The sequence below is a fragment of the Streptomyces olivoverticillatus genome, from assembly GCF_014203555.1.
Lineage (GTDB): Bacteria > Actinomycetota > Actinomycetes > Streptomycetales > Streptomycetaceae > Streptomyces > Streptomyces olivoverticillatus.
This window is the reverse complement of sequence record NZ_JACHJH010000001.1, coordinates 1046929-1157791: the sequence shown is the minus strand read 5'-3', so window position 1 is coordinate 1157791 and position 110863 is coordinate 1046929. Positions and strand designations below refer to the sequence as shown.

114 protein-coding genes, 1 rRNA gene and 1 pseudogene (1 of these 116 cut by a window edge) are annotated in these 110863 nt (G+C 70.7%); 57 read left to right on the top strand and 59 right to left on the bottom strand.

All coding sequences use genetic code 11. The features are described from left to right. The first annotated feature begins 147 nt into the window (after positions 1-147). Positions 148-264: ribosomal RNA gene (gene rrf, locus FHS39_RS05445) — 5S ribosomal RNA — on the top strand. 64 nt (positions 265-328) lie between these two features. Here the strand turns inward: rrf and FHS39_RS05440 are convergent. After that, positions 329-1291 (bottom strand): hydroxyacid dehydrogenase, encoded by a 963-nt coding sequence (locus FHS39_RS05440; protein ID WP_246469833.1) that lies wholly within the window; start codon positions 1289-1291, stop codon positions 329-331. Between the two features lie 75 nt (positions 1292-1366). Here FHS39_RS05440 and FHS39_RS05435 point away from each other — a divergent pair, with 75 nt between their 5' ends. The 4 genes from FHS39_RS05435 (at position 1367) to FHS39_RS05420 (ending at position 5118) form a co-directional block, all read left to right on the top strand. Next, positions 1367-1927 carry a GNAT family N-acetyltransferase gene (locus tag FHS39_RS05435; RefSeq protein WP_184346580.1) on the top strand — a complete coding sequence of 187 codons (561 nt, stop codon included), beginning with the start codon at positions 1367-1369 and terminating at the stop codon, positions 1925-1927. Positions 1928-1938: 11 nt separating this feature from the next. After that, positions 1939-3144, top strand: a complete 1206-nt coding sequence (locus FHS39_RS05430; RefSeq protein ID WP_184346578.1) for a histidine kinase — start codon at positions 1939-1941, stop codon at positions 3142-3144. Next, entirely contained in the window at positions 3141-3854 is a 714-nt protein-coding gene (locus tag FHS39_RS05425) for a response regulator (protein ID WP_184346576.1), read from the top strand. The genes FHS39_RS05430 and FHS39_RS05425 overlap by 4 nt, the downstream gene beginning before the upstream one ends. A 115-nt stretch (positions 3855-3969) precedes the next feature. Continuing rightward, on the top strand, positions 3970-5118 hold the full coding sequence (locus FHS39_RS05420; RefSeq protein ID WP_246469831.1) for a serine hydrolase domain-containing protein: 1149 nt from the start codon (positions 3970-3972) through the stop codon (positions 5116-5118). Between the two features lie 19 nt (positions 5119-5137). Here the strand turns inward: FHS39_RS05420 and FHS39_RS05415 are convergent, their stop codons facing one another. Genes FHS39_RS05415 through FHS39_RS25975 form a run of 4 tightly spaced genes read right to left on the bottom strand, consistent with a single transcriptional unit; the run spans position 5138 to position 8592 of the window. After that, a complete protein-coding gene (locus FHS39_RS05415) occupies positions 5138-6751 on the bottom strand; it encodes a hypothetical protein (RefSeq protein WP_184346573.1) in 1614 nt (537 codons plus the stop codon). Next, positions 6748-7389, bottom strand: a complete 642-nt coding sequence (locus tag FHS39_RS05410) for a hypothetical protein (RefSeq protein WP_184346571.1) — start codon at positions 7387-7389, stop codon at positions 6748-6750. Before FHS39_RS05410 ends, FHS39_RS05415 begins: the two co-directional genes overlap by 4 nt. Further along, complete coding sequence (locus FHS39_RS05405) at positions 7386-8372, bottom strand: NlpC/P60 family protein (protein WP_246469969.1); 987 nt, start codon at positions 8370-8372, stop codon at positions 7386-7388. The genes FHS39_RS05410 and FHS39_RS05405 overlap by 4 nt, the downstream gene beginning before the upstream one ends. 31 nt (positions 8373-8403) lie before the next feature. Continuing rightward, on the bottom strand, positions 8404-8592 hold the full coding sequence (locus tag FHS39_RS25975; protein WP_425507738.1) for a helix-turn-helix domain-containing protein: 189 nt from the start codon (positions 8590-8592) through the stop codon (positions 8404-8406). 209 nt (positions 8593-8801) lie between these two features. Here FHS39_RS25975 and FHS39_RS05400 point away from each other — a divergent pair, with 209 nt between their 5' ends. From FHS39_RS05400 to FHS39_RS05355, 10 genes are all read left to right on the top strand, one after another. Further along, positions 8802-10202 carry a hypothetical protein gene (locus FHS39_RS05400; RefSeq protein ID WP_184346567.1) on the top strand — a complete coding sequence of 467 codons (1401 nt, stop codon included), beginning with the start codon at positions 8802-8804 and terminating at the stop codon, positions 10200-10202. Between the two features lie 33 nt (positions 10203-10235). Continuing rightward, the gene (locus FHS39_RS05395) at positions 10236-10493 is read left to right on the top strand and encodes a hypothetical protein (protein WP_184346565.1); all 258 of its coding nucleotides are present in this window, start codon (positions 10236-10238) and stop codon (positions 10491-10493) included. Between the two features lie 21 nt (positions 10494-10514). Continuing rightward, entirely contained in the window at positions 10515-11297 is a 783-nt protein-coding gene (locus FHS39_RS05390) for a DUF8175 domain-containg protein (protein ID WP_184346563.1), read from the top strand. After that, the gene (locus FHS39_RS05385; protein WP_184346561.1) at positions 11297-12742 is read left to right on the top strand and encodes a hypothetical protein; all 1446 of its coding nucleotides are present in this window, start codon (positions 11297-11299) and stop codon (positions 12740-12742) included. The genes FHS39_RS05390 and FHS39_RS05385 overlap by 1 nt, the downstream gene beginning before the upstream one ends. Next, complete coding sequence (locus FHS39_RS05380) at positions 12732-14243, top strand: SCO6880 family protein (protein ID WP_184346559.1); 1512 nt, start codon at positions 12732-12734, stop codon at positions 14241-14243. The genes FHS39_RS05385 and FHS39_RS05380 overlap by 11 nt, the downstream gene beginning before the upstream one ends. 147 nt (positions 14244-14390) lie before the next feature. Then, positions 14391-16007, top strand: coding sequence for an ATP/GTP-binding protein (locus FHS39_RS05375; protein ID WP_184346557.1), 1617 nt, complete (start codon positions 14391-14393; stop codon positions 16005-16007). Beyond that, a complete protein-coding gene (locus FHS39_RS05370; protein WP_184346555.1) occupies positions 16004-17788 on the top strand; it encodes a type IV secretory system conjugative DNA transfer family protein in 1785 nt (594 codons plus the stop codon). The genes FHS39_RS05375 and FHS39_RS05370 overlap by 4 nt, the downstream gene beginning before the upstream one ends. Next, positions 17785-18399: a hypothetical protein gene (locus FHS39_RS05365; RefSeq protein ID WP_184346554.1), complete on the top strand. Its 615-nt coding sequence runs from the start codon at positions 17785-17787 to the stop codon at positions 18397-18399. The genes FHS39_RS05370 and FHS39_RS05365 overlap by 4 nt, the downstream gene beginning before the upstream one ends. A 46-nt stretch (positions 18400-18445) precedes the next feature. Continuing rightward, the gene (locus FHS39_RS05360; RefSeq protein ID WP_184346553.1) at positions 18446-18928 is read left to right on the top strand and encodes a hypothetical protein; all 483 of its coding nucleotides are present in this window, start codon (positions 18446-18448) and stop codon (positions 18926-18928) included. Positions 18929-18949: 21 nt separating this feature from the next. Continuing rightward, positions 18950-20146 carry a zeta toxin family protein gene (locus FHS39_RS05355; protein WP_184346552.1) on the top strand — a complete coding sequence of 399 codons (1197 nt, stop codon included), beginning with the start codon at positions 18950-18952 and terminating at the stop codon, positions 20144-20146. 7 nt (positions 20147-20153) lie between these two features. Here FHS39_RS05355 and FHS39_RS05350 read toward each other — a convergent pair whose 3' ends face one another. From FHS39_RS05350 to FHS39_RS05325, 6 genes are all read right to left on the bottom strand, one after another. Continuing rightward, positions 20154-21569 carry a type VI secretion protein gene (locus tag FHS39_RS05350; RefSeq protein WP_343069362.1) on the bottom strand — a complete coding sequence of 472 codons (1416 nt, stop codon included), beginning with the start codon at positions 21567-21569 and terminating at the stop codon, positions 20154-20156. Between the two features lie 46 nt (positions 21570-21615). Continuing rightward, positions 21616-22992: an ATP-binding protein gene (locus FHS39_RS05345; RefSeq protein ID WP_184346550.1), complete on the bottom strand. Its 1377-nt coding sequence runs from the start codon at positions 22990-22992 to the stop codon at positions 21616-21618. A gap of 35 nt (positions 22993-23027) precedes the next feature. Then, complete coding sequence (locus tag FHS39_RS05340; RefSeq protein WP_221462299.1) at positions 23028-24587, bottom strand: SCO6880 family protein; 1560 nt, start codon at positions 24585-24587, stop codon at positions 23028-23030. Further along, positions 24584-25969, bottom strand: coding sequence for a hypothetical protein (locus FHS39_RS05335; RefSeq protein ID WP_184346549.1), 1386 nt, complete (start codon positions 25967-25969; stop codon positions 24584-24586). Before FHS39_RS05335 ends, FHS39_RS05340 begins: the two co-directional genes overlap by 4 nt. Beyond that, a complete protein-coding gene (locus FHS39_RS05330) occupies positions 25959-26798 on the bottom strand; it encodes a DUF8175 domain-containg protein (protein WP_184346548.1) in 840 nt (279 codons plus the stop codon). The genes FHS39_RS05335 and FHS39_RS05330 overlap by 11 nt, the downstream gene beginning before the upstream one ends. Before the next feature lie 166 nt (positions 26799-26964). Next, entirely contained in the window at positions 26965-27273 is a 309-nt protein-coding gene (locus FHS39_RS05325; RefSeq protein ID WP_184346547.1) for a hypothetical protein, read from the bottom strand. 293 nt (positions 27274-27566) lie between these two features. Here FHS39_RS05325 and FHS39_RS05320 point away from each other — a divergent pair, with 293 nt between their 5' ends. Then, a complete protein-coding gene (locus FHS39_RS05320; RefSeq protein ID WP_184346546.1) occupies positions 27567-28637 on the top strand; it encodes a protein kinase domain-containing protein in 1071 nt (356 codons plus the stop codon). Positions 28638-28644: 7 nt separating this feature from the next. Here FHS39_RS05320 and FHS39_RS05315 read toward each other — a convergent pair whose 3' ends face one another. Continuing rightward, the gene (locus FHS39_RS05315; protein WP_184346545.1) at positions 28645-29763 is read right to left on the bottom strand and encodes a hypothetical protein; all 1119 of its coding nucleotides are present in this window, start codon (positions 29761-29763) and stop codon (positions 28645-28647) included. Positions 29764-29831: 68 nt separating this feature from the next. On the opposite strand from FHS39_RS05315, the gene FHS39_RS05310 reads away from it, so the two are divergent. Beyond that, a complete protein-coding gene (locus FHS39_RS05310; protein ID WP_184346544.1) occupies positions 29832-30782 on the top strand; it encodes an NAD-dependent epimerase/dehydratase family protein in 951 nt (316 codons plus the stop codon). Here the strand turns inward: FHS39_RS05310 and FHS39_RS05305 are convergent, their stop codons facing one another. The 4 genes from FHS39_RS05305 to FHS39_RS05290 all read right to left on the bottom strand — a co-directional run bounded on the left by FHS39_RS05305 (position 30783) and on the right by FHS39_RS05290 (position 32469). Then, on the bottom strand, positions 30783-30926 hold the full coding sequence (locus FHS39_RS05305) for a hypothetical protein (protein ID WP_184346543.1): 144 nt from the start codon (positions 30924-30926) through the stop codon (positions 30783-30785). It lies immediately after the preceding gene. 32 nt (positions 30927-30958) lie between these two features. After that, complete coding sequence (locus FHS39_RS05300; RefSeq protein WP_184346542.1) at positions 30959-31174, bottom strand: DUF397 domain-containing protein; 216 nt, start codon at positions 31172-31174, stop codon at positions 30959-30961. A 76-nt stretch (positions 31175-31250) separates the two neighbouring features. After that, on the bottom strand, positions 31251-31559 hold the full coding sequence (locus FHS39_RS05295) for a DUF397 domain-containing protein (protein ID WP_246469968.1): 309 nt from the start codon (positions 31557-31559) through the stop codon (positions 31251-31253). 22 nt (positions 31560-31581) lie between these two features. Continuing rightward, positions 31582-32469 carry a helix-turn-helix domain-containing protein gene (locus FHS39_RS05290; RefSeq protein ID WP_184346540.1) on the bottom strand — a complete coding sequence of 296 codons (888 nt, stop codon included), beginning with the start codon at positions 32467-32469 and terminating at the stop codon, positions 31582-31584. A 238-nt stretch (positions 32470-32707) separates the two neighbouring features. On the opposite strand from FHS39_RS05290, the gene FHS39_RS05285 reads away from it, so the two are divergent. The 3 genes from FHS39_RS05285 (at position 32708) to FHS39_RS05275 (ending at position 35207) form a co-directional block, all read left to right on the top strand. After that, on the top strand, positions 32708-33160 hold the full coding sequence (locus FHS39_RS05285) for an ATP-binding protein (protein WP_184346539.1): 453 nt from the start codon (positions 32708-32710) through the stop codon (positions 33158-33160). An 83-nt stretch (positions 33161-33243) separates the two neighbouring features. Next, positions 33244-34251, top strand: a complete 1008-nt coding sequence (locus FHS39_RS05280; protein WP_343069360.1) for a C40 family peptidase — start codon at positions 33244-33246, stop codon at positions 34249-34251. Positions 34252-34466: 215 nt separating this feature from the next. Continuing rightward, positions 34467-35207, top strand: a complete 741-nt coding sequence (locus FHS39_RS05275; RefSeq protein WP_184346537.1) for a phosphatase PAP2 family protein — start codon at positions 34467-34469, stop codon at positions 35205-35207. A 23-nt stretch (positions 35208-35230) separates the two neighbouring features. On the opposite strand, the gene FHS39_RS05270 is transcribed toward FHS39_RS05275, so the two are convergent. Both FHS39_RS05270 and FHS39_RS05265 read right to left on the bottom strand, forming a co-directional pair. Further along, positions 35231-36799, bottom strand: a complete 1569-nt coding sequence (locus FHS39_RS05270; RefSeq protein WP_221462298.1) for an FAD-binding oxidoreductase — start codon at positions 36797-36799, stop codon at positions 35231-35233. Positions 36800-37064: 265 nt separating this feature from the next. Then, positions 37065-37241, bottom strand: coding sequence for a hypothetical protein (locus tag FHS39_RS05265; RefSeq protein WP_184346536.1), 177 nt, complete (start codon positions 37239-37241; stop codon positions 37065-37067). 93 nt (positions 37242-37334) lie between these two features. Here FHS39_RS05265 and FHS39_RS05260 point away from each other — a divergent pair, with 93 nt between their 5' ends. Both FHS39_RS05260 and FHS39_RS05255 read left to right on the top strand, forming a co-directional pair. Then, the gene (locus FHS39_RS05260; protein ID WP_184346535.1) at positions 37335-38315 is read left to right on the top strand and encodes a hypothetical protein; all 981 of its coding nucleotides are present in this window, start codon (positions 37335-37337) and stop codon (positions 38313-38315) included. A gap of 163 nt (positions 38316-38478) precedes the next feature. Next, on the top strand, positions 38479-38667 hold the full coding sequence (locus tag FHS39_RS05255) for a hypothetical protein (protein ID WP_184346784.1): 189 nt from the start codon (positions 38479-38481) through the stop codon (positions 38665-38667). Between the two features lie 45 nt (positions 38668-38712). Here the strand turns inward: FHS39_RS05255 and FHS39_RS05250 are convergent, their stop codons facing one another. Continuing rightward, positions 38713-39075, bottom strand: coding sequence for a metal-sensitive transcriptional regulator (locus tag FHS39_RS05250; protein WP_184346534.1), 363 nt, complete (start codon positions 39073-39075; stop codon positions 38713-38715). A gap of 253 nt (positions 39076-39328) precedes the next feature. Between FHS39_RS05250 and FHS39_RS05245 the strand changes: the two genes are divergently transcribed. Then, entirely contained in the window at positions 39329-39949 is a 621-nt protein-coding gene (locus tag FHS39_RS05245; RefSeq protein WP_184346533.1) for a DUF47 family protein, read from the top strand. Between the two features lie 6 nt (positions 39950-39955). After that, on the top strand, positions 39956-40954 hold the full coding sequence (locus FHS39_RS05240; RefSeq protein ID WP_184346532.1) for an inorganic phosphate transporter: 999 nt from the start codon (positions 39956-39958) through the stop codon (positions 40952-40954). A gap of 127 nt (positions 40955-41081) precedes the next feature. On the opposite strand, the gene pstB is transcribed toward FHS39_RS05240, so the two are convergent. The 4 genes from pstB to pstS form a co-directional block, all read right to left on the bottom strand. After that, positions 41082-41861 (bottom strand): phosphate ABC transporter ATP-binding protein PstB, encoded by a 780-nt coding sequence (gene pstB, locus FHS39_RS05235; RefSeq protein ID WP_184346531.1) that lies wholly within the window; start codon positions 41859-41861, stop codon positions 41082-41084. A 34-nt stretch (positions 41862-41895) separates the two neighbouring features. After that, on the bottom strand, positions 41896-42978 hold the full coding sequence (gene pstA / locus FHS39_RS05230; protein ID WP_184346530.1) for a phosphate ABC transporter permease PstA: 1083 nt from the start codon (positions 42976-42978) through the stop codon (positions 41896-41898). Further along, positions 42975-43973 carry a phosphate ABC transporter permease subunit PstC gene (gene pstC, locus FHS39_RS05225; RefSeq protein WP_184346529.1) on the bottom strand — a complete coding sequence of 333 codons (999 nt, stop codon included), beginning with the start codon at positions 43971-43973 and terminating at the stop codon, positions 42975-42977. The genes pstA and pstC overlap by 4 nt, the downstream gene beginning before the upstream one ends. Before the next feature lie 165 nt (positions 43974-44138). Further along, entirely contained in the window at positions 44139-45266 is a 1128-nt protein-coding gene (gene pstS, locus FHS39_RS05220; protein WP_184346528.1) for a phosphate ABC transporter substrate-binding protein PstS, read from the bottom strand. A gap of 375 nt (positions 45267-45641) precedes the next feature. Between pstS and FHS39_RS05215 the strand changes: the two genes are divergently transcribed. Beyond that, a complete protein-coding gene (locus FHS39_RS05215; RefSeq protein ID WP_343069359.1) occupies positions 45642-46805 on the top strand; it encodes a C40 family peptidase in 1164 nt (387 codons plus the stop codon). Positions 46806-47132: 327 nt separating this feature from the next. Then, positions 47133-48437: a PP2C family protein-serine/threonine phosphatase gene (locus FHS39_RS05210; RefSeq protein ID WP_184346527.1), complete on the top strand. Its 1305-nt coding sequence runs from the start codon at positions 47133-47135 to the stop codon at positions 48435-48437. A gap of 51 nt (positions 48438-48488) precedes the next feature. Here the strand turns inward: FHS39_RS05210 and FHS39_RS05205 are convergent, their stop codons facing one another. From FHS39_RS05205 to FHS39_RS05190, 4 genes are all read right to left on the bottom strand, one after another. After that, positions 48489-48836: a DUF2516 family protein gene (locus FHS39_RS05205; RefSeq protein WP_184346526.1), complete on the bottom strand. Its 348-nt coding sequence runs from the start codon at positions 48834-48836 to the stop codon at positions 48489-48491. 97 nt (positions 48837-48933) lie between these two features. Further along, the gene (locus FHS39_RS05200) at positions 48934-49506 is read right to left on the bottom strand and encodes a hypothetical protein (RefSeq protein WP_184346525.1); all 573 of its coding nucleotides are present in this window, start codon (positions 49504-49506) and stop codon (positions 48934-48936) included. Positions 49507-49586: 80 nt separating this feature from the next. Next, complete coding sequence (locus FHS39_RS05195; RefSeq protein WP_184346524.1) at positions 49587-49988, bottom strand: helix-turn-helix domain-containing protein; 402 nt, start codon at positions 49986-49988, stop codon at positions 49587-49589. Positions 49989-50363: 375 nt separating this feature from the next. Continuing rightward, a complete protein-coding gene (locus FHS39_RS05190; RefSeq protein WP_184346523.1) occupies positions 50364-50924 on the bottom strand; it encodes a TetR/AcrR family transcriptional regulator in 561 nt (186 codons plus the stop codon). Positions 50925-51019: 95 nt separating this feature from the next. Here FHS39_RS05190 and FHS39_RS05185 point away from each other — a divergent pair, with 95 nt between their 5' ends. Next, the gene (locus tag FHS39_RS05185; RefSeq protein WP_184346522.1) at positions 51020-51628 is read left to right on the top strand and encodes a DUF2867 domain-containing protein; all 609 of its coding nucleotides are present in this window, start codon (positions 51020-51022) and stop codon (positions 51626-51628) included. Positions 51629-52250: 622 nt separating this feature from the next. Here FHS39_RS05185 and FHS39_RS05180 read toward each other — a convergent pair. After that, a complete protein-coding gene (locus tag FHS39_RS05180; protein ID WP_184346521.1) occupies positions 52251-52742 on the bottom strand; it encodes an SLATT domain-containing protein in 492 nt (163 codons plus the stop codon). Between the two features lie 128 nt (positions 52743-52870). On the opposite strand from FHS39_RS05180, the gene FHS39_RS05175 reads away from it, so the two are divergent. Further along, positions 52871-53587, top strand: coding sequence for a helix-turn-helix domain-containing protein (locus FHS39_RS05175; protein ID WP_343069375.1), 717 nt, complete (start codon positions 52871-52873; stop codon positions 53585-53587). A 1-nt stretch (position 53588) separates the two neighbouring features. Here the strand turns inward: FHS39_RS05175 and FHS39_RS05170 are convergent, their stop codons facing one another. Continuing rightward, positions 53589-54005 carry a VOC family protein gene (locus tag FHS39_RS05170; RefSeq protein WP_184346519.1) on the bottom strand — a complete coding sequence of 139 codons (417 nt, stop codon included), beginning with the start codon at positions 54003-54005 and terminating at the stop codon, positions 53589-53591. A gap of 76 nt (positions 54006-54081) precedes the next feature. Beyond that, positions 54082-54906: a putative protein N(5)-glutamine methyltransferase gene (locus FHS39_RS05165; RefSeq protein WP_184346518.1), complete on the bottom strand. Its 825-nt coding sequence runs from the start codon at positions 54904-54906 to the stop codon at positions 54082-54084. 176 nt (positions 54907-55082) lie between these two features. Here FHS39_RS05165 and FHS39_RS05160 point away from each other — a divergent pair, with 176 nt between their 5' ends. Next, positions 55083-55475, top strand: a complete 393-nt coding sequence (locus FHS39_RS05160) for a helix-turn-helix domain-containing protein (RefSeq protein WP_184346517.1) — start codon at positions 55083-55085, stop codon at positions 55473-55475. 94 nt (positions 55476-55569) lie between these two features. Then, positions 55570-55980, top strand: coding sequence for a VOC family protein (locus tag FHS39_RS05155; RefSeq protein ID WP_184346516.1), 411 nt, complete (start codon positions 55570-55572; stop codon positions 55978-55980). Here FHS39_RS05155 and FHS39_RS05150 read toward each other — a convergent pair. Continuing rightward, entirely contained in the window at positions 55961-59122 is a 3162-nt protein-coding gene (locus FHS39_RS05150) for an ATP-binding protein (RefSeq protein ID WP_184346515.1), read from the bottom strand. The genes FHS39_RS05155 and FHS39_RS05150 overlap by 20 nt on opposite strands. Before the next feature lie 94 nt (positions 59123-59216). Between FHS39_RS05150 and FHS39_RS05145 the strand changes: the two genes are divergently transcribed. Then, positions 59217-60005 (top strand): SDR family oxidoreductase, encoded by a 789-nt coding sequence (locus FHS39_RS05145; protein WP_184346514.1) that lies wholly within the window; start codon positions 59217-59219, stop codon positions 60003-60005. A gap of 38 nt (positions 60006-60043) precedes the next feature. Here FHS39_RS05145 and FHS39_RS05140 read toward each other — a convergent pair whose 3' ends face one another. The 4 genes from FHS39_RS05140 to FHS39_RS05125 all read right to left on the bottom strand — a co-directional run bounded on the left by FHS39_RS05140 (position 60044) and on the right by FHS39_RS05125 (position 63713). Next, positions 60044-60637, bottom strand: coding sequence for an NAD(P)H-dependent oxidoreductase (locus FHS39_RS05140; RefSeq protein ID WP_184346513.1), 594 nt, complete (start codon positions 60635-60637; stop codon positions 60044-60046). Positions 60638-60732: 95 nt separating this feature from the next. Next, positions 60733-61977 (bottom strand): GNAT family N-acetyltransferase, encoded by a 1245-nt coding sequence (locus tag FHS39_RS05135; protein ID WP_184346512.1) that lies wholly within the window; start codon positions 61975-61977, stop codon positions 60733-60735. A gap of 90 nt (positions 61978-62067) precedes the next feature. Further along, on the bottom strand, positions 62068-63069 hold the full coding sequence (locus FHS39_RS05130) for an asparaginase (RefSeq protein WP_184346511.1): 1002 nt from the start codon (positions 63067-63069) through the stop codon (positions 62068-62070). 53 nt (positions 63070-63122) lie between these two features. Further along, positions 63123-63713: an RsiG family protein gene (locus FHS39_RS05125; RefSeq protein WP_184346780.1), complete on the bottom strand. Its 591-nt coding sequence runs from the start codon at positions 63711-63713 to the stop codon at positions 63123-63125. A 173-nt stretch (positions 63714-63886) separates the two neighbouring features. On the opposite strand from FHS39_RS05125, the gene dtd reads away from it, so the two are divergent. Continuing rightward, complete coding sequence (gene dtd, locus FHS39_RS05120) at positions 63887-64312, top strand: D-aminoacyl-tRNA deacylase (RefSeq protein WP_184346510.1); 426 nt, start codon at positions 63887-63889, stop codon at positions 64310-64312. Between the two features lie 31 nt (positions 64313-64343). On the opposite strand, the gene ygfZ is transcribed toward dtd, so the two are convergent. The 3 genes from ygfZ to FHS39_RS05105 all read right to left on the bottom strand — a co-directional run bounded on the left by ygfZ (position 64344) and on the right by FHS39_RS05105 (position 66530). Further along, positions 64344-65324, bottom strand: coding sequence for a CAF17-like 4Fe-4S cluster assembly/insertion protein YgfZ (gene ygfZ / locus FHS39_RS05115; RefSeq protein WP_184346509.1), 981 nt, complete (start codon positions 65322-65324; stop codon positions 64344-64346). 9 nt (positions 65325-65333) lie between these two features. After that, entirely contained in the window at positions 65334-65771 is a 438-nt protein-coding gene (locus tag FHS39_RS05110) for a transcriptional repressor (protein WP_184346508.1), read from the bottom strand. Between the two features lie 153 nt (positions 65772-65924). After that, entirely contained in the window at positions 65925-66530 is a 606-nt protein-coding gene (locus FHS39_RS05105) for a heme-binding beta-barrel domain-containing protein (protein ID WP_184346507.1), read from the bottom strand. A 277-nt stretch (positions 66531-66807) separates the two neighbouring features. On the opposite strand from FHS39_RS05105, the gene FHS39_RS05100 reads away from it, so the two are divergent. Next, positions 66808-67173 carry a DsrE family protein gene (locus FHS39_RS05100; protein WP_184346506.1) on the top strand — a complete coding sequence of 122 codons (366 nt, stop codon included), beginning with the start codon at positions 66808-66810 and terminating at the stop codon, positions 67171-67173. A gap of 20 nt (positions 67174-67193) precedes the next feature. Here FHS39_RS05100 and FHS39_RS05095 read toward each other — a convergent pair whose 3' ends face one another. From FHS39_RS05095 to FHS39_RS05070, 7 genes are all read right to left on the bottom strand, one after another. Continuing rightward, complete coding sequence (locus FHS39_RS05095; RefSeq protein ID WP_184346778.1) at positions 67194-67490, bottom strand: DUF3099 domain-containing protein; 297 nt, start codon at positions 67488-67490, stop codon at positions 67194-67196. Between the two features lie 68 nt (positions 67491-67558). Continuing rightward, positions 67559-67846, bottom strand: coding sequence for a DUF1416 domain-containing protein (locus FHS39_RS05090; RefSeq protein ID WP_184346505.1), 288 nt, complete (start codon positions 67844-67846; stop codon positions 67559-67561). A 32-nt stretch (positions 67847-67878) separates the two neighbouring features. Then, entirely contained in the window at positions 67879-68721 is an 843-nt protein-coding gene (locus tag FHS39_RS05085; protein WP_184346504.1) for a sulfurtransferase, read from the bottom strand. Positions 68722-68840: 119 nt separating this feature from the next. Continuing rightward, complete coding sequence (locus FHS39_RS25970; RefSeq protein WP_356454418.1) at positions 68841-68921, bottom strand: putative leader peptide; 81 nt, start codon at positions 68919-68921, stop codon at positions 68841-68843. Between the two features lie 242 nt (positions 68922-69163). Beyond that, a complete protein-coding gene (locus tag FHS39_RS05080; protein WP_184346503.1) occupies positions 69164-69868 on the bottom strand; it encodes an LmeA family phospholipid-binding protein in 705 nt (234 codons plus the stop codon). 118 nt (positions 69869-69986) lie between these two features. Further along, positions 69987-71255, bottom strand: coding sequence for a hypothetical protein (locus FHS39_RS05075; RefSeq protein WP_184346502.1), 1269 nt, complete (start codon positions 71253-71255; stop codon positions 69987-69989). A gap of 10 nt (positions 71256-71265) precedes the next feature. Then, positions 71266-71583 (bottom strand): MoaD/ThiS family protein, encoded by a 318-nt coding sequence (locus FHS39_RS05070; protein WP_343069358.1) that lies wholly within the window; start codon positions 71581-71583, stop codon positions 71266-71268. Positions 71584-71697: 114 nt separating this feature from the next. Between FHS39_RS05070 and FHS39_RS05065 the strand changes: the two genes are divergently transcribed. From FHS39_RS05065 to FHS39_RS05035, 7 genes are all read left to right on the top strand, one after another. After that, entirely contained in the window at positions 71698-73431 is a 1734-nt protein-coding gene (locus tag FHS39_RS05065) for an ABC transporter transmembrane domain-containing protein (protein ID WP_184346501.1), read from the top strand. Positions 73432-73508: 77 nt separating this feature from the next. Then, positions 73509-75407 carry an ABC transporter ATP-binding protein gene (locus tag FHS39_RS05060; protein WP_184346774.1) on the top strand — a complete coding sequence of 633 codons (1899 nt, stop codon included), beginning with the start codon at positions 73509-73511 and terminating at the stop codon, positions 75405-75407. 341 nt (positions 75408-75748) lie between these two features. Beyond that, on the top strand, positions 75749-76567 hold the full coding sequence (locus tag FHS39_RS05055; RefSeq protein ID WP_246469822.1) for a response regulator transcription factor: 819 nt from the start codon (positions 75749-75751) through the stop codon (positions 76565-76567). 24 nt (positions 76568-76591) lie between these two features. Beyond that, complete coding sequence (locus tag FHS39_RS05050) at positions 76592-77617, top strand: substrate-binding domain-containing protein (RefSeq protein WP_184346500.1); 1026 nt, start codon at positions 76592-76594, stop codon at positions 77615-77617. Between the two features lie 133 nt (positions 77618-77750). After that, positions 77751-78875 carry a S1C family serine protease gene (locus FHS39_RS25665; protein WP_184346499.1) on the top strand — a complete coding sequence of 375 codons (1125 nt, stop codon included), beginning with the start codon at positions 77751-77753 and terminating at the stop codon, positions 78873-78875. A 168-nt stretch (positions 78876-79043) separates the two neighbouring features. Further along, entirely contained in the window at positions 79044-79784 is a 741-nt protein-coding gene (locus FHS39_RS05040) for a response regulator transcription factor (protein WP_184346498.1), read from the top strand. After that, entirely contained in the window at positions 79781-81178 is a 1398-nt protein-coding gene (locus FHS39_RS05035; protein ID WP_184346497.1) for an ATP-binding protein, read from the top strand. The genes FHS39_RS05040 and FHS39_RS05035 overlap by 4 nt, the downstream gene beginning before the upstream one ends. 27 nt (positions 81179-81205) lie before the next feature. Here FHS39_RS05035 and FHS39_RS05030 read toward each other — a convergent pair whose 3' ends face one another. After that, positions 81206-82429 carry an LmeA family phospholipid-binding protein gene (locus FHS39_RS05030; protein ID WP_184346496.1) on the bottom strand — a complete coding sequence of 408 codons (1224 nt, stop codon included), beginning with the start codon at positions 82427-82429 and terminating at the stop codon, positions 81206-81208. A 109-nt stretch (positions 82430-82538) separates the two neighbouring features. On the opposite strand from FHS39_RS05030, the gene FHS39_RS05025 reads away from it, so the two are divergent. From FHS39_RS05025 to FHS39_RS05015, 3 genes are all read left to right on the top strand, one after another. Further along, positions 82539-82949, top strand: a complete 411-nt coding sequence (locus FHS39_RS05025; RefSeq protein WP_184346495.1) for a RidA family protein — start codon at positions 82539-82541, stop codon at positions 82947-82949. Between the two features lie 255 nt (positions 82950-83204). Next, positions 83205-84209, top strand: coding sequence for a hypothetical protein (locus tag FHS39_RS05020; protein ID WP_184346494.1), 1005 nt, complete (start codon positions 83205-83207; stop codon positions 84207-84209). Between the two features lie 99 nt (positions 84210-84308). Then, the gene (locus FHS39_RS05015; protein WP_184346493.1) at positions 84309-84806 is read left to right on the top strand and encodes a PH domain-containing protein; all 498 of its coding nucleotides are present in this window, start codon (positions 84309-84311) and stop codon (positions 84804-84806) included. On the opposite strand, the gene FHS39_RS05010 is transcribed toward FHS39_RS05015, so the two are convergent. Continuing rightward, positions 84807-85436 (bottom strand): TetR/AcrR family transcriptional regulator, encoded by a 630-nt coding sequence (locus FHS39_RS05010; RefSeq protein ID WP_184346492.1) that lies wholly within the window; start codon positions 85434-85436, stop codon positions 84807-84809. It lies immediately after the preceding gene. A gap of 91 nt (positions 85437-85527) precedes the next feature. Here FHS39_RS05010 and FHS39_RS05005 point away from each other — a divergent pair, with 91 nt between their 5' ends. From FHS39_RS05005 to FHS39_RS04995, 3 genes and pseudogenes are all read left to right on the top strand, one after another. After that, the gene (locus FHS39_RS05005) at positions 85528-85917 is read left to right on the top strand and encodes a Dabb family protein (protein ID WP_246469820.1); all 390 of its coding nucleotides are present in this window, start codon (positions 85528-85530) and stop codon (positions 85915-85917) included. Between the two features lie 22 nt (positions 85918-85939). Further along, positions 85940-86212 (top strand): annotated as a pseudogene (locus FHS39_RS05000) (recombinase family protein); the annotation flags it as partial. Continuing rightward, positions 86205-87842, top strand: coding sequence for an IS200/IS605 family accessory protein TnpB-related protein (locus FHS39_RS04995; RefSeq protein WP_184346490.1), 1638 nt, complete (start codon positions 86205-86207; stop codon positions 87840-87842). The pseudogene FHS39_RS05000 and the gene FHS39_RS04995, both read left to right, overlap by 8 nt. A gap of 36 nt (positions 87843-87878) precedes the next feature. Here the strand turns inward: FHS39_RS04995 and FHS39_RS04990 are convergent, their stop codons facing one another. The 9 genes from FHS39_RS04990 to FHS39_RS25300 all read right to left on the bottom strand — a co-directional run bounded on the left by FHS39_RS04990 (position 87879) and on the right by FHS39_RS25300 (position 96221). Beyond that, positions 87879-88532, bottom strand: a complete 654-nt coding sequence (locus tag FHS39_RS04990; RefSeq protein WP_184346489.1) for a DUF4232 domain-containing protein — start codon at positions 88530-88532, stop codon at positions 87879-87881. Between the two features lie 214 nt (positions 88533-88746). After that, positions 88747-89271, bottom strand: a complete 525-nt coding sequence (locus FHS39_RS04985) for a MepB family protein (protein ID WP_184346488.1) — start codon at positions 89269-89271, stop codon at positions 88747-88749. A gap of 248 nt (positions 89272-89519) precedes the next feature. Then, positions 89520-90389, bottom strand: a complete 870-nt coding sequence (locus tag FHS39_RS04980) for a hypothetical protein (RefSeq protein ID WP_184346487.1) — start codon at positions 90387-90389, stop codon at positions 89520-89522. Beyond that, complete coding sequence (locus tag FHS39_RS04975) at positions 90386-92365, bottom strand: hypothetical protein (protein ID WP_184346486.1); 1980 nt, start codon at positions 92363-92365, stop codon at positions 90386-90388. Before FHS39_RS04975 ends, FHS39_RS04980 begins: the two co-directional genes overlap by 4 nt. Beyond that, positions 92346-94181: an ATP-binding protein gene (locus FHS39_RS04970; RefSeq protein WP_184346485.1), complete on the bottom strand. Its 1836-nt coding sequence runs from the start codon at positions 94179-94181 to the stop codon at positions 92346-92348. The genes FHS39_RS04975 and FHS39_RS04970 overlap by 20 nt, the downstream gene beginning before the upstream one ends. Further along, positions 94166-94600 carry a hypothetical protein gene (locus FHS39_RS04965; RefSeq protein ID WP_184346484.1) on the bottom strand — a complete coding sequence of 145 codons (435 nt, stop codon included), beginning with the start codon at positions 94598-94600 and terminating at the stop codon, positions 94166-94168. The genes FHS39_RS04970 and FHS39_RS04965 overlap by 16 nt, the downstream gene beginning before the upstream one ends. 103 nt (positions 94601-94703) lie before the next feature. Then, positions 94704-95048, bottom strand: a complete 345-nt coding sequence (locus FHS39_RS04960) for an antibiotic biosynthesis monooxygenase family protein (protein ID WP_184346483.1) — start codon at positions 95046-95048, stop codon at positions 94704-94706. Positions 95049-95111: 63 nt separating this feature from the next. Then, entirely contained in the window at positions 95112-95576 is a 465-nt protein-coding gene (locus FHS39_RS04955) for a hypothetical protein (protein WP_184346482.1), read from the bottom strand. 111 nt (positions 95577-95687) lie between these two features. Next, a complete protein-coding gene (locus FHS39_RS25300; protein ID WP_184346481.1) occupies positions 95688-96221 on the bottom strand; it encodes a transglycosylase SLT domain-containing protein in 534 nt (177 codons plus the stop codon). Positions 96222-96381: 160 nt separating this feature from the next. Here FHS39_RS25300 and FHS39_RS04945 point away from each other — a divergent pair, with 160 nt between their 5' ends. After that, on the top strand, positions 96382-96783 hold the full coding sequence (locus tag FHS39_RS04945) for a YidB family protein (RefSeq protein ID WP_184346480.1): 402 nt from the start codon (positions 96382-96384) through the stop codon (positions 96781-96783). A 78-nt stretch (positions 96784-96861) separates the two neighbouring features. Here the strand turns inward: FHS39_RS04945 and FHS39_RS04940 are convergent, their stop codons facing one another. Continuing rightward, positions 96862-98670, bottom strand: a complete 1809-nt coding sequence (locus tag FHS39_RS04940; RefSeq protein ID WP_184346479.1) for a bifunctional metallophosphatase/5'-nucleotidase — start codon at positions 98668-98670, stop codon at positions 96862-96864. Positions 98671-98792: 122 nt separating this feature from the next. On the opposite strand from FHS39_RS04940, the gene mshD reads away from it, so the two are divergent. From mshD to FHS39_RS04905, 7 genes are all read left to right on the top strand, one after another. Then, positions 98793-99716 carry a mycothiol synthase gene (gene mshD, locus FHS39_RS04935; RefSeq protein ID WP_184346478.1) on the top strand — a complete coding sequence of 308 codons (924 nt, stop codon included), beginning with the start codon at positions 98793-98795 and terminating at the stop codon, positions 99714-99716. 98 nt (positions 99717-99814) lie between these two features. Beyond that, the gene (locus tag FHS39_RS04930; RefSeq protein WP_184346477.1) at positions 99815-100237 is read left to right on the top strand and encodes a GntR family transcriptional regulator; all 423 of its coding nucleotides are present in this window, start codon (positions 99815-99817) and stop codon (positions 100235-100237) included. Then, complete coding sequence (locus tag FHS39_RS04925; RefSeq protein WP_184346476.1) at positions 100234-101184, top strand: ABC transporter ATP-binding protein; 951 nt, start codon at positions 100234-100236, stop codon at positions 101182-101184. The genes FHS39_RS04930 and FHS39_RS04925 overlap by 4 nt, the downstream gene beginning before the upstream one ends. Then, positions 101181-102197 (top strand): transporter, encoded by a 1017-nt coding sequence (locus FHS39_RS04920; RefSeq protein ID WP_184346475.1) that lies wholly within the window; start codon positions 101181-101183, stop codon positions 102195-102197. The genes FHS39_RS04925 and FHS39_RS04920 overlap by 4 nt, the downstream gene beginning before the upstream one ends. 245 nt (positions 102198-102442) lie before the next feature. Beyond that, positions 102443-104755 carry an RNA degradosome polyphosphate kinase gene (locus tag FHS39_RS04915; RefSeq protein ID WP_246469817.1) on the top strand — a complete coding sequence of 771 codons (2313 nt, stop codon included), beginning with the start codon at positions 102443-102445 and terminating at the stop codon, positions 104753-104755. After that, on the top strand, positions 104715-105854 hold the full coding sequence (locus FHS39_RS04910) for a CHAD domain-containing protein (RefSeq protein WP_221462295.1): 1140 nt from the start codon (positions 104715-104717) through the stop codon (positions 105852-105854). Before FHS39_RS04915 ends, FHS39_RS04910 begins: the two co-directional genes overlap by 41 nt. Then, on the top strand, positions 105851-106258 hold the full coding sequence (locus FHS39_RS04905) for an NUDIX domain-containing protein (protein WP_184346472.1): 408 nt from the start codon (positions 105851-105853) through the stop codon (positions 106256-106258). Before FHS39_RS04910 ends, FHS39_RS04905 begins: the two co-directional genes overlap by 4 nt. A gap of 105 nt (positions 106259-106363) precedes the next feature. On the opposite strand, the gene FHS39_RS04900 is transcribed toward FHS39_RS04905, so the two are convergent. Together FHS39_RS04900 and FHS39_RS04895 are read right to left on the bottom strand one after the other, a co-directional pair. Beyond that, a complete protein-coding gene (locus FHS39_RS04900) occupies positions 106364-107185 on the bottom strand; it encodes a class I SAM-dependent methyltransferase (RefSeq protein ID WP_343069354.1) in 822 nt (273 codons plus the stop codon). After that, complete coding sequence (locus FHS39_RS04895; protein ID WP_184346471.1) at positions 107182-107865, bottom strand: FadR/GntR family transcriptional regulator; 684 nt, start codon at positions 107863-107865, stop codon at positions 107182-107184. The genes FHS39_RS04900 and FHS39_RS04895 overlap by 4 nt, the downstream gene beginning before the upstream one ends. 63 nt (positions 107866-107928) lie before the next feature. On the opposite strand from FHS39_RS04895, the gene FHS39_RS04890 reads away from it, so the two are divergent. The 3 genes from FHS39_RS04890 to FHS39_RS04880 all read left to right on the top strand — a co-directional run. Next, on the top strand, positions 107929-109134 hold the full coding sequence (locus tag FHS39_RS04890) for an MFS transporter (RefSeq protein ID WP_184346470.1): 1206 nt from the start codon (positions 107929-107931) through the stop codon (positions 109132-109134). Between the two features lie 140 nt (positions 109135-109274). After that, positions 109275-110636, top strand: coding sequence for a D-inositol-3-phosphate glycosyltransferase (gene mshA / locus FHS39_RS04885; protein ID WP_425507732.1), 1362 nt, complete (start codon positions 109275-109277; stop codon positions 110634-110636). Further along, positions 110629-110863: the start of a type III secretion system chaperone family protein gene (locus tag FHS39_RS04880; RefSeq protein WP_184346469.1), read on the top strand. It continues 260 nt past the right edge of the window; the window shows 235 of its 495 coding nt (coding positions 1-235); its start codon is at positions 110629-110631; the stop codon falls past the right edge of the window. Before mshA ends, FHS39_RS04880 begins: the two co-directional genes overlap by 8 nt.

Here is a 110863-nt window from a genome sequence, read left to right as displayed (position 1 = left end):
GGTTGATAGGCCAGGTGTGGAAGACCGGTAACGGTTGGAGCTGACTGGTACTAATAGGCCGAGGGCTTGTCCTCAGTTGCTCGCGTCCACTGTGTAGGTTCTGAAGTAACGACCGTGTTGTGTTCCGGTTGGTTAACTTCATAGTGTTTCGGTGGTCATAGCGTTAGGGAAACGCCCGGTTACATTCCGAACCCGGAAGCTAAGCCTTTCAGCGCCGATGGTACTGCATGGGGGACCGTGTGGGAGAGTAGGACGCCGCCGAACTAATTGTGATGAGAAGGCCCTGGCAGGGATACTGCCGGGGCCTTCTTGCATTTCCGGACCAACTTTATGCCAATCGGCGAAGCTCCCCCCGATTCACCTTTCCCAGCAGCGGCAACCCCCGCACCCAGCGCTCCGTTTCCGCAACCGCATAGGCCCCGAGCCGACGCACCTCGCTCCCCTGAGCCCCCGCAATATGCGGCGTGACCAGCACATTCGGCAGCGCCAACAGCGGATGCCCCCGAGGCAGCGGCTCGGGATTGGTGACGTCCAAGAAGGCATCCAGGCGCCCCGTCGCGCATTCCAGGGTGAGCGCTTCCGTATCGATGAGTGAACCCCGTGCCGTATTGACGACCGTCCCGCCGTCGGGAACCAGCGCCAGGCGGCCGGCGCTCAACAGCCCCCGCGTCTCGGGCAAATCGGGCGCGTGCAGGGTGACGACCGTACTCGACCTGCACAGCTCGTCGAGACCGACGAGCTCGGCGCCCAGCCTCTCGGCATCTGCTGCGTCGACGTAGGGGTCGTGCAGCAGAACCCGGTAGCCGGCATCGGATCCCCGCAGCCCGGCCATCACCCGGCGGCCGATGCGTGATGCCCCGATGACCCCTACGACCAACTCATCCGAGCCTCGCCGTTCACCGAAGCCGGGCCATCGGCCCTCCGCATAAGAGGCCGCCGTGGCGAGGGCTCGTTTTGCCGCGAAGACGATCGTTGCGCAGGTGTAGTCAGCCACCGGGCCGGCGTTCGCGTCGGCGGCCGACGAGACGGTGATGTCGCGTTCCCACACCTCATCCGTCACGAGCCGTTTGACCGACCCCGCGGCGTGAATGATCACTCGCAACCGCGGGGCGGCATCCAGGATCGCTGTGGTCAGCGGCGGGCAGCCCCATCCGGTGATGAGGATGTCGGCACCCTCCACCTCGTCAGTCAGTTCTCCGAACTCGGCCAGCTTTTGCCGCAGTTCTGCAGGCAGAACAGCATCGGCCACATCCGCACCCATGGCGATCGCGATCGTCTTGACGCCGCTCATGGGCAGCCCTCTGCCCTCCCCCCGGAGACTCAAAACACATTGCCCGAGCCGTCCTCATGACGCGACCATCTGCGGATGGAGCACATCATCAGGCCCGTACGCGCCGACGAGTGGCAGCAGTTCAAGGCGCTGCGACTCACGGCCCTCCTGGATCCCGCCGCACCCATCGCTTTCCTCGACACCTACGAGAACGCCTCCGTGCAGCCCGACAGCTCCTGGCAGGAGCGGGTGCGCAGAAGCTCGGAGGGCAAGACCGTCCTGGCGTTCATAGCCGAGGGCCCGGATGGAGAATGGGCCGGGACGGTCACCGTCCTGATAGAACTTCCGGGCGTGGAAGGCTCATTCGGAGGACCGGCGTCCATACCGCAGGCGCACATCGTCGGTGTGTTCGTGAGCCCTGAGCACCGCGGGACCGGGCTGACGCAGGCGTTGTTCCGCGCGGCCCTCGACTGGTCGTGGTCGCTGTCGGACCCGCGGATCGAGCGCGTGCGTCTCTATGTGCACCAAGACAACCTCCGGGCCCAGGGCCTCTACGGGAAGCTGGGATTCGAGCGCACCGGCATCACCATTCCCATGGAAGGCGATCCCTCCGCTCTCGAGTACGAAATGGCCATCAACCGGGACGGCGCTGTCTGACAGTGCGTGCTGTGATTGGCCCCCGGCAGCTATCTCTGCTCCATAGGCTGCGCGAGGCGCATCCGAGTCCTCGGGTCATCGACGCGGTCGTCACCGTCGTGGTGCAGGCGGCGGTGACCATTCCCTTTGTCGTGCCGCGTTCTCCCGATGTGCCGGCCGCTACCTGGCTCACGTACGGCATGACGACGCTCAGTGTGCTGCCGCTGTTGTGGCGTAGCAGGGCTCCGCTGACCGTACTGCTCTCCATTACTGCCGCCGGGTTTCTCTATCTCCCCATGGACGGACCCGGGCAGCCATTGCCCTACAGTCCGCTGGTCGCGATCTTCACCGTCGCTGCCCAGGCAGGCGTCTGGCAGCGGCGTGTCATGTGCGGCGTCGGTCTTCCGCTGGTGGCTGTTGCGGTGTCGCTCCGGACGAACACCGCGCGGGAATATCTCTTTTCGTTCTTCCTCTTCTTGATGGTGTACGCGCTGGGCGTGCTATCGCGCACCCGGCAGGCCTATACGGAGGCCGTTGAGCTACGGGCCGCAGAGCTGGAGAGGGCTCGTGAGGTGGAGGCCGAGCGGGCTGCCGAGCGTGAACGGGCGCGTATCGCCCGCGAGATGCACGACATCCTCTCTCATGCCGTGAGCTTGATGATTGTGCAGGCGGAAGCCGGACCTTTGGTCGTCCGGTCCGATCCCGACCGTGCGGAGGCGGCTTTTGATGCGATCGCGGGGGCGGGCCGCGATGCGATGGTGCAGTTGCGCCGGATGCTCGGCGTGCTCAAGGAGGCGCCGGGAGACGTCGGCCGGCGCAGTCCGCAGCCAACGCTCGCGGCTCTCGAGGACTTGGTGGGGGAGGTCCGGCGCACGGGCCTGGACGTGGCCTTGGAGGTGGCTGGAGAGCCGGGGCGGCTGGCTCCGGATGCGCAGGTCGCGGTCTACCGCGTGGTCCAGGAGGCGCTGACGAACGTCCTCAAGCACGCGGACGCCGCCTCCGTGGTGGTCCGCCTCGTTTGGGGTCGTGACCGGCTGGCCGTCAGCGTGACCGACGACGGTACGGCCTTGGGAACGCCGCACGTCACGGGCAGCGGCCGCGGGCTGATCGGTATCCGTGAGCGGGCCGTGACACACGGCGGAACGGCCTCTTCCGGTCCGTTGTCCACAGGGCGGGGGTACCGCGTTGCCGTCGAGTTGCCGCTTGTGGTCTCCTCACCGGCGGAGGTGGGGACATGACGATCCGTGTGGTGGTCGCCGACGACCAGGAGCTGGTCCGCAGCGGTTTCGCGATGATTCTGTCGGCGCAGCCGGACATCGAGGTGGTGGCCGAGGCCGGTGACGGCGTGGAGGCCGTCGAGGCGGTGCGGCGGTATGCGCCGGACGTGGTGCTGCTCGACATCAGGATGCCGCGCATGGACGGCATCCAGGCGGCCCGGGTGGTGTGCGCGGAGTCGGCGACCAAGGTCGTCATCCTCACCACCTTCGACCAGGACGATTATGTGTACGAGGCGCTGCACGCCGGGGCGAGCGGCTTTCTGCTGAAGGACGTGCGCCGGGATGATCTGGTGCATGCGGTGCGGGTGGTGGTGGCCGGGGACTCGCTGCTGGCGCCGTCCGTGGCGCGCCGTCTGGTCGCGGATTTCACGAGCCGGGGTGTGGTGGCGGCGGCCGCGGGGCCCGATCTGTCGGTGCTCACGGCGCGTGAGCGGGAAACGCTGGTGCTGCTGGGCCGCGGCTTGTCGAACCCGGAGATCGCCGCCGAGCTGATGGTGAGCGAGCACACCGTGAAGACGCACGTCAGCAACGTGCTCTCGAAGTTGGGACTGCGGGACCGGATCCAGGCGGTGATCTGCGCGTACGAGTCGGGGCTGATCGCGCCGGGGAGCGCGGACGGGCCTGGGGGTCTTGGCGCCGCGGTGGGCGCTCCCTCGCGCGGGGGAGTCTGAGGCTCGCCAAGACCCCTCACGTCGGCGATTTGCCGGGCGGCGTGAATCGCGAGGATGGACGTGTCCTTCCCGGACGTGCCCGTCGGGGCCCGGCCGCCCGACCTGAGGAGTCACCTTGCACCGTAAGGCATTTGCCGCCGCCATCGCCGTCGCCGCCGTCATGGGCGGGGCTGCCATCAGCCCCGCCGCCGCCGCGCCGCAGGCTCACGCGGCTCGGCAGACGCCGCCGACCGCCGAGGCCGTGCGCCAGGCGATCGCGGGGCTGCCGGCCGCGGACGCGACCGCTGCCCAGGTCCGGTTGGGCGGTCAGGACGGCCACTGGCTGGGGGTATCGGGTGAGGCGGACATCCGCACTCACCAGGCGCCCAAGGGAGATGAGCGGTTCCGCGCGGGCAGCATCACCAAGGCGTTCACGGCCGCTGTCGCGCTGCAGCTGATCGATGAGGGCAAGCTGAGCCTGGACGGGACCGTGCAGCAGTATCTGCCGGGCCTGCTGCCCGCCAACTACCCGGACGTGCAGGTCAAGCAGCTGCTGAACTACACCAGTGGCCTGCCGAGTGGTGACATGCCTGGCGACTTCGACTGGCAGTATCAGCACCGCTTCACCAGCTATGACCACCGTGAGCTCGTCCAGAGCGGCTTCGGCAAGCCCATGGAGTTCGCCCCGGGCACCCAGCAGCACTACACCAACATCGGCTATAACGTGCTGGGCCTCCTCATAGAGAAGGTCACCGGGCAGTCCTACGAGAAGCAGGTCCGCGAGCGCGTCATCAACCGGGCCGGGCTCAAGGACACTTACAGTGCGGGCAACGACCCGCAGATCCACGGGCGGCACACCCATGGATACCAGCTGGACAAGGGCAAGCTGATGGACGTGTCCGAATGGAACCAGTCCGTCACCTGGGCGTCGGGCGACCTCGTCACCACCACGGCCGACCTGGAGCGCTTCACCACCGCCCTCTTCCGCGGCCGTGTCGTGCCCCAGCCCGAGCTCAAGCTGATGTTCCAGGTGCCCGACGTCCCGGCTTACGGCGGCGGCAAGGCTGCGTACACCAGCGGCCTGGCCCGAATAGAGATGGGCGGCAAGACCTACTACGGTAAGACCGGCAACCGCTACGGCTACCTGAACGGCTTCGCCGCCACCGAGAACCTCTCGAGCACCCTCGTCTACTCCGTCAACGCCACGGACGCCAAGGCCGACGTTGTGCACCCGACCGAGTCCCGGATCATCGCCGCCGCCCTTGGGCCCGTGAAGAAGAAGTAGGAAGAGGCACGCTCTCAGGTCAGGACGAGCGCCCGGGAGGTTCCGGGGCGGCGACCTGGCCCGAGCTGTTGGAGGAGGGCTGCCCGGTGGTGTTGCCTGGAGTGAGCGCGTACAGCAGCTTGTCGCCCAGCTTGTCCGCGAGCACGAGAGCACGCTTGTCGGCTACGCCCAGCGGGATCGCCACGTCCTGGCCGGACATCACGACGTCGGCACCGGTGGTCAGCGCATGCCAGCGCTGCTGCTGGTCGAGAGCGTAGATACGCCCGGCGGCGGCGCTTTTGGGGGTGGCTCCCGTGACCTCGCGGCCGGTGTTGTTCTGGGTGTCGAGCAGCAGCGGGCCGACCGCGATCAGGGGCCCGGCGGCGCGTACGTTCAGACTGCCGGGGTCCTTGCCGCCCTTGATTGTGGCGAGCGGATTGCCGGTGGTGGCGTCGTAGGCGGAGACCCAGGTGGTGTCGTCCTTCTTCCACACGCCGACGAGCCGGTTGCCGTCGACCCCGAGGACGGTGTTGAGCTGGGTCTTGTCAGCGGGAGCCTTCATCTCCAGGCCCTTGTCCGGCTGGCGGCCGGGGGCCAGGCGCCACCAGTGGCCGGAAGGGTCGGCGGCCAGGACCGTCTGCTTGTCGGCGGCCAGCGCGGTGGCCCGCACGGGCAGGTCGACGTTCTGGACCTTGCCGTCGGCGATCACGGCGGCGGTGGAGTCCTGCAGCGAGATCAGGGGGGAGGGACCCAGGAAGGTCACGGTGCCGGAGATGGGGATGCCGACGCTGGTGTGGGAGTGGTCCTGGCCTTCCACACGCCAGTAGTGCAGGGTTTGCCCGGCAGTGACGGCGATGACGCGCTGCCCGTCGATGTGGGTGAATACCAGGCTGCCCGAGGCGTCGTTCGGTACGCCCGCGGTCCATTTGGGCACGCCGGACGGGTCGAGGATCTCGAGCTGGCCGTGGTCGGTGACGGCGGCGATGGTGCCGTCCTCGTCGACAGCGGGGGTGATCTGGCTGCTGACCTTGAGGGCCCAGGCGGCGCGCGTCGTCCAGCCGTCGGGGGCGGGGCGCGGCAGGTTCGCGGGAGGAGGCGGGGTCGGCCTGACGGACGGGGTCGTGGCCTCGGTATGAGGGGCCGAGGACGGGCTACCGCCACCGCCGGACAGCACGACGACGGCGCCGAGCGCGATCAGGCCCAGGAAGCCGCCCGCAGCGATCATGCCCTTGACCTGGGACTTGTTGCCCGGCTGCGCGGGACCCTTGGCGTTGTTCCGCGCGTTGCCGCGCTGCGAGGGGCCGGACTGGGCGTTGCTGCTCTTGGCCGCGGGCTTGTCCGCGGAGCGGGGGCGGCGCCAGCCGCGTCGGCCGCCGGTGGTTTCGATGGCGAGGGCCTCGACCGTGCCGTCGAGGTGCACGATGAGGGGGAAGGTGGTGCCGTCGGGCTCGATGGCGGTGACGCGGATGGCGCGGCCGAGACGGGCGTAGCGCTCGGCGACGTTCATCACGGCCCACTGCCGGGCCTCGGCATTGTCCAGGTCCGGCGGCAGGGCCACGGTGACGCCGTCGACTTCGACGGTGCCCTGGCCGGTGAGGCGTACGACGGGGGCGGGCCAGTCGGGGACGGTGCTGGGGTCGGTGCCTGTCGTCACTTGGCCACTCGCATCGTGTCGGCTTTCCAGGGTTGTTCGGAGCTGGTGCGGGTGAGGTGGATCCACTGCACCCAGGTGTCGGTGGGGCCCTTCCAGTCGTCGCGGCCGAGGGTGGTCACGGTGACCTCGAACTGGCGGAAGGCCTCGGTGGCGGTGTCGGGCTGCTGGTCGTCGTAGGCGCGCTTGGCCGTGACGGTGGTGTAGCCGTGGTGAGCGGCCATCGTCCGCCAGGCCGCGTCGGGTTGGGAGAGGGACTGAGCGTCGGCGACGTTCTTGGCCAGGGTGTCGCTCAGCCACTGGACGGTCCGGCGCTGGGCGTCGGCGGGACTGGCGTCGAGGTCGGTGTCGTACGTCCGGTTGGCCACGGCGATCGCCTGGGCGACCGCGGTGGCGTCCTTGGCGTCGACGTCCTTGGGCAGCCCGCCCTTGGGCGTCCCCGCCTTGCCCTTGGGGAGGGCGGGGGCGGGGGAGTAGTTGGCATCCGGGCGGGAGGTGGGCGGCGGAGTGGAAGCCTTGGGGCCGGCGCCGGTGCCCTTGTGGCTGCTGCTGCCGCAGCCGGTCAGGGCGAGGGCCAGCGTGACGGAGACTGCAGCAGCTGCGATGGCCGGACGACCATGGCGGGTGGGGGCGTTGGTCATGCCATTCTCCTGACGTCCCACGGGAACTGTAGCCAGTACGGATCGAGGTCGGTGATCTCGACCGTCTTGCCCGGGCGGGGTGCGTGGATCATCTGGCCGTTGCCGATGTAAAGGCCGACGTGGCCCCAGTCGCCGTCGTTGTTGATGACGATGATGTCGCCCGGCTGCATGGCCTCCGGAGTGGAGGGTATGGAGGTGCCGGCGCCGCGCTGGGTCTGGGAGGTACGCGGGATTTCGACCTTGCCTCCGGTGCCTTGGAAGACCGCGAACTGCGTGAGGCCCGAGCAGTCGAAGCCGCCGCCGGTGGGGCCTTCGCTGCCGCCGCCGCCCCAGATGTAGGGCATGCCGAGGACGCTGCGAGCCGCGGCGACGATCCTCGCGCCCGTACTGCCATCCGAAGGAACGTTTCCCCCGCTGTTGAGGGAACCCTGGTACTTCGCGGCGCTCTTGAGGATCGAGGCGACGTAGTCCTGGGTCTCCTCGTAGGGCGGTATCCCATGGAATTGGGTGACTCGGAACGGGCCCGCGTTGTAGCCGGCGAGCGTCACCGCGACGATGTCGCCCTTGACGTTGCCGCTGGAGACGTCGGGCAGGAGTTCCTTCGCGATCGCACAGTCGTAGGTCCCCTGGGACATGATCGCGTCGTAGGGGTCGAAGGGGTCGGCTACGCCGTCGCCGTCGCCGTCCACACCGTAGGACGCCCAGGTGTCGGGGATGAACTGGCTCAGCCCCTTTGCGTTGGCGGGAGACACGGCCTTGGGGTTCCAGCTGCTCTCGGCCTCGATCTGGGCGGCGATGATGGCCGGGGGTATCTGTGGACAGATAGCCCCGGCCTTGAGTATCCAGGGGATGTACTCGGGCTTCGGTATGGAGCCGTCCTTCAACCCCCCGCCTATGCTCCCGTGGTTGACCATTCCGCAGCCGGCCAGGACCAAGCACATCAGCGCGGCCCAGCCCGCCTGAGCCTTGCGGCGCAGACGCATCGTCACGACCCCCCGTTGGAACGCAATGCAATCAAGCGGATTTCTTAGCTACGTTCGTGATGTTCCGGTTTGCGTGCAGATATTGGCGGAGTTCTTCACGCCATATCCGCCATTCCTGCTTTGGTCCGATTTGGAACCCAGGGACATGGCTGTCCCCTAACCATCTGACCAAGGTCTGGACTTCAACTCGTAGAACATCTGCAACCTCTCGGGGCTTCATGACGTCCGGATACTTTGCCAGCGGATCTGCACTCACGCAGTGCTGCTCCATCCACCCTCTTCCCCCGGCTGATCTACCGTGCGGCAAGATCGCACGGTATCAAGTGTTGTTCGTAGCTGTTCGAATTTATGGGGCGGTCTTGACGTCCGCTCAGGTACTGTAAACCTCCGCGATCTGGCAAGACGAACGCGGAGAGGGGGGAAACGGGGATGGCTGACGACAGGCCGAACCTTTGGGTCACGCCGCAGCCGAATGCCGAGACTGCGCCTGCTCCGGAGGATGTGTCGCAGATTTCTGCTCAGCAGGCGCTTGGTCCGGCCGTCTCGCCGCCGCTTCCGGTTCAGCGTCAGGTCGGTTCCGTCCAGGCCCCGCAGGTGCAGCTCGGCACGCAGCCGATGCCGCCTGCCGAGGGCGTGTTGTGGTGGGCCCTCGGCGTGCACGGGGGTGCCGGGGTCTCCACGCTGCTGCGTACGGTCGGCGGTGGCGGTGACGCGAACCGGCGGTGGCCGGACATTCACGGTGCCGTCTCGGGCGTGCACATCGTGCTGGTCGCACGTGCGGATGCGCGTGGGCTGGCCGCGGCTCAGGCCGCGTTGCAGGAGTGGCACTCGGGGCAGGCGCCGGCGAGCACGAACATCGTCGGCCTGGTTCTCATGGCGGACGCGCCGACCAAGCCGCCGCGCTCCGTTCGCGACCGAATACGCGTCCTGACCGGCGCCGTTGGTCAGTTCTGGCAGGTGCCGTGGGTCGAGGAGTGGCGGGAGGGCGGCAAGGCACGCAAGCGCGTGAAGGAGCTGGAAGCGCTTGAACAAACGTTGCTGCAGCTGCCGTTGCCGCACATCCAGCTGGCGCTGCCGCCGGGGCCGTCGGCCAGGGCCGCTGATGCGGCGCTAGGGGACGTTCCGGGTGCGGTTGCGGCGGAGCCGCAGGTGGCCCGTATGCCGGAGCCGATGATTGCGCCCATGCCTGAGCCTGTGGTTGTGCTCGCGCCCGAGCCTGCGGTTGTCCTTGTGCCTGAGCCGGTGGTTGCCCCTGTGCCGGAGCCGGCGATTGTGCTTGCGCCCGAGCCTGCGGTTGTCCTCGTGCCCGAACCCGAGGTTGCCCGCGTGGCGGAGCCGTTGATGGCTCATGCGGGCGGTTCCCGGCCCGGCCCGGTTGCCATGCCGGGTCCGGTTGTTGCTCCTGCGCCCGGGCCGGGTGACGTGCATGCCGAGGCTCCTGCATCTGTTCAGCCCTCCGCGCAGCCGGCCGCGGCTGTCGTCCAGGCGTCCACGCCCGCACCGGTGCCGGCTCCCGCGCCGGGCCCTGCCATGGCTTCCGCGCCCGGTCCCGCCGTGGTCCAGGCCACGGAGCCTGAGCCTGCGCAGCCGGTCGCGCCTGTCCAGGCTGCCCAGGCCGCCCCGGCTCCGGCCCCCGCTCGGACCGCCGCGCCCGCGCCCAAGCCCGCGCCCCTGCAAGGCGTGCCCGCCGTGGCGCAGCCGCCCAAGCCGGATCCGCGTAATCCCTACTTGCAGCCGGCGCCGCCGAGGCCCGAGTGGCAGCGTCCGCCTTCGGCGGGCGAGGAAGCCGAGCTGCCGCCTCCGGACCCGGCCACGCGCCTGGGCTCCTGAAACACCTCACAGTCCGCACTTGGAAGGAACACGTTGAACGACAAGATCGTCCTCGCCCTCGGTACCTGCCCGCCCGGGGCCTGCGGGAAGATCCAGGACATTACCGGCTGGATCACCTACATGGCCGCTTGGGCGGCCGGCGTGGCCTTTGTGATCTCCGGCGCCATCCTGTGCTGGGCGTACTTCTCCGGCCACGGCTCGTCCCGCGCGATGAAGGCGCTGGGCGGGGCCTGCGGCGGCAGCATCATCATCTCCGCCGGGTCCGCCCTGGCCAACGCGCTGCTGTCCTAGGCGCCTTCACGGGGAGTACAGATGGCTGACAGGAAAGACGGGCAGGACCGGGGGAAACTCGGAGGTGGCCTGTTCATCACAAGCGCCGTGATCATCTTCTTGGTGGTCATGCTCGGCGTGTTCGTCGTCGTCACGAAGGACGATGACAGCAAGGGCAGCAGCGCCGCAGGCAAGGGTACGGCTGCTCCCACCGCCGCGCCCGCTTCCGGTGGGAGCAGCGGCAGCAGTAACGGTTCTTCGTCCGCAACGAGCAAGCCCGCGGACGGCACCTGCACGCCCACCGACACCGACAAGAAGGTGCCCACGGCGGCGCCGCAGGATGTCACCTGGGAGCTGGTGAACTCGGCTGTACTTCCCCGCTCGAAGAGCGCTGGGCCCATGAAGTTCGACGGTCTGACGGCCGGCTGCTACGCACACACGCCGCGCGGTGCGCTGATGGCTGCCATCAACGGCTACTACCGCGTCATCGTGGCGCTGCCCGACACCAAGCCGATGAACGACATGCTGCTCCCCGGGCCGGGGCGCGACACTCTGCTTGACGGCGCCAAGAAGATCAACCAGCCCATCCCCGCCGGTGATTTGGCGCAGCTTGCCGGCTTCCAGATGGTGACGTACACGGATGAAACCGCGGTCGTCTCTCTGGTCAACGGCGATGGAAGCGCAGGTACGTTGAAGGTCTTCCAGGTGACAGTCCGGTGGTCGGACGGCGACTGGAAGGTGGTTCCGGCTGACGACGGTCACCTGCAGTCGTCCAGCAGTGTCATTCCCGACATGGCCGGCTATGTTCAATTTAGGGGGCTGTAATGCCCGGCGGCAGTAACTGGAATCCATGTAACTGGGTATTGGTCGACAAGGGCTGCAAGCTGGTCGAGAAGGGCGTCGACAAAGTCACCGGCGCCGTCGGCGGCGTAGTCAGCGGCTGGATCGACGACCTCCTCAAGTCCCTCGCCGCCGGCCTCGGCAAGATCGTTGCCGCCGTGACGTCGCTCTGGCTGAAAGTCTCCACACCAGGCGTGTCAGCGGACAACGTCAAAGACTTCAACAACGGGACATCCCCAACCGGCGCCTCCGACGTGGCGAAATGGCTGGCCGACCACACCCTGTGGCTGTCCTCCTCCCTCACCGCTGTCTGCCTGATCGTCGTCGGGGCCAAGATGGCCTACGAGCTGCGCGGCGCGGGGCAGCAGCTGCGCAACATCCTGCAGGGGATGGTCAAACTCGTCCTGCTCAACTTCACGTTCACCTTGGGCGTGCAGTTCGCCATCGAGGCCGGTGATCAGTACACCGACTGGATCATCAACGAGTCGCTCGGCGGGGACGCCGATGTGAAGCTCGGTGCGGCCGCGGCCGCCATCGGTGGAATGTCCGCCGTTCTCGGGGGACCGGCCGTTCCCCTGCTGATGGTGTTCGTCGCCGTGTGCTGCTCCCTGCTCCAGCTCATCCTCATGTACTTCCGGGCCGCGATCCTCGTGTTGTTGTGCGGCACGATCGCCATTCCGGCGTCCACTGCCTTCACCGGCACGGGCTCGCGCTGGCTCAGCCGCTGGATCACTTGGGTGATGGCGTTCCTGTGCCTCAAGCCTGCCGCCGCGACGGTCTATGCGGCCGCGTACCGGCTCATGGGTTCGGGCACCGACAAGGACCTCGGTTCCGGTATCACCGGCTTTGTTCTGCTTTCCGGTGCCGTGTTCGTCCTGCCCGCGCTGCTCAAGCTGTTCCAGCCCGCCGGTATCGCCCTCACCGGTGGTGGAGGCGGCGGTGGTGACATCGTCGGTGAGGCCATCTCCCAGGCCAGCTCTTCTTCCGGTGGCAGCCCCTCGGGCTCCTCGTCGTCGGGTGCGGGCTCCCAGGCTTCGTACGACGCCGGTTCGCCCAGCGGTGCAGGTCAGGCAGGCCTGTCCTCATCCGGGGCGTCCGGGCTTTCCGGCGGTGGTGGCATCGGCGGCAGCGCCTCCGGTGCCGCGAGTTCCGGATCCGCCGGTGGCGCCGCGGGCGGTGCCGGTGCGGGCGCCGCGGGCGGTGCTGGTGCAGGCGCTGCAGGTGGTGCCGGCGCGGGTGCCGGTGCAGCTGGTGCAGGCGCAGGTGCCGGTGCGGGCGGTGCAGCCGCCGGTGCTGGTGCGGGTGCCGCGGGTGGCCCGGTAGGTGCCGCGGCCGTCGTCGCCAAGAAGGCGGTCGATACCGCCAAGGCCGCCGTGATCGGCGGCATGAACGATGCGGCAGATGTGGGCGGAGGACCCGATGGCGCCTGAGGTGCAGCAACTTCGCACGTACGGCAACTTCCGGCGCCCCCGCTCGGCGGGCCTCGGTGGCCTGGGCCTGGTGCCCACCGGTGTGCTGTTCATCTTCCTGGCCGCGGCGGGCACCGCCGCGCCGCTCGACATGATGGTGGGCGTGCTGATCCTGCTCGTCGGTGCCATCGTGCTCGTACCGCTCGCCGTGCGCGACCGGTACGGGCGGCACCTGGGCACCCTGATGTATTCGCGCCTCGCCTGGGGCGTGGGAGTGATGAAAGGTCAGAACGTGTACCGCTCCGGAGTGCTGTCCAAGGTCCCCGGCGGCAAGTCGCTGCTGCCGGGCCTGGCCATGGCCAGTGACATGTACGAGGCCACGGACGGTCTCGGCCGTCCCTTCGGGATGATCCACTACCACGACGTGGAGCAGTACGCGGTCACCATCGCCTGCAGCTCCCAGGGCGGCAGCCTCGTCGACCAGGCCGACGTCGACTCGTGGGTCGCCAACTGGGGCCAGTTCATGCGCACCATGAGCGGCGAGCCGAGCCTGGTCGGTTTCCAGGTCGTCGTCGAGGTGGCCCCGGACAGCGGCGAGAAGCTGCACAACGAGATCACCCACCAGGCCTCGGACAGCGCCTCGCGGCTCGCCCGGCAGGTGATGGCGGACATCGACCGCGACTACCCGTCCGGTTCGCCGACCATCAACACCTACCTCTCCCTCGTCTACGACGCCTCCTCCGCGATCGGCCGCAGCAAGCGCGCGGCCGCCGACATGGCGGTGGAGATCGGCCGCCGTCTGCCGTCGCTGACGGCCCGGCTGGCGACCACCGGTGCCGGTGCCTGTGCGCCGCTGTCGGCGACGGAGATCGCCGAGGTGGTGCGCACCGCGTACGAGCCCGGTGTCTCCCAGCTGATCGACCAGGCGCGTGCCGCCGGCCGCGATTCGGGGCTGACCTGGGCGCAGGCCGGGCCGACGACGCACGTGGCGAAGTCGAAGTCGTACTGGCACGACGGCGCCACCAGCGTCACCTGGATGATGGGCGAGGCGCCGCGCGGCGAGGTCTTCTCCGACGTGCTGCGCAATCTGCTGTCGGCGCACGGCGACATCGACCGCAAGCGGGTCAGCCTGATCTACCGGCCGCACTCGCCCGCCGAGGCGGCCACCATCGCGGACCGTGACTACCGCGCGGCCCGCAGCCGTACGGAGACCACCCGCAACGGGCAGGCGCACGCGGAGGCCGAGTACATCGCCGCCGCCCAGACCCGGCAGGAGGAGGCCCGCGGTGCGGGTCTGACCCTGTTCGGCCTGGTGGTCACCGCCACCGTGCTCGACGACGAGGACGAGGAGAAGAGCCGGGTGCAGGCCGCCGAGGTGGCGGTCGAGAACCTGTCGGCTCCCGCCCGTATCGCGCTGCGGTACGCGTGGGGCAGCCAGGACGCCGGGTTCCTCGCGGCCCTGCCGATCGGCGTGATCCTGCCGGAGCACGTGACGCTGAAGCTGCCGAAGACGCTGAAGTAGTCGTCTGCGGCCACTGAGGCAGGCTTCCGAAGCCGACGCAGGCTTCCGCAGCACCGCCGAGCCGCCGTCCCCAGCCGCTGATGCAAGCGGCCGCGGACGGCGGCAGGCACCCGCTCTGTAAACCAAACGCACAAGGGGGTTGCGTCGATGTTCCGGCGCTCGAAGAAATCCGACGAGACCGCCGGTGTCGGCTCCGCCGCTGCGGGCGAGGGGCTGGTGCTGAGCGGTCGCAACTGGGGCCAGGTGCCCCGTATCGGCAGCCGCGGCATGCTCGGCCCCGGTGGTGGGCGCGTCTCCTACCTGGACCTGCCCACCGAGTACCGCGGCACCAGCCGCCAGGTGTGCGGCCTGTGGCCGTACGTCGTCGGCGCGGGCACCCCCATGGTGGGCGTGCCCCTGGGGCGCAACATCGTCACCGGCGCGACCCTGTGCTGCGACCCCATCGCCTGGTTCGAGCGGGCGAACCTGATCTCGAACCCGTCGATGTTCACCCTGGCCAAGCCGGGTCTCGGCAAGTCCACGATCAACCGGCGGATGATCGTCGGCCTGGACTACCGGGGCACGGTCTCGCTCGTCCCGGGTGACACCAAGGGCGAGTACACGGCCCTGATGCGGGCGCTGGGCGGGCAGGTCATCCAGCTCGGCCGCGGCATGGGCGCGCTGAACCCGCTGGACCTGGGCGAGATGGGCTCGGCCGCCTCCCGGCTCGTCGGCAGCGCCCGGCACAGCCTGCTGCAGGAGGCGACGGGCCGCCGCTCCACGATGGTCGCCGCCCTCATCGCGATCGTCCGCAAGTCGCTGATCACCGGTGACGAGGAGGCGCTCCTCGGCCGGGCCATCGAGCTGCTGGACGACACCGACCTCGGCCGTCCGCCGATCCTGGGCGACCTGGCGCAGCTGCTCAAGGACGGCCCGGAGGCGCTGCGCCGCATGGTGCTGGCCGATGGCAACGACGACAAGTACCGGCTGGCGATCGAGCCGCTCCTCAAGTCGCTGATGTCGCTGGTCGAGGGTCCGCTGGCCAACACCTTCAACCGGCAGACCAGCGAGCGCCTGTCCCTGGACCGGCCGGTCTCCATCGACCTGTCCTCGATCCCGGCGAGCGAGAAGACGCTGGAAGGCGCGGTGCTGCTGACCTGCTGGGCCGAGGCGTTCGCGTCGATCGAGGCGCACGACCGGCTCACGGCCGCCGGCCTCGAACCGCGCCGGAACTTCTTCCTCGTCCTGGACGAGCTGTGGCGCATCCTGCGCGCCGGTGTCGGTCTCGTCGACCGCGTCGACGAGCTGACGCGTCTGAACCGTCAGATCGGCATCGGCCAGTCGATGACGACGCACTCCACCGCCGACCTGCTCTCGCTGCCCAACCCGGAGGACCGGGAGAAGGCCAAGGGCTTCGTCGAGCGAAGCGGCATGGTCTTCCTGGGCGGCCTGCCGCGGGCGGAGATGGACGCGCTGAACGCGATCGTGCCGCTGTCCAGCCGTGAGCGCGAACTGATCGTCGAGTGGTCGATCCCGCCGGGCATCGACAACAAGACGGGCAAGGAGATGCCGCCGCCCGGCCGGGGCAAGTTCCTGGTCAAGGCGGGTGCCAACGCGGGCATCCCGATCCAGACGGCGCTCACCAGCGCCGAGATCAAGCTCAACGACACCAACGAGCGGTGGGCCAACCGCATCGCCGACGACGAGGACCCGGCCGGGGTCCTGGACCTGTCCAAGGCGGCGTCGGCGGCCAGGGACGCCGCGCGCGCGGGAGCGGGCCGATGACCGTACGCCGACCCGATCAGGCCGGCCCGGCCCAGTACCTCGCCCTCGCCGCCGTGGGCGTCGTGCTGCTCCTCGTCGGCGGCAGCTACGTGGCGCTGGTGGGCGCCCAGTGGTGGGCCACGGGCAGCTGGGAGGCCGTCGGGCCGTTCGCGCCGCTGTTCGGCCTGGCCACGGGCGACTGGCACTGGACGACCGCCGCCACCGTGATCGTCCTGATCGAACTGGCCGTGGTGGCCGGCATCGCCGCGACGGTCGCGCGGGGCGTGCGGCAGAGCTGGCGCGGCGGCGTGTCGAAGAAGTCGAACAACGACGCGGCGCGGCGCATGACCACCCGCCGCGACCAGGTGGCCCTCCAGGCCGCCGCCGAGCGCACCGCGCAGCGGCTGCAGATCGACACCGCTGAGCCCGGCATGCGCATGGGCCGCTCGGTGACGACCGGGCGGCGCGTGTACGCGCCGTGGGAGTACCTGCACCTGACCATCGCCGGTCCGGGCCGCCACAAGTCCGTCGCGCAGGTGATCCCCGCGATCCTGAGCGCGCCGGGCGCGTGCGTGGCGTCGTCCAACAAGAACGACATCGTCACGCTGACGCGGCTCGCCCGCTCGTACAAGGGCAACACGTGGGTCTTCGACCCTCAGCAGATCGCCGAGGAGCCGCCCACCTGGTGGTGGAACCCGCTGCGCCAGATCCGTACGCTCTCGCACGCCGAAGAGCTGATGAGCACCCTGGTCGACGCCGGCAAGGACGCCGAGGCCAAGGCCCGCGCGGACGGCTTCTTCGACCCCAAGGGCCAGCAGCTGCTCAGCTGGTGCCTGCTGGCGGCTGCGATGGACGGGCAGCAGCTCAGCAACGTCTACCTCTGGCTGAGCGACTCGCAGAACTCCGAGCCGGACGAGATCCTGCGCGAGCACGGCGCGACCGTCGCCGCGACCGGCATCGAGGCGATGCGGCGGTTGCCGGAGAAGACTCGCGAGTCCATCTTCGCGACGGCCGAGATTTTCGTCCGCTGGCTGACCAATGACGAGATCACCCGTTGGGTGACCTGCCGGCCGGAGGAGCTGGGCACGCGCCAGGAGTTCCGCCCGGACGAGTTCGTCCTGTCCACCGACACGATCTACCTGCTGTCGCGCAAGGGCGTCGGTTCGGCGGCGCCGCTGACCACGGCGCTTTCGGCGGCGATCCTCACCACCGCCGACCGCACCTCGGAGAAGTCGCCCGGCGGCCGCCTCAACCCGCCGCTGCTCGCGGCACTCGACGAGGTCGCCAACACCTGCCGCTGGAGCCAGCTGCCCGACCTCTACACCCACTACCGGTCGAAGGGCATCATCGTGATGGCCTGGCTGCAGTCGTGGGCGCAGGGCGAGGACACGTTCGGCGAGTTCGGCATGAAGACCCTGTGGGACGCGGCCGCCTGCAAGACGTACGGAGGCGGCTCCTCCGACACGGACGGTCTGCTCAAGAAGGTCTCGGACCTGGTCGGCCAGTGGGACGCCCCGCAGATGACCCGCAACAACGACTCCCGCTCGTTCATCGGCAACCAGTCGACGTCCGAGACCACCCGCCGTGAGGACATCCTCTCGGTGGCCGACCTCGCGGCACTGCCCGAGCGCCGCATGGTGGTCATGATGCACGGGGTGCGCCCGATGGTGGTCGAGGCGGAGCCGTACTGGGAGACGGACCAGGGGGCGATCGTGGAGGAGTCGAAGCGGTTGTACGGGGTGCAGGTGGCTGCGCCGCCGGTGCCCGGGATGCCACCGGTTCCGATGGAGAAGCAGCAGTGAGCGAAGAAGTGACGGAAGCACCGGTACCGACGATCGGCGGCCTGGAGGCCCAGCTGATCGAGGTGGTCGACCTGGTCGGCCAGATCGCGGACCAGGACTACGACCGGGCCCAGCGGCTCGAAGGCCTGATCAACGGCCTGCAGGAGCAGCTGGACGAACTGCGGGAACGGGTGGAGACGGGCGCGCTTGCGGCGCAGGGGGCGCAGGGGGCGAATGGGGGGGCTTCCGACGACGGCGACGAGCCCCCTCGGCCGCGCCCCTGGGCGGCCCGTGCCACGCCCGATGAGTGGACCGAGCTGGCCGACTGGGTCGACTGGCTGCAGAACTACTACCAGCTCAAGGGCGAGTTCCAGGTCCCGGTGTGCTGGCCGCAGCACGGCGGGGCGGTGGAGGAGCTGGCGGGCCTCCACTCCGCTTGGAAGGCGGCGATGCTCGCCGACGAGCGGGCCGAAGGCGCGGGCGACCAGTCGGGTTACTGGCACGACCGCAGCCTCTGGGACACGCTGGCGCGCGTCGGCCGGGCCATACCCAACGCATGCCGCAACACGGGACACACGGCGGGCAGGGCCCTGCCGGTGACGGACCGCGGGTTGCTGCCGCAGTTCGGCTGAGCCCTGCGTGTAAGTACAGCTAGTACAGCTACAAGTTGGAGGAACCATGTCTGCCTACCTTGAGCAGGCTCGCGAGGCTTATGAGGCCGAGCGGCGGATTCTGGCGGCCAACAAGGCGCGCGAGACCCTGGCCCACGAGCGCAAGGCGCTGGCGGCGCTGGCCGCCGTCGAGGCCGGGGAGAGCCTGGACGCGATCGGCAGTGCCATTGGGCTGCACCCCACGAACGTGGGCGAGCTGGTGGAGGAGGCGCGGCGGCTGGAGCCGGTTCTGCCGGGGCGTTCGGGCCGTAGCCCTCAGCACGTCATCAATCGGTATGCGGCGGGTGAGATCGGCCGCGAGGAGATGATCGAGGCGCTGTCGACGTGGCCGTACATTCCCGTCGGGCCGCGGGCCGAGAACCTGCTCAATGACTTCCGGCCGTCGGTCGCGGGCAGCTTCGACGACGTGGAGTCCGCGCTCTACCAGCAGTACATCGACGGCGAGGCGTACGACACGATCCTGCGGCGCTACGCGCAGCGGGGCCAGTAAGGGCGCGGGCAGGCATTGACTGTGGACCCTGAGAAGACAACGGCACATCGCCAAGCTCTGGAGGAGGCCGCTCGTGACGGGCGGCTCGGGCTCAAGGCGCCGACGGCCACCACCAACAACCCGGATTGGTTCGTCCGTGTCGGCGACCAGCTGCGCCCCACTGCCAGTCGGCAGGCCGTTCACGACAAGATCCTCAGCGACTGGCACAACGGGACTCCCAACCCCGGCAAGGACCGAATAGCCATCATCACGGCGGGTCCGCCCGGTGCGGGCAAGTCCTCGGTGCTGCCCGGTGTGCAGGAGCGGCTGAGCTCCGAAGGCTGGCGCCAGGTCGACCCGGATGCGTTCAAGGACAAGCTGCTTGAGCAGTCCTTGAACGACGGCAGCTTCAGCAAGATGGTCCCGGAAGGCATGGGACAGCCCGGCGAGCAGTTCTTCCCGCGCGAGATGGCCGCCTTGGTGCACGAGGAGTCCGGCCTCATCTCCGACAAGGCCATGGCGATGTCGCTCCAGGCCGGGGAGAACGTCGTCATCGACGGCACCCTCGCCAGCGAGTGGTGGTCGAACGAGCTCGTCAATCAGCTGGACCAGGCGGGCTACGAGGTCCACGTCGTTGACGTCGAGACTTCCAAGGAAGTCGCGCAGGAACGTGTCAACGGCCGTTGGCAGGGCCCGTACGAGGAGGTCCAGGAGAAGGCCGCGCAGGGTCAGGACGTCTCCAAGGAGCTCGGCGGCCGCTGGGTGCCGAACGAGGTCGTCGGGTACATGTACAAGGAGGGCCAGGATGACCGGGCCATATCCGCCGACAACGCCGAGAAGCTGATTCAGAAACACGCGGCGGTCAAGGAAGTCGACCGCTACTACACCCCGCACTCCAAGGCCGCGCCGGAGCGGATGGAGAGCTGGCAGCGGGACGAGAGCGGGAAGGTCACGCACAAGACCTACGAGAACTCGCAGTCCAGGGAGCAGTCCCAGGAGAAGTCGAAGGAATCGCCCAGTCTCGCCACTCAGACGAAGATTGAGCAGTTGCGCAGTCGGGTCGGTGGGAGAGAAGTGGAATCCAACGCCGTCGTCGGCGGCAAGGCATCCACTCAGCAGCAGGGGCAGGGGCAGGCGCAAGTTCCGAGTCAGGGGAAGAATCAGCCCCAGGCACAGCGGACTGCGCAGCAGCACGACGACCGGCGTCGGCAGGAACGGGGACGCGGACAGGAGCGCTGAGATCGGCTCAGGTGGCTGGGAGGCCTCCCGGCCACCGGGCCCGCGCCTGTTCCTCCGAGCGCATCGACGCCCACATCGGCAATCCCAGCCCGTCCCCCGCCCGGAGGAGCTCCGGCAGTGAGGGGATCGGGGCCACCGCCGCGACGTCGTCCAGGACGACGGTAAGTGGTGGGTCGAGCCGACCGGAGGATGACCGTTCGGCCATGCGCCGGCCGCGCTCGACCACGCTTTGGGTGAGGGCGGTCAGCAGCGGCATCGCGCCCGGGCGGGTGCGGGGATCCTCAATCGCCTCACCCACCACGTACAGCGTTCCCCCCTCGGGCACAAAAGATTCCAGCGCAACGGAATTGGCCCGATTGGGATTACACGCGTCGCGAATGTGGATGGACATCAGGGCGTTGAGCGCCCGTACCACCAACTCACCGGCCATCTCGCGACGTTCCGGGTGGCCGGTGAGTGCCGACTCCAGTTCGCCCGCCGAACCTCCGATCGCCTTGGGGCTGGTGCGCAGGATCCGTACCGGCTCGTGGGCCGATGTGCCCTGCGCCCAGCGGTGCACTTGGCGGAACGGGCGGCCGTCGACGGCTGCAGCCTGCAGCCAGCAGCGCAGCAGGGTTTCGGCGGTGTCCGCGGTCGCCGAGTCGAGCGTGCTCAGGGGGCGTACGGGCGCGAGGAGCGCAGCCGCGCGGGCAGCAGCCGTGTCGCGGGACTCGCAGCCGGCGGTGGGGTTCCAGCGGAGCCGGTCGGGGGTGTCGAGGAGATGGCTGGGGTCGAAGACCTGCACCGGTCCCAGCTTCGCCCGCGAGCCTTTCGTGTCCGACCACAGAACCGGGTCGCTGGTGACCACGAGCACCGGGCCCGGCGCTTCGACGATCGCTCGGGTGGCCGCTGCCCTCCGCTCCTCCACCCCGGCGCCGAAGACCAGTCGTTGGGGTTCTTTGGGGGCGGGAGGGGGAGCTTGCACAGCAGAAGGCGTTTCCACAGCAGGTGGTACTTCCACAGCAGCGGGTACTTCCATAGCCGCGGGCGTCGGCGCGGGTTCCGTTGGTACGGACGCCGGCACCGCCACCGGCGGCGCTACAGCCACCACAGCCTCCCCCCGTCGCGCCCGCACCCCCCTCCACCGTGCCACCGTGCCGATCGCGAACACCGTCAGCACCACCGCCACCAGCACCTCGCCGACGAGGATGCCCCAGAACAGCCCGTACCCCGACAGTTCCCCCGTCCGTGCCTGAGGCCACGCCGACGGCAGGTCGCGCGGCTGCGTCATCAGGTGCCGCAGCGCCTGCGGCGTACGGAGGAAGGTCACCCCTTCCGGCCACGCGCCATGCGCGAAGAACGCGGCGAGGCCCGTGGCCGTCCACACCAGCACCGTCAGGCCGAGCAGGAAGGCGATGCAGCTGATCAGCAGACCGTCCGGCACGCCCCCGCTTGTACGCCCCTGCCCCCGCGGGTCCTCTATCGGCACGTCACGCCACCGTGGACTCGGCCGAGGAGGCCTCCGCCCCGCCCAGGGGCGCCGTTGCCTCGCGGCCGAGGCCTCCGCCGTCCTCCGTCATGGCCCGGTCCGTGTAGACGAGCGGCCGCTCGGCCTCCGTGATCAGGTGTTTGACCACTTGGACATTGCCGTTGACGTCCCACACTGCAATGCCCGGCGTGAGCGTCGGAATGATCTCCACCGCCCAGCGGGGCAGGCCCAGCACCCGGCCGGTGGCCCGTGCCTCGTCGGCCTTCTGGGCATAGATCGTGCGGGTCGAGGCCATCTTCAAGATGGCCGCGGCCTCCTTGGCCGCCGCCCCGTCGACCACGTCGGACAGGTGGTGCACCACCGCCACGAACGACAGGCCCAGCCGCCGTCCAAACTTCAGCAGCCGCTGGAAGAGCTGCGCCACGAACGGCGAGTTGATGATGTGCCAGGCCTCTTCCACCAGGAAGATCCGCTTCTTGCGGTCCGGCCTGATCCAGGTGTGTTCCAGCCACACCCCGACGATCGCCATCAGGATCGGCATGGCGATGGAGTTGCGGTCGATGTGGGAGAGGTCGAAGACGATCAGTGGGGCGTCGAGGTCGATGCCCGCGGTCGTCGGCCCGTCGAACATGCCGCGCAGGTCACCGTCCACCAGCCGGTCCAGCACCAGCGCGACGTCCAGTCCCCAGGCCCGTACGTCGTCTATGTCGACGTTCATCGACTCCGCCGACTCCGGCTCCGGGTGCCGCAGCTGTTCGACGATGTCGGTGAGGACCGGCTGCCGGTCGAGGATCGTCTCGTTGACGTACGCGTGCGCGACCTTGAGGGCGAAGCCCGAGCGCTCGTCCAGGCCACGGCCCATGGCGACCTCGATGATCGTGCGCAGGAGGGCGAGCTGGCCGGTGGTGGTGATCGCCGGGTCGAGCGGGTTGAGGCGGATGCCGCCCTCGCGGGCGGTCATCGGGTCGAGCCGGATGGGGGTTATACCCAGTTGCTGGGCGATCAGGTTCCACTCGCCGACGCCGTCCTCGCCCTGGGCGTCGAGGACGACGACCTGCCGGTCGCGAAAGCGAAGCTGCCGCAGCACATAGGTCTTCTCCAGCGCCGACTTGCCGTTGCCGGACTCGCCGAGGACGAGCCAGTGCGGGGCGGGCAGCTGCTGGCCGTAGAGCTGGAAGGGGTCGTAGATGTAGCCCTTGCCGGAGTACACCTCACGCCCGATGATCACGCCCGAGTCGCCGAGGCCGGGTGCCGCGGTCGGCAGGTAGACGGCCTGCGCCTGTCCGGTGGAGGTCCGTACGGGCAGCCGGGTGGTCTCGACCTTTCCGAAGAGGAAGCTGGTGAAGGCGTCGGTGACGGCGGCAAGCGGATCGAGCACGGGAAAACCCCTAACGTCCCTACGTCTCTACGTCTCTAGCGGCGGATGCCGGTCGCGAACGGCAGCGTGTTGACGAAGGCGCGGTGGTGCTCGCGGTCGCACCACTCCAGCTTGAGGTAGCTCTTGCCCGCCGAGGCTCTTATGGTCCGCTTGTCGCGCGCCAGTGCCTCCGGCGAGCGGGACGAGACGGTGATGTACCCGACGAGGTTGACGCCCGCGGCGCCGCTGGCCAGGTCCTCGCCGCGCTGGTCGACGCGCGAATGGTGGGCGACGTCGCGCGGGTCGACGACGCGGTTCATCTTGGCCGCGCGGGAGGCGTCGGCGTCGTCGTTCGTCTTCTCGGTGAGCATGCGCTCGATCGCCACGTCCGTCGGCTCCAGGTCCATGCAGACCGCGACCGTGCGGATCACGTCCGGGGTGTGGACGAGCAGCGGGGCGAGGAAGTTGACGCCCACCGGCGTCATCGGCCACTCCTTCACCCAGGCCGTGGCGTGGCACCAGGGCGCGCGCGTGCTCGACTCGCGCGTCTTCGCCTGCAGGTACGTCGGCTCCATCGCGTCCAGCTCGGCCGGCCAGGCGTTGCGCTTGGTCATGGCCTGGATGTGGTCGATGGGGTGGTCCGGGTCGTACATGGAGTGCACGAGCGAGGCCAGCCGGCCCTGCCCGAGCGGCTGCCGCACCCGGATGTCCGCCTCGGCCAGCCGCGCGCAGATGTCGGTGAGCTCGCGCGCCATGACGACGGCCAGGCCCGCGTCCCGGTCGATGCGGCGCTTGCCGCCCTCGACCCGGGAGGCGCGGGCGATGGCCTGCGCCTCGGAGGCCAGCTCCCGGCTGTAGTGCATGCAGGCCACGAGGTAGGCGCGGTGCTGCTCGGAGGAGGTGGAGACCATCGACTGCAGCTGGTCGTACGAGTCCTTGAGCCAGTCCGGCGACGTGTCGTCGCCGCGCCGCTCGACGTCCTTGGCGTGCGCGTCGGGGTCGGCGGGCAGCGTACGGGCCAGTATCTGCAGGCGGGTGACGTATCCGTCGCCGTTGGCCACGTGCTTGAGCAGCGTGCCGAACCGCTCGACGAGAGCCTCCTGGTCCTCCGAGTCGCGCAGCCCGACGCCGGGGCCCTCGATCTCGATGGCGGCGGTGACGGTGCGGCGGTCGGCGTGCAGCAGCACGGCGATCTCGTCGGGCCCGAAGGGGGCGGCCAGCCAGTTGATCCGCCCGATGCCGGGCGGCGGACCGACCTCCACCTCACGCCCGTCCGCGCGTGTGCCGGCCTCCATGACGGACGAGCGGTACGTCGTGCCGCGGCGCAGGGTGCGCTTGTACGTGCGGTTGATTTCGAACCACTTGTAGAACGTGCGGTTCTTGTACGGGACGTAGACGGCCGCCAGCGCGAGGGCCGGGAAGCCGGAGAGCGTGACGATGCGCAGCGGCAGGATCGGCACCAGCAGCCCGCACATCATGCCGATGAACGCGCCCGCGATGATCAGTGCGATCTCGCCGGTCTCCCGGTTCTTGCCCACCACCGCATTGGGTCGTGCGCGGCCGATCAGATACGTACGGCGGGCCGCGATCGGCTGGGACTGGGCCGGGATCGTCAACTCCGCTCACCTCCGGATGCCTTGCCGTTGTTGCTGTTGCCGTTCTTCTGCGCCCGCGGTGCGGGGGCAGGGGCGGAGGGAGCGCTTCCGTTGCCGCCGCCGGACGCTGCGGGGGCGGCGGGCCGTGCGCTGTGGGCGGCGACGCCACCGGACAGCGGCGCGGCGGGACGGGCGGGGGCCGTTTGCTGGCCGCCACCGCCACCGCCACCGTTGCCGCGGGCGCTGTGGGTGGTGATGCCCTGCTTGACCAGGGCGGCGGGCGAGGAGATCACCGCGGCGGCGCGGCGTGAGGCCACGTCGTTGCTGGCGTTGCGGCTGCTGATGATCTCGTCTCCGAAGCCGGGTACGAAGCGGTAGATCATCGCGCTGGCGAAGATGGCGAGGATGATGATGGCGAGGCCTGAGACGACTGCCGAGAAGGAGTTCGGCCCCTTGCCGGAGGAGAGCGCTCCGGCGAGCCCCAGCACGATCACGATGATCGGCTTCACCAGGATCACGGCGATCATGATCCCGGCCCAGCGGCGGACGTGCCCCCACATGTTCTTGTCCACCAGCCCCGCGTAGACGGCGGTGCCGAGCAGCGCGCCGACGTAGAGCAGGGCGGCGCGGATCACGAGCTCCAGCCAGAGCACGCCCGCGGCGAGCACGGAGACGAGCGAGACGACGATCAACATGATCGGGCCGCCGCCGATGCCCTGGCCCTTCTTGAGCGCGTCGGCGAAGCCGCCGAAGAACGCGTCGTTGTTCGAGGAGGCGCCGGTGGCGATGACCTCGGTGACGGCGTCGGTGGCCGACACGACGGTGTAGAGGATCAGCGGGGTGAAGGCGGAGGCGAGGACGGTCAGCCAGAGGAAGCCCACGGCTTCGGTGATGGCCTCGGTGAACGGCACGCCGCGCACGGCACGCTTGGCGACGGCCAGGAGCCAGAGGACGAGGGTCAGGATGGTGGACGCGGCGAAGACGACGGCGTACTGGCGGAGGAAGGCGGGGTTGGTGAAGTCGACGTTGCCGGTCTTGTGGACGGCTTGCGAGAGCTTGTCGACGATCCAGGAGGCGGCGTCGGCGCAGCCTTTGGAGAGGGAGGTGAGGGGGTCCGCGGCGCCGGGATCGGCGGGGACTTGGGTGGTGCCGCCGGTGCCTTTGCCGCCTTGGCAGTACTGCTTGGCAGGGCCGACAATGAGGTCGCACTGGTCCTTGGCAGACGGGCTCGGCGTCGGCGTCGGGGTCGCAGCGGGCGTCAGAGTGGCCGCCGGTGTCGAACCTGGCGCCGATGGCGGCGGTGTGGGCGCGGCTACCGCGCGAGTGGCCAAGAGGATGACACTGGCCTGGAGACTCGCCATGACGCCGGCGAGAGCGAGAGCACGGCGGGGCCTACCGGGCATAGCTGAACCCTCCGTATTGCTCGACCGCCTTCGCGATCTCGTCGGCGTTGGATGCGGTGCGATCGCTGTTGACCGGAGCCGGGCCGTCCTTCTGCGCGAAGCTCTCGGCCTTCCAGTCGCCGTCCACCCACCGCAGCTTGATGGTCATGGTGAACCAATCGTTGGCCACTGGATTGGTGGAGCTGACTCCTGCGGTCCCGAACAAGCCTGTGCACCAGACGTCGACGGATGCGGAGGCATCGCTGTACGACGTGGTCTTCGTGCCAATCGGTGCGGTGCGTGACACATATGTCATGCCCTTGGCTGCCTCGCCCTGCTCGTTCAAGCCGAGCTTGGACAGGAAGTCCTTGGAATAGGCGTTGTCGAGGCTCTTCTGGAGCTCGGGCACTTTGTCGCTGACGAAGATTTGCGGCACGATCTCGTGCCGTCTCTCGGGCTTGAGGATGTCAGCCGAAACCAGCGCCACCGCAAAATTCGCCGCCGCCGACTGTGCCCCCTGCTCCGAATGAGCGAAACCGGAAGCGATCCCCCCGCTCTTGCCCTCCACCGGCTTCGTCCCCGACGGCGCAGTCGGCCCGCTGCTGACGCCCTTGTGCCCCGACGCCGAGTCGGCACTGTCGGACGACGCCGAGTCCCCGCCGCCTCTGTTGGCGAAGGCAATCGCCGCAATGAGCAGCACCACGACACCCACGACCGTGATCAGGTTCCGCCCGGAAGGCCGCCCGCGCCGGGCGGCAGGGGCGTACGGGTCGACCTCGCCCTCCGGCAGCCGCGTACGCGTCACGTGGTGGCGGTCGTCCTCGCCGTAACCGTCGTCGCCGAGACTCATCGCTCGCCTGCTTCCTCATCCGTCGTGGCCGGCCTGCCGCCCGTATATGACGGTAGCGGTGTGAACGGATTCCGGGGGGCGGACAAGGGGGTGTGAGGGGGCATCAGGTGGCTGCCTCGGTGCGGGAGGAATCAGGGGCGGAGCGGACGGGGGCGCGCGGGGGCGGTCAGACCGCCATGCCGTAGACGATGGTGAACAGGGTGCCGAGCGAGCCGATGATGAAGACCCCGGTCAGGCCCGCGACGATCAGTCCCTTGCCCTGCTCGGCGCTGAACGTGTCACGGAGCGCCGTCGCACCGATCCGCTGCTTTGCCGCGCCCCAGATCGCGATCGCGAGGCACAGCAGGATCGCCACGGCCATGATGACCTCGATCATCACGCGCGCTTCCCGGCCGAGACTGCCGAACGGCCCCCAGTTCGGGGCGATTCCGCCAATAATGGTGTTGATGTCGCCTTTACCGGCCGCAAAAAACATCTCTAACTCACCGCCCCTTGTAGCTACTTGTGTCACCGCTGCCCCATGGCAAAGGTCGGTACCTATCTTCGCCGACAAAGCCGCGATCGCATGTCGATTTGGCGGCATTTTTTGTCGAAACTCGAATGAGGCGGCGGCGCTGCCGCCCCGACCTGGTGACTCTGTGTATCACGCGCATGGACGCCGAGCAATGTTCGGCGAGGTGGGCGGGGGAGCGGGTGTGCAAGTGACAGTCTGTTCGGTCGGTACGCTGCTGCCCCTGCGCAGGAAACAAGATCAAAGGTGGGGGACGGGTGCTGGTTGCCGGTCGGTACCGGTTGGGCGAGCCGCTCGGCCGTGGCGGCATGGGTGAAGTCTGGCAGGGGCAGGACGAAGTGCTGGGCCGTCAGGTGGCGGTCAAGCTTCTTCTCGCCGACGAGGGCGACGAGAACGCCGCCATGCGCTTCCGGATGGAAGCTCAGACAGCAGCCCGTCTGAATCATCCTCAGGTCGTCGGCGTCCATGACTTCGGGGCCTGGGAAAACCGCTTCTACCTGGTCATGGAGCTCGTTGAGGGCCCCAGCCTCGCGGCCGAGCTCGCCGCCCGCGGCGCCCTCGACCCGCCGGCCGTCGCCGACATCGCCGCCCAGACCGCCTCCGGCCTCGCGGCCGCGCACCGGCAGGGCATCGTCCACCGCGACGTCAAACCCGGCAACCTCATGCTCGGCGCCGACGGCACCCTCAAAATCGGCGATTTCGGCATCGCACGTTTCGTCGACGAGACCTCCGCCGCCCTGACCCGCGCAGGCCAGATCGTCGGTACGAGCACCTACCTCGCCCCCGAGCGCGCTCTGGGGCGCACGGCTGGTCCGGAGTCGGACGTGTACGCGCTGGGGTGCGTGTTGTACCAACTGTTGACCGGACGTCCCCCGTTCTGGGACGAGAATCCGACCGCACTCCTCTATATGCACGTCGACCAGGCGCCGGTGCCGCCGTCGCAGCGTCGCGGCGACGTTCCGCAGCCGTTCGAACGGCAGTTGCTGCGGATGCTGGCCAAGGAGCCGGCGGAGCGGCCCACCGCGCAGGAGGTGGCGGACTTCTTCGCCGGTTCCGCGTGGCGCGAGACCCCCCGGCAGCCGCTGCCGGGCGCCCTGCCGGCCGCGGTGCCGCCGAGACCCGCGGCACCGCCCCCGGCTGCGCCGCCGCCGTCGTTCCCGCTGCGGCTGCCGGAGCCGCCGCAGCCGATCGCCTATGCGCCGTCGCCGCCGACGCCCGGCCACTCACGCCGACGGCCGCCGCCGCAGGGACCGAAGGTGCCGTTCCCCGTGCTCCTCGGAGCCGCCGTGTTCGTCATGGCCGCACTGATCGGTGCGCTGCTGTTCTGAACGCGCGTCACTCGGCCGGTGCCGGTTCCTTCGGAGCAGCAGGTCGGCTCGCCTGGAGCGCTCCGAGGACCCACGGCAGGTTTTTGCTGTCGACGACGATCAGTACCGTCGTCTCGCCGTCCCGGCACTCCGCCACATGGCTGCCGGGCACGGCCTGCACGGGGTCCGATCGGTAGGAGGGACGGACGCGCACCACTTCCAGGGTCGGCGGCACGGGCCTGCGGGCGATGTTCGCGGTGGGGTCGGGCGTCGACGCCAGGCCGTCGGGCCCGGCCACGATGACGTTGAACCCCTCCACGCTGTACGGGACGTCGCCGAGGATCACACCGCCGAAGATCTCCTCCTCGGCGGGTACGAGCGGCTCGACCTCGATCCCGTCGGACTTCGTCCGGCGGTCCCGGAGGACGTTCCAGACGGCCACGGCAGTGGCCACGAGCAGTACGGGCGCCGCCCCGATCGCCGTGTACCGCAGCGTCGCTGCGGTGCTGTCCCGGGAGAAGCCGCCGAGCGCCCCGATGCCCGCGACGAAGAGCGCCGCGACCCCCCAGACGCTCGTCTGCCACGGTGCGCGCTTCGGTGAGGCGCCGGACCTGCGGGCCAGCCAGTAGGCGCACCAGAACGCGTAGAGGGCGAGCGACGGCAGCGCCGTGCCGATGGCGGCCGGGAGGTGGTACGTGCCCCTCGGGTCCGCGTCGGTGTACTGCCGTTCTCCGTTGAGCTCCACGAACCGGATCTGCTTCCGCCACGACCACGCGGTGACCTGGTCGCCCTTCCTGGCGATGTCGACGACCGGGTACGACATGTCGTTCATCTTGACGCGGAGGACGGTGCCGTCGCCCTCGGTGAGGCTGAGCCAGTAGTGCGTGGTCCTCCGCGAGTGGTCGGCTTTGACGTCTTTGACCGTGGCGGTCACGGACCGTATGCAGTCCGGGGAGGTGGCCGCCCTGCCGGCAGCCGGGCAGATGTGAGCCTTGGTGAAATCGCGCTCCTGCACGTGCCTGGCGGGGACGGAGACGAGGAGCAGCACGTACGCGCCGACCGCCAGCGCGAGACCGACCACCGCGAACGCGACGGCCGACCAGCGATCCTTGCGAGACTCGGGGGCCCTGCGGACCTTGATCAACATGGCGGCATTGTGCACCTGCCATTCCTGGGCCGAGCGTCGGGGTCGCCCTGTCGGTAGCGTCGGCAACCATGCGGATACTTGTTCTTGGCGGCACGGCCTTCGTGGGCCGCGCCATCGTGGAAGAGGCCCTGCACACCGGGGCCGAAGTGACCTTGTTCGGCCGCGGCAAAACCGGTCCCGAGCTGTTCCCCCAACTGCCCCGGCTCATCGGCGACCGCGACACAGGCGACTACGCCGCCCTGCACGACGGCAGTTGGGACGCGGTCGTGGACGTCAGCGGCTACGTCCCGCGGCACGTCGGGCAGGCGATGGACGCGCTGGGGGAGCGGGCCGGGCGCTACCTCTTCGTTTCCAGCCACGCCGTGTACGAGCAGACGGGCGTGGAGCCGGGCTCCGACGAGGACACCCCGCGCCGCACCCCCGTACGCGACACGGAGGAGCTCGACAACGAGACCTACGGCCGGTTGAAGGTGGCCTGCGAGGACGATGTGCTGGCCCGGTACGGCTTGCGGGCGACGATCGTGCGGCCGGGGAAGGTGGCCGGGCCGTACGACCCGTCGGACACGTTCACGTACTGGGTGCGCCGGGCGGCGCGGGGCGGGCGGGTGGCGCTGCCCGCCGATCCCGCGCAGCCGGTGCAGGTCGTCGACTCGCGCGACCTGGCCCGCCTGGTGGTGCAGCTGCTAGCCGACGACCGCCCCGGCGCGTTCCATGCCGTGGGCCCTGTCGAGCCGGTCACGCTCGGCGGGCTCATCGGGACGTGCGCGCGGGTCGCGGGCACATCGGTCGAGATCGTGCGGGTGTACCCCGAGGAGCTGTCACCGATGTTCCCGCTGGTACGGGCGAACTGGACGTCCCAGCAGCGCAGCCCGGCACGGGCGCGGGCCGCGGGCTTGACCGCGACCCCGCTTGAGGTGACGGCCGCCGACGTCCTGGCCTGGGACCGCGAGCGCGGCGAGCCGCCGCTCCAGTGCGGATTCTCCCTGGAGGAGGAGCGGGCGCTGCTTGCCCGGTCCTAGTCAGTCCTCCCCGACCCAGCCCCGGCCGCTTGCCGACTCCCGGTGCGGGCCGTCGTGGCCGGAGGGCAGGCCGCACTTCGGCCAGCCGAAGTCGTCCATCAGGTTGTCGGGGGCGAGCTGTCCGCAGAGGTTGTCGTTGATCACGACGCAACTCTCGCACACGGGTGCTTTGCCGGTCAGTCCTCGATGCCCTCGACGAAGTGGTCGAACTCGCCCGCCTTCACGCCGAGCACGAACGCTTCCCACTTGCGCTGGGTGGTGATGACGATGTTGTCGGGGTCCGTATTGACGCGGATGTAGACGTTGTCCACGTCGTCCCCTTCGCCGAAGGCGATCTCGAAGTACTCGGGCTCGTCCTCCTCGGCCGCCTTGATCCAGTTGAGCTCCTGCATGGCCCCTCCATGGGATGTTCGACGACCGGTTCCGGGCGCCCACGATAGCCCTGGTGGGGGCGTGGCTGATGGGGTTTCAGCGCCTCGCGTGCGCGAGCAGGGCCCGCAGGGCGGCGGGGGTTGGGGTGAGGATGGTTTGGGGGTTCTTGCTCTCCCGGAGGTGGAGGGTTGGGGCTGCGGCCACTTCGAGGCATTCGCCCCCGTTTCCGCCTCCGCTGAAGCTCGACTTCTGCCAGCGAGCAGGCGCCAGGGTCACCTCTATGCATTCGCCGTTGGCCCCGCCTGGCCCGCTAAAGCTCGACTTCTGCCACCCGGGCGGGGTCACCGCCACTTCGAGGCACTCGCCTGTGCCTCCAGAGCCACTGAAGCTTGACTTCTGCCACATGAGCTCTGGCATGACTTTCCTTTCACAGGGTGTACATCAGGTGCCGGATGAGACCGAGGGAATCTCGCTTTGCATGCAACTCGGGTTCGAGTTGTGCGTCAATCGGTTCCAAGGCCACCGTGCTGAGGCGATCGAAGGCCTCCGAGAACTGGCCGAACCGATCGTGGTCGCTGATGAATGGGCACGTGATGGGCTGCTCTACGTAGACGGTGTTGAGGTCCGGTACGGGACCTTCGAAGATGACGAACGGCATGCTGAAACGAGGCGGATGGACGTTTGCCTTGAACGGCAGAATCTGGATCTGAATGTGTGACAGCCGGGCCATCTGGACCAAATGCTGAATCTGGCGGCGCATGACGTCAGCAGAGACAAACTGCATATGTAGGGCGGCCTCGTGAATCACCGCATGAAACGGCAGCCCTCTCTCTGTCAGGACGTGCTGCCGACGCAGGCGAAACTCAATGTACTTGTCCAAGAGCGCCGCACTGGCGTCTGGTTCACCCCCGGTGATTACCGCCCGGACGTAGTCCGGAGTCTGGAGCAGACCCGGCACGTACAACCACTGGAATGACCGGTAGATGGTGGTTGACGACTCCAACTCGGCCAGGTCGAGTGCATGGGCGTCATGGCTGGCCTTGTACTCCGACCACCACCCACGGCCTGTGGTCTGGCTCATCTCAACCAAGGCCTCGATGAGGGGCTCGCTAGTGCAACCGTAAATGCGAGCCAAGGTGCGAAGCTTGTCCTCAGGGATCGCCGTACGACCGGTTTCGATGTGGCTCATGTGGGCTCGACCAAGGCTGACATGGGCCCCGGCTTCGGTTGCAGACAATCCACTGGCCTCGCGCATCCTGCGCAGCTCTTCGCCCAGCCGCCGCTGACGTTGGCTCGGGTTGGTCCGTAGGCCCATGAGCCGACTCCCCTCGTTGATCGCTCCGAAGTCTGCCCGTGGCGAGCGGAGTTGGTCCACTCGTGGGGGGAACTTTCAGCGATTGGGTTGAGCTAGCTAAACGGCGCCCCCTATCGTCGAACCCGAACCGCCCTCCCCGGCGAGCCATAAGCCGGAAGTGCACCGCGCCCGCATGCCCGCGCGACAACGCCACCGCACCCCGCCCCGGAGGGCACCGGTGAACCGAAGGAGTCACGTCATGTGCCCCAGCACCACCGCAACCGTCGCCTCCCGGAACGGGATCTTCGCGCCCCGGTCCGACTTCTCCCTCGTCTTTCCGCCCGCCCCCGGCTGGGTCCGTACCGCTCGTGAAGCCGTACGCACCGCCCTCGCCGCTGCGCAGCGCGAGGAACTGGCCGACACCGCCCTCCTCCTCACCTCCGAAGTGGTGACCAACGCCGTCAACGCCTGCCTCGGCAGCGGCTGCTCCGCGCCCGTCAGCGTGTCCGTCGGGTGGATGTCCGGCGGGGCGCTGCTCGTGCTCGTGTACGACGACGCGCCCGGCGGGCCTGCGCAGTGCGGGCAATGGGTGCCGCCCGAGGCGGAACGCGGGCGGGGGCTGTTCCTCGTGCGTACGCAGGCTGTCGACTGGGGCGTGTGCGGAAACAGGCCCGGCCAGGGCAAAGCCGTGTGGTTCCGACTCGTAGGCTGAGACGAGCCGTTGGGCGCGCAGCTGGGCTGACGGACCGTACGGAATTACGGATACGCGGCGGGTCCGTGGGGGAGGATTGCGGGGTGCGGAAGCTCTGGGTGGGCGTGAGTGTCGGCATCGGGGTGTGCCTGAGTTTCGTCGGGCTGCTCGTCGTCGGGGTGTACGTGGCCGCAGGGAACCTCGACGGGTTCGGGGGCAAGGGGTCGGTCGGCCTGGCCAAGGGGTCGGTGCCCGATCAGTACCAGCCGCTGCTCTCGAAGTGGGGCAATCTCTGCCCCGCGCTCAACCCCGCCGTGCTCGCCGCGCAGATCTACACCGAGAGCAACTGGAACCCGAGAGCCGTGAGTCCGGCGGACGCGCGGGGGATAGCGCAGTTCATCCCGGAGACGTGGGCCGGGTACGGCATCGATGCCAATGGTGACGGAAAAGCGGACATCTGGGATCCGGGGGATGCCATCCCCTCCGCCGCCGTCTACGACTGCGACCTTGCCAAGTACGTCAAGAGCGTGCCGGGGGACCTGACGGACAACATGCTGGCTTCGTACAACGCCGGCTCGTACGCCGTCATCAAGGCGGGCGGCATCCCCGCGTACAGCGAGACGCAGGGCTATGTGAAGTCCATCCGCAGCCTGGAGAAGAGCTTTGCGCGGCCGATCGGTCGGGTGGCGCCCTCTCAGCAGGCAGCCGGGGCGATCTACTTCGCGCAGGACAAGCTCGGCACCCCGTACCTGTGGGGTGGCGAGGGCGGCAAGGAGGACAACGGCCGCTTCGACTGCTCGGGGCTGACCCAGGCCGCGTACGCCTCGGTCGGCATCACCCTGCCGCGGGTGGCGAACGACCAGTGGAACGCCGGGCCGCACCCCAAGCGTGACGAGCTGCTGCCCGGAGACCTGGTGTTCTTCGCGCACGACTTGAACGATCCGCGCAGCATCCACCACGTGGGCCTGTACGTGGGTGGCGGGTACATGATCAACGCGCCGTACACGGGGGCGGTGATCCGGTTCGACAAGATCGACATGCCGGATTACATCGGGGCGACCCGGGTGACCGCAGATGGCGCGAAAGCGCTCCCCAAGCCGAACGGAGCCTGAACCGCGGACCCCGTGCAGGGGGCATGGGTCACCCTTCGATAACGTCCTAGTGATCATTGAGTGGAGAGTGGAACGGCCGGTTGGAGCCGGGCGTTCCATTGGGAGTGGGAAAGCAGCGCCCGCCACTGGACCCGGGCGCACGGACCACGGGGGTCGGTAGCTGGACGTAGCAGCAACGGGCGACAGATAAGGGGCCGTGGCATATGGGCTGGCATATGGCTGGACTCGTGATGGAGCACCCCATGCCGGAGGCCACGGGCGGGTCCAACCCGGACGTCAGCCTGCTCTACGACATCAACGGCATCGCCAAGGGCGCGCCGCACTGGGCGGATCGCGCCATGGAGTTCATCGGCGAGTACGGGATCGTCTTCGGCTTCGCCGTGCTGATGCTGTGCGCGTGGTGGAGCCTGCGCAAGGGCCGGAACGCCCCGGCCGCGATGGCGGCCCTGCTGTGGGCGCCGCTGGCGGCCGGGATCGCCCTGCTCGTCAACGTCCCGATACGCGGCTTCGTCCGCCGGCCGCGGCCGTTCCTGGACCACCAGGGGCTGGAGGTCCTCATCAAGGGGAAGACGGACTTCTCCTTCGTCAGCGACCATGCGACGCTGACGATGGCGCTGGGCGTCGGCCTCTTCGTGGCGAACCGGAAGTACGGGCTCATCGGCATCGGCCTGGCGCTGCTCGAAGGCTTCTGCCGGGTCTACTTGGGCGTGCACTACCCGACGGACGTGGTCGGCGGCCTCGCGCTCGGCACGGCCGTGGCGCTGCTGCTCGCGCCGTTGGCCATGATGCTGCTGACGCCGCTGATGCGGGCCCTCGCCGGCACGCGCGCCGGATGGCTGGTGCGCTCGGCCGATGCTCCGGCCGAGCACGAGCCCATGTCGGCGGCCGAGGCCGGGGCGGCGATGCCCGGCCACGGACACCACCTGCACCACCGCGACAACGACCTCGCCGCGTAACACCGACACCACGTCCGCCGGCATCACAGCGCCTGCGGGAAGTCGAAGAGGCGCCCCGGGTCGTACTGTCGCTTGATCTTCGCGAGCCGGTCCGCCGCGTCGCCGTAGTACGCCTTGCGCCAGTCCTTGAGGGTGGGGTCGGTGTAGTTCTGGTACGCGGCGCCGGATGCGTAGCGCCGCATCGCCGACTGTGCGCCGTCCAGCCATGATGTCTGCGTGGCGCCCGAGCCGCCCGCCGCCCAGGACGTCAGGTACTGGGCCAGGAAACGGGACTTGCGGTGCACGAAGGCCGTGTCCAGCGTGCCGACCCGGTTGACGGCGCCGCCGAGTGCGGTGAGCTGTACGGAGGCGCCGCCGCTGCCGCCCTTGCGGCCGAAGCGCTCCAGCTGGTCGAGGAGCGTCCGTATGCCCGACGAGTCCAGTGAGCGGTCGAAGAAGTCCGAACGCGCCACGTACGTCTCGCGGTCCAGCTTGCCGGAGGACTCGCGGCCGGGCGTACGGCCGGGGAGGTGGCACTGCTCGGTGGACTTGTCGTCGCAGCCCGCGTAGGCGCGCACGGTGTCGAGATAGGTGTGGCGGCGCAGCCGCGGCGTGCCGGAGGAGCCGCCCGCCTTGCCGACCTTGTCCACCAGTCGGCCCAGGGCGTTTTCGAGGTCTCCGTACGAACCGATCGAGAAGGCGGCCACGGATATGTGCGGAGTACCGCCCGCGGCGGCGGAGAGGTCGCAGGCCGACCAGATCTCGTCGGGGCAGCCCGGTCCCCACTCCTGCCAGGCCCGGATCACGGCCGCGGCCTTCGCCCAGGGGAAGGAGACGTAGCCGGTCACGCCGCCCGCCACGGCGTGGGTGCGGAAGGACAGTTCGGTGACGACGCCGAAGTTGCCGTTGCCCGCGCCGCGCAGGGCCCAGAAGAGGTCGCTGTTGTGGGAGGAGTCGCAGATGACGGTCTTGCCGTCGGCGGTGACGAGGGTGGCGCCGGTGAGGCTGTCGCAGGTGAGGCCGTAGGCGCGGGAGAGGATGCCGTGGCCGCCGCCGAGGGTGAGGCCGGAGACGCCCACGGTGGGGCAGGAGCCGCCGGGGATGGTGACGCCGTGGGAGGCCAGGCCCGAGTAGACGTCGATGAGTTTGGCGCCGGCGCCTATGACGGCGGTGGTGGCGGAGGTCGTACGGACCGTTTTCAGCCGGGAGACGTCGATGACGAGCCGGTCGTTGCCGCTGGACCAACCGGCATAGCTGTGGCCGCCGTTGCGGATGGCGACGGGTATGGAGAAGCGGCGGGCGAAGGACAGGCAGGCCGCTATGTCCCCGGTGCCCTTGACGTAGGCGATGCCGGCGGGGCGCAGCTGGTCGAAGCGGGTGTTGTACAGCCGCCGGGCCGCGGTGTAGTCGGCGTCGTCCGGGCGGATGAGGCCGCCGCCGAGGCCCTTGCCGAGGGCGGTCCAGTCGGCCGCGGCGGCCTTGGACGCGCGGCTCGCCCCGCTGCTGCGGCCGGGTGCTGCATGCCCGGTGCCGCCGGCGCAGGCGACGGCCCACACTCCGCCCGCCGCAACTCCCGTGCCCGCGGCCAGCAGGCCGCGCCTCGTGATGACCATGACCGGTCTTGCCCCCTTGCATCGACGTCCTGGTGCCTGCCCCGACGTCCGCCGTTCAATCAGCGGTTCCCCGGACAGCTGTTCGCTGTTCCGGTGCGGCTGATGGGTCGGTGTGTTCGGCGGAAAGTCGGTCGATCATGCAGATGACGTGATGAACCCGGTGGTTCCGGTGCACGGCCGTCGAATGGGTCGGATGCCGAATGCGGTCGGGTGTCGAGTTCGGTCGGATGTCGAGTCCGGTCGGTGCCGGACGCGGTCGGTGCCGTCAGATGCCGGACGAGACCTGGGTGGCGTGGTTGTCGGCGTCCTCGCGGGCCAGCGAGCGGGCCCTGCGGGCGGGGCCGTACCAGCCGCAGGTGCAGCGGGCGGTGCAGAAGGAACCGCGCTCGCTGGTGGTGGTGGCGTGATCCGCGCCGTGCTGCGCGGGTGCGGTATCGGACACGGGACCACGCTACCGGGCCCGTGACGGCGACCCACGCGTGCTCGTTGAGGAGAACGAGTTCCACCTAGCGCTTTCGGCAGGGGGCTGACGGTCATGGCTGTGCAGCGGCACAGACGCAAAGGCGGGGTCGTCGCCACCGCGGTGGCGGGCGGCCTCGCCTTCGGGCTGCTCGTGTTCGGCTGCGCGGACCGGGAGGCGGACGACGCGCGGGAAGGCGCCTCCGTCCGGATCGGCGGCCGGTCCGGGCAGGCGCACGGGGCCGGGCTCGCCGGGCTTGCCGCTGTCGACCCCGTACGGGCGCTCGCCGCCGTGCGCGAGGCCCCGCGGGCGCTGGCCCGTGCGGGCGGGGCGAAGGTGCGGACGTTCATGGAGACCGCCAGCGGCGGCACCCGGCTGACGATCCAGGGGCGCGGGGCCTACGACTTCGAGCGGCCGATCGGGCGGCTGACGGTGCTGCTGCCCGAGGATGCGGCGGGGGCCGCCGAGCACCGGCCGATCACCGAGGTCTTCACGCCCGGTGCCCTCTATATGAAGAACCGCGGCGCGGGTGTTCCCGTCGGCAAATGGGTACGGCTGGAGGCGGGGGAGCTCGCGGACGGCGATCTGCTCACCAGCGGGGCCACCGATCCCCTTGCGGCGGCCGAACTGCTGGGCGGCGCGGGGGAGGTGGCGTACATGCGGGACGAGCAGATCGACGACGCGCGGGTGGCGCACTACTGGGGCACGATCGACCTCGAACGGGCGGCGGCGTCGGCGCCCGAGCGGGACCGGTCGGCGCTCGCGGCGGCGGCGAAAGGGTTTTCCAGTGGGACGGTGGCCTTTGACGCATATCTCGACCGGCAGGGCAGGCCGCGGCTGCTGCGCTACCGCTTCAGCGTGGGGGGCGGCTCGCGGGGCGGGGCCGCCGACGGCGGCGGCATCAGACGGACGGCCGACGGCGCCGTGACCACCGCCTCGGCCCCCATGACCGTGGTGTCGACGGTCGAGCTTTCGTCCTTCGGACCGCAATCGGGCATCTATTTGCCGGCTCCCGGCGATATCTATGCGGGGACGGTCGCTTCGCCGCAGAAATAGCGCGGCAGGGCGTAGTTGGCCATGGAAATGGTCCATCTGTGCCATGCGCGGCGTGTGTACCGATCACTACGCTGGAAACCCGAGGGGGCGATCGGGGCGGCCGGTCGACGGACGGCCGGTGGCCGGGCATCGCACCCCGAGGAGACCCGAGGAGGTGAATCACGTGATTTCGCGACGCGGGTCGTCGGGCGGGACGGATCCCGTGGCCCTCATCGAGATCGATCTCTATGGCGATTTGATGATCGCGGCGTCCAGCGCGGCGGAGGACCGGCTCAGCCCGGACCGGATCGACGAGGTGCTGCGCGTGGTGAGGCGGTCGGCCGAAGCGGCGGAGGGGGAGACGGGGGGATAGAGGACAAGGGACCCGCGAAGGGCCCCCGGCATAAGAGGGCCCGCCTCAGGTGCGCAGCAGCCGTGCGATGGCCGCGCTCGCCTCAGCCACCTTTGCGTCGATTTCCTCGCCGCCCTTGAGCGCCGCATCCGCCACGCAGTGGCGCAGATGCTCCTGGAGCAGCTGCAGGGCGAACGACTGCAAGGCCTTCGTGCTCGCCGACACCTGCGTGAGTATGTCGATGCAGTAGACGTCCTCTTCCACCATGCGCTGGAGGCCGCGGATCTGGCCCTCGATCCGGCGCAGCCGCTTGAGGTGCTGGTCCTTCTGCTGGCTGTAACCATGCGGACCGTGGCCGTGACCGTCTTCGCAGGCCCCGCCGGCAGGCGGTTCCGTGTCGCTGGTCACTGTCGTGTCGGTGATCGTCATGGCGTCCTCCGTAGGTCTTCTCCGCGGGGCACCGCCGGTCGCCCGCCGGGTGCCGGGGCGTGCCGCGCTTTTCGGCCACCCCGTGCGCATACCCCCGCCGGGTATATGGTACCGAAAATCGCCGCCACAGGCCCGTACCGGTTTCATGAGCACTCTGCCCGATGGGCGACACTGAGGGAATGCCAGTTAGCTGTGGCCGGATGATGCGCCTAGCATCAACGAGACCGAATCCGCTGCACCCCGAGGATCCCACGTGCGCTTTCGTCTGACCCCCAGGGAGACGAGCTTCTACGACATGTTCGCCGCCTCCGCGGACAACATCGTCACGGGCTCCAAGCTCCTGATGGAACTGCTCGGAGCGGATGCGTCCGCACGGGCCGAGATCGCCGACCGGATGAGGGCAGCGGAGCACGCGGGGGACGACGCGACGCACGCGATCTTCCACCAGCTGAACTCCTCTTTCATCACGCCGTTCGACCGTGAGGACATCTACACCCTCGCCGGTTCGCTCGACGACATCATGGATTTCATGGAAGAGGCCGTCGACCTGGTGGTCCTCTACCAGATCGAGGAATTGCCGAAGGGCGTCGAGCAGCAGATCGAGGTTCTCGCGCGGGCGGCCGAGCTGACCGCCGAGGCGATGCCGAACCTGCGCACGATGACGAACCTCACGGAGTACTGGATCGAGGTGAACCGGCTGGAGAACCAGGCGGACCAGATCCACCGCAAGCTCCTCGCCCACCTCTTCAATGGCAAGTACGACGCCATCGAGGTGCTCAAGCTCAAGCAGATCGTCGATGTGCTCGAGGAGGCCGCCGACGCGTTCGAGCACGTGGCGAACACGGTCGAGACCATCGCGGTCAAGGAGTCCTGACCTCCGGTGGATACGTTTGCGCTTGTCGTGACCATTGGGGTCGCGCTCGGATTCACCTATACGAACGGCTTCCACGACTCCGCGAACGCCATCGCGACCTCGGTCTCCACGCGGGCGCTGACCCCGCGCGCGGCCCTGGCGATGGCGGCCGTGATGAACCTCGCGGGTGCCTTCCTCGGCAGCGGGGTCGCCAAGACCGTCAGCGAGGGCCTGATCGAGACGCCGACGGGCAACAAGGGGATGGGCATCCTCTTCGCGGCGCTGATCGGTGCGATCGCCTGGAACCTGGCCACCTGGTACTTCGGCCTGCCGTCCTCCTCCTCGCACGCCCTCTTCGGCGGCATGGTGGGCGCGGCGCTCGCGGGTGGCACGACCGTCATCTGGTCGGGCGTCCTCGAGAAGATCGTCATCCCGATGTTCCTCTCGCCGCTCGTCGGCCTGGTCCTCGGCTATCTGGTGATGGTCGTGATCATGTGGATGTTCCGCAAGGCCAACCCGCACAAGGCGAAGCGCGGCTTCCGCATCGCCCAGACAGTCTCGGCCGCGGGCATGGCGCTCGGCCACGGTCTGCAGGACGCGCAGAAGACCATGGGCGTCGTGGTCATGGCGCTGGTGATCGGTGATGTGCAGGGCAAGGGTGCCGCCATCCCGATCTGGGTGAAGATCTCCTGTGCGCTGATGCTCTCGCTGGGTACGTACGCGGGTGGCTGGCGCATCATGCGGACGCTCGGCCGCAAGATCATCGAGCTGGACCCGCCGCAGGGCTTCGCGGCGGAGACGACCGGTGCGTCGGTCATGTTCACCACGGCGTTCCTGTTCAAGGCGCCGATCTCCACGACCCATGTGATCACCTCGGCGATCATGGGTGTCGGTGCGACGAAGCGGGTCAACGCCGTGCGGTGGGGAGTGGCCAAGAACATCATTCTCGGCTGGTTCATCACGATGCCGGCCGCGGCCGGCGTGGCCGCGCTCAGCTACTGGCTGGTCCGCCTGACGTTCGGGTGATCCGCCCGGGGCCGTGCCCCGGAAACGCATTGGGCCCGGCCCCCCTGGTACGAACAGGGGGGCCGGGCCCTTCGCCTTGCGGTGGCACCGCCATGCAGCACCGCGAGGCGGTCTTGGGGGGGCGGGCCTAGCCGAAGCGGCCCGAGATGTAGTCCTCCGTCGCCTGGACCGACGGGTTGGAGAAGATGCGCTCCGTGTCGTCGATCTCGACCAGCTTGCCCGGCTGGCCGACGCCCGCCAGGTTGAAGAAGGCGGTGCGGTCCGAGACGCGGGCCGCCTGCTGCATGTTGTGCGTCACGATCACGATCGTGAAGCGCTCCTTGAGCTCGCCGATCAGGTCCTCGATGGCGAGCGTGGAGATCGGGTCGAGCGCCGAGCAGGGCTCGTCCATGAGGAGGACCTGCGGCTCGACCGCGATCGCGCGGGCTATGCACAGGCGCTGCTGCTGGCCGCCGGACAGGCCCGCCCCCGGCTTGTTCAGGCGGTCCTTGACCTCCTTCCAGAGGTTGGCGCCCTTGAGCGACTTCTCCACGACCGCGTCCAGCTCCGCCTTGCGGAGCCGGCCGCCGTTGAGGCGCACGCCGGCCACGACGTTCTCGTAGATGGACATGGTCGGGAAGGGGTTCGGCCGCTGGAAGACCATGCCGACCGTGCGGCGCACGGAGACCGGGTCGACGCCGGGGCCGTAGAGGTTCTCGTCGTCCAGCAGCACCTTGCCCTCGACGCGGCCGCCGGGGGTGACCTCGTGCATGCGGTTCAGGGTGCGCAGGAAGGTGGACTTGCCGCAGCCGGACGGGCCGATGAAGGCGGTCACGGAGCGGGGCTCGACGGTCATGGAGATGTCGTCGATGGCCTTGTGGGCGCCGTAGAAGGCGGAGAGGCCGCTGACGTCGATTCGCTTGGCCATGGGGATCACTTCAACTTTCGTGCGTGGCGGGCGGTCAGCGACCGGCCTTGGGGGCCTTCCAGCGGGCGATGCCGCGGGCCACCAGGTTCAGGATCATGACGAAGGCGATCAGGACGAGGGCCGCGCCCCAGGCACGGTCGTAGCTCGCCGCGTTTCCGGCCGCCCACTGTTCGTAGATGTAGTACGGCAGCGAGGACTGCGCTCCGTCGAAGGGGTCGTTGTTGATCACCTGGGAGCCGAAGACCAGCAGGACGACCGGGGCGGACTCGCCGGCGATGCGGGCGACCGAGAGCATCACGCCGGTGGCGATGCCGCCGATGGCGGTGGGCAGGACGACCTTGAGGATCGTCCGCCACTTCGGCACGCCCAGGGCCAGCGAGGCCTCGCGCAGCTCGTTCGGGACGAGCTTGAGCATCTCCTCCGTGGAGCGGACCACGACCGGCATCATCAGGATCGACAGGGCCATCGCCCCGGCGAAGCCGGAGTAGCCGAAGTCGAGCATCAGGATCCAGAAGCTGAGGATGAACAGACCGGCGACGATCGAGGGGATGCCCGTCATCACGTCGACGAAGAAGGTGACGGCCTTGGCGAGCCGGCCGCGCCCGTACTCCACCAGGTAGACCGCGGTCAGCAGGCCGATCGGGGCCGCGATGGCGGTGGCGATGCCGACCTGCTCCAGGGTGCCGATGATGGCGTGGTAGACGCCGCCGCCGGGCTGGATGGTGAGCACGCCGGCCATCGAGTGGGAGAGGAAGGTGCCGTCGAGCACCTTGCTGCCGCGGGACACCGTCTCCCAGACCAGGGAGACCAGCGGAACGACGGCGAGCAGGAAGCAGACCCAGACCAGGCTGGTGGCCAGCCGGTCCTTGGCCTGGCGGCGGCCCTCGACGCGGGCGGCGAGGGCGTACATCCCGACGACGAACAGCAGGCCGGCTATCAGCCCCCACTGGATGTGGCTGCTCAGCCCGGCGCCGACGCCGATGCCGATGCCGACGGCGGCCGCGGCGGCCGCGAGGGCGGCCGGGGTCCAGCGCGGCAGGCGGGGCTGGCGCAGGGTGTAGCCGGGGCCGGGGGCGTCGCCCGCGGGCAGCGGCCGGTCCATGGTCACTCCGCTCATGCCGTGTACTCCTTGCGGCGCGCGATGATCATCCGGGCGGCGCCGTTGACCAGCAGGGTCAGGACGAACAGGACGAGGCCGGAGGCGATCAGGGCGTCCTTGCCGATCTCGCCGGACTCCTTGAAGCTGCTCGCGATGTTCTGGGCGAACGTCCCGCCGCCGGGGTCGAGCAGGCTCTTGCCGATCTCGAAGCTGGGGGAGAGGACGGTGGCCACGGCCATCGTCTCGCCGAGCGCGCGGCCGAGGCCGAGCATGGAGGCGCTGATGATGCCGGACCGGCCGAAGGGGAGGACGGACATCCGGATGACTTCCCAGCGGGTGGCGCCGAGCGCCAGCGCGGCTTCCTCGTGCATCTTCGGGGCCTGCAGGAAGACCTCGCGGCTGACGCTGGTGACGATCGGCAGGATCATGATCGCCAGCAGGATGCCGATGGTGAACAGGGAGCGGGCGGCGCCGTCGTGGTAGGCGAAGATGCCGGTCCAGCCGAGGTAGTCGTTGAGCCAGCCGTAGAGCCCGGTCAGGTGCGGCACCAGGAAGAGGGCGCCCCACAGGCCGTAGACGATGGACGGCACGGCGGCGAGCAGGTCGATCACGTACGACAGCGGGGCGGCCAGCTTGCGCGGCGCGTAGTGCGAGATGAACAGCGCGATGCCGATGGCCACCGGCACGGCGATGAGCATGGCGATCAGTGAGCTGACGATCGTGCCGAAGGCCAGCACCGCGATGCCGAACACCGGCGGGTTGGCGTTGGCGTTCCACTCGAAGGTGGTGAAGAAGTTGCCCTCGTTGTGGGAGAGGGCGCTCGCGGCGCGGACGGTGAGGAAGACCGCGATCGCGGCCATGATCACCAGGAGCAGGATGCCGGAGCCGCGGGAGAGCGCCAGGAAGATCCGGTCTCCGGCGCGGGCGGCGGCCTTCGACTGCTCGGCGGGGGCCGGCTGCGACCCGCCGGGCAAGGGCGGGGGTGTTGCTGCTGTGGCTGGGGTTATGTCCATGGATTTCTCCGGTCTGCGGGACCGGGCTGCTGGGCCCGGATCCCGGTGCGGCGGTGCACCGGACGGTGCGGGCGGCCCTCGCTGTGCGCAGCGGGGAGGCTTCGCGCGGCGGGTGCCGCCCGCACTCGGGTCGGCGGGAGGCCTTGGGCCTCCCGCCGGCCTGGGTCAGGAGATGGTGGCGACGGTCTCGCGGACCTTCTTGGCGATCTCGGCGGGCAGCGGGGCGTAGCCGAGGCCCTTGAGGACCGACTGGCCGTCCTCGCTCGCGATGTAGGTGAGGAAGGACTTGGTCGCCGGGAGAGTGTCGGCCTTGTTGCCCTGGTCGCCGACGATCTCGTAGGTCACCAGGGTGATCGGGTAGGCGCCCTCGGCCTTGGTGGTGTAGTTGAGCTTGAGGGCGAGGTCCTTGCCGGTGCCGGTGATCTTCGCCTCGGCGATGGCCTTGGAGGCGTTGTCACTGGTGGCCTCGACGGGCGCGGAGGCGCCGGTGTTGAGCTTCACCGTGTGGATGTTGTTGGCCGTGGCGTAGGACAGCTCGAAGTAGGAGATGGCGCCCTTGGTCTGGTTGACCTGCGAGGAGACGCCCGCGGAGCCGTCGGCCGACTGGCCGCCCTTGGCCTTCCAGGCCTTGGCGGGCTCGTACGGCCAGGACTTGTCGGCGGCGGCCTTGAGGTACTTGGTGAAGTTGTCGGTGGTGCCCGACTCGTCGGAGCGGTGGAACGGCTGGATCTTGAGGTCGGGGAGCTTGGCGTCCTTGTTGAGCTTGGCGATCGCCTCGTCGTTCCACTTCTCGATCTTGCCGTCGAAGATCTTGGCGAGGGTGTCGGCGTCCAGGACCAGGTTGTCCACGCCGGGCACGTTGTAGCCGATGGCGATCGGGCCGCCGACCATGGGCAGGTTGATGCCCTGGCCGCCCTTGACGACCTCCTTGGACTTGGCGACCTCTTCCGGCTTGAGCGCCGAGTCGGAGCCCGCGAAGGCGGTCTTGCCCTGGAGGAACTCCTGGATGCCCGCGCCCGAACCGGTGGGCTTGTAGTTGATCTGGATGTCCTTGCAGGCCGCCATGAAGTTCTTGACCCACAGGTCCATGGCGTTCTTCTGCGCGGACGAGCCCGAGGCCAGCAGCTGGCCCTTGCCGTCGCACTTGATGTTGCCCGCAGCCTTGGTGGAGTCGCCGCCGCTGCTGCTGCCGCTGTTGTTGTCGGAGCCGCACGCCGTGAGGACCAGGGCGCCGGTGACGGCGATGGCGCCGAGAGCGGCGGTGCGAAGCCGGTTGGTGCGCTGAAGCTTCACTTTCGGGTGTTCCTTCCGGGAGCCGCCGCTCGGGCGGCGTGCGAGAGGTGGGTGGAGCTCTGCCGTTCCACTCTGGGTCGGTCGGGGGCCACCTGGACGGTGTGCCCCGAACTCTCTACGGCCGAAATTAGGCAGAACAGGTGAAGCGGTCGATGGGGAAGAGTGAACGCAGGGTGAACCTCGGCCGTCAGGGTGGTGGCCCGGCGGAAGGGATGGTTCCGATCGCCGGGTCCGCTCATTTTCGATCGCTGGACCCTCTCGTTTCGCTCGAAGTGTGACGCAGGTCTCTGTCGGTTTGGCGATGGGCGTGACAGCATCCGGATCTCGCGTGTGACGGTGCGTTAGGTGCGGGGGCGGAGTCGCGGAGGTGTCCTGGTGGGGCGGTTCGGGCGGAATGGGCGGGGCGGGCTGAGCGGGACGAGGGCGGGCGGTGGGATCGGCGTACGGGCTCGTGGCCGGCTGGTCGTCGCGACCGCGGTGGTGTGTGCGGTGACGGGTGCGGTCGGCGTGCTGGGTGCGTCCGGTGTGGCATACGCGGACCCGGGGCCGGGCGGCTCGGGGAGCGTGAGTGACGGGCCGGGCGGGGGCGACTCGCCGAGCCTGGAGCAGGTGCACCAGCGGGTCGAGACCCTCTACCGCAAGGCCGAGGCCGCCACGGACGCGTACAACGCGGCCGGCGCGCAGCAGCATCTGCAAGAGAAGTCGATCACGGAGATCGCCAAGGCGGTGACCGCCGCCCAGGAGCGGATGGACCGGCTGCGGAACCAGGCGGGCGCCCTGGCCCGCGCGCAGTATCGTTCCGGCGGCCTGACCCCGCAGACCCAGCTCTTCTTCAGCGCCTCGCCAGACAACTTCCTCAAGGGCGTCCCCCTGCTCCGCAAGGGCGAGCAGGCCACCCGCGGCCTGCTGTCGCAGGTGGCGGCCACGCGCGCGGAGCTGGAGGGGTACGCCAAGGACGCGAGCGACCGCTGGAAGAAGCTGGACGACGAGCGGAAGAAGAAGGAGGCCGCCAAGAAGGAGGTCGAGGGGCAGCTGGAGGAGGCCCGGAAGCTCGAGTCCCGGCTGCAGGAGAAGGAGCAGGAGCGGCTGCGGCAGCTGGAGGAGGACCAGGCCCGCCAGGCGCAGCAGAAGTGGCTGGCCTCCGACGCCGCGAAGGGCCTGGCCGGGCTGGGCTCGGGCGCCGCGACCTCCGCCGAGGGCAAGCGGGCCGTCGACTTCGCCACCGCGCAGATCGGCAAGGACTACGTCTGGGGCGCCGAGGGTCCGGAGACCTACGACTGCTCGGGTCTGACGCTCAAGGCGTGGGCGGCGGCGGGCCGCGCGATCCCGCGCACCTCGCAGGAGCAGTGGCAGCAGCTGCCGAAGGTCGACGTGAAGGACATGCGCCCGGGGGACCTGGTGATCTACTTCTCGGACGCCAGCCATGTGGGGATGTACGTCGGCGACGGCCGGATCGTGCACGCGCCCCGGCCCGGCCGCCAGGTGACGCTCACGGGGGCCGGCACGATGCCGATCCTCGGGGTGGTGCGGCCGGGGTAGCCGTTCCGTTCCGGTTTCGTAGTCGTCCGGCTGCGCAGCGTGGGTCCAGCGGCCCGGGGTGGTGCACGGAGCGTAGGCGTGCTCGTACGAGGAGCTTCGTACTACGTGACGTTCGTCATCCGTTTGCTTCGTGCACTGCCCGCTTTCGTGCGTCAAATGCCCACGTGGCGGCGGCATATGACAGAGGCGGGTGGCTTCGTACCATTCCGTTGGGCCGGGCTCTGCCGCTAGGGTCACGTTCGGTGCCTGCCCCTCGGCAGCGTGCCGTGCCCCTCGGGGGGTGGGGGCGCCCCCAGCGGTAGCTGGGGGAGGAAGGAAAACGACGTGATGCCCGTACCCGCACCGAGGCCGGCGGAGTCGTCCGCCGCGCCGTCCGACGGCGGGCTGACGCTGCTGGTGATCGAGGACGACCCCGGAGGCGCGCTCTCCGGTCCGGAAATGGCCGAGATGACCTGCGCGGCGGGCAAGCCCGTACGCATCCGCACCGCCCGCAACCTCACGGAGGCGGCGCGACTGCTCACCGACGACGTGCACTGCATCCTGCTGGACCTGGCCCTGCCTCCCATGGAAACCGGGGCTGTCGGCGGCTGCGGTGTGGCGCGTGAGGCGAGCGTGGTCGTACCCACCCGTGAGCCGCTGGACGAGCTGGACACCCTGCGGCAGGTGCTGCGCCTCGCCCCGCACCAGGCTGTGCTCGCCCTGACCGCCGAGGCGGACGCCGAGCGGGCGGCGGAGGCGGTCCGGGTCGGCGCGCAGGACTACCTCTTCCGCGACGAGCTCGACGGCCGGGTGCTCAATCGCGCCATCCGCTATGCGGTGGAGCGCAAGCGGGCGGACTCTGCGCAGCGGCAGCTCACCGAGACGCGGCTGCGGGCCCAGGAGAACGCCCGGCTGGAGCGCGGGCTGCTGCCCAACCCGCTGCTGGCGGGGTCGGAGCTCAAGTTCGCCGCGCGCTACCGGCCGGGCCGCAGCCGTGCGTTGCTCGGCGGGGACTTCTACGACACGGTGCGCACGCCGGACGGCACGGTGCACGCGATGATCGGCGACGTCTGCGGCCACGGCCCGGACGAGGCGGCGCTCGGCGTCGAACTGAGGATCGCCTGGCGGGCCTTGACGCTGGCGGGGCTGTGCGGCGACGAGCTGCTGTCGACGCTTCAGCAGGTGCTGGAGCACGAGCGCGCGGACGAGGAGATCTTCGCGACGCTGTGCACGGTCGACATATCGCCCGACGGGGACCGGGCGGGCATGTGCCTGGCCGGGCACCCGGCCCCGCTGCTCCTGCGCCCGGGGCAGGCCCCCGGCCTGCTGCCGCAGGAGGGCGGCGGCCCGGCGCTGGGGCTGCTCCCGGGTGCGCGCTGGCCGCTGCACCAGGTCGAACTCGGGGACGTCTGGAGTCTGATGATGTACACGGACGGCCTGATCGAGGGCAGGGTCGGCGCGGGGACGCGGCGGCTGGGCCAGGAGGGCATGATCGAATTGATTGCCCGTCAGGTGAAGGAAGGGCTGGCCGGCGAGGAACTGCTAGAGGCGGCCGTGACGGAGGTGCGGGCGCTCAACGGCGGTGAGCTGACGGACGACTTGGCGGTGCTGCTGCTCGATCGTGGCGCTTTTGCGGTGCCTTTTGATCGGTAGCGGGGGCGGTGGCGGCGGTGGGTGCTGTGGTGTCCGTCGTCGTACGACGGCTTAGCGCCCGCCGTTGTAGGGCCCGTACGGTCCGTCCGAGCTGGAGCCGCCGCGGCGGCGTCGCGGGCCACCGCGGCCGGCGGCCTGCCGGACGGCAGGGCGGACGTCCACCATGTAGACGATCGTGGCGATGAGGCCGAGGATCGGCAGGAAGTTCAGGATGCCGAAGAAGAAGTTCACGACGGCCGCGATGCCGAGGATGATCAGCCAGAAGCCCTTGGACTGTTTGTCGGCTGCCCGGTAGGCGTCCTCGCGGCGCACGGCGGCGTCGGCGAACGCCACGACCGTGAAGACGAGCAGGCCGATCGAGACCCAGTACAGGACTTCGCCGAAGCCTTCCACCAGCATGCCGTCCACCTCTTGTCGTCCGTACGATCCACCGTACTCGTAACCGGGAACGATCGGGGCACGCCCGGCGTGCCCCGATCGCTTGCGCTGTCCGCGGTTACTGCTCCGCGCCGTCCTTGGCCTCGGGCTTCTTGGCGGCGGGCTTGCGGGCGGCGGCGGTGCGCCGGGCGGCGGCGGGCTTGGCGTCGTCGCCGGTGGCGCCGGCGTCGTCCTGCGCCTGCTGCTCGGCGGCGGCCGGCTCGGTGGCCGGCTCGACGGCGACGGCGATCTCGTTGAGCTCCTCGGCAGCCTCGCCGCGCCAGTTCTGCACGGCTGTGCGGCCGCGCTCGGCCAGCTTGTCGAACGTCTCGCCGGCCTTCGCCGCGACGGTCACGGCCTGCCCGACGCCCTGCAGCGCGATCTCCTGGGCGGTCTGACCCAGCTTCTTCACGTCGGTGTCGAGCGTGCCGACGAAGGCGGTGACCTTGGTGGTGACCGTGGCCTGGGTCTCCTTGGCCCGCTGGGTCACCTTCTCACCGAGGGCCTTGGGGTCGGTGTTGCGCAGCTGCTCGAAGCGGCTGGGGGCCTCGGCGACCAGATGCCCGATCTTCTCTGCGGTGATGTCGGCGACGCCGGCCGCGGCGAAGGCGGTGTCGGTGGCCGCCTTGCGGATGTCTTGGGTGGTGGCCATGCGATGGTCTCCCGGATCGGCTCGAAGATGTGTGGGTCGTGCGTCGTGTCGTCGCGCCCGGCCGGACCAGCTGTCACCGGCTAGCCGGACTTGTCCGTCTCACTCGTCTCACCCGTATCGGCAGCCTCGTCCGCCGCGAGCCCGTTCTCCTTGCGGAAGGACTCGTAGACCTGGAGCAGCACCTGCTTCTGCCGCTCGTTGATCGAGGGGTCGGCGAGGATCGCACCACGGACCCCCGCGGCCTCGGGCTCGCGCTCGTCGAGGATCCCGGCCTGTACGTACAGGGTCTCGGCGGAGATCCGCAGCGCCTTGGCCAGCTGCTGCAGAATCTCCGCGCTCGGCTTGCGCAAGCCGCGCTCGATCTGGCTGAGGTACGGGTTGGACACGCCCGCAGCATCGGCGAGCTGCCGCAAGGTCAGCTGCGCATTGCGCCGCTGCTCGCGCAGGTATTCGCCGAGATTGCCGACGTTGAGCGATGCCATGCTTCGATGCTGCCGCACCTTGCTAACTTTTGCAAGCGGATGCTTGCAAAAGTGTTGGTCGGGGCGCTGTGACTGAGCGTTTCGGCTGGCCGGTGAGCGTTGTACTTGGCCGGTTGAACGCGCCAGGCGGGCCCGGCGCGCAACCCGGCTGTCCTTGGCCGGCGAAGTCGGTCGCCTGCCCCGCGCCAGCCTGTGTGAACCGGGCCGGTCGGCAGAGATCCCCCCTGATCTCGACGGGTTTGGAACGCCGAGAGGCTCAGGGGCTCGCCGTTCCCGTACCCGGACAGCCTGACCGGCCCGTATTGACCGATGGGCGTCCACTGCGCCGTCTCGTGAGCCGTCCGGGCGTTACGGCTGCAAGGATGGCGGGAGCGGCTATTCCAGCAACCGTTGCCTGATCAGCTCCATCACTTCCGCGCGGCTGCGCTTGCCGTTGTCGGCGGCGTAGAGATGGTTGCCGATGCGCACCGAGACGGCGATCAGGCAGCGGACCTCGACCTCGTCCTCGTCGGGGCAGAAGGAGGAGAACAGGGAACGCAGGTAGTCCACACGGCGGTTGTCGACGCGGCGCAGGCGCTCGGCGACGGCCGCGTCGCGGCGGGCCCAGTCGCGGATCGCTATGTCGGCGGTGGTGCCTCGCACCGGCCCGTCGGCAGCGGCGGCAACGATGTCGAACAGGCGCTCCAGTCTGGCCCTGGCATCTCCCCCGCCGCTCTCAACCTGCTCGATCACGCTCTCGGTGACCTCGCACTCCCAGGTATCGAGCATTTCGGCGAGCAGCGCGTCCCGGTTGCGGAAGTACCCGTAGAAGCCCCCCTTGCTGACGCCGAGTGCCTGCGCCAGCGCCTCGATCCGGACCGCTTCGGGGCCACCTGCGACGAGAGCCCGCAAGCCTTCCTCGATCCACTTGCCCCGTGGCGTGCGAGTCGCACCCATGATGTATGCCTCCTCACATCCCCTCCGAGTATACGGGGGCGTATGGATGGTTCTATGCTCGATATATACGCCACCGTATAGACAGGGGCCCGCTCATGAGACTTCCCCGAACCGCCCATACCGACCGCCCCTGGCGGATCCACGAGATCGCCGGCGACTTCACAGTCGAGGACGTGTGGGCACTGCCCACTCCCGGCGGCCCCGACGACCTTGTATGGCTGGTTCGCCAGACCGCCGAAGGAATCAGTGGCGGTGTGAACGGAGAAGGTCCCGTCTCCCGCGCGCTCTTCGCCGTCCGCTGGAAGCTCGGAGCACTGCTCGGCTGGGACAAGCCCGACACCGGCACCGGCACCGGCACCCGGCTGCCCTCCCTGCGCGACCGGTTGCCGGCGGACCTTGGCGAGGGCCCCCAGGGCCCCGACCTCGGATCGTCCCCCTTCACTTCCCTCTATCAGACAGACGACGAGTGGGCCGCCGAGATGGGCAATAAGACCGTGCACGCGGTGATGCACATCGGCTGGGTCCCGGACGGGGCCGGCGGCTACCGCGGCCAGATGGCCGTCCTGGTGAAGCCGAACGGACTGTTCGGAACCCTCTACATGGCTGCCATCAAACCCTTCCGGTACCTCGGGGTGTACCCGGCCCTGATGCGCTCCATCGGCCGCGAGTGGCAGGCGAACGCCGCCAGACGGAGCGCGCGCTGACGGAATCCCATACCGTGCCGACGCCCGGACGCGACACCGTCACATGATCCGTCGCGGCTGCCCTTGAAAGCAGCGATGACCTGTGTCAACGGCGGCCCGCAAAGCCGGGCGGAACCCTCACGCTCAACTGGCCAACTGAGACACTCAGTCACAGGCGCGGTCACCCGTGTGTGGATGAGCAAGATTGTCCGTTCTCAGGGAGAGCGAGCGAGTCCCACTCGTTCTGACCGGGAACTGAACGGTTCCCGGCAAATCTGATCAGGCTAGGGGCTCGGGCGGGCCGTTGACTGTTCTACGAGAAATGGGCCCGCAGCATCCCGAGCGTCGGTTCGCGGGACGGCAGTGCAGCTGCGGCACTGAGCAGGGTCGTGCGAGCTTCTTGCACGAGGCGCTCGAGCGAGACGGCGGCGAGCGAAGGGGTGCTGTACGCCATGAGGCGGAGAGCGTCTACGTGTGTCCGGTCCTGCTCTTTGAGCTGCGACAGCGGTATGGCAGCGAAGAGTTCGTGGCGGGGGCAGCCGCATAAGTTCCAGATGCCGATGCTTGCTTCGCCGTGACTGTGCCTGCTGAGGCCGTGGAGAACGTGCGGCCGGCCGGGGTGCCGGACGGGACAGGGCAGCGGTCACCCCTGGGAGAGTCGGAGCTGCTCCCAGCTGGAGTTGGCTTCGTGCAGGATTTCCTGGCACCGGTCGTGATAGCCCTGCACGGCTGCCGGCGATATCGCATCGGCGCTGTCGGTCCGGGACAGCTTGTCGAAGCGGATCTGGGCGCGCAGGGTGTAGAGCTTGTTCAACGCGGCCTGGTTGATGACCCATGCCTGCCGGCTTCCGAACCATCCCGTCCATGCGGAGGCGACGGTCGTCAGCCCTGCGCTGGCCAGTGCTGCTGCCGAGAGCCACGCCTGCGGATAGATCTGCCCCAGACCGATGAGGAACGTGGTCAGCGCCCCCAGCGCTGCCGCGCTGACCGTCTGAGCGAGCGATCTGCGCTGGTAGAACGTGCGGGAAGAGGAAAAGGACCTTATGTGGTGGGCCACCTGTTCCTCGACGTAGGCGAGCGCGGCTGTCGCATTCGTGGACGAACGGCCGCTGTCCGACTCATCTGCGCCACTCACGGAAGCCCCCCCCCGGTCATGGCGGCATCGTGGCATCTGCGCGCCATCGCTGTCCGATGAACTGGCCAACTGCAACCTGCCCTCCGCGCCTCAAGGCATCGTCTCCGTGGCGTAGCCTCCGCAGCGTGATTTCCGAGTATGCGGAGCGTGCATCCCGGCTGCCGGGTGCGGTCGTGTGGACGCGGGGAGCCGTCGGGTGTCCAGGCGGCGGCGAAGGCGGCGGCGAAGCGGTGTCCGTGCTGCCCGACGGCTGTATGGACCTGCTGTGGACCGAGGGCCGGCTTCTCGTCGCCGGGCCCGACACCCGCGCGTACCGCCCCGGCCCCGCAGCGCAAGGCCCGTGGGCGGGCATCCGCTTCTTCCCCGGCACCGCCCCGGCCCTGCTCGGGGTGCCCGCGCACGAGCTGCGGGACCGGCGCGTGGATCTCGCCGACCTCTGGCCCGGTGCCGAGGTGCGCCGCCTCGGGGAACACATCGACGCGGCGCCCGACCCGGCCGTCGCCCTCGAGGACCTGGCGCTGCGTCTGGCGGCTGATGCCGACCCCCTCGACCCGCTTCTGCGGACGGTCGTGGCATCCCTGGCAGGCGGCTGCTCGGTCGCGGCGACCGCCGAATCGGTGGGTCTCGGCGCGCGACAGCTCCACCGCCGTTCCCTGACGGCTTTCGGCTACGGCCCCAAGACCCTGGCCCGGGTCCTCCGACTGCAACGCGCCCTGGCCCTGGTCCGCGCCGGCGTTCCTTTCGCCGAGACGGCCGCCCTTGCGGGCTTCGCGGACCAGGCTCACCTGGCCCGCGATGTGAGGGAGTTGGCGGGAGAGGCGCTGACGGGCCTGGTGGGGCGGTAGCTCACTGAGCGGCGTTGGCCAACGGTGCGAACAGGTCGACGCCGTTGCCGTCCGGGTCGTGCACCGTGGCGTAGCGCTGGCCCCAGAAGGCGTCCCACGGCTTGAGCTCACCGTGGTATCCGGCGGTCACCAGGGTCTCGTACACCGCGTCGACGTGCTCGGGGCCCGTGCACCTGAACGCCAGCCCCACCCGGCCACCGCCCGTCGGCGGCCGCCACGACGGGTAGAAGGAGCGGACGGTGGCCTCGGTGTCGAGGGCGAGCCGAAGCCCGCCCGGCAGTGCGGCCTCGACGTGTGGCTGGTCCTCGGAGCCTTCGGGGAACTCGATCCCCAGGCGCCGGTAGAAGGCGAGCGACGCGGCCAGATCGGAGACGACGAGACCGATGAAGCCGAGTTGGGGTGCTGGTGCGGTGTTCATGACCGGCAGTGTAGGGAGGGGGCGGGTGCCGGGTCTTGAAGGAAACGGACACCCGCGCTCTGGCTCCCGCGATGACTCAGTGCGGCCTTGTGCCGATGATGACCGTTGCGCCCAGGTCGTCGCAGGTCGCCAGGTGTACGGTCAGGCCGCCGTGGGTGAATGCCTCCGCCGTGTGGGGTGCCTGGCGTTCGCTCGTTTCCATGAGCAAGTGGCCGCCCGGGGCCAGCCATTGTGCGGCCGCCGATGTCACGCGGCGCTGGACGTCCAGGCCGTCCGTGCCGCCGTCGAGGGCTGCTCGCGGTTCGTGGTCGCGGGCCTCCGGGGGGAGGAGGCCGATGTGCTCCGAGGGGACGTACGGGGCGTTGGCCAGCAGGATGTCGACGCAGCCGCGCAGGGACGGCGGCAGTGGCGCGTAGAGGTCGCCCTCGTAGACGCGGCCTGCGGCAGACGTGACGTTGCGCCGGGCGCACCGGACCGCCGCCGGGTCGATGTCGGCGGCGTGCAGCTCGATGCCGCCCAGGGCCGCGGCCAGCGCCGCGCCCAGTGCGCCCGAGCCGCAGCACAGGTCGACGACGACGGGGCGGGGGCGGGCGGCCAGGGCCGTGGCCTGGGCCACGAGGAACTCGGTGCGGGGACGGGGTACGAACACCCCGGCGTCCACCTCTATTCGCAGGCCGCAGAACTCCGCCCAGCCGACGACGTGTTCGAGCGGCAGGCCCGCGATCCGGCGCTCGACCATGTCGGCGAGGGCGGACGGTGTGGGGGCCGCGGAGAGGAGCAGGCGCGCCTCGTCCTCGGCGAAGACGCAGCCGGCGGAGCGGAGCCTGGTGACGATCGAGGGTTCGGAGAGGTCCGAGAGAGATGCAGAAGAATGTGCGGAGAGAAGCGACGGGATCGACATGAGAGCCTTCCGGGTTACCGAAGGGTGCTCTCGTGGTCACCTATGCCCGAGGGACCGTTCTGCCGCGAGGGGAGAGCACCCAGCCTGATACAGCGGTAATGGGTCTCACCTCCTTGGTCGTTCACTACGTGCGAGCGAACACTACCGGACTTTCCCCGACGTGGTGTGATGGTCGGGTGAGCCGTGCCGTGGAAGAGTCCAACCGCCGGATGCTGCGTGCCCGGGACGCGATGGACCGGGACTACGCGCAACCGCTGGACGTGCCCGCCCTGGCGCGGATCGCGCACGTGTCCGAGGCCCACTTCACGCGCGTCTTCCGTGCCACGTTCGGCGAGACGCCGCACCGCTACCTGCAGCGCCGTCGCGTCGAGCGGGCTATGTTCCTGCTGCGCGAGAGCGAGCGCAGTGTGACGGACATCTGTATGGAGGTCGGCTTCGGCAGTCTGGGCACGTTCAGCAGGACGTTCCGGGAGATCGTCGGGAAGTCGCCCCGGGAGTACCGCAAGAGCGCCGTGGCGGCGGGCGTGCCGACCTGTTTCGCGATGGCGTGGATGCGGCCCAGCGGCTGAGCGAGGCGGGCGAGGTGAGCGAGTTCAGCGAGTCAGCGGGACTTGAGCAGTTTCGGAGAAGTTTTCGCCGCTGCGCGCGCCATAGCCTGAGGGCATGTTCAACGCCATCACGCACTCGCAGATATACGTCCTCGACCAGGACGAGGCCCTCGACTTCTACGTCGGCAAGCTCGGCCTGGAGGTCAACACCGACGCCGATCTGGGCTTCATGCGGTGGCTGACCGTCAACGTGCCCGGTGAGCCGGGCCGCCAGATCCTGCTGGAGAAGCCCGGCGCCCCGGCGATGTCCGAGGAGACGGCACAGCAGGTCCGCGAGCTGGTGACCAAGGGCGCCATGGGCGGCTGGGTCATCTTCACCACGGAGGACTGCCGCAAGACGTACGAGACGCTGCTGGCCAAGGGCGTCGAATTCACCGAGGAGCCGACGGAGCGCCCGTACGGGGTCGACTGCGGGCTTCGCGACCCGTTCGGCAACCGCATCCGCTTTACTCAGCCGAAGGGCTGACCCACCGACAAGGGGACTCGCACATGACCGCTGGGCGAGCGGCTGCGGGTGTGACCCCCGTCCGCTGACGGGCCGCGTACCCCGCCTCGAACGCCTCGGCGAACCTCGCGTCCCCCAACACTCGCTTCGCCCCAGCGGTGATGCGGTCCACGTCGCCCCGCTCCGGCGGCGGCAGCGGTACGCCCACCGAGGCGCGGGCCGCCGCCGCGGTGCCCAGGAGGCGGGCCGCCCGCTCGGCGTCCCCCGCGAGGAGCTCGGCTCCGGCCAGGCCCTCCAGCGGGAGGGCGACCGCGCGCGGGTCGCCCAGGGGGCGGGCCGCGGCGAGGGCGTCCAGGTGGTGGGCGCGAGCCGTTTCCGCGTCGCCGCGCAGCTCGGCGGTGAAGCCCAGCTCGGCCAGGACCAGTGCGTTGCCCGCTTCCGTGGACACCTCGGCGTACCAGGCGCGTATGCGGTGCAGCACGGCTTCGGCCGTGTCCAGGTCGCCCTCGCGGCGGGCGCCGAGGGCCAGGCCCAGCTCGGCGTGGATCTCGCCGAACTTGTAGCCCTGCTCGGCCGCCAGCTTGCGGGCCCGCTCGTGCAGGGCGCGGGCGCGGGAGGTGTCGCCGGTGAGCAGGGCGATGCGGCCCTGGCGGGAGAGGAGGGCGGACAGCTCCGTGGCGAGGCCCAGGGCTTCCGCCATGGCGGTGCCGTCGCGCAACAGCTCCTCGGCGCGGTCGTACTCGCCGTACGCCTCGGCGAGGGAAGCCAGCGGAGCGACGCTCTGCAGCTGCCCCCAGCTGTCGCCCAGCTCCCGGAACAGGGCGATGCTGCGCGTCCCGTCCCTGCTGATGGCCGTCAGGTCGCCGCGGATCAGGGCGTGCATCGCGCGCAGGCCGTGCACGGCGGCGATGCCCCAGCGGTCGCCGCCCGCCCGGAAGCCTTCGAGCGCCCGGCCGTTGAGAAGCTCGCTGGCGGCCAGGTGGCCGGTGTTGAACAGGGCGTACGCGCGGATCCAGCGGGCCCGGTCCGACTCCGGGCCCGGCTGCCGGCCCGGGGCGCCGGCGTCCGTGCGCTCGCCCGTGAGCAGGACGAAGCTGTCCCGCAGCGACCGGACTTCGACAGCCTCGGCGCCCAGCCCCAGCGCCGCCTCCGCAGCGCGGCGCCCCTCGCCGAACCGCCCGCGCAGCAGCCAGTAGCAGGACAGCGCGGACACCAGCCGCGACGCCTCCTGCGCCGCCCCGTAGCGCACGGCCGCATCCAGCGCTGCCCGCAGATTGCCGGTGTCGGCATCCAGCAGCGACAGCCAGCGCTGCTGCCCGTGGCCCTGCAGGCCGGGCTGCGCACGTTCAGCGAAGGCCGTGTAGTGCCGCAGATGGCGCATCCGGACCGCATCCGCTTCACCGCCTTCCGCCTCACCGCCCTCCGCCTCCCGCAGGCGCTCCGCGGCGTATGCGGCGACCGATTCCAGCAGCCGGTAGCGCGGGCCGTGCGGGCCGTCGGCCATGACGACGAGCGAGCGGTCCACCAGGCGCGCCAGGACCCCCAGCACCTCATCCCGCGCGACCGCGCCCTCCCCGCACACCGCCTCCGCCGCCCCCAGCGTGCAGCCGTCGGTGTGGACGGCGAGGCGGCGCAGCACCACGCGCTCGGCCTCGGTGAGCAGCTCCCAGCTCCAGTCGATCACCGCGCGGAGGGTCTGCTGGCGCGGCGGTGCTCCTCTGCGGTGCCCGGCGAGGACGCGGAAGCGGTCGTCCAGCCGGGCCGCCAGCTCGTGCACGCCCAGCGCGCGCACGCGCGTGGCGGCCAGCTCCAGGGCGAGGGGGAGGCCGTCCAGCCGTCGGCAGACGTCCTCGACGGCCGCCCTGTTGGAGGCGTCCAGGACGAAGCCGGGGGAGGCGGCCGCCGCCCGCGCCGCGAACAGCCGCACCGCCTCCTCCGTGGGCAGCGGCTCGACGGCGTGGAGCGTCTCGCCCGGCAGGCCCAGCGGCTCCTGGCTGGTGGCCAGCACCCGCATCCCCGGGGCAGTGCGCAGCAGCCGGCCGACGAGCTCGGCGACCGGCTCGACGGCGTGCTCGCAGTTGTCCAGGACCAGCAGGGCCTCGCGGTCGCGGAGGGATTCCGGCAGCCGTTCGTCGGGCACGCCCAGCACGCCCGCGACGATCTCGGTGACGCTCCCGCCCGCGCTTCCCGCGACTCCCTGCCCGGCGAGCTCGGCGAACCACACCCCGTCGGGCCGCTCGCAGCGGCCCGCGGCCTCGATCGCGAGGGCGGTCTTGCCGACCCCGCCCGGCCCGGTGAGCGTCACCAGGCGGTGCGCCGCCAGCAGCTCGCCGACGGCCTTCACCGCCTGCTGCCTGCCGACCAGTTCGGTGAGCGGCGCGGGGAGGTGCGCGGTGCGGGCCGGGGCGGGCGCGGCGGGGGCGGCCAGCTCCGGGGCCTGGGTGAGGATCGCCCGGTGGAGGGCGGCCAGCTCCGGGCCCGGGTCCAGGCCCAGCTCCTCAGCCAGCTTCTCGCGCAGCTCGGCATAGGAGGCGAGGGCCTCGCTCTGCCGCCCCGCGCGGTACAGGGCGCGCAGCTGGGCGGCGCGCAGCCGCTCGCGCAGCGGGTGCCGGGCCACGAGCGCGGTGAGCTCCGCGGCGAGCGGGTCGTGCTCGCCGAGCTCCAGGCGGGCTTCGGCCTGCTCCTCCAGCGCGCCCAGCCGCAGCTCTTCCAGGTGCAGTGCGGCCGTGTGCACCAACTCCCCGCCGTTGGAGGCGTCGAAGCCGTCGAAGGCCGGGCCGCGCCAGAGTCCGAGCGCCTCGGTGAGCAGGGCGGTGCGCTCGCGGGGGCCGTGGGCGGCGCGGGCGCGGGCCACCAGGGTGCGGAAGCGGTCGGCATCCACCTCGCCGTCGGCCACGCGCAGCCGGTAGCCGGGCGGCTGATGGACGACGCGGTCGCGGCCGATGGCCCGGCGCAGCTGGGAGACCTTGGCCTGGAGGGCGCCCGCGGGCTTGCCGGGCGGACGGCCGGCCCACAGCTCCTCCACGAGCCGGTCGGCGGACACCGGGCGGCCCGCATGCGCGACGAGGTGGGCCAGCAGCGCCCGGACCTTCGCCTCGGGCACTCTGACCTGCTCCCCCGCCTCGCCCCACACCATCAGTGGACCGAGCACTCCGAACCGCATGCGAACGACCGTAACCCACCGCACTGACAATGCCGTCGACGGACCGTCAGCGCATCCGAAGCGGATCGTCAGCGCCCCTTGGCACGGTGTGGTCATGACCAACAACGCACAGAAGAACGCGCAGAAGTACGCAGGCAAGAAGGCCGTCGTCACCGGCGGCACCATCGGCATGGGCCTGGCCATCGTCAAGCGTCTCGTCGAGGGCGGCGCCGAGGTGCTGCTGACGGGCCGCAACGAGAAGAACCTCCAGGCCGCCCGGGACGAACTCGGCCCCGCCGTGCACGTCGTACGCTCCGACACCGCCAGCCTCTCCGACATCGCCGCGCTGGGCGCGACCGTCGAGGAGACCCTCGGTCACGTGGACTACCTCTTCGTCAACGCCGGCGTCTCGGAGCTCGGGCCGGTGGCGGAGGTGACCGAGGAGGCCTACGACTGGCAGTTCTCGGTGAATACCAAGGGGGCCTTCTTCACCGTGCAGCGGCTGATCCCGCTGCTGCGCGAGGGCGGGGCGATCGTCTTCACGACCTCGGTGTCCGACGAGATGGGCTACCCGGGGATGGCGGTGTACTCCGGCTCGAAGGCCGCGCTCTGGTCGTTCGCCCAGACGCTGGCGTCCGAACTGGTCGGCCGCGGCATCCGCGTCAACGCGGTCAGCCCCGGCTTCATCGACACCCCGACCATGGGCGTGGTGGGGCTCTCGCCGCAGGATCAGGCGGAGCTCCGGGCCATCGGTGACGCCACCACCCCCATGAAGCGGCACGGTTCCACCGACGAGGTGGCCCGGGCGGCCCTGTTCCTCGCGGCCGACGCCACGTTCACCACGGGCGTCAAGCTGCCGGTCGACGGTGGTCTGGCCCAGCACGTGGCCGTGCCGCAGGAGTGAGGTCCCGGCTGGACACCCCCGTGGCCCAGCCGGGGAGCTCAGGCACCGTACGGGCGTGCCGCGCGGGCCTCGCGCAGGGAGAGGGCCCACCAGGTGAGCTGGTCGAGCATCTTCTTCGCGGCGCCCGCGGCGGCCTGCCCGTCCTCCTCGTCCCGGTGCTTGCCCGAGGCGTCCAGCTTGCCCCAGGGGCTGTGGAAGCTGACCGTCTCGCGGATGGTGACGGCGTGCAGTTCGGCGAAGACCGGGCGCAGGTGCTCCACCGCGCGCAGGCCGCCGGAGAGCCCGCCGTAGGAGACGAAGGCCACCGGCTTGGCCTGCCACTGGACGTAGTGCCAGTCGATGAGGTTCTTCAGGGCGGCCGGGTAACTGTGGTTGTACTCGGGGGTGATGACGACGAAGGCGTCCGCCTCCGCCAGCCGCGGGGTGACGGCGGCGAGGGCGGCGGCGTCCTCGGGCCCGGGGTCGCTGCTGAGGTTGACGGGCAGCGGGTGCTCGGCCAGGTCGATCACGTCGACGTCGATGTCGGGGCGCTGCGCGGTCTGCTCGGCCAGCCAGTTGGCGACGGCCGGTCCGAAGCGGCCCTCGCGGGTGGAGGCGACGACGACGGCGAGGCGGTACGGGTTCTCGGACACGGGTTTCCTCGGATTCTGCTCGGGAGCCGAAGGGGTGTGGAAGAAGCCTCCGACCTCAAGCGGACTTGAGGTCAAGCCGTGGCCGGAATCCGATGTCAGAACACGTCCGGGCACCAGGGCCGTCGTCCGGTGCGCAGCAGCACGTCGGCGAGGAGCGCGGCGCCCGGCCGGCCCTCGGTGACGCGGCCCAGCGCGGCGAGCCGGACCGCCGTCTCGTCGCCCAGATAGAGCGAGGCCAGGTCGCCCGCGTCCAGGGAGAGTTCGGCCGGGCGCGTGGTGGGCGTGCAGCTCGCGCCGTCCGGCCCGGCGTCCAGCAGGTAGCGCCCGGCGGCGTATCCGGCGGGGTCGGTGACGTCCAGGACGAGGGTGCCGGGGCAGGCGTACGTACGCGCCGAGAGCATGGCCGGTACGTCGAGCGGGCGCAGCCACAGGTAGTCGGCGTGGGTGGTGACGCGGGCGGCGCGGGGGTCGGGCAGCAGGTGCGGCAGGAGGTCGTCCGGGGCGCGGAAGCCGGTCTTCACCCTGGTGATCCAGTCGACGGACAACAGGTAGTGCCACAGGGCCCGTTCGGCGGTGGGGGTGACGGCTATGAGGTCGCGGACGGTGGCGGTGTTCTGCGGGCGCTTGGCTTCCCACCGGTCGTCGGCGGTGTAGGTCAGCAGCCCTTCGACGGTGCCGTCCGGCGCCCGGTAGACGGCGTGGAACGGCTCCGTCCACGGCGGGCTGCCGGGCCGGACGAGCGCGCCCGTGGCGTATTCCCACCAGCGCTCGGTGCGGTCGATGACGCCGTGCCGGACGGCCCGCAGCCGCTCGTGCAGGTCCGGGCACAGCTCGCGGACGGTGTCGCCGTCGACGAGGTCCACGCGGCCGCCGTCGGCCGGGCCCGCGTGGCGCGGGTCGAGCCCGGCGCGGGCCACGTCCACCTCCCACTCGGTGACCGAGGTGACCGGGCCGAAGCCGTAGCGGCCGTAGATCGGGTACTCGGCGGCGATCAGCGTCGCGACGGCGTCGCCGCGCTCCTTGGCGGCCCGCAGGTCGCGGTCCATCATGCGGCCGAGCAGCCCGCGGCGGCGGTGGGTGGGGGAGACGGTGACGTTGGAGACGGCGTTGGCGGTGAGCGAGGCGCCGCCGGGCACGCTCAGGCGTTGCGTGAAGCTGCGGAAGGTGGCCACGCAGCGCCCTCCGTCGTAGGCGCCCTGCGTCCGGTCGAAGTCCATGGACGAACGCCGGAGTTCGACCTCCTCCTTCGTCACGGCGGGCGGCCGGAGGAAGCCGGTGCGCACGGCGCGCATCCAGTCGGGGAGGTCGGGCTCCGTGATCGTGCGCACTTCGAGGTTCATGGCGCCTCACGCTAGGCGGCGCCCCGCGCGCGACGCATCCGGATTTCCCGACGGCTGCGGGCTGCGCAGGTCCCCGCGCCCCTCACAGGGCTAGAAGGCGACGCGGATCTCGCCCACCCGCTGGCCGCCGCCGAGCAGCGGCTGGTCGCCGATGCGGGCGACGACCGGGGAGTCGACGCCCAGCAGCTGGAGCGAGCGCGCCAGCACCGGGCCCGTGGCCCGGCCCGCCCCGTCGTCGATCTTGAAGGCGAGGGCGCGGCCGTCCGGCAGGGCCACGGCTTGGACGGCCTCGGCGCCCATCTTCGCCAGGATGCCGGGGATCTCGCGCATCAGCCAGGTGTCGGGGCGGCGGGAGCCCGCCACGTACTCGGGGTGGGCGCGCATCGCGTCCGCGACCCGGCGCTCCGGGGTGCCCGGCTCGGCCAGCACGAAGGAGCGGAAGGCCCGCGCGAGGCCGGTGAGGGAGAGCGCCATCAGGGGGGCGCCGCAGCCGTCGGTGCCCACGTGGGCGACGCGCTCGCCGCTCGTCTCCTCCACGACCTCCAGCACGAGCCGCTGCAGGGGGTGCTCGGGGGCCAGGTAGGTCTCCAGCGGCCAGCCGTTGGCCGCGCAGGCGGCGATCATGGCGGCGTGCTTGCCGGAGCAGTTCATGGTGACGCGGTCGCGGACCTGTCCGGAGGCCAGGTAGGCCTCGGCCTCGACCGGGTCGTAGGGCAGGTCCGGCGGGGTCTGCAGGTCCCACTCCAGGATGTCGAACTCGGCGAGCATCTTGCGCACCAGCTCGAGGTGGAACTCCTCGCCGGAGTGGCTCGCCGCGGCGAGCGCCAGCCGCTCGCCCGAGAGCTCCAGGCCGGCGCGGAGCACCGCGGCCGCCTGCATGGGCTTGTTCGCGGAGCGCGGGTAGACGGGGGCCGTCACGTCGCCGATCGCCAGCTCCACGCTGCCGTCGGGCGCCAGCATCACCAGCGAGCCCCGGTGGTGGCCCTCGACGAAGCCGGAACGGACGATCTCGGCGAGGACCGGGGGTATGGCCGCGGATATGCCGCCGCCGGCCACGGGGATCGCGGGCGTGGCAGGGGTCGTGGAGGTCATCGTCGGCCTTCCGGGGTCGTGCGGTCGACCGCCCCGGATGGTGCCCTACAGCGTCACGAGAGGAGGTCGTCTACTTGCGCTTCTCCTTCACGGTACCTGCGTGCGATCTCGGCACTGCAATCGTCGGCCGTCGACTGCATCCGCCGGCGGCGGACGGAGACCTGGCGCTCGTAGGCCTCCAGGCGGCCCAGGCCCGCGTGCAGCTCGCCGTCGGTACGGGCGCCCAGGTCCGACAGCTCGACCTCGCCGAGCATGTCCTCGGCCAGGCGGCGGTACTCCTCGCTGTGCGGGGGCCGCAGCGTCACGTGGCGGGCGGAGGATCGCTGGGCGGACGGCCCGTCCGCGAGGATCTCCGACAGCCGCTCGACCAGCAGCCGCTCGACCGCCGGGGAGCCCGGCCTGGCGCGGCGGGCCAGCTCGGCCCGGAGGATGTCGATGCGGCCCTGCAGCAGCCGCCGTACGTAGCTGAGGTCGGCCTCTTCCCGCTGGGACTCCCGGCGCAGCGTCCGCACCTCCGGCAGGCGCAGCTCGCACAGCCGCCGCCCGGGGACGTCCGCGAGGCGGCCGGAGCGCTGGCTCGGCGGTCTGGCGTGCACACCGTCCACTGCCGTGAGCTCCGATGCCGTCGCGGTTGCCGTTGCCATGAGGTCCGTTGCCTTGAGCACAGGGTCGTGCTCGGTGGGTGTCGTCATGCGCTTCCGTCCCCTCGGGTGGCGGTGAAAGCACCGCCTGGACGCATCGTGCCACTGGGCGGGGGCCGGGCGCAGGGTGTCTCCACCCGAACGGCCCTGAAGGAGCGCAGGGCATCATGGTCGGCATGCGTGCTGTGGTGCAGAGGGTGGACGGGGCGAGCGTCGCCGTGGACGGCCGGGTGGTCGGCGAGATCATCGGCGAGGGTCTGTGCGTGCTGGTCGGCGTGACGCACACGGACACGCCCGAGCAGGCGGGGCAGCTGGCCCGCAAGCTGTGGTCCCTGCGGGTGCTGGAGGAGGAGAAGTCCTGCTCCGACGTGGGGGCGCCGCTGCTCGTGATCTCGCAGTTCACGCTTTACGGTGACGCGCGCAAGGGCAGGCGGCCCACCTGGAACGCCGCCGCGCCGGGTGCCGTGGCCGAGCCCCTCGTCGACGAGGTCGTGGCCCGGCTCCGGGCGCTGGGAGCGCGGGTGGAGACCGGGCGGTTCGGGGCCGACATGAAGGTGTCGCTGACCAACAACGGGCCGTTCACGGTGCTGGTCGAGGTGTGAGGGCCGGGGCCCAGGGCCCCGGCCTGCGCGCTTACGGCTCGACTACGACTTCCTGCGAGGCCGCCGTGCCCTCGCCCACCAGCAAGGGCGCGTCCAGCGGAACGTTCCGCTTCACCAGGGCCAGGGCGATCGGGCCCAGCTCGTGGTGGCGGGCCGAGGTCGTCACGAAGCCCAGCTGGCGGCCCTCGGGGCCGTCGGAGGCGAGCCGCACGGCCGCCCCGTGGGCGGGCAGGTGGACCTCGCTGCCGTCCAGGTGGAGGAAGACCAGGCGCCGCGGCGGCTTCCCCAGGTTATGGACGCGGGCGACCGTCTCCTGGCCGCGGTAGCACCCCTTCTGGAGGTGGACGGCCACGCCGATCAGGCCCAGCTCGTGCGGGATGGTGCGGTGGTCGGTCTCCAGGCCCAGGCGCGGGCGGTGCGCCTCCACGCGCAGGGCCTCGTACGCCAGGACGCCCGCCGCCGGGCCGTGCTCCGCGGCGAACGCCGACAGCTGCCCGCGCGGCAGGAACAGATCGCGGCCGTACGCGGTCTCGCGCGCCACCACGCCGTCGGGGACCTCGGCGATCGAGCCGGCCGGCAGGTGGACGACCGCGAAGTCGTCCGTGCGGTCGGCGACCTCCACCTTGTAGAAGAACTTCATGCTCTCCAGGTAGGCGAACAGATCGCCCTGGGTGCCGGGCTCGGCGTGGATCCAGGTCGTCTCCCCGTCGTCGACCAGGTAGAGCGCGTGCTCGATGTGGCCGTGCGGGGAGAGGATCAGCGCCTCGGTCGCCTGGCCGGGCGGGAGATCGCTGACGTGCTGGGTGACGAGCAGGTGCAGCCAGCTCAGCCGCTCGGGGCCGGTGACGGTCAGGACGCCCCGGTGCGAGAGGTCCACGAAACCGGAGCCGCCGGCGAGCGCGCGCTGCTCGCGGAACAGATCGCCGTAGTGCGCGGCGACGCCTTCGTCCGGACCCTCGGCGGGGACGGCGCCGGGCAGCGACAGCAGAGGGCTCTTCGATTGACGCAGCATGGCCCCAGCCTACGGCGCCCCGGACGGCGCCTTCGAGGAGCACTTGGCGCACTGTCCGAAGATCGCGAAGTGCTTGAGGTCCGTCTCGAAGCCGAACTCCGCACGGAGCTTGGCGGTGAAGTCCGCGGCGACCGACAGGTCGGCCTCGATCACCTCCGTGCAGTCCCGGCAGACCAGGTGTATGTGGTGGTGCCGGTCGGCGAGGTGGTAAGTGGGGGCGCCGTGCCCGAGATGGGCGTGACTGACCAGGCCCAGCTCCTCCAGCAGCTCCAGCGTCCGGTAGACGGTCGAGATGTTCACCCCGCCCGCGGTCTTGCGGACCTCGGTGAGGATGTCGTCCGGTGTCGCGTGCTCGAGACGGTCCACCGCCTCCAGGACGAGCTGGCGCTGCGGGGTCAGCCGGTAGCCGCGTCTACGGAGGTCGCTCTGCCAGTCGGTGTCCACCACGCTCCCAGTCTAGGCAGCCTCACTGTCCGCGTAGCCCCTTGAGATATCCGGCGAGCGCGGCGGTGACGGCGGCGACGACGAGCAGCTGCTTGCGCATGTGCGCGGTGCCGGGCGCCTCGCGGCAGGCCGGTTACCCGGCCTGCCGCCCTGTGACTACTGCTCTTCCGGGTTGTACGGGGTGCCGTCCTGCCGGTAGAAGGAGACGCCGTCGGGGGCGTCCGCCGGCAGGCTCTCGGCCCACTCCTGCAGGCTCTGCTGGTCCGCGACCTTCTTCAGGTGCGCCGACATGTAGGGGCGCAGCGGCACCTCGGGGGTGGCCTTCTCGCCGACCCACATCAGGTCGCCCTTGACGTAGCCGTACAGGCGCTTGCCGCCGGTGTACGGGCCGGAGACCTCGGTCCGCGCGACCGCGTCCGTGGCCAGGTCGATCTGCGGCTTCTTGTCGGCGAGCTCGCCGTACCAGACCTCGGCGACGCCGGAGTCGCGGGTCATGACGACCTCGACCTTGCGGTCCGCGTCGATGCGCCAGAAGCCGCTCTCGGTCTCCAGCGGGCGGACCATCTTGCCCTCGGCGTCGAGCACCCAGGTGTGCGAGACGTACTCCAGGAAGTCGCGGCCGTCGTGCGTGAAGACGACCTCCTGCCCGAAGTTGCACTTCTCGGCGCCGGGGAAGTCGGCGACGCCCGCGCCCTCCCACTTGCCGAGGAGGAAGACCAGGGGTGCGACGGCCGGATTGAGGTCGGACGGAATCTCGATCATGGACTCAGGCGATCTGTAGGAGTACGGGGACGGGTGCGGGCTGCGGTCAGCGCTGGCCCTGGTAGAGCTTCTTCCAGGTCAGCCCGGTGAAGGCCAGAACGCCGACGGCGACCAGTACCAGCAGGGTGGTGAAGAATGCCTCAAGCACGAGCGCGCTCCTCGGTCGGAGTGAGGGTGTGACGGACCGGGACCGAGTCTAGTCGGCCGTCCGGAGGGCGGCGCTGTGAGGTGGATCGTCCCGTCAGGTCGGGGGCCGGGGCACCCGTACAGTGATCGCATGGCGAAGAAGCTGGTGCTCAAGGTGACGGCGGGCGCGGATGCGCCGGAGCGGTGTTCGCAGGCGTTCACGGTGGCGGCCGTGGCGGTGGCCAGCGGCGTCGAGGTGTCGCTGTGGCTGACGGGCGAGTCGTCCTGGTTCGCGCTGCCGGGGCGTGCGGCGGAGTTCGAGCTGCCGCACGCGGCGCCGCTGCCGGACCTGATCGACGGGATCAGGGCGGGCGGCGGCTTGATCACGGTGTGCACGCAGTGCGCGGCGCGCCGCGGGATCGAGGAGAAGGACCTGATCGAGGGCGCGCGCATCGCGGGCGCGCAGGTCTTCGTCAGCGAGGCCATGGCCGACGGGGTGCAGGCGCTCGTCTACTGACCGCGCGAGCGCGCGAGCGGTCACTTCTTGCCGTCGAGCTCGTCCCACCACTCGTCGGATTTCGGGTCGCCGGACGGGTCGTCCCACCAGCGGTCATCCGGGCCCCGGCGGTTGGCGACGATGGCCGCCACCGGGGGGATGACCATGGCGAAGAGGCACATGCCGACGGCCGCGGGGACGGACCACAGCCGCACCACGGCCCACGCCAGGACGAAGAGGCCGATGCAGGTGCCCATCATGGCGAAGTAGACGTGTCGTCGCCGTGCGTACACACCTTTACGGTACGACCGCGCGGCGTGCAGCGCGAAGGGCCGCAACCCCACCAACAAGGCGTCCAACCCCGGGGTGCGGCCCTTCGGCCGTTCTGTGCCGGACTGCGCCGCCGTCAGACGGCGATGGCGACGTCCGTCAGTCCGCCCTGCTGGGCGACGACCTTGCGGTCGGCGCTCGCGCCGGGGACGAGTGCGCGCACCGTCCAGGTGCCCGCAGCCGCGTAGAAGCGGAACTGCCCGGTGGCGGACGTGGGCACCTCGGCGGTGAACTCGCCGGTGCTGTCCAGCAGCCGCACGTAGCCGGTGACGGGCTGGCCGTCGCGGGTCACCGAGCCCTGGATGGTCGTCTCACCGGGCTTGGCGGTCGCCGCGTCGGGCCCGCCGGCCTTTGCTCCACACATGAGAGGGTTCCTTAACTGTCGCGGTCGGTGGGTCAGTTGGCGCCGAGCTCGATCGGCACGCCCACGAGGGAGCCGTACTCGGTCCACGAGCCGTCGTAGTTGCGCACGTTCGGCTGTCCCAGCAGCTCGTGCAGCACGAACCACGTGTGCGCCGAGCGCTCACCGATCCGGCAGTAGGCGATGGTGTCCTTCGACAGGTCCACGCCGGCGCCCTCGTAGAGGGCCTTGAGGTCCTCGTCGGACTTGAACGTGCCGTCGTCGTTGGCCGACTTCGACCAGGGGATGTTGCGGGCGCTCGGCACGTGGCCGGGGCGCTGCGACTGCTCCTGGGGGAGGTGGGCCGGGGCGAGCAGCTTGCCGCTGAACTCGTCGGGGGAGCGGACGTCGACCAGGTTGAGGGTGTCGATCGCCGCCAGCACGTCGTCGCGGAAGGCGCGGATCGAGGTGTCCTGCGGCTTGGCCCTGTACTCGGTGCGGGCCCGCTTGGGCACCTCGGCGACCAGGTCGCGGGAGTCGAGCTCCCACTTCTTGCGGCCGCCGTCGAGGAGCTTCACGTCCTGGTGGCCGTAGAGCTTGAAGTACCAGTAGGCGTACGCCGCGAACCAGTTGTTGTTGCCGCCGTAGAGGACGACGGTGTCGTCGCCCGCGATGCCCTTCTCCGACAGGAGCTTCTCGAAGCCCGCCTGGTCGACGAAGTCGCGGCGGACCGGGTCCTGGAGGTCGGACTTCCAGTCGATGCGGACGGCGGTCTTGATGTGGTTCTTGTCGTAGGCCGAGGTGTCCTCGTCGACCTCGACGATGATGGTCTTGGGGTCGCCTGCGTCGATGCGGGCCTGCACCCAGTCGGCGTCCACCAGGACGTCACTGCGGCTCATGCTGTTCTCCTCCGGGGCAGTTGCGGATGTGCGCCGGGCGCGTGCGGAGCGCACGGCGGTGGGGCGGGAGGCGGCCGGAGCGGCCGAAGGGGAACGGGCTGTGTTACGGGCCGTCCCCGTCAGACACGGCGACACAGCATGGCGGCAACGCGGCAAAGGTCGACTGCCCGCCGCTTTGTCAGATCCGCCTGTCGCTTCATGCGACCGATCGTAGGGACGGTGGGGGAGCCGTGTCACCGATGTGTCGAATGGTGAGACGAGATATTCCGGGATGTGGGATGGAGAGTGCTCCCGAGGGTGCCCCGGACCTCTTCGCGACCCCTTCGCGACCCCTTCGCGACCCCTTCGCGGGGCCGGAGCGCGGCGGATTTTCGCCTTTACGGACGCGTCCGTCTCGCAGAACGGACAGGCCCGCCGCCCGGCGGGCTGCCCGTCCGGCCGCTCAGCCCGCCAGATTGACGTCCGAGCCGGTCAGCGTGATGTCCACGCCGTCCGGCTTGGCCACGACCTTGTCGAGCTTGATGCCCTTGGGCAGGCCGCTGATCTGCCGGTCGAAGTCCGTCTTCTCGCGGACCTTCTGCTCCAGGCCCGGAATGCCCTGCGCGGGCACCTCGTCCGCGTGCACCCGGATGGTGTTGCCGCCCACGACGGTCACGGTCGACACCACGCTGCGCTGGATGGGCTGGCCCATCAGCAGGACCTTGCCGGTCACCTTGACCCGGTTGCCGGCGGAGTTGTCCTTGCCGCCGTAGGCCACCGTGATGCCCGGGTCGGCAGCCTTGCTCAGGTCCTCGTAGGAGAGGTGCGCGGTGCCGCTGGCGCGGTTGGCGACCGCCGAGGAGAAGCTGCTGTCGATGCGGACGCCGTGCAGCTGGGCGTCGAAGCTCGAAACGTGGACCGAGCGGTCGCCGGTGCCCGCGGTGATGCCGTCGAGCTTGATGTCCACCTCGTCGAGGCGGTTGTCGGCGATCTGGGTCAGGAACGGGAAGCCCTTGATCGAGACGTCGGGCGTGCCGGCCAGTCCCTGGCTGGCGCGGATCTTCTCCGCGGCCTTGTTCTCCGCGAAGTAGACCGCCGCGCGGTCGGCGGCCACGAACAGCCCCGCCAGCACCACGGCGACGATCAGGGTTATCCGTATTCCTCGCATCGGCTTTCGATCCCCCAGGTCTCGGTAGGCCCCCCGGCATTTTCCAGCGAGCCTAACCGGACCGGTCACGGAAGCGGGGAGGCGCTCGGGTAACCGGTCCGTACCGATTGCGATCAGGTCAGCCGAGCACCCTGCCCAGCACGTACACGGCGGGAGCCGCCAGCGTCAGCGGCAGCGCCACACCCGCCGTCATGTGGACGAAACGGGACGGATAGTCATAGCTCGCCACCCGCAGCCCGATCAGGGCGCAGACACCGGCCGCCAGGCCCAGCAGCGCCGCCGACGGGCCGAGCCCGGTCAGCTGTCCGCCCGCGACGCCCGCGCCGGCGGCCGCGGCCAGCGCGACGATCGGTGCGGCGAACGACGGCAGCGGCAGGGCGCGGGCGAGCGCGGCCGCCGCGACCGACAGCGCACCGACGACGACCGCGTCCGAGTCCGAGGCCAGATGCCCGGCCGCGACGACCGTCAGGGCCGTCGAGGCGGTCGCCGACGTCAGCCCGTACAGCCGCTCGTCCGGCGACGCGTGGCTGCGCAGCTGCAGCACGATGACCAGCAGCAGCCACACCCCGAGCGTGCCCAGCAGCACGGTCGGCGCCTTCGCCGTGTCCGTGACGAGCAGCCCCGCGTCGGCGACCACGCCGCCGAGGAACGCCAGCGCGATGCCCTGCCGGGCCGGCCACATGCCGTTCAGCCGGAACCAGCCCGCCGCCGTCACCGCCTGGAGCAGCAGCACCGGCACGGCCAGCACGGGCCGCGCCACGGGCGCGGCGACCGCCAGCAGCACCGCGAGCACCGCCGTCACCAGCGCCGGGCGCAGGCCCGGCGAGAGGATCTGCGGCCGGCCTTCGGCCTTCGCCTTCTCGGCGGCCGTCATCGGCTGCGCGGCGGGCACCTCGGCCGCGACCGGCTCCGGGGCGGAGACCACCTCGGACACCGCCACCGGCAGCGGGGCGGCCACCGGCTCGTACGCCTCCTGGGGCTGCTGCGCCCAGGAGGGCGCGCCCTGGCCGCTGTTCTGCTGCCAGCCGGCGTCCCAGTCTGCAGAGTCCACCGGGGGGACGGCCGCCGCCTGAGGGGTCCGGGCCTCGGCCGAGGGGGCCTGCGGCTGCTGCCAGGTCTGCGTGTCCCAGGTCTGGGTCTGCCAGGTCTGGGTCTGCGGGTCCGGGTCCGCCGGGTAGTCGTGCTGCGGCCAGGCCGCGGGCGTCTGCGGCTGCTGGGGCGCGTGCGGCTGGTAGGGCTCGTACCCGTAGTCGTACGAGGCCTGTGCCGGGGGCTGCCGGCCATCCGTGTGGGGGGCGTATTCCCCCGGCGCGCCATACGGTTCGTACGGCGCGTACGGCTCGTAGGGGTTGTGCTGCTGCTGATTGCGGTGGTGCTGATCGCTCATGGTGTCGGGGTCACCCTCCTGCGAAGGGCGGGAGCACCTCGACCGTGCCGCCCTCGGCCAGTTGGACCGTCGAGTGGTCGCGCGTGCCGACGGGGTCGCCGTCGACGAGGTAGGAGCTGCGCGAGAGCACCCGCGCGAACTCCGGCTCGCCGGTGTGCCGCTGCCGGGCCGCCGCCAGGGCGTCCGCCAGCGTCCGCGCAGCGTACGGTTCCTCGGCCGTGCCCGCGGCTGCCTTCGCCGCGGCCCAGTACCGGATGGTGCCGGCCGGCGGAGCCTGCGGCTCCGGCCCGTCCTGCGGCGCCGTCCGGGCCGTGTGTGTCGTCGCCACGGCGACCCCTTTCCTTCTTCTGCCGCCTCCCATGATGACGGGTGCGGGACGGGCCGCGGCCCCCAGCCGTTAAACCACGGGCCTGTCGCGGCACTGCTCGCATAGGCTGCCTGTGTGTTGGTACGACTTCTGCGGGCGTATGTGCGGCCCTACTCCAGAGCGATCGGGCTGGTCGTGCTTCTTCAGCTCGTTCAGACGCTCGCCACCCTCTATCTCCCCACCCTCAACGCGGACATCATCGACAAGGGCGTCGTCAACGGCGACACCGGTTACATCCTGGGCACCGGCGGCGTGATGATCGCCATCACCCTCGCCCAGATCGTCTGCGCGATCGGCGCCGTCTACTACGGCGCCCGGACGGCCATGGCGATCGGCCGAGACCTGCGTGCGGCGGTCTTCGACCGGGTGCAGTCCTTCTCCTCGCGTGAGGTGAGCCACTTCGGCGCCCCCTCGCTGATCACGCGCACCACCAACGACGTCCAGCAAGTGCAGATGCTGGCGCTGATGACCTTCACGATGATGGTCGCGGCGCCCATCATGTGCGTCGGCGGCATCGTGATGGCGCTCAACAAGGACGTGCCGCTGTCGGCCCTGCTGCTGGTCATCGTGCCGGTGCTCGGGGTCATGGTGTCCCTGATCGTGCGGAGTCTGCGCCCGCTCTTCCGCGGCATGCAGGAGCGCATCGACACCGTCAACCGCGTGCTGCGCGAGCAGATCACCGGCATCCGGGTCATCCGCGCCTTCGTGCGCGACCGGCACGAGCGCGAGCGGTTCAAGGGGGCCAACACCGAGCTCTTCGACGTGGCCGTGCGCACCGGCCGGCTGATGTCGACGATGTTCCCGCTGGTCATGCTGATCGTGAACGTCTCCAGCGTGGCGGTGGTCTGGTTCGGCGGACACCGCATCGACGGCGGCCACATGCAGATCGGCGCGATGACCGCGTTCCTGAGCTACCTGATGTACATCTTCATGTCGATCATGATGGCGACGTTCATGGTCATGATGCTGCCGCGCGCCGAGGTCTGCGCCGAGCGCATCCAGGAGGTGCTCGCCACCGAATCCAGCGTCGTCCCGCCCGCCGCGCCCGTCACCGAGCTGCGCGGCCGGGGCCACTTGGAGCTGCGCGCGGTGGAGTTCCGCTTCCCCGGCGCCGAGGAGCCGGTGCTCAAGGACGTGTCCCTGGTGGCCCGCCCCGGCGAGGTCACGGCCGTCATCGGCTCCACCGGCAGCGGCAAGTCCACGCTGCTGGGCCTGATCCCCCGGCTGTCCGACGCCACCGCGGGCACGGTGCTCGTGGACGGCGTCGACGTCCGGGAGCTCGACGCGGAGGTGATGGCCCGTGCGGTGGGCCTCGTACCGCAGAAGCCCTACCTCTTCTCCGGGACCGTCGCCTCGAACCTTCGCTACGGGCACCCCGACGCGAGCGACGAGGAGCTCTGGCAGGCGCTGGAGACCGCGCAGGCCAAGGACTTCGTCGAGGCGATGGACCAGGGCCTCGACGCGCCGATCGCGCAGGGCGGCTCCAATGTCTCCGGCGGGCAGCGCCAGCGCCTGGCGATCGCCCGCGCCCTGGTGCGCAAGCCCGAGATCTACCTCTTCGACGACTCCTTCTCCGCGCTCGACTACGCCACCGACGCCCGGCTGCGGGCCGCGCTGGCCCGGGAGACCGGGGACGCCACCGTCCTCATCGTCGCCCAGCGCGTGTCGACCATCCGGGACGCCGACCGCATCGTGGTCCTCGACGAGGGCCGCGTCGTCGGCACCGGCACCCACACCGAGCTGATGGCGTCGAACGAGACCTACCGGGAGATCGTGCTCTCCCAGCTGACCGAGGAGGAGGCGGCGTGACGTCCCCGCACAAGCCCGCCGGCCAGGGCGCCGCGCAGCGCAGGGGACCGGCTCCGGCGGTCGGCCCCGCGCGTTTCATGGGCGGACAGCCCATGGAGAAGTCCATGAACTTCGGCCCGTCCGGCCGCAGACTGCTCTCCCAGCTCCGCCCCGAGCGGGCGATCATCGCGCTGGCGCTGATACTCGGCATATCCAGCGTTGCGCTGATGTCCGTGGGCCCCAAGATCCTCGGCCACGCCACCGACCTGATCTTCAATGGCTTCATCGGCCGGCAGATGCCCGCCGGGACGACGAAGGCCCAGGCCCTTGAGGGGCTGCGGCACCAGGGCAAGGGCAAGATCGCCGATGTGCTCTCCGGCATGGACTTCACCCCCGGGCAGGGCATCGACTTCGACGCCGTCGGCACCGTGCTGCTGTGGGTGCTGCTGATCTACGTGGCCGCGTCCGTCTTCGGCCTCGTCCAGGCGCGGCTGGCCACCCTGGTCGTCCAGCGGTCCGTCTTCCGGCTGCGCGAGCAGGTCGAGGAGAAGCTGGGACGGCTGCCGCTGTCCTACTTCGACAAGCAGCAGCGCGGCGAGGTCCTCTCCCGCGCCACCAACGACATCGACAACATCGCCCAGACGCTGCAGCAGACCCTGAGCCAGATCATCACCTCGCTGCTGACGATCGTCGGCGTGCTGGCCATGATGTTCTGGATCTCCTGGCTGCTGGCCCTGGTGGCGCTGGTGACCGTGCCCGTCTCGGTGATCGTCGCGACCCGCGTCGGCAAGAAGGCGCAGCCGCAGTTCGTCGCCCAGTGGAAGTCCACCGGCAAGCTCAACGCCCACATCGAGGAGATGTACACGGGGCACGCGCTGGTGAAGGTCTTCGGCCGTCAGAAGGAGTCCGCCGAAACCTTCCGCAAGGAGAACGACGAGCTGTACGCCGCGGGCTTCAAGGCCCAGTTCATCTCCGGCATCATCCAGCCCGCCATGATGTTCATCGGCAACCTCAACTACGTCCTGGTGGCCGTGGTGGGCGGCCTGCGGGTGGCGAGCGGCTCGCTCTCCATCGGCGACGTACAGGCCTTCGTGCAGTACTCGCGCCAGTTCAGCCAGCCGTTGACGCAGGTGGCGTCCATGGCGAACCTGGTCCAGTCGGGCGTCGCCTCGGCCGAGCGGGTCTTCGAGCTGCTGGACGCGGAGGAGCAGTCGCCGGACGCGGCGGACGCGGTGCGCCCCGAGCGGGTGCGCGGCCAGGTCTCCTTCGAGAAGGTCGCCTTCCGCTACGAGCCGGACAAGCCCCTCATCGAGGACCTGACCCTGACGGTGCGGCCCGGCCAGACCGTGGCCATCGTCGGCCCGACCGGCGCCGGCAAGACCACGCTGGTCAACCTGCTGATGCGGTTCTACGAGACCGACGGCGGCCGGATCACCCTGGACGGCGTGGACATCGCCGCCATGTCCCGGGAGGAGCTGCGCTCCCACATCGGCATGGTCCTCCAGGACACCTGGCTCTTCGGCGGCACCATCGCGGACAACATCGCCTACGGCGCCCCCGAGGGCACCTCGATGGACAAGATCGTGGAGGCGGCGAAGGCCACCCACGTCGACCGCTTCGTGCGGACCCTGCCCGAGGGCTACGACACGGTGATCGACGACGAGGGCGCGGGCGTCAGCGTCGGCGAGAAGCAGCTGATCACCATCGCCCGGGCGTTCCTCGCCGAGCCCGAGATCCTGGTCCTCGACGAGGCGACGAGCTCGGTCGACACCCGTACGGAGGTGCTGATCCAGCACGCGATGGCGCAGCTGCGGACGGGCCGGACCAGCTTTGTGATCGCCCACCGCCTCTCCACGATCCGGGACGCGGACCTGATCCTGGTGATGGAGTCGGGGCGGATCGTGGAGCAGGGCACGCACGAGTCGCTGCTGGCGGCGGAGGGGGCGTACGCCCGCTTGTACGCGGCCCAGTTCGCGCAGCCGGTGGCCGAAGCGTAGCGATTCGGTGCCCTTCTGCCGCCCCGGACCGGCGTCCGGGGCGGCAGACTGGTCCCTACGGACGGAAGGTGGCCGCAGGGTGGCCGCCGGCCGTCAAGAGCGCGGTGCGATGACCACTCGAAGTGATCGACGAAACACAAGCTCGTGCAAAGTCGTCCGCACCTCGGGAAGTCTCGTGGGTTATTCTGCTGGGCAGAGAGGATCCGGGCAGAGTAGCCCCCGGGTCCTTTTGTGCATTCGGGCATACGTCCTCGCAGGGACCGAGGAGGAACCGACGTAATGGACGAGCGAAGCGCACGACCCAGTCAGAACCGAACGACGACCGAGGCGGGTGGCGGCCGATGAGTTCTCTGCTGCTCCTGACCAACGCGCTCCAGCCGTCGACCGAAGTGCTGCCTGCCCTCGGGCTGCTCCTGCACAGCGTGCGGGTGGCCCCCGCGGAGGGCCCGGCCCTCGTGGACACCCCGGGCGCCGACGTCATACTGATCGACGGCCGCCGGGACCTGCCGCACATCCGCAGCCTCTGCCAGCTGCTGCGCTCCACCGGCCCCGGGTGCCCCCTGCTCCTGGTGGTCACCGAGGGCGGTCTGGCGGCCGTCACCGCCGACTGGGGCGTCGACGACGTCCTGCTCGACACCGCGGGCCCCGCGGAGGTCGAGGCGCGGCTGCGGCTGGCCATGGGCCGCCAGCAGATCAGCGTGGACGACAGCCCCATGGAGATCCGCAGCGGCGACCTCTCCGTGGACGAGGCGACCTACAGCGCCAAGCTCAAGGGCCGGGTCCTGGACCTGACCTTCAAGGAGTTCGAGCTGCTGAAATACCTCGCCCAGCACCCGGGCCGGGTCTTCACCCGGGCCCAGCTGCTCCAGGAGGTCTGGGGCTACGACTACTTCGGCGGCACGCGCACGGTCGACGTCCATGTGCGGCGGCTGCGCGCCAAGCTCGGCCCCGAGCACGAGTCCTTGATCGGCACCGTGCGCAACGTGGGCTACCGCTTCGTGGTGCCGGAGAAGCCGGAGCGCGGGGCGGAGAAGCCGGAGCGCGCGGAGGAGTCCACTGCCAAGGGGGCCGGCACCGCGCCCCGGACGGAGCGGACAGGGCATGTCGAAGCAGTCGGAAAGGTCACGGAATCCAAGGTCGCGCGCCCGGTGAAGCGGTAGGTGGACCCGCGTAGACTGCCGCCCGTGGCCAAGGTGACGCGGGACGATGTGGCGAGACTTGCGGGGACGTCGACCGCGGTCGTCAGCTACGTCATCAACAATGGACCGCGCCCGGTGGCACCGGCGACGCGGGAGAGAGTGCTGGCCGCGATCAAGGAGCTGGGGTACCGGCCGGACCGGGTCGCCCAGGCGATGGCTTCGCGACGGACGGACCTGATAGGCCTGATCGTCCCGGACGCCCGCCAGCCCTTCTTCGCGGAGATGGCGCACGCGGTCGAGCGGGCGGCGGCGGAGCGCGGCAAGATGGTGCTCGTCGGCAACTCCGACTATCTCGACGAGCGCGAAGTGCACTACCTTCGCGCCTTTTTGGGCATGCGCGTCTCGGGCCTGATCCTGATCAGCCAGGGCCCCAGTGAGCACGCGGCCACCGAGATCGACGCCTGGGACGCGCGCGTGGTGCTGATGCACCGGCGGCCCGACGCCATAGACGACGTCGCGGTGGTCACGGACGACATCGGCGGCGCCCAGCTCGCCACCCGGCACCTGCTCGAGCACGGCCACCGCTACGTGGCCTGCCTCGGCGGCACGGAGGAGACCCCGGCCATCGGCGACCCGGTCACCGACCACGTCGAGGGCTGGCGGCGGGCCATGCGCGAGGCGGGCAAGTCGCTGGAGGGCCGGCTCTTCCCCGCGCCGTACAACCGCTACGACGCCTACAAGGTGGCGCTGGAGCTGCTGTCCGGCCCCGACCGGCCGCCCGCCATCATCTGCGCCACGGACGACCAGGCCATCGGTGTGCTGCGGGCCGCCCGCGAGCTGCGCATCGACGTGCCGGGGGAGCTGGCCGTGGCCGGCTTCGACGACGTCAAGGAGGCGGCGCTCACCGATCCGCCGCTGACCACGGTCGCCTCCGACCGGGAGGCGATGGCCCGCTCGGCGGTCGATCTGGTGCTGGACGACGGGCTGCGGGTCGCGGGTTCGCGCCGGGAGCGGCTCAAGCAGTTCCCGTCCCGGCTGGTGATCCGCCGGTCCTGCGGCTGCGGCGACTGAGCACCGGGCGGGGCCGCCCGTCGGCGGCCGCCCTTCCTGCCGGGCAGGCACTTATACCGGGCATACAGGCTTCTGCCGGGCTTCTCAGGACGCACTCAGACTGTTCTCATCTGGGCGGAGCAAAGTTTCGTACATGACCGAGAACCCGCGCCGCGACGGCGACCAGCAGCCCGACCCGCAGCACCCGTACGGCCACGGTTACGTCTACCCCGCGCCCCCGGCGCAGCCGCCGCAGCAGCCGGTCACCACGGCGAGCGGCGTGACGGTGTGGCCGGGAGCGCACGGCGGGGGTTCCGGCGCGGGCGGGCACCACGGCGGGCACGCCTCCTTCGACGGCTCCGCGCCTGCCCCCGAGCCGCACGCCGGCGCGCACGCCGCGCCCCGCGCCCGCAGGCCCGTCGCCCTGCTCGCCGCCTGCGCGCTCGTCGCCGCCCTCGCCGGCGGCGGGGCCGCGGCCCTCGTCGGCGAGCTGACCAGCGGCTCGCAGGACAGCAGCCAGTCCGCGCCCGCGCTGAACGCCTCCTCCAAGAGCAGCGGCGTCGCCGCGGTCGCCCAGGCCGTCAGCCCCAGCATCGTGGAGATCAAGGCGGCCACCGGCTCCGGCCAGTCCACCGGCTCCGGCGTGATCATCACCGGGGACGGCGAGGTCGTCACCAACAACCACGTCGTCTCCGGTGCCGACACCGTCCAGGTCGGCCTCAGCGACGGCACCAGCAAGACCGCCAAGGTCGTCGGCACCGACCCCGCCAAGGACCTCGCCCTCATCAAGATCCAGGACGCCAAGGGCCTCAAGGCCGCCGCCCTCGGCGACTCCGGCAAGCTCCGCGTCGGTGACGACGTCGTCGCCATCGGCTCGCCCGAAGGCCTCACCGGCACCGTCACCAGCGGCATCGTCTCCGCCCTCAACCGCGACGTCACCGTCGCCAAGGAGCCGGGCCAGAGCCAGCAGCAGCGCCGCGGCGGCGGCCCCCAGTGGCCCTTCGAGTTCGGCGGCAACCAGTACAACGGCGACACCGGCTCCTCCAAGACCACCTACAAGGCCATCCAGACCGACGCCTCGCTCAACCCCGGCAACTCCGGCGGCGCCCTGATCGACATGAGCGGCCGGATCATCGGCATCAACTCCGCGATGTACGCCTCCGGTTCCGGCTCCGGCTCCGGCGACTCGGCCGGCAGCGTCGGCCTCGGCTTCGCCATCCCCGTCAACACGGTCAAGGCCGACCTCGGCAAGCTGCGCTCGGGCGGCAGCGGCGACTGACCCCGCGCCGCGCGGACGTACGGCCGAGGGGCGCGCGAGCGTACGGCCAAGGGCGCGCGGCACACGGCGCCGGCATGCGAGGCTGAAACCCGGCCGCACCACCGGCCCGCGCCGCCCCCAATGCCACCGCCTACGCCACCGCCACTGACGTGAACCCGAGGTAAGCCGATGAGCCCCGCCGAGCACGGCGACCAGCCCGCCCGCATCCTGATCGTGGACGACGAGCCCGCCGTCCGCGAGGCGCTGCGCCGCAGCCTCGCCTTCGAGGGGTACGACACCGAGCTCGCCGTCGACGGGCTCGACGCCCTCGACAAGGTCGCCGCCTACGACCCCGAGCTGATCGTCCTCGACGTCCTGATGCCCCGCATGGACGGCCTCACCGCCGCCCGGCGGCTGCGCGCGAGCGGTGTCACCGTGCCGATCCTGATGCTGACCGCCCGCGACACCGTCGGCGACCGGGTGACCGGCCTGGACGCCGGCGCCGACGACTACCTCGTCAAACCCTTCGAGCTCGACGAACTGCTGGCCCGCATCCGCGCCCTGCTGCGCCGCAGCTCGTACGCGACGGCTGCCTCCGCCGCGGCGGCCCCCACCGACCAGCTGTCCTTCGCCGACCTGCGCATGGACCTCGCCACCCGCGAGGTGACCCGCGGCGCCCGCCGCGTGGAGCTGACCCGCACCGAGTTCACGCTGCTGGAGCTCTTCCTCGCCCACCCCCGGCAGGTCCTCACCCGCGAGCAGATCCTCAAGTCCGTCTGGGGCTTCGAATTCGAGCCCACCTCCAACAGCCTGGACGTCTACGTGATGTACCTGCGCCGCAAGACGGAGGCGGGCGGGGAGCCCAGGCTGGTGCACACGGTCCGCGGCGTCGGATACGTCCTGCGCGCGGGCGGCGGAGGGCCGGAGTGATCCGCCGCTTCCGCCGCCTGCCGCTGCGCTCCCGGCTGGCCCTGCTGACCGCGGCGGCCGTCGCGGTGGCGGTGGCACTGGCCGCCGGCGCCTGCTGGGTCGTCACCGAACAGCAGCTCGGCCACCAGCGGGACACGACGCTCACCAGCCAGCGCGTCGACGACAAGGCCGTCCAGTCCCTGGTGCGCACCTGCGGCACCAACCCCTCGGGCCTGCCGCCCGCCCCCGGCTCGTACACCGTGCAGATCGTCACCGCCTCCGGCATCGTCTGCACCACGCCGGGCAAGTCCCCGATCAACGTCACCGGCGCGGACCTCGCCGTCGCCCAGGGGCGCGTGGACGAGGTGCTGCACGACGCGCGGGCGACCGACGGCCGCCCGATGCGCGTCGCCACCTACGCCTACGACGGACCGCAGCTGCCCAACACGGCCGTCTCCATCGCCCAGCCGCTCGACGAGGTCGACAAACCACTGGGCGCCCTCGCCATCGTCCTGGTGCTGGTGGCCGGCTTCGGCGTGCTCGGCGCGGCCACGGCCGGGCTGTGGGTCGCGCGGGCCGCGCTGCGCCCGGTGGACCGGCTGACCGAAGCCGTCGAGCACATCGCCCGCACCGACAACCTCGAAGTGCGCATCCCCGTGGACGGCGAGGACGAGATCGCGCGCCTTTCCCGCGCCTTCAACTCCATGACCGCGGCGCTCGCCTCCTCCCGCGACCGGCAGCAGCAGCTCATCGCGGACGCCGGGCACGAGCTGCGCACACCGCTCACCTCGCTGCGCACCAACATCGACCTGCTCGCCCGGAGCGAGGAGACCGGCCGGGCGATCCCGCCGGAGGACCGCAAGGCGCTGCTGGCGAGCGTCAGGGCGCAGATGGCCGAGCTGGCCGCGCTCATCGGCGACCTCCAGGAGCTCTCCCGCCCGGACGGCCCGCCCGGCAGCGGCCCGGTGCAGGTGGTCGCGCTGCACGAGGCCGCCGAGCGGGCGGTGGAGCGGGCCCGGCTGCGCGGTTCGGGCCTGACGATCTCGGCCGACATAGAGCCCTGGTACGTACGGGCCGAGCCGGTGGCGCTCGAACGGGCCGTGGTCAACCTGCTCGACAACGCGGTGAAGTTCAGCCCCCGGGGTGATGTGATCGAGGTGCGCCTGATGAAGGGCGAACTCACCGTCCGCGACCACGGTCCCGGCATTCCGGAGGACGAACTCCCGCACGTCTTCGACCGCTTCTGGCGCTCGCCGTCGGCGCGCAGCATGCCGGGCAGCGGGCTGGGCCTGTCGATCGTCGCCCACACCGTGCAGCATGCGGGCGGCGAGGTGGTCCTGCGCCCGGCGGAGGGCGGCGGCACCATCGCGTCGGTGCGCTTGCCGGGGGCGGCGACGGAGCCTCCTGCGCTGTAGTGCCGTGTGGGCCTACGTCCTGGGGGCCTACGTGCGTCCCACCGGGAGGCCGGCGCCGGTCAGGGTGGCGCGGATGCCGTTGCGTTCGACGGTCACTTCGCGCAGGTGCAGATCCTTGGCTTCCTTGGGCAGTTGGAAGGAGAGGGAGAGACGGTCGACGAGATCCGGTGGTCGCAGGTGGGTGAGCGCCGCGAGCACCTTGGGGTCGATGCCGGCCTTCTGCAGCAGCCAGGGGTGGTCCACGACGACGTCGACGAGGTTGACGTGCGTCAGCTGCTCCACGAACCGGGGCGCGCCGGTGAGCTCGTGCAGCCGGTCCTCGCTGCGCAGGGCGGCGGCCACGTCCTCGTCCGATATGCCGAGCCGCTCGGCGACGGCGGGCACCGACAGCAGCGCCTTGGCGCGGGCCGCGTCCCGGCTGATGCGCTCGGCCGTCTCGCGGTGGAGGGTGAGGTTCTCGCGCTTGCCGGGGCGGTAGGTGGCCACGTGGGGGATGTCCAGGCTGATGCCGTCGACGTCGGTGGAGATTCCGCGGTCACCGTTGCGCTGCAGATGCGCTTCCGCGCGCAGGTGCAGCTCCTGCCCCGCCACGGCCAGCTTGCCGTGGGCGCCCACGGCGTTGTTGCCGAGATCGGTGAACTGAACTTGTGAGGAGCCGAGTTCGCGGCCCATGTCGGCGAACGACAGCAGCACGTCGCCCTGGAGGTCGCCGATGACGGCGCCACGCACGTCGGCGGGCAGATCGCCGGTGAGCCGCACATCGCGGGCGCTGACCTTGACCTTGGCGAGCGACACCCGGTCGGCGGCGACGTGCGGCACGGTGATGTCGACGCGCTGCAGGTCCTTGGCCAGCACCTGAGTGAGGAAGGGGAAGCCGTGGATGTCGACCTGCGGGGCGGCTTCGAGGCCGAGCTGTTGCTGCAGTGCCTGCTGTGCCTTCTTCTCGGCGTACATGGCGGCGCAGCGGTCGCCGAGGACCAGCAGCGCGCCGAGCGCGGCGGCGCCGATCAGCAGCTTGAGGGTGCGGCGGGAGCGCCGGAGGGGGCGTTTACGCTTCCGTTTTCGCTTGGCGCGGCGGTGGTTGGGGGGTGACCAGGGCTCGCTGGTGTCCAGCGGTATCGGTACGACGCGCAGCGTCTCCTCGGGATCCCAGGGGGAATCCGGATCCGGCGCCGGTTCCGGATCGGCCAGTGATGCGAGTTCGTCATAGGGGTTGTGGGGACGGGAGGATATGCGTGGGGGGATGCGCATCACCACATCCCACCATGCGCGATCCCCTCGAACGCAAGGGCTACCGCTAGTAGCGGCGCAAAAGCGAGGGGCCGATTCCGCCCGCATCGCCCAGTGCAAGGATTCCGCCATGAACGACTCACACCTCACGCACATACCAGCTCCGGAGGGCGTCGCCCCGGGGGCCGGCTACACCCACGTGGTCATGGGAACGGGCCGCCTGGTCGCCCTGTCCGGCCAGGTGGCGCTGGACGCCGACGGAAAGGTGGTCGGAGCGGGCGACCCCGCTGCACAGGCACGGCAGGTTTTCGACAATGTGCGCCGCTGCCTGGCGGCGGCCGGTGCGACGTTCGACGACGTCGTCAAACTCACGTACTACGTCACCGACATCGCCCACCTCCCGGCCGTCCGCGCGGCACGCGACGAGCACATCGCCCCCGAGCGCCTGCCGGCCAGCACGGCGGTCCAGGTGGCCGCTTTGTTCCGCCCGGAACTCCTCATGGAGGTAGAGGCGTTCGCCCTCCTGCCGGAGGGGCGGTGACCGAACGCGCGTCTTAGCAATAAAACGCGCAAAGTGCGGGGCAGTTTTCAGCCGTTGTGCCGGGGTTTTTCACGTTGGCTGACGGTGCCCTCTAGCGTTGCTCTCATGGCACGCGCTCGGGGGAGTCGCGACGATCACGCGACATGTTGTGCGGTGGGGATTCGAGGGGGGCATGCGGGCGATCAAGTGTGGCCAGGTGCCCGTCACCAGCTGAACTGATCGGACGGCTGAGCGGGAAGCGGAACCGTTCCGGACGTGGGCTCCGTCGTTCTGATCGTGATCAATACGACCGGCCTCACCCTTGACCAGCTCGCCGACGCCTGGCGGCACGTCCACGACGCGTCCGCGGCGGACGAAGCGGACCCCCTCGTCCTGGACTGCGCCCGCAGGCTCGCCGCCGACCCGGGCGGGGAGCAGGCCCACGTGTGGGTGTCCGGGCTGGTGGCGATGTCGGGGTACCTCGCCTGGCGCCCCGGGCAGGCCGCCGAGGGCGCCGCCCTTGACGCGCTGCGCGCCGCGGCGAAGGCGCTGGGCGATCAGCCCTGCGCGCACGACAGCCATCCGTACGAGGCCGAGACGGGCCTGCTCGAAGACGAGATATGGCGGGGTGACAACGGCCTGCTGACCGGCGCACTCGCCGGGCCGGTGCTGTGCCCGCAGAACGTCGCCGGATGGGCCCGCCTCGCCGTGGACGTGATCGCCCCGTTCACCGTCCGCCGCATCCCGGCCGGCGCGCCGAAGTACCACCACAGCCGTATCCGCAGTCTCTCGGGGATCGTGAACGACTACCCGTACGTCGATCCGCACGAGGAGCTGATCGACGAGGCAACCTGCCTTCCCGACCGACCGACCCGCGGAGTACTCGCCGGCTACCTCGTGACCATGAACGCGACCTGCTGGTACGCGGCATCGGAGAGGATCACGGACCGCGCGGTACTGGACGCGATGATCAAGGGGGTCGAGGCCGCCGTTCCGCTGCTGGGCGACGGTCCGTGCACCCACAGCCCTGGCGAGCACCCTGACACCCGCGATCCGGACTACACGAACCAGGCCGGATACCTCCTCCGCAGCCCCGGCGGCCGGGCCGAGATCGCCGAGTACTACGGGTGGGACGAGGAGGACGAGGACGACCAGGAGGACGAGCCCCTGGACGCGTGGGTGTGCCCGGCCTTCCTGCACGACCTGGCGGACGAGACGCTCGCCGCGCTGACGGCGGGTCTGCGGTCGTTCGAGGCGGCAGGGGCCGCGGCCGAGGGCTAGGAGGGGTCGAGGCGTAGTGTGCGCCTGGTGAACGAACTGAGTTTCCGGGGGAAAGACCGGTATCGTCCGTCTTGGTCCCAGTTTGCGATGCTGGGTGTCGTGCTGGCCGCCCAAGCGGCCTTGGCTGCCTCCCAACTCGGCGTGGCGGGCCTCTGCTGGTTGCTCGGTGGGACCGCCGCGCTCGCCGGCCTCGGCCTCTCCTTCGCGCTCCGGAGCTGGACCACGGTCGGGGCGGCCGGGATAACCGTCTGCTGGGGTACCGGGCGCGGCCGCACCCACCCCTGGCAGGACATCCGGTGGATCGACGTGCGCGAGACCAAGAGCCAGTACGGGACGGCGCGCGCGGCTCGGATCACCCTCGCGGACGGGCGGCGCCGCTCACTGCCCGGGCTCCACCACAGCAACCTGTACCCCGCCCCCGATTTCGACGTGGAATTCCGGCGGGTCGTCAACTGGTGGGAGCTGAGCACGGACCGGGCCGCTCGTTTCCAGCCGCCGAAGCGGATGCGGGACCGGGTGTCGCCCACGGTGGCCGGGATCGTCCTGGGCATCCTCATCTCGGTCGCCGTCGTGGCCGTCGTCGCCGTACAGAGCTAGCTAAGCGTGTTCCTCCCCGTATGCGCGGAGGAATACGTCCACGGCCGCGTCCGCGATGGCGTCCAGGTCGGCGTCGGGCCGGTACTCCAGTGGGCCGGTGAGCAGGACGAGGAGGTGCTCGGCGGCGAGTTCCGGGTCGCACGGACGCAGGCGGCCGGCGAGCGCGAGGCGGGCCAGTCGGTCGGCGAGGGCGGACCGGATCCGTAGGGCCGTGCGCTCGCGCACGCTCGCCGCCAGGCCGGGCATCGCCTCGGCGCCCGCCAGCCGACGCACGGCGCGTGCCTCTTCGTCATGGCAGACCCGCAACAGGCCGCGGGCCGCGGCGCCCAGCACCGCGCGCGGGTCGCCGTCCGCCGCAGCCTCGCGCAACTGCTCGACGGCGGCGATGCACTGTGCGCCGACCCGGTCGGCGGCGGACTCGACAGCCTCGCGGTAGAGGCTCTCCTTGTCGTTCAGGTGGTTGTAGACGGTCGGCTTCGCGACGCCCGCCTCCTGCGCGATCTCCTTCACGCACGTCTGCGCGTAGCCGCGCCGCGCGAACACCGCGAACGCACCGTCCAGGATCGCCTGCCGTCGATCGTCACGCCCACGAGCCTTGCGCCGGTGCCCGGTTGACACTTCTGAACCCATGGGTTCAGTCTAATACTGAACCGGATGGACCGAACTTCTGAACCGATGGGTTCAGTCGAACTGGAGGGGTGGGACGGACATGATCGTTCACATGCTGCGTTTCTCGTTCAAGGAGACCGCGACCGAGGCGGAGCGCGAGCACGTGCTCGCGGTGATGCGTCGCACGGCCTCGGTCGAGTCGGTGTCGTTCTCGACGGTGGGCCAGAACCTTGACGACACCGAGGACTTCACTCACGCCTACTGCGTGGGCATCGCCGATCTGCCGGCCCTGCGGCGCTACATGCACGACCCGGTCCACCTGGCCGGCGACCCGGAGATCATGCCCCATCTGGCCCGGCTCGCCATCGGCCCGGACCTGTCCGATGACATGACGCCCACGCTGGCGCGGGAGATCCTCGCCCTGCATGACGAGAAGGTCGCCCTCTACCCGGAGTGGGCCGCCGAACTCGGCCCACTGCTGGCGGCCCGGCCGGCCGCCTAGTAGGGCGTGTCCGAGGGGTGGTCGCACGAAGGCCCGTAGGCTGCTGGCCGATCCGGATGTGACCACCGTGGTGGTGGAGCATAAAGACCGGCTCGGCAGGATGAATGCCGAACTGGTCGAGGCCGCACTGTGCGCCCATGGCCGTCGGCTCGTCGTGCTGGACGACGGGGAAGTGGAAGACGACCTCGTGCGTGACATGGTCGAGGTGCTGACCTCCTTCTGCGCCCGCCTGTACGGGCGCAGGTCGGCGAAGAATCGGGCGCAGAAGGCCATTGAGGCGGCTGAGCGTGGCTGAGCCGGAGAAGCTGCGCACGATTGCTGCGTCGTTTGTGGCTCTGGGGCCGTCCGGTGTGGCGGTACGTGACCGCCTGAGGCGGCTCACCGTCGAGGACGAGAAAGTCCTGCGGTTGGTTGGCCGGTATATGGGCACGCTCGCGTCCCGCGACCTCAAGGCCCGGTGCGCGGATGGCCTTGAGCACGGCAGTGAGACGTGGGCGGCCCGTAAACGGGACCTGACGGCGGTGTCCTCGTCACGGTGGGCCGGATCGGTCACCAAGAGCACGCATGATCAGTGGGCGCTCGCCCGCCGCTGCCTCGCCGCCTACATCCACAGCCTGGAAGCCGGAATCAAGACGCTGCGACACCGCCTGTCCCTGCCGGTGGGGGAGCACGGCTCCAAGCGGGCGCCGGGCGGCTACCGGTCCAAAGGCGAGTGGTTTCGCAAGTCCCGGCGTCTGGCCGCTCTTCAGGTCCGGCATGCCGCCGCGCTCGCGGACTGGCAGGCTGGGCGTGTGCGCGTAGTACGGGGAGGAAAGCGCCTGGTCAACACCCGTCACAACCTGGAGAAAGCGCATCTCACCACCCGGGAGTGGCGGGACCGTTGGGAAGCCGAGCGCATGTTCTTGTCGGCGGACGGGGAATCGGGCAAGCGATTCGGGAACGAAACGATCCGCATCACCCCGGACGGTGAGATCGGCATCAAACTGCCCGCGCCGCTCGCACACCTGGCGAACGCCAAACATGGCCGGTACATCCTCGCCTGCACCGTCACGTTCCAGCATCGGGGGCCGGAGTGGGCCGACTGCATCGGAGCGAACCGTGCCGTTGCGTATCGTATCCATCACGACGCCGACCGCGACCGCTGGTACGTGACCGCCTCGTGGCAGCGCCCACCCGTCCAGACCATCGCGCTCGACGCCGCGCTGTCCTCCGGTTGTATCGGTGTCGACACCAATAACGATCACCTCGCCGCCTGGCAGCTCGACACCCACGGCAACCCGGTAGGTGAACCCCACCGCTTCTTTTACGACCTGTCAGGAACGGCCGATCACCGCGACGCGCAGATCCGCCACGCCTTGACCCGCCTGCTCCACTGGGCCAGGCGGGTCGGCGTCCAGGCCATCGCGATCGAGGACCTGGACTTCACGCAGGACAAGACCCGGGAGAAGCACGGCCGGAACAAGCGGTTCCGGCGGCTGATCTCCCGATTCCCCACCGCGAAACTCAAAGCCCGGCTCATCTCCATGGCCGCCGAGCACGGCCTCGCGATCGTCGCGGTCGACCCGGCCTACACCTCCCGCTGGGGTGGTCAGCACTGGCATCAACCGCTGACCACCCCACAGCGTAAGACGACCCGTCACGATGCCGCCGGCATCGCGATCGGGCGACGCGCCCTCGGACATCCGATCAGGCGACGGACGACACCGCCCCCGCAACACCAGAGCGATGCCGCGGGGCATCGGACCGTCCAGGCCCGACCGCAGACCCGAGGGCGTGACGGAAACCGCCCACCCGCCACGGACCGCACTCCTGGAGGTGCGTTGCCGGACGGGACGAGAAAGCGGAGACCCAGTGCATCCAAAACCGTTCTGGATGCGCCCAGTTCGCAGCAGAGGGTCCAAGACTCACTCATGCGCACTGGTTAGGAACGGTCACGTGACGCCATCCTTGAAGCGTGCGGATCAGCCGCCCTGGCCGGCGCTTCCGATCGGGCCGACCTTCACCGGGGAGCCGGAGCCGTCCGTGACGGGCAACGTGGCGCCGCCCGGCCAGGGGAGGGAGACTGTCTTCGTCTCGTTCGGCGGGGTCACCAGAAGCCCCGTGATGCGGACGCCGGAGCCACCCGACTTGTTGAACGGATAGTTGATGCCGAAGGCCGTCGACTGCCCGGCCTTGAGGATGGTCGAGGGGGCCTGCTCACCAGTGCGCTTCGCGGACAGCGCCCCCGCGTTGGTCTTCAGATCGACGCCCGCGTACCCGGAGATCACGCAGCTGTGGCCGCCGCGGTTCTTCAGCTCCACCACGACGGTGCCATCGGGGTCACCGTCGATGGTGCGGTCCTTCGCCGTGATCTGCAGCTCGTCGGTGCGGCACTTGGCGGCCTTGCCGCTCTCCTTGGAGCCGGTCCCGGCGGCCGCCCCCTGCCCGCCGGAGCCCTTCCCGGCGGAGTCCTTTCCGCCGCCCTGATCCGAACCGGCCGCACCCGAGCCGCCGCCCGAGGAAGACGCGGACGGCGGAGCGTCTTGTCCCTTGCCGTCATCGTCGCTCTGACAGGCCGTGAGCGTGAGACCAGCCGTGATGGCCAGGGCGGCAAAGGTTAACTTTTGAACGCGCATCGTTTCTGCCTCAATATCGGTTGGGGGCATCGGCCGCTCGGTACGAGTCGGTATGAGCGAGCGTTTCCGATCGCCAGGATGCACCCGGCCGGGCGAATCGTTCCGCCCAACCGCTCCCTAATACATTCCTGTTACACGCACAGCCGGGCGCGACGCGCGGGAAACAGGACCCGAGCGCGGTGTGCCGCGCCGGATGCTTGAACCCAGAGGGCGCCTACGGGTGGTAGAGGGCCTGGAGACGCGTCGCGTCGGCAGGGCCGTCCTCGGCGAGAGGCAGGAAGTAGTTCACCTGCCACGCCTGAGTGCTGCGTGCCTGGCGATTGGTCGTGGTCACCCACGGCGGGTAGACGCGAAACCCTCGCTTCCCGCCGGAGCCGTTCCGGGACACAATGCCGCGCTCGCACAGCACGTCGCGCGGGAACACGAACTGCCCGAAGTGGCCGCTGTCACGGCTGCTGATGACGAAGAGGTCGACGCCGTCAGCGGCATCGAAGGGCCGGATCGGGCCTTCTGCGGATCGCTGCCACACGGTGACGAACTGGCCGACCTTCGTCGGGGTGGTCTTGGCAACGCGGAACCTGACCGACAGCCCGTCGAGCGTGAACCCGTGGGCTGCGTACTCCGCGCTCTCGGGTTCGGGCACGGGCTGTGAGCAGACAAAGCCGCTCGGGTCGTACACCAGCGCTTTCGCCGCCAGCAGATCGCCGGGAAGCCCTGCCCAGGGCTGATGCGTCACCATCCTCACATCCTGCCATCACGCCCACCACCTGCACTTCCGACTGGCACCACAGGCCCGTCCGGCCGAGCCCTGGCCCAGCGCTCAGCTCTCTTCAGCGCTCTCGGCAGCCGGACAGCTACTCCCAGCCTCCCGCCGGCACCGCGTCGTTCAGAGCGAATCCGTGCTGGCTGTCTGCGAGCGGGCTGCGCGGAGGCCCCTCCCTCCCTCGCTGTGGCGTGAACCTGTGACCCCAGGCCCCCAGGCCTCGGCTACTGGTTGGCCAGCAGGTCGGTGCGGTGCTGTTCGAGGTCGGTGACGCCATCGAGGTCCACCGTGACCGTGTACCGAGTGTCCCCGCCGGGAGCCGTCTCGTCGGTCAGCTGCCAGCTGTCCGCGAAGCCCCAGCTGCCGCCTGTGTAGACGCCCTTGAGGCCGCCGTCCACCGTCCCGACGGCGTCGAAGGGGCCGCCCTCCCAGCGGAAGGTCCAGTAGGTCCGGTACCAGGCGTCCAGCTGCTCCGGGGTGGCCAGGAAGTGCTCGCCACTCGGATCCCGGGGATCGGCGATGAGATCCTCAGGCCGGTCATCCCCGGTGGTCAGAGCGATGAGGCCCGCCGCGTCGGCCTCGGCAGCGGCCGGATACGTCCGGCCGCGGTGGACCGCGTAGGTCATGGGGCGGAAGTGGTCAGCCTCGGCCAGACGCCGCACCAGGGCGTGCAGAGGCTGGAGCAGATCCTCATGGTGCTGCTCCAGTTCGGTGGCTTCGTCGCGCGGGAAGACGCCGTAGTAGTCAGTGAACAGACGCTTGAGATGCTCCTTGGCGAAATGTTCGTCGGAGCCGAGGTAGTCGCCCTCGAGCGCGGTGGGCGTGGCGGCGCTGCACTCGAAGAGCTCGCCGCGCCAGCGGAACGTCCACGTCACGGCGTACCAGGCTTCCAGATGCTCCGGCGCAACCGGGTATCCCACCGACCCGTCGGCGGCCTCGCGCGGCGCGAGCCCTTCGGGTGCGGGACGGCCGGGCTCGGGCAGCAGCTCGACGCACGGCCAAAGCCCGACGGCGGCGCGGGCTGCGTAGAGCTCCCCGTGGAAGGCAGCGACCTCGCCCTTGACCGGGAAGGGGAAATCCCCAGCGTCAGTCATATCTTTTTCCACAGTCCTTCGTTCTTGTCGAAGAAACCGATGGCCTCTTCGGTGCCGTCGGCGTGCATACGCCAAATCTCAGCATGGTGGGGGAAGCCGGTGGGCTTGGCAATCCACTCCGGGACACCCCCGCCGGTGTAGCCGGTGCCGAGGAACGGTTCTTCCCAGGCCCGTCCGCGGCTCTGGCCAGCCATGCCGGCGACGTGGTTGGCCCACTTCTCGTCGCCGACGGCGCCGAAGGACGGCTCGGCACGCATGTCGTGCGGTGCCGGGAAGCGCAGCTGGTACGCCTCGGACGCGCCCGGTGGGACAGCGGACCAGCCGGCGCCGCCATCGTCAAGAGCGAGCCCGTCGCGCAGTTGGTCCATGCTGCGCAGGTCGGCGGTGTCGCAGCCGCGCGCGATGGAGCCCTCGAACGCGCCGCGATTGAAGGTTCTATTCGTGCCGAGCTTTGTGACGTTATGCATATAGGCCTGCATCTTCTCGGGCGTGATCACCTTGGTCACCATTTGGTCATCGTCGAGCTTGATCGCGTCACGGACCCCGACGACCTCGCGAGCCTGCGCGTCGCTCAGGTCGTTGGTGGGGGAGAGCCGGAGCTTGTCATGCTCGGAGGGGTCCAGGCCGCGTGCCGCCAACTGGTCGTCGAGTTCCTTCTGGTAGTAGCGGCCGTCGCGCAGCGCGTCGTTGCCGTACCATTCCGCAGCCTCATCAACCGGGCCCAAGGCATCCGCAGCCGAATCCTCCGACTCATCAGCCTGGTCCCGACCGTCCACGGCCGTATCCGGAGCATCATCGGCCGTATCCGAAACATCAGACGGCGGCTCCGAAACGTCGACCGGAGCGGGCGGCTCCGGAGCATCGTCAGCCCGCTCCGAAGCCTCGTCGGCCAAATCCGAGGCCTCGTCGACCGGGGCTGACTGCGCCGGAGCGTCGATCGGCGCCGTCGGCTCCGGGGCCTCATCAGTCGAGCCCAAGGCGTCCGTAGGTGACTCCCGCGCCTCATCAGCCAGGTCCGGACCGTCCACAGCCCGCTCCGGAGCATCATCGGCCGGATCCGAAGAATCAGTCGGTGGCTCCGGGGCCTCGTCGGGATCGTCCGCGCCCTCGTCGGGATCGTCCGCGTCCTCGCCTTGCGGTGCGGATTCCGCGACCTCGTCCGCCTCGGGAGCGTCATCGACGGATTCGAAGGCTTCCTCGGACTCGGCCAGCTCAGGAGCTTCCTCGGCCTCGGCCGGCTCAGGAGCTTCCTCGGCGTCAGTTGCCTCAGAAGCATCCTCAGGCTCAGATGCCTCAGGCGCGTCGTCGGGCTCGTCCTGCCCCTCGGGGTTCCCGGCCTCCGCCGGGCTCTCGGATTCGCCGGACCAGGACGGCTGGTCCTGATCCTCGTCGGACTCCTCCGCGGCGGCGTCCGGCGTCTCCACCGTCTCTTCGAAGTCTGTGGAGCTCGCCGGTTCGGAGGACTCGGCGCCGGATGCGTCCGTGTCCTCGCCACCGGTGTGTTCAGTGGCGCCGTCGTCGGCTCCGGGCGAGTCGGCTGGTATGTCCGGCTGTTCGGAGGCGACCGGCTCGGGCGCGTCCTGGGCTTCGGGGGAGTCCTGGGCTTCGGCCGGGTTCTGGGTTTCCGGCGCGGTGTCGGCGGACTCGGGTATCTCCTCCGCCTCTCCCGCAGTCGCCGGCTCAGGTGCGTCGTCGGAGTCCTCGGTTGCCTCCGTGCCGCTTGCCGCTTCCGCTCCGGCATCGCCGGAGGCGGGGGCCTCGTCCACCCGGTCCGGTTCGGGCGCATCGTCGGCGGGGTCATCCGTAGCGGCCGCGCTGTCACCCGTCTCAGAGGTGTGCCCGGGCTGCTCCGGAGGCGAGGCGCCGTCGGTCGCGGAAGCGTCCTGAGCCCCCGCCGGCTCGGGCGCCTCGTCCGACGCTTCCGACGTCGGCGGTTGTTCGGGCGGCTGTTCGGTCTCAGTAGGACGATCGCTCATGGATCATTTCTCGTTCGGCTTCGGCTCTGATGGGCGTGACTGCGGTACAGGCGCACCCAAGGCAGCGTCTTGCGTTTCCACGCCGTCTGGGCCAAGTGGATGAATACGCAGGCGCGTTAGTCCTCGACTGTGTCCCGGTCGGCGCCCGGTGGGGCGACGGTGTCGGCGATCCCCGCCACCATTCCGAGGTACGGGACCACCGCTGCGCCTGGGCCTCCGACGTCCTGGGACAGTCGGCGACCTTCTTCTTCAGCGCGGTCCCGTGCTCCGGCCACACCGTCGTCGCCGCGCGGGAGCGGAACGCGCAGCGGCAGCGGCAGCCCTCGCAGTCCGGGAAGGGGGCAAAGGCGGCGTCGACCTCGGGGGCCGCCTCGGCGAACCGGTTGAAGCGATCCGCGAGTTCGGAGCCGTCGGCCAGCTGTGCTCGCGCCTCTCCCGCTTCCGCCGCCGCTTGGGCACGCACGTTGGGCACCCGGATCAGGGCCGGCCGGTCGAGCCCGTCATGGTGGGCGAATGCTTGGAAGGGTTCCAAGGAGACCGCGTAGCGCATCTGGTCGGGAGAAAAGCGCATGGTCCCCCCGATGACCTCTCGGTCTGCTTCGGACGGCAGCCGGTGCATCACCTTGAGGTTGGTGTTCTTGTACGCGTCCTCGATGAGTTTCTCCGGGACCTGTTCCACGATGACCAGGCCCTCGCCGTACTTGCGGTTCTCCGCGAGCGTGTTGGCGAAGGCCTGCGCGGCCCACGCCTGTGCGTTGCCCTCCTTGGCGTCACCCCCCTTGGTGACCGGACGCCCGAGCAGCCGGTGCGCCCCCTCGATGACGGTGACGTGGGCGAGCTCGCCGTCCCGGCGGCTCGCCTTGTAGTGCTCGGTCATGGTCTGCAGGATCAGCGCAGTGACGAGGGGCTGTTCCTTCTCGTTGTCGCCGACTTCGGTCAGCTCGATGACCACCGGGCGGGAGAGAAGTTCGTCCATGGGGTAGGAACGCGAGCAGTCCAGGGTGCTTCCGCAGGCGCCTTCGACGATGAGGTCGCGAAGCGTGGGCCAGTTCCCCGCATGCCCTGGGCCCGCCAGGTCGGTGGCGACAATGCCTTTGCGAGCATAGGTGTTACGCAGAGCGCGGTTGTAGATGCTGGGCAGTGGGTCCCACAGCCCGAACGCAGCGTCGAAGCAGGCCAGTGCACCGGCTATGTGCGTACTGATCCGGACCCCGAGGGGCACCTCGAAGGGGTTGAGCCGCAATGGGGCGATGGTTTCGTCGCCCACGGTCAGAACGACCAGAGCCTCGAACCCCGGCCGTGTGGCAAGCCATCGGTAGTCGTCGAGATCGGAGTTGACGGGGTCGATGACGAGGAACGGTATGCGGTGGTCGCGCCAGAGCTGCTCGCAGAAGGCCAGCGTGGTGTTGGTCTTGCCGGAGCCGGTAGTGCCGACGAACAGGCCAGTGGGCACGGTGCCGTGCCCCGGCCGCTCCGCAGGGGAAAACGTGGCGCCGGCCAGTTCTGCCAACCCCTCCGACAGTGGCTGCGGTGAGGCAAGGGCGACACGTATCCGGAATGCCCGGTCGGTGTAGCGGCGGGCCACGTCAGCGTAGATCCGTGCGTCGTCGGCTGTGTTCCACTGACCCGCCAGCCACGCCATCTCGGCGGCGATGACCTTGGTGCGGCGCTCCTCCTCGGGCAGCTCCGCGTACTCCCTGGACTCGGTGAGGTCCGCAGCGGCCTCGATACGGACTGCGGTCCATGCCCAGACCGCCGTGCCGTCGCTGACAGTAGGGGTCCCCGGGGTCCCCTGAGCGCTCAGCGGGGGCCCCACTGAGAGGTGGGGACGTAACCGTCAGGCAGTGAAGGGGGAGCCAACCCGGGAGGAGGAGTGGGCGGAAGCGGCGGGGTGCCGGGGGCTGCGGCCGGTGACGGCTCGGTGAAAGAGGTGAAGAGAAGGATCAGCCAGAAGGTGAAAAAGCCGATGAAGCCACCCAGGGCGAAGCCCGAGGCGCTGGCCTCCCAGTCGAACCCCGACAGCAAGAAGGGGATGAACCCGAAGGCGATGGTGATCCCGGTTGCAGTCAAAGCCGCGGTTGCCCAGAGCCCCAGCACGGTCTTGATGGAGACTGCTTCACTGAAGCTGAGTTCCACGTCGTTGTATCGCAGCGTCTGGCTGAGGTACGAGGCGTTGGGGCCAACCGCTGATGAGGCCGCCCACTGTGCCGGGCCGCCCATCTGACTTCCGTCCATCTCCCCCTCCGGTTCGGCGCCCGTGACGATAGTTCAGCTGCGGGCAACCTATCGAACGTCCGGACGAGTCGAGTACCGGGGAGGGAGAGAGGGTCTGCGGCCTTTAAATCTGCGGGCGCGTGAAGCCGTACGCCCGCTCCACCTTTGCCACGTGGACCGCGAACGTCTCGTACCAGCGCTCACGCCCGAGGTCGCGCGTCGGCGCGTGCCGGGCGTGGTTGCGCCAGGACGCGATGGACTCCTCGTCCCGCCAGTACGAGACCGTGACGCCCAGGCCGTCTGCGCCCTCCGCCGCGTCCACGCCCAGGAAACCAGGCTGTGCGGAGGCCAGTTGGAGCATTTCGGACGCTCTCGCCGCGTAGCCGTTGTCCCCCTCGGTGCGGATGGCGGTGAAGACCACGGCGTAGTACGGCGGGTCGGGCAGTGATGCGGGCTTGGCGTTGGTCATGGGGCCCTCCCATGCGGTTGGCGACCCTCAAACGATTGCCCGCATCGCCCCCGGCGGCAAGGGCTACATCCAGGTCGTCGCGGTTGCCACGACGCGTGCCTTCCTGGGCTGGTCCGGGTTGCCGTAGCGGATCTCGAAGCGGGCGTTGTGCCTGGTGAACGGGGAGTCCACCAGGCGCACCCCGTCCGGGCTGTCCGTGGTGCGGACCGCGATGTCCGTGTCCAGGAAGAAGCCGAACTCGCCGGAGGCCGGGGCGTAGGCGAAGAACCGGCCGCCCGCGTAGTGCTTGGCCGCCACGTCCTCCGTCAGGACCAGCGACCAGTAGTCCACGCACGTGCCCGCCGGGCACATGAAGCGGTACTCGGCCTTGAGGCCCTGCAGGTCCATCCAGCGGAAGGGGTTCTCCGAGGAGGCCGGCGCCGGGGCGGACGGGGTCGGGTGCGGGGTCACCGCCTGGGCCGCCGGGGCCAGGGACAGGCCCAGGCAGAGCGTCGCGGCGGCGGCAGTGAGGGCGCGGACGGCTATCAAAACGGTCTCCGTTTCGGTGGTCCGGGGCGTTGAACCGTGATCGTCCACCCCTCCCGTCCCCGCGGCAACGGCCCCGGTAGGAAACCGGCCACCCTCACATGCCGGCCACCCTTACAGATCCGCCCGTGACCAGTTCCGGTACACCGCCTCCCGCGCCTGCTTGAGGAACTGCTTGTACGTCCCCGCCCGCCACGTCGACCACGCCGACCATCCGCGCCCGCCGCGCCCGCCGTGCTCGTTCGCCAGGGCGTAGGCCTCGCGGGCCGACCAGGCCATGTCCTGCCAGTTCTCGTCCGTCACCACACCCTCGTCGTGGTCGTAGACCTCGGGGTGCCAGCGGTCGTTGATCTGCCAGGCGCCCAGGTCCCATGTGGCGAAGTCGGTGTCCGGGTTCGCGGGCGGGTTCTGGTGCGCGGCGAGGTGGCGGCAGCCGGACTCGGCCATCGCCAGGGCCACGGCGTGCACCGCGTCGTCGGTGCGGTGCTCGCCCGAGCGGTCCTTGGCGAAACCGGCCAGCTTGGTGCCCATCACGCACGCGTCGATGCCGTCTTGCTCCCCGAGCGCCGCCCCCGCCGCGTGGCCCGGCATGACCAGCGGCGCCAGGGCGGCGGCCAAGCCCACCAGCGTGATGCGGACCCTGTGCACTTCGCCTCCTCGTACGGATCTCTGAGGACTCATTCCGGACTCCGCGCGCCCTCAAGCGCCCACGGCTGCGTACGGGTGAACCTCGATCGGCCCTCAGGCCGGACGCGGGGCGGACGGGTAGGCCTTGAGAGCGTCATCGCTCTCACGAAAGGCGGCCGGTATGGCAGGCAACGACCTGGGGAGTCTGCTCGGCGGACTGCTGGGCGGCGGACGGGCCGGGGCGGGCGGTCTGCTGGCCTCGTTGCTCGGGACGCTGGGCGACAGCGGTCAGGGCGGCGGGAACCCGCTCCAGGCGCTGGTGAGGGAGCTGGACGAGGGCGGGCTGGGGGAGAAGACGCGGTCCTGGGTGGGTACGGGCGCGAACCAGCCGCTCAGCGGGCCGGAGATCGCCCAGGCGATGCCGTACCAGACCCTCGAACACGTCGCCCAGCAGGCGGGCGTCACCCCGGAGCAGGCCGCCGACCAGCTGGCCGAGGCGCTCCCCGAGGTGGTCGACAAGCTGACTCCCACGGGTGAGGTGCCGCAGGGGTCCTTGGAGGATCTGATCCGCGAGCGGATGTGAAGAGGAAGAGACAGAAAACGAAAGCCCCGGTGCCGCGCGAGCGCAGGCACCGGGGCCGGGTCGTCCGTCCGGTGACGGTTACTTCACGACCGTGATGCGGTTCGCCGCCGGAGGCGCCAGCGGCGCGTCCTTCGACGAGTGCGCCTTGAGGTAGGAGACGAAGGCGTCCAGGTCGGTGCCGCCGCTCTTCTTGTTGGCCGCGTCCTTGAAGACCGGGAAGCCGTCACCGCCGCCCGCCAGGAACTCGTTCGCCGCGACGCGGTAGGTCTTCGCCGGGTCGATCGCGGTGCCGTTCAGCTTCACCGACGACGTCACGATGCGGTCCGCGCCCGACTTGGTGAGGTCGAGCGTGTAGGTCAGGCCCTTGCTGACCTGGAGGATGACCGGCTCGGCCTGGTTGACGCCGCTGACCTGCTGCTGGAGCACGCTGATCAGCTGGGCGCCGGTGAGGTCGAAGGTCTTCATGAGGTTGGTGAAGGGCTGCACGGTGAAGGCCTCGCCGTAGGTGACGACGCCGTCGCCCTCGCTGCCCGACGCCTTGTAGGCCAGGTCCGAGCGGACGCCGCCCGGGTTCATCAGCGCGATCTGGGCACCGCCCTTGTCGGCCGGGGCCTCGGCCTCCAGCTGGGCGTCCGTGATGACGTCGCCCAGCGGCTCCTCGTGCGTCTCGGCGCCGCGCCCGTTGATGTCGGCGGTGATGTAGCCGACGGGCTTGTTGGCCACCGGGGCCGCCAGCTTGCTCCAGTGGTCGACGAGGGCGGTCATGTCGGCCGCCTTCGGCTGGGTGCGGTTCACGATGTGGTTGGCCGCGCGCGGGTGCTTGACGGTCGTCCGGACGATGTCATGCGTCTTGCGGTCGTACGTCAGCTTGGTGTCCGTGTAGAGCCGCCCGAAGGAGGCCGCGGAGGTGACGGTGCGCGGGGCGCCCGACGGGTCCGGGATGGTGCAGGCGTAGGCCTGGTGCGTGTGCCCGGTGACCAGCGCGTCGACCTTCGGCGTGACCTTCTTGGCGATGTCGACGATCGCGCCGGAGATGCCGGCGCCCGCGCCCGGCGTGTCGCAGTCGTAGTTGTAGGACTTCGAGGCCGGCATGCCGCCCTCGTGGATGAGGGCGACGATGGCCTTGACGCCCTGGCGGTCCAGCTCCTTGGCGTACTTGTTGATCGTCTCGACCTCGTCGCCGAACTTGAGGCCCTTGACGCCCTCCGCCGTGGTGACGTTCGGCGTGCCCTTGAGCGTGACGCCGATGAAGCCGATCTTCACGCCCTTGTGCTGCCAGACCGTGTACGGCTTGAGGATCGGCTTGCCGGTCTTCTCGTCGGTGACGTTCGCCGCGAGGTAGGGGAAGTCGGCGCCCTTGTAGGGCTTGCCCTTCTCCGAGCAGCCGTCCTTGTGACAGCCGCCCTTCTGGATGCGCTCCAGTTCGGCGCGGCCCTTGTCGAACTCGTGGTTGCCCACCGAGGTGACGTCCAGCTTGAGCTTGTTGAGCGCCTCGATGGTCGGCTCGTTGTGGAAGAGGCTGGTCGTCAGCGGGCTCGCGCCGATCATGTCGCCCGCGGCCGCTGTCACCGAGTACTCGTGGCCCTTGCGGGCTGTGCGCAGGGAGCTCGCCAGGTACTCCATGCCGCCTGCCGGTATGGCCTTCGTCGTGCCGTCGGACTCGGTCTCCGTCACCATGCCGGAGGAGCCCTGCGGGGGTTCGAGATTGCCGTGCAGGTCGTTGAAGGACAGCATCTGGACGTCCACCGTGCGGCCGTGGCCCTTGCCGTGGTGGTCGTTGGCCGTGGCGGGCGCGGCGGCGGCCAGGGCGCCGGCCGTGGCGGCGAGCGCGGCGGCCGTGGCGGTCAGCCGTCTGGCGAGGCGCTTGCTGGGCGGCTTCGCGGGCATGTGTTCCCCTCTGGTTTTGCTCAGCGTTGTGCAGGTCGGCCGCAGCTTACGGTTGACGCGCGTAGCCCGGCAGGAGGGGCGAGGTAACGGAAGGGTGACGAGTGAGTCGTAGGCTCGGCCTCATGAGCGACGTGGTGAGTGACGTGAGCGGACAGCGGCGGATCGAGGTGCTCGACGAGTTGACGCCGGAGCAAGTGCGGGACGTCCGGCGCCTGCTGGAGGAGTCTGCCGCGGAGGACGGGCAGCCGGCCGTCTCCGAACAGGGGCGCCTGCAGCTGAAGGGGCGGCGCGCGGGGGTGCGGCACGTCCTGCTGCACGATGCGGACGGGGCGTTCGTCGGCTACGGGCAGTTGGAGGACAGCGACCCCGTGGAGGCCCCGGCCGGCGAGTTCGTGGTGCACCCCGCCCACCGCGGGCGCGGGCACGGGCGGGTGCTGGGGAACGCGCTGTTGGGCCAGTCGGGCAAGCGGCTGCGGGTGTGGGCGCACGGCGGGCACCCGGCGGCCCGGCACCTCGCGCAGGTGCTGGGGATGAGCCTGTTCCGGGAGCTGCGGCAGATGCGCAGGCCGCTGCACGGCCTGGACCTGGCCGAGCCCGTCCTGCCCGAGGGCGTGACCGTACGAACCTTCCGGCCCGGCAAGGACGACGCCGCCTGGCTCGCGGTGAACGCCGCGGCCTTCTCCCACCACCCCGAGCAGGGCTCGCTCACCCAGCGCGACCTGGACGACCGCAAGGCGGAGGCCTGGTTCGACCCGGAGGGCTTCTTCCTGGCGGAGAAGAGCGGCGAGATCGTCGGCTTCCACTGGACGAAGGTGCACGCCGACGAGGGCCTCGGCGAGGTGTACGTGGTCGGCGTGCTGCCCGGCGCGCAGGGCGGCGGGCTCGGCAAGGCGCTCACCACGATCGGACTGCGGCACCTGGCGGACCGCGGGCTGCCCACGGCGATGCTGTACGTGGACGCGGACAACGTCGCGGCGGTCACGGTCTACGAGCGGCTGGGGTTCCTGATCCACGAGACGGACCTGATGTACCGCACCGAGAGCTGACGCGCCCGTCCGCCGCGTCGTAGCGCCGGTTTCTTGACAGTCCCCCCGGACCTCCATCACCCTTTCACTAGTCAATTAGTGAAAGGGTGATGTTGCGTATGGTCGAGTTCCGTATCGACCGGCGCAGTGGTGTCGCCACGTACCTGCAGATCGTCCACCAGGTCCGGCAGGCCCTGCGGCTCGGCCTGCTCACCCCCGGGGACAAGCTGCCCACGGCCAAAGAGGTCGTCGCGGCCACCGCCATCAACCCGAACACCGTCCTCAAGGCCTACCGCGAGCTCGACCGGGAGGGCCTGGTCGAGGCGCGCCCGGGTCTGGGGACCTTCGTGCGGCGGTCGCTGGCGCGGCCGGAGACCGCCGACGGCGCGCCGCTGCGGGCCGAACTGGCCGACTGGACCCGGCGCGCCCGCGCGGCCGGGCTCGACCGGGAGGACGTGGCCGCCCTGATCACCGCCGTCCTGGAGGACAGCTTCGGGGAACACCCGCAGGACGTGCACGACGGGCAGGAGGGGAACGCATGACGGACCTGACGTTTCGACCAGGGCGCACCGCCCTGGAAGCGGTCGGCCTGGAGGTGCGCCACCGCCGCCGGCCGGCGCTGAACGACTGCTCCTTCCGCCTGCCCGCCGGGCGCGTCTGCGCGCTCGTGGGGCCCAACGGCGCGGGCAAGTCGACCCTGCTGGCCGCCGCTGCGGGGCTGCACAAGCCGGCCGGGGGCACCTTGCGCGTCCTCGGCGGCACGCCGGGCGGCCGGGACGTCCGCCCGCGCGTGGGCTACCTCGCCCAGGACAAGCCGCTCTACCCGAACCTCACCGTCGCGGACACCCTGCGCATGGGCGGCACGCTCAACCCCGGCCGGTGGGACGAGGCGGCCGCGCAGCGGCTCGTACGGGCCGGGGACCTCGACGACGGTGCCCGCGTCGGCTCGCTCTCCGGCGGCCAGCGGACCCGGCTCGCGCTCGCCCTCGTCTTCGCCAAGCGGCCCGAACTCCTCCTGCTGGACGAGCCGATGGCCGACCTCGACCCGCTCGCCCGGCACGCGATGACGGCCGCCCTGATGGCCGAGGCCGCCGAGCACGCCACCACCGTCGTCCTGGCCTCGCACGTCGTCTCCGAGCTTGAGGAGGCCTGCGACTACCTGCTGCTGGTCTCGGGCGGCCGGGTGCGGCTCGCGGGCGAGACCGAGGACCTGCTCGCCGCGCACCGGGTGGTCGTGGGGCGGCACGAAGGGCCCGGCGCGCCCCGGGAGTTCGCCCCGCACACGGTGGTGGAAAGCCGTACGACGGGGCGTCAGCTCACCGCACTGATACGTCCCGACGGCGAGCTCACCGGCCGCTGGGAGACGTCCGAGCCGTCCCTGGAGGAGCTGGTGCTCGCCCATCTCAGGTCGCCCGAGGCCCCGGTGCTGCTGGCCCCGAGCGCGGAACCGCGCGCCGCGGCCCCCGCAAAAGCAAGGGAGGCGGCATGACCGCCGCGATGGCCTCCCCGGCCCGCGACAGGGGTGAAGGAACGATTCGGCGGGCATTCCACGGTTTCGGCGGCCTCGGCCGGGTGGTGCTGCGCCAGCACCGCGTCACCGTATGGGCCGCGCTGGCCGTGACGGCCGTCCTCGCCGTGGCCCTGGTCTGGCTGCGCTTCGCGATCACGGACTTCCAGGCGCACCACGAGCTGGTGGACCCCTGCGCCGGCGCGTCCGGCTGCGAGCCGCCGGACGCGGTCCTGAGCCGTTTCCGCGACGACTACAGCGAACCCCTGCACTACATCGGCCGGTTCATCGAGCTGCTGCCGCTGGGCGTCGGCCTCTTCGTCGCCGGGCCGATGATCGCCCGCGAGCTGGAGAGCGGTACGTACAAGCTCGCCTGGACGCAGTCCGTCTCCCCGGTGCGCTGGTTCGTGGCCAAGCTCGCCCTGCCCGCGGTGGCGGTCCTCGCCGGGGTGTCGCTGCTGTCGGCCCTGCACACCTGGGCCTGGCGGGCGCTGCCCGTCGACGCGCTGCCGGGCCAGTGGTGGTTCCGCTCGTACAGCATGATCGGGCCCGTACCCGTCGCGCGCTGTCTGCTGGCGCTCGCGCTCGGGGCGCTGGCCGGGCTGCTGGCCAAGCGCACGGTGCCGGCCATGGCCCTGGCGCTCCTCGGCTGCCTGACGGTAGTGGCGCAGCTCGACGCGGTGCGGCAGAAGCTGATCACTCCGGCCACGGATCTGACCGTCGCCCAGCCGGGCCTGATCAGGAGCGGGCAGGACTGGATCCTGGAGCGCGGCCTGATCGACCCCTCGGGCACCCGGCTCCCGGAGCCGGACTGCGGCATCGGCGTCAGCCCCCAGGCCTGTGCCTCCCGGCACGGTGCCACCGGCTGGTACCTCGACTACCATCCGGCCTCGCACCTGTGGCCCCTGCAGTGGGCCGAGGCCGGGATCACGGTGGGGGCCGCCGCGCTCGCCGCCGGGGCCGCCCTGTGGCTGATGCGGCGGGCGCACCCCTGAGCTGCGGGGATTTCCCCGGGCCGGGCAGGCCGGGACCCCGCGGCGGGCCGACGCCGCGGGGTCGGGTCCCGATTTCCTGCGCGCCATGTGCGCGTTACCCGTGATTCAACCGGGGTTGCGAGCCTTGCCCAATGCAGCCCGCGCCCCCAGCACCCGAACGAAGGCTCCGCGCCGCTCCGGCATCCGGTTCCGACGCGCCTGCCTCGCCCGCGGCGCGGAACTCCGACGCGCGGAACAATGAAGACATGAGCCAGTCGTCCAGCGCCAAGGCAAACGACCACAGCGGGCGTCCGCTCGGCTTCATCGCCGCGCACCGGCCGAACGCGGATGCTTCCGCCCTCCCCCCGGACCTGGAGTCCGGGCTCGACGCAAACTCCGAGACCTTCGAGGACTACGGGATCTACCAGGGCTGCGCAGCGTACGAGAACGGTCACCGTGAGCACGAGAACGGTGAGGGCGGCGAGGGCTTCGCCGCGCCGGAGGCCGAGGCGCTGCCCGAGGGGCGGTTCCTGGACCGCGAGCGCAGCTGGCTCGCGTTCAACGAGCGGGTGCTGGAGCTGGCGGAGGACCCGGCCACGCCCCTGCTGGAGCGGGCCAACTTCCTTGCGATCTTCGCCAGCAACCTGGACGAGTTCTTCATGGTCCGCGTCGCGGGCCTCAAGCGGCGCATCGCCACCGGCGTCGCCACCCGCTCCGCCTCCGGGCTGCAGCCGCGCGAGGTGCTGGAGCTGATCTGGACCCGCTCGCGCGAGCTCATGGCCCGGCACGCCGCCTGCTACCAGCAGGAAGTCGCCCCCGAGCTGGCCGAGCGCGACATCCACCTGATCCGCTGGCCCGAGCTGACGGAGAAGGAGCAGGGCAGGCTCTTCACGCTCTTCCGGCAGCAGATCTTCCCCGTCCTGACCCCGCTCGCGGTCGACCCCGCGCACCCCTTCCCCTACATCTCCGGGCTGTCGCTCAACCTGGCCGTGGTCGTGCGCAACCCCGTCAGCGGCCACGACCACTTCGCGAGGGTGAAGGTCCCGCCGCTGCTGTCGCGGTTCCTGGAGGTCTCGCCGCAGCGGTACGTGCCGCTGGAGGACGTGATCGCGGCCCACCTGGAAGAGCTCTTCCCCGGCATGGAGGTGCTCGCGCACCACATGTTCCGGGTCACGCGCAACGAGGACCTGGAGGTCGAGGAGGACGACGCGGAGAACCTGCTCCAGGCGCTGGAGAAGGAGCTCATGCGGCGCCGCTTCGGCCCGCCCGTACGGCTGGAGGTCGAGGAGACCATCGACCCGTACGTGCTGGACCTGCTGGTGCGCGAGCTGAAGATCTCCGACGCGGAGGTCTATCCGCTGCCGGGCCCGCTCGACCTCACCGCGCTCTTCGACATCGGCTCGCTGGACCGGCCGGAGCTCAAGTACCCCAAGTTCGTGGCCGGCACGCACCGTGACCTGGCCGAGGTGGAGTCCGCCTCCGCGCCCGACATCTTCGCGGCCCTGCGCGAGCGGGACGTGCTGCTGCACCACCCCTACGACTCCTTCTCCACCTCCGTCCAGGCCTTCCTGGAGCAGGCCGCGGCCGACCCGGACGTGCTGGCCATCAAGCAGACGCTGTACCGCACGTCGGGCGACTCGCCGATCGTCGACGCCCTGATAGACGCCGCGGAGTCCGGCAAGCAGGTGCTCGTCCTCGTCGAGATCAAGGCCCGTTTCGACGAGCAGGCCAACATCAAGTGGGCGCGCAAGCTGGAGGAGGCCGGCTGCCACGTCGTCTACGGGCTGGTGGGCCTCAAGACGCACTGCAAGCTGTCACTGGTGGTCCGGCAGGAGGGCGAGACGCTGCGCCGCTACTCGCATGTCGGCACGGGCAACTACCACCCCAAGACGGCGCGCCTGTACGAGGACTTCGGGCTGCTGACCGCCGACCCGCAGGTGGGCGCGGACCTGTCCGACCTGTTCAACCGGCTGTCCGGCTACTCCCGCCGGGAGACCTACCGGCGGCTGCTGGTGGCCCCCAAGTCGCTGCGGGACGGCCTGATATCGCGTATCGGCAAGGAGGTCGCGCACCACCGCGCCGGGCGGCCCGCCTACATCCGCATCAAGGTCAACTCGATGGTGGACGAGGCCGTCATCGACGCCCTGTACCAGGCGTCGCGGGCCGGGGTGCCGGTGGACGTGTGGGTGCGCGGCATCTGTGCACTGCGGCCGGGCGTGGTGGGCCTGTCGGAGAACATCCGGGTGCGCAGCGTCCTGGGCCGCTTCCTGGAGCACTCGCGCGTCTTCGCGTTCGGCAACGGCGGTGAGCCGGAGGTGTGGCTCGGCAGCGCGGACATGATGCACCGCAACCTCGACCGGCGCATCGAGACTCTCGTGCGGGTCACCGATCCCGGTCACCGGGCCTCGCTCAGCAGGCTGATGGAGGTCGGGGTGTCCGACTGCACGGCCTCCTGGCACCTGGGCCCGGACGGCAACTGGACGCGGCACGCCACCGACGCCGACGGGCAGCCGCTGCGGAACGTGCAGGAGATGCTCATTGACGCCCGGAGGCGCCGGCGTGGCTCGGCAACCCCATGAGCCGACGGTTACGGTCGGCGTTCCCGGAGGACAGGAAGTGACGGCGGCCCGTCCGCCGGAGGAGGCGGCGAGGTTGGAGACGGTGACCGCGGTCGCGGCCGTGACCGCCGGCGAGGTGCTGGCGGGGTATCTGCACTGCCAGGCCACGGAGTTTCTGCGCAGCCTGCGGCTGCACGGCGAGAGCGGCTCCGACGCCGAGGACGCGACCGAGGCGGCCCGGCTGCTGCGGCGCTCGGCGCGCCGCATCGCCGGGACGGTGCACGTGTACCGGCCGCTGACCGACGTGGACTGGACGGACCAACTCCGCACGGAGCTGGTGTGGTTGTCGCAGACGCTGGGGCGCGAGCACGCCTATGCGGCGCGGCTGGCCCGGCTGCGGGGTGCGCTGCACAGGCTCTCGGGTGAGGACGACCGTGCGGGCGGCGGGCTGACCGTGGGGGCGGCGCGGGCCGGGGCCCTGCTGGACCGGCAGTTGACGCTGGCTCGGACCAGGGCGCACTCGGCGGCGCTGCAGGCGCTGGGTTCCTCGCGCTTCCACGCGGTCGCCGACGCGGTGGCCGTGCTCGCCTCCGAAGTGCCGCTGGCCCCCGCGGCCCGCGAGCTGCCCGCCGGCGAGGCGCTGCCGCACCTGGCCGAACAGGCGCACCGGCGGCTGGCCGAGGCGGTGGAGGCGCTGCCGCTGTCCGTCGCCGGGCTGCCCTACAACGCGGAGGCGCTCACCCACGGCCTCGCGGCGACGCCCTCCGGCGACGCGCCGCCCGCCGAGGGCCGTCAGGACGCGCCCTGGCACCAGGCGCGGCGCCTGGTGCGGCTGCGGCGGTACGCGCAGGAAGTGCTCGACGAGCAGCAGCGAGCCGACGAAATCACAGCCGAGCCCACGTTGTCCGTACGCCTGCTGGGCGCGGGCCAGGCGCTGGACCGCCACCGCGACGCGGCGGAGGCGGCGGCAGCGGCGGCCCATGCGGCCCGCACGCCGCGCATCGCCCCTGCCACGGCGTACGCGCTCGGCGTCCTGCACGCGGACCAGCGCCACGAGGTGGAGGCGGCGCGCTACGCCTTCGGGCGCAGCTGGCAGCGGCTGACGGCGGCCGCGACGTGACCGAGCAGGTGGTCCGCGCGGCGGGGTGCGTCCTGTGGCGCGCGGCAGGTGCGGACGTGGAGCTGGCGCTGGTGCACCGGCCGAAGTACGACGACTGGTCGTGGCCCAAGGGCAAGCTCAAGCCCGGCGAGGACCCGCTGCAGGGTGCGGTGCGGGAGGTCCTGGAGGAGACGGGCATGCACTGCGTGCCGGGTGCCGCGCTGCCGACGGCGCGCTATGTGGCGGCGGGGCGGCCAAAGGTCGTCCACTACTGGGAGGCGCGGGCGACGGTGGGCTCGTTCGAGCCCAACCGCGAGGTGGACGAGGTGCTTTGGCTGCCGCCGGACGCGGCGCGGGAGCGGTTGACGCACGAGTGGGACCGGCCGCTGGTGGACGCGTTTCTCGCCGTGCGGCGCGAGGGCTGAGGTCCTGGGGGCTCTGCCCCCAGACCCCCGGTCCTCAATCGCCGGACGGGCTGAATTTCGCGCCCGGCAAAATCAAGCCCGTCCGGCGATTGGGGACGACGCGCGTCAGCGCGGATCGGGGACGGAACCGCCGGAGGCGCCCGGCGCCAGCGCGTCCCAGCGCAGGGTCACTTCCCCCTGCCGCCACCGCACCGGCCCGTCCACCAGCGGCCAGTCGGCCTGCAGGGACGCCACGGCCCGGATCCACCGCTGCCGGGCGCTCAGCGCCCCGTACGGCGCGAACGCCGCCCAGGCCCGGTCGAAGTCCCGCAGGAACGCATGGACGGGCTCGCCCGGGACGTTCCGGTGGATGAGCGCCTTGGGCAGGCGCTCCGCCAGGTCCGACGGCGCCCCCAACGACCCCAGCCGCGCCGCGAACGTGATCGTGCGCGGACCCTCCGGCCCGAGCGCCACCCACACGTGCCGGCGCCCGATCTCGTCGCACGTGCCCTCGACGAGCAGCCCGCCCGGCGCCAGCCGCCCGCACAGCCGGGCCCAGACGGCCGCCACCTCGCCCTCGTCGTACTGGCGCAGCACGTTCGCCGCCCGGATCAGCAGCGGCCGCCGCCCCGCGGGCAGCGGCACCTCGAAGCCGCCGTGTGCGAAGGACAGCCCCGCCCGCTCGTACGGCTTCGCGGCCGCGACCCGCTCCGGGTCGATCTCCACGCCCACGACCTCCGCGTCCGGGCGCACCGTCCGCAGCCGGCCCAGCAGCTCCACGGCCGTCCACGGCGCGGCCCCGTAGCCGAGGTCCACGGCCACCGGGTCGGCGGCGCGGCGCAGCATCCCGGCGTGGGCGGCGGCGATCCAGCGGTCCATGCGGCGCAGCCGGTTGGGGTTGGTGGTGCCCCGGGTCGCCGAGCCGATCGGGCGGGTGCGGGCCGTCACCGGCGCTCGTCCCAGGCCCGGGTGTCGGCGACGTTGGCTCCGGCCTGCCGCGCGGCCCCGTCCGCGTCGCGGGAGCGCAGCGCGGCCAGCAGCGTCTCGTGCCCCACCGGGTCCGCGCCCTGGAAGCCGGGCGTGGCCCACGACTCGGTCATGGCGCTGCGCAGCGGCTCGGCGAGGTTGCGGTAGAGCTCGGCGAGCAGCGGATTGCCGGACGCGGTGGCGACCCCGGCGTGGAAGTCCCAGTCGGCGGCGACCCAGGCCTCGAAGTCCCCGGCGTGCCAGGCCGCGGCGCGCCGCTCCAGGGCGGCCGCGAGCTCGCCGAGCTCGGCGTCGCCGGCCCGTACCGCGGCCAGCCGTGCGGCCTGCGCGTCCAGGGCCTCGCGTACTTCGAGCAGCTGGCCGAGGCCGCTGTCCCCGTACAGGCGCGCGACCGCGCCGGACAGCTCGCTGGTGGCGCGGACGTACGTGCCGTCGCCGCGCCGCACTTCGAGCAGGCCGGTGTGCGCGAGCGCCCGCACCGCCTCGCGGACGGTGCCGCGCGCCACCTGCAGCTGGCGCATCAGCTCGGGTTCGGGCGGGATGCGGGTGCCGACGGGCCATTCGCCGGAGGCGATGCGGGCCCGGATCCGGTCGATGACCTCGGCGGACAGCGCCGGGCGGCGTACCGGTTCCAGAGTCATGCGCCCAAGGTACCCGCCGGAACCGCATGGACATTAAACGTCAGACGTCTTACCTTTACGGCCATGGTTTCGAAGTCGACCGCGACCGCCTTCAGGGCTGCATCGCGGCCCCCCTCCGCCCGTGCCCGCGCCGGATGGCTCACCGCCGCGGCCGTCGTCCTCGTCGCCTTCAACCTCCGCCTCGGCATCAGCAGCGCGGCCGCCCTGCTCGACGCCCTGCGCACCGGCCTCGGCTTCGGCGACGGCGTCGCCGCCCTGCTGCCGACCCTGCCCGCACTCTGCTTCGCGGCCGCCGGGGCCGGCACGGGCGCGCTCGCCCGGCGGCTGGGCGCCGAGCGCACGGTGCTGCTGGCCGTCGCCGCGCTCGCCGCGGGCCTCGGCATCCGGGCCGTGCCGGCCATCTGGGCGCTGCTCGCGGGCACGGTGCTGGGCATGTCCGGGCTCGCGCTGTGCAACGTGCTGTTGCCCACGCTCGTCCGCGCCCACTTCCCCGGCCGGATCGCCCTGGTCACGGGCGCCTACACGACCGCCCTGTCGCTGGGCGCGGCCTTCGCCTCCGCGGCGGCGGTGCCGGTGGCCGGGGCGCTGGGCTCGCCGTCGCTGGGGCTCGCGGTCTGGGCGCTGCCCGCGGCCGTGGCCGCGGTGGTGTGGGCGTCCGTCCGGCCCCCGCGCCCCCCGGCGGTCGTCGGCCCCGCCTGCACCCTCTCACCGTGGGCGATGGCCCGCACCCGGCTGGGCGCGCTCGTCACCGCCTACTTCGGCCTCCAGGCGCTCAACGCCTACGCCGTGACCGGCTGGCTGCCCTCGCTCCTCTCCGGCCAGGGCATGTCCGAGGGCGCGGCGGGCGGGGTGCTCGCGGTGGCCCAGGCGGTGGGCGTCCCCGTGTCGTACGCGGTCCTCGCGGCGGCCCGCGACCCGCGCAGGCTGCGCGCCACGTTCGCCGCGGTGTCGCTGGCGATGCTGGCGGGGTTCGGCGGGCTGCTGGTGGCGCCGGTGGCGCTGCCCCTGGTGTGGGCGGTGCTGGTGGGTGCGGGGCTGTGCTCGTTCCCGCTCGTCCTGACCGTGATCGCGGGCAGCGGCGGCAGCGCGGCGGAGACCACCGCCCTCTCCACGCTCTCCCAGTCCGCGGGCTACCTCCTGGCGGCCCTCGGGCCCCTCGCCGTGGGCCTGCTGCACGGCGCCACCGGCGGCTGGGGCGCCCCCATGGCCGTACTGGTGGGGACGGCCGCGGCGCAACTGGCCGTCGGAATGGCCCTGACCCGCCGCTGACCAGCGGCGGAGCCAACCGGACGCGCGCTACATCACTGTTTGGCAAAGCGGCGGTCCGCCGGAATGGGAGCCTGCCTCCGCGACGTTGCACCCAGTTGACAGCTGGTGCACGCCCTGAAGGCGGACGGAGGACAAGCACGGTGAGCCAGTACGCATCCCGGCTCGGCGCCCGCCGCGGCCGAGCGCTCGGCCCCTTCCCCAAGCCCCAGCGCCTGCGCCTCGGTGCGCCCCGCCGCCCCCGCAGGGTGGCGATGCTCAGCGTCCACACCTCCCCGCTGCACCAGCCCGGCACGGGCGACGCGGGCGGGATGAACGTGTACATCGTGGAGCTCGCCAAACGGCTGGCGGACATCAACATCGAGGTCGAGATCTTCACCCGCGCCACCACCGGCGCCCTGCCGCCCACCGTGGAGCTCGCCCCCGGCGTGCTCGTACGGCACATCGACGCGGGCCCCTACGAGGGCCTGGCCAAGGAGGAGCTGCCCGCGCAGCTGTGCGCCTTCACCCACGGCGTGATGCAGGCGTGGGCGGGCCACCGGCCGGGCCACTACGACCTTGTCCACTCCCACTACTGGCTCTCCGGCCACGTCGGCTGGCTGGCCGCCGAGCGCTGGGGCGTGCCGCTGGTGCATGCCATGCACACCATGGCCAAGGTGAAGAACGCCGCGCTGGCCGAGGGCGACACCCCCGAGCCCGCCGCGCGCGTGATCGGCGAGACGCAGATCGTGCGGGCCGCCGACCGGCTCATCGCCAACACCGACGGCGAGGCCGCCGAGCTGGTCCACCACTACGACGCCGACCCCGGCAAGGTGGCCGTCGTGCACCCGGGCGTCAATCTGGACCGCTTCCGCCCGGCGGACGGGCGGGCCGCCGCGCGGGCGCGGCTCGGCCTGCCCGAAGACGCGCTGATACCGCTCTTCGCCGGGCGCATCCAGCCGCTCAAGGCCCCCGACGTCCTGCTGCGCGCGGTCGCCGAGCTGCTGGACCGGCAGCCGTCCCTGCGCTCTCGCGTCGTCGTGCCCGTCGTCGGCGGGCCCAGCGGCAGCGGGCTGGCCAAGCCGGAGGGGCTGCAGAAGCTGGCGGCCCGGCTCGGCATCGCCGACGTGGTCCGCTTCCGGCCCCCGGTCGGCCAGGACCGGCTCGCCGACTGGTACCGGGCCGCGTCCGTCCTGGTGATGCCCTCGCACAGCGAGTCGTTCGGCCTGGTGGCCATCGAGGCGCAGGCGAGCGGCACACCGGTGATCGCGGCGGCGGTGGGCGGCCTTCCGGTGGCCGTACGGGACGGCGTGAGCGGCTTCCTGATCGACGGTCACGACCCCGCCGGCTACGCGGAGGCCCTGGCCCGCTTCGCCGCCGACCCGGAGCTGACCCCCCGCATGGGCGCCGCGGCCGCCCGGCACGCGCAGTCCTTCGGCTGGGAGGCGTCGGCCGCCGCCACGGCCGATGTGTACACCGCGGCGATCGGCGAACGGCGGCGTCGCCTACGCTCGGTACATGTCTGACGCGAAGACCGCCATCGAGCGGGCCCTGGGGGACGCCGGGCTCGAATGGGAGAGCCCGGCCGACGGCACGTACGTCGTCAAACTGCCCGGCACGCGCAAGCTGTCGACGACGGTCTCCCTCGTCGTCGGCAAGCACTCCCTCTCCGTCAACGCCTTCGTCGTGCGCTGCCCCGACGAGAACCACGCCGCGGTCCACCGCTGGCTGCTGGAACGCAACACCAAGCTCT

Coding starts and splice junctions, on each gene's coding strand:
- FHS39_RS05250 (WP_184346534.1), bottom strand. CDS start 39,075: ATGACGATCACCGACACGACAGTGACCAGCGACACGGAACCGCCTGCC.
- FHS39_RS05165 (WP_184346518.1), bottom strand. CDS start 54,906: ATGTCGATCCCGTCGCTTCTCTCCGCACATTCTTCTGCATCTCTCTCG.
- FHS39_RS05330 (WP_184346548.1), bottom strand. CDS start 26,798: ATGAGTCTCGGCGACGACGGTTACGGCGAGGACGACCGCCACCACGTG.
- FHS39_RS05150 (WP_184346515.1), bottom strand. CDS start 59,122: ATGCGGTTCGGAGTGCTCGGTCCACTGATGGTGTGGGGCGAGGCGGGG.
- FHS39_RS04930 (WP_184346477.1), top strand. CDS start 99,815: ATGGTCGAGTTCCGTATCGACCGGCGCAGTGGTGTCGCCACGTACCTG.
- FHS39_RS05195 (WP_184346524.1), bottom strand. CDS start 49,988: ATGGCATCGCTCAACGTCGGCAATCTCGGCGAATACCTGCGCGAGCAG.
- FHS39_RS05390 (WP_184346563.1), top strand. CDS start 10,515: ATGGCTGACAGGAAAGACGGGCAGGACCGGGGGAAACTCGGAGGTGGC.
- FHS39_RS05030 (WP_184346496.1), bottom strand. CDS start 82,429: ATGCGCATCCCCCCACGCATATCCTCCCGTCCCCACAACCCCTATGAC.
- FHS39_RS05190 (WP_184346523.1), bottom strand. CDS start 50,924: ATGGGTGCGACTCGCACGCCACGGGGCAAGTGGATCGAGGAAGGCTTG.
- FHS39_RS05335 (WP_184346549.1), bottom strand. CDS start 25,969: ATGCCCGGTAGGCCCCGCCGTGCTCTCGCTCTCGCCGGCGTCATGGCG.
- FHS39_RS04925 (WP_184346476.1), top strand. CDS start 100,234: ATGACGGACCTGACGTTTCGACCAGGGCGCACCGCCCTGGAAGCGGTC.
- FHS39_RS05185 (WP_184346522.1), top strand. CDS start 51,020: ATGAGACTTCCCCGAACCGCCCATACCGACCGCCCCTGGCGGATCCAC.
- FHS39_RS05425 (WP_184346576.1), top strand. CDS start 3,141: ATGACGATCCGTGTGGTGGTCGCCGACGACCAGGAGCTGGTCCGCAGC.
- FHS39_RS05025 (WP_184346495.1), top strand. CDS start 82,539: ATGAACGACTCACACCTCACGCACATACCAGCTCCGGAGGGCGTCGCC.
- FHS39_RS25665 (WP_184346499.1), top strand. CDS start 77,751: ATGACCGAGAACCCGCGCCGCGACGGCGACCAGCAGCCCGACCCGCAG.
- FHS39_RS05100 (WP_184346506.1), top strand. CDS start 66,808: ATGGCGAAGAAGCTGGTGCTCAAGGTGACGGCGGGCGCGGATGCGCCG.
- FHS39_RS04985 (WP_184346488.1), bottom strand. CDS start 89,271: ATGGTGACGCATCAGCCCTGGGCAGGGCTTCCCGGCGATCTGCTGGCG.
- FHS39_RS05060 (WP_184346774.1), top strand. CDS start 73,509: ATGGGCGGACAGCCCATGGAGAAGTCCATGAACTTCGGCCCGTCCGGC.
- FHS39_RS04895 (WP_184346471.1), bottom strand. CDS start 107,865: ATGACTCTGGAACCGGTACGCCGCCCGGCGCTGTCCGCCGAGGTCATC.
- FHS39_RS05435 (WP_184346580.1), top strand. CDS start 1,367: ATGGAGCACATCATCAGGCCCGTACGCGCCGACGAGTGGCAGCAGTTC.
- FHS39_RS05260 (WP_184346535.1), top strand. CDS start 37,335: ATGGCTGTGCAGCGGCACAGACGCAAAGGCGGGGTCGTCGCCACCGCG.
- FHS39_RS05085 (WP_184346504.1), bottom strand. CDS start 68,721: ATGAGCCGCAGTGACGTCCTGGTGGACGCCGACTGGGTGCAGGCCCGC.
- FHS39_RS05075 (WP_184346502.1), bottom strand. CDS start 71,255: ATGAGCGATCAGCACCACCGCAATCAGCAGCAGCACAACCCCTACGAG.
- FHS39_RS05370 (WP_184346555.1), top strand. CDS start 16,004: ATGACCGTACGCCGACCCGATCAGGCCGGCCCGGCCCAGTACCTCGCC.
- FHS39_RS05135 (WP_184346512.1), bottom strand. CDS start 61,977: ATGAACCTCGAAGTGCGCACGATCACGGAGCCCGACCTCCCCGACTGG.
- FHS39_RS05310 (WP_184346544.1), top strand. CDS start 29,832: ATGCGGATACTTGTTCTTGGCGGCACGGCCTTCGTGGGCCGCGCCATC.
- FHS39_RS04940 (WP_184346479.1), bottom strand. CDS start 98,670: ATGCCCGCGAAGCCGCCCAGCAAGCGCCTCGCCAGACGGCTGACCGCC.
- FHS39_RS04975 (WP_184346486.1), bottom strand. CDS start 92,365: ATGAGCGATCGTCCTACTGAGACCGAACAGCCGCCCGAACAACCGCCG.
- FHS39_RS05275 (WP_184346537.1), top strand. CDS start 34,467: ATGGCTGGACTCGTGATGGAGCACCCCATGCCGGAGGCCACGGGCGGG.
- FHS39_RS05400 (WP_184346567.1), top strand. CDS start 8,802: ATGGCTGACGACAGGCCGAACCTTTGGGTCACGCCGCAGCCGAATGCC.
- FHS39_RS04890 (WP_184346470.1), top strand. CDS start 107,929: ATGGTTTCGAAGTCGACCGCGACCGCCTTCAGGGCTGCATCGCGGCCC.
- FHS39_RS25970 (WP_356454418.1), bottom strand. CDS start 68,921: ATGAAGCGACAGGCGGATCTGACAAAGCGGCGGGCAGTCGACCTTTGC.
- FHS39_RS05210 (WP_184346527.1), top strand. CDS start 47,133: ATGCCCGTACCCGCACCGAGGCCGGCGGAGTCGTCCGCCGCGCCGTCC.
- ygfZ (WP_184346509.1), bottom strand. CDS start 65,324: ATGCTGCGTCAATCGAAGAGCCCTCTGCTGTCGCTGCCCGGCGCCGTC.
- FHS39_RS05145 (WP_184346514.1), top strand. CDS start 59,217: ATGACCAACAACGCACAGAAGAACGCGCAGAAGTACGCAGGCAAGAAG.
- FHS39_RS05200 (WP_184346525.1), bottom strand. CDS start 49,506: ATGGCCACCACCCAAGACATCCGCAAGGCGGCCACCGACACCGCCTTC.
- FHS39_RS04920 (WP_184346475.1), top strand. CDS start 101,181: ATGACCGCCGCGATGGCCTCCCCGGCCCGCGACAGGGGTGAAGGAACG.
- FHS39_RS05385 (WP_184346561.1), top strand. CDS start 11,297: ATGCCCGGCGGCAGTAACTGGAATCCATGTAACTGGGTATTGGTCGAC.
- FHS39_RS05440 (WP_246469833.1), bottom strand. CDS start 1,291: ATGAGCGGCGTCAAGACGATCGCGATCGCCATGGGTGCGGATGTGGCC.
- FHS39_RS05005 (WP_246469820.1), top strand. CDS start 85,528: ATGCTGCGTTTCTCGTTCAAGGAGACCGCGACCGAGGCGGAGCGCGAG.
- pstC (WP_184346529.1), bottom strand. CDS start 43,973: ATGGACATAACCCCAGCCACAGCAGCAACACCCCCGCCCTTGCCCGGC.
- FHS39_RS05375 (WP_184346557.1), top strand. CDS start 14,391: ATGTTCCGGCGCTCGAAGAAATCCGACGAGACCGCCGGTGTCGGCTCC.
- pstB (WP_184346531.1), bottom strand. CDS start 41,861: ATGGCCAAGCGAATCGACGTCAGCGGCCTCTCCGCCTTCTACGGCGCC.
- FHS39_RS05410 (WP_184346571.1), bottom strand. CDS start 7,389: ATGACCAACGCCCCCACCCGCCATGGTCGTCCGGCCATCGCAGCTGCT.
- FHS39_RS04965 (WP_184346484.1), bottom strand. CDS start 94,600: ATGGACGGAAGTCAGATGGGCGGCCCGGCACAGTGGGCGGCCTCATCA.
- FHS39_RS25975 (WP_425507738.1), bottom strand. CDS start 8,592: ATGAAGCCCCGAGAGGTTGCAGATGTTCTACGAGTTGAAGTCCAGACC.
- FHS39_RS04960 (WP_184346483.1), bottom strand. CDS start 95,048: ATGACCAACGCCAAGCCCGCATCACTGCCCGACCCGCCGTACTACGCC.
- FHS39_RS05405 (WP_246469969.1), bottom strand. CDS start 8,372: ATGCGTCTGCGCCGCAAGGCTCAGGCGGGCTGGGCCGCGCTGATGTGC.
- pstA (WP_184346530.1), bottom strand. CDS start 42,978: ATGAGCGGAGTGACCATGGACCGGCCGCTGCCCGCGGGCGACGCCCCC.
- FHS39_RS05080 (WP_184346503.1), bottom strand. CDS start 69,868: ATGCGAGGAATACGGATAACCCTGATCGTCGCCGTGGTGCTGGCGGGG.
- FHS39_RS05315 (WP_184346545.1), bottom strand. CDS start 29,763: ATGTTGATCAAGGTCCGCAGGGCCCCCGAGTCTCGCAAGGATCGCTGG.
- FHS39_RS05040 (WP_184346498.1), top strand. CDS start 79,044: ATGAGCCCCGCCGAGCACGGCGACCAGCCCGCCCGCATCCTGATCGTG.
- FHS39_RS05105 (WP_184346507.1), bottom strand. CDS start 66,530: ATGATCGAGATTCCGTCCGACCTCAATCCGGCCGTCGCACCCCTGGTC.
- FHS39_RS05155 (WP_184346516.1), top strand. CDS start 55,570: ATGTTCAACGCCATCACGCACTCGCAGATATACGTCCTCGACCAGGAC.
- FHS39_RS05055 (WP_246469822.1), top strand. CDS start 75,749: ATGAGTTCTCTGCTGCTCCTGACCAACGCGCTCCAGCCGTCGACCGAA.
- FHS39_RS05270 (WP_221462298.1), bottom strand. CDS start 36,799: ATGGTCATCACGAGGCGCGGCCTGCTGGCCGCGGGCACGGGAGTTGCG.
- FHS39_RS05380 (WP_184346559.1), top strand. CDS start 12,732: ATGGCGCCTGAGGTGCAGCAACTTCGCACGTACGGCAACTTCCGGCGC.
- FHS39_RS05125 (WP_184346780.1), bottom strand. CDS start 63,713: ATGGCAACGGCAACCGCGACGGCATCGGAGCTCACGGCAGTGGACGGT.
- FHS39_RS05010 (WP_184346492.1), bottom strand. CDS start 85,436: ATGGGTTCAGAAGTGTCAACCGGGCACCGGCGCAAGGCTCGTGGGCGT.
- FHS39_RS05090 (WP_184346505.1), bottom strand. CDS start 67,846: ATGTGTGGAGCAAAGGCCGGCGGGCCCGACGCGGCGACCGCCAAGCCC.
- FHS39_RS05170 (WP_184346519.1), bottom strand. CDS start 54,005: ATGAACACCGCACCAGCACCCCAACTCGGCTTCATCGGTCTCGTCGTC.
- FHS39_RS05130 (WP_184346511.1), bottom strand. CDS start 63,069: ATGACCTCCACGACCCCTGCCACGCCCGCGATCCCCGTGGCCGGCGGC.
- FHS39_RS04990 (WP_184346489.1), bottom strand. CDS start 88,532: ATGCGCGTTCAAAAGTTAACCTTTGCCGCCCTGGCCATCACGGCTGGT.
- FHS39_RS05290 (WP_184346540.1), bottom strand. CDS start 32,469: ATGGGCCTACGGACCAACCCGAGCCAACGTCAGCGGCGGCTGGGCGAA.
- FHS39_RS05205 (WP_184346526.1), bottom strand. CDS start 48,836: ATGCTGGTGGAAGGCTTCGGCGAAGTCCTGTACTGGGTCTCGATCGGC.
- FHS39_RS04915 (WP_246469817.1), top strand. CDS start 102,443: ATGAGCCAGTCGTCCAGCGCCAAGGCAAACGACCACAGCGGGCGTCCG.
- dtd (WP_184346510.1), top strand. CDS start 63,887: ATGCGTGCTGTGGTGCAGAGGGTGGACGGGGCGAGCGTCGCCGTGGAC.
- FHS39_RS05295 (WP_246469968.1), bottom strand. CDS start 31,559: ATGTGGCAGAAGTCAAGCTTCAGTGGCTCTGGAGGCACAGGCGAGTGC.
- FHS39_RS05285 (WP_184346539.1), top strand. CDS start 32,708: ATGTGCCCCAGCACCACCGCAACCGTCGCCTCCCGGAACGGGATCTTC.
- mshD (WP_184346478.1), top strand. CDS start 98,793: ATGAGCGACGTGGTGAGTGACGTGAGCGGACAGCGGCGGATCGAGGTG.
- FHS39_RS05360 (WP_184346553.1), top strand. CDS start 18,446: ATGTCTGCCTACCTTGAGCAGGCTCGCGAGGCTTATGAGGCCGAGCGG.
- FHS39_RS04980 (WP_184346487.1), bottom strand. CDS start 90,389: ATGACTGACGCTGGGGATTTCCCCTTCCCGGTCAAGGGCGAGGTCGCT.
- FHS39_RS05325 (WP_184346547.1), bottom strand. CDS start 27,273: ATGTTTTTTGCGGCCGGTAAAGGCGACATCAACACCATTATTGGCGGA.
- FHS39_RS04945 (WP_184346480.1), top strand. CDS start 96,382: ATGGCAGGCAACGACCTGGGGAGTCTGCTCGGCGGACTGCTGGGCGGC.
- FHS39_RS05300 (WP_184346542.1), bottom strand. CDS start 31,174: ATGCAGGAGCTCAACTGGATCAAGGCGGCCGAGGAGGACGAGCCCGAG.